General features: G+C 63.2%; 100 protein-coding genes, 1 pseudogene and 1 riboswitch (2 of these 102 running past the window's edge). Of the genes and pseudogenes, 34 read left to right on the top strand and 67 right to left on the bottom strand.

Features of this window, described 5'->3' with window-relative positions; all coding sequences use genetic code 11:
• The 11 genes from addA to AC1D05_RS14495 all read right to left on the bottom strand — a co-directional run.
• Window positions 1-1,767 carry the 5' portion of a double-strand break repair helicase AddA gene (gene addA, locus AC1D05_RS14545; RefSeq protein WP_477441468.1) on the bottom strand. Its footprint begins 1,746 nt before the window's first position, so only the first 1,767 of its 3,513 coding nucleotides appear in the window; its start codon is at window positions 1,765-1,767; the stop codon falls past the left edge of the window.
• Window positions 1,764-4,898: a double-strand break repair protein AddB gene (addB, locus tag AC1D05_RS14540; RefSeq protein ID WP_477441467.1), complete on the bottom strand. Its 3,135-nt coding sequence runs from the start codon at window positions 4,896-4,898 to the stop codon at window positions 1,764-1,766. The genes addA and addB overlap by 4 nt, the downstream gene beginning before the upstream one ends.
• The gene (locus AC1D05_RS14535; protein WP_477441465.1) at window positions 4,895-5,641 is read right to left on the bottom strand and encodes a nucleotidyltransferase family protein; all 747 of its coding nucleotides are present in this window, start codon (window positions 5,639-5,641) and stop codon (window positions 4,895-4,897) included. Before AC1D05_RS14535 ends, addB begins: the two co-directional genes overlap by 4 nt.
• Window positions 5,638-7,149, bottom strand: coding sequence for a tRNA (adenosine(37)-N6)-threonylcarbamoyltransferase complex ATPase subunit type 1 TsaE (gene tsaE, locus AC1D05_RS14530; protein ID WP_477441463.1), 1,512 nt, complete (start codon window positions 7,147-7,149; stop codon window positions 5,638-5,640). Before tsaE ends, AC1D05_RS14535 begins: the two co-directional genes overlap by 4 nt.
• A gap of 8 nt (window positions 7,150-7,157) precedes the next feature.
• A complete protein-coding gene (locus AC1D05_RS14525; RefSeq protein ID WP_477441461.1) occupies window positions 7,158-9,713 on the bottom strand; it encodes a sensor histidine kinase in 2,556 nt (851 codons plus the stop codon).
• Window positions 9,714-9,912: 199 nt separating this feature from the next.
• Window positions 9,913-11,313: an adenosylhomocysteinase gene (gene ahcY, locus AC1D05_RS14520; protein ID WP_027040652.1), complete on the bottom strand. Its 1,401-nt coding sequence runs from the start codon at window positions 11,311-11,313 to the stop codon at window positions 9,913-9,915.
• A 181-nt stretch (window positions 11,314-11,494) separates the two neighbouring features.
• Window positions 11,495-11,806 (bottom strand): HPr family phosphocarrier protein, encoded by a 312-nt coding sequence (locus AC1D05_RS14515; RefSeq protein ID WP_477441459.1) that lies wholly within the window; start codon window positions 11,804-11,806, stop codon window positions 11,495-11,497.
• Window positions 11,803-12,204 (bottom strand): PTS sugar transporter subunit IIA, encoded by a 402-nt coding sequence (locus AC1D05_RS14510; RefSeq protein WP_027032585.1) that lies wholly within the window; start codon window positions 12,202-12,204, stop codon window positions 11,803-11,805. Before AC1D05_RS14510 ends, AC1D05_RS14515 begins: the two co-directional genes overlap by 4 nt.
• Before the next feature lie 164 nt (window positions 12,205-12,368).
• Window positions 12,369-12,830, bottom strand: a complete 462-nt coding sequence (locus tag AC1D05_RS14505) for an HPr kinase/phosphorylase (RefSeq protein ID WP_477441458.1) — start codon at window positions 12,828-12,830, stop codon at window positions 12,369-12,371.
• 89 nt (window positions 12,831-12,919) lie between these two features.
• The gene (locus tag AC1D05_RS14500; protein ID WP_477441456.1) at window positions 12,920-14,704 is read right to left on the bottom strand and encodes a stimulus-sensing domain-containing protein; all 1,785 of its coding nucleotides are present in this window, start codon (window positions 14,702-14,704) and stop codon (window positions 12,920-12,922) included.
• Window positions 14,705-14,788: 84 nt separating this feature from the next.
• Window positions 14,789-15,490 (bottom strand): response regulator transcription factor, encoded by a 702-nt coding sequence (locus AC1D05_RS14495; protein WP_010912942.1) that lies wholly within the window; start codon window positions 15,488-15,490, stop codon window positions 14,789-14,791.
• A 343-nt stretch (window positions 15,491-15,833) separates the two neighbouring features.
• On the opposite strand from AC1D05_RS14495, the gene AC1D05_RS14490 reads away from it, so the two are divergent.
• Both AC1D05_RS14490 and arfB read left to right on the top strand, forming a co-directional pair.
• The gene (locus AC1D05_RS14490) at window positions 15,834-17,444 is read left to right on the top strand and encodes a phosphoenolpyruvate carboxykinase (protein ID WP_477441454.1); all 1,611 of its coding nucleotides are present in this window, start codon (window positions 15,834-15,836) and stop codon (window positions 17,442-17,444) included.
• A 97-nt stretch (window positions 17,445-17,541) separates the two neighbouring features.
• The gene (gene arfB / locus AC1D05_RS14485) at window positions 17,542-17,979 is read left to right on the top strand and encodes an alternative ribosome rescue aminoacyl-tRNA hydrolase ArfB (RefSeq protein ID WP_477441452.1); all 438 of its coding nucleotides are present in this window, start codon (window positions 17,542-17,544) and stop codon (window positions 17,977-17,979) included.
• A 77-nt stretch (window positions 17,980-18,056) separates the two neighbouring features.
• Here arfB and AC1D05_RS14480 read toward each other — a convergent pair whose 3' ends face one another.
• The gene (locus tag AC1D05_RS14480; protein WP_477441636.1) at window positions 18,057-20,210 is read right to left on the bottom strand and encodes a TonB-dependent siderophore receptor; all 2,154 of its coding nucleotides are present in this window, start codon (window positions 20,208-20,210) and stop codon (window positions 18,057-18,059) included.
• Window positions 20,211-20,501: 291 nt separating this feature from the next.
• Between AC1D05_RS14480 and AC1D05_RS14475 the strand changes: the two genes are divergently transcribed.
• Window positions 20,502-21,131 carry an alpha-ketoglutarate-dependent dioxygenase AlkB family protein gene (locus AC1D05_RS14475; protein ID WP_477441450.1) on the top strand — a complete coding sequence of 210 codons (630 nt, stop codon included), beginning with the start codon at window positions 20,502-20,504 and terminating at the stop codon, window positions 21,129-21,131.
• Window positions 21,132-21,186: 55 nt separating this feature from the next.
• Window positions 21,187-22,404, top strand: coding sequence for a glycosyltransferase family 87 protein (locus AC1D05_RS14470; protein WP_477441448.1), 1,218 nt, complete (start codon window positions 21,187-21,189; stop codon window positions 22,402-22,404).
• Between the two features lie 18 nt (window positions 22,405-22,422).
• On the opposite strand, the gene AC1D05_RS14465 is transcribed toward AC1D05_RS14470, so the two are convergent.
• The 16 genes from AC1D05_RS14465 to AC1D05_RS14390 all read right to left on the bottom strand — a co-directional run bounded on the left by AC1D05_RS14465 (window position 22,423) and on the right by AC1D05_RS14390 (window position 39,746).
• The gene (locus tag AC1D05_RS14465; protein ID WP_477441446.1) at window positions 22,423-23,892 is read right to left on the bottom strand and encodes a nucleotidyltransferase family protein; all 1,470 of its coding nucleotides are present in this window, start codon (window positions 23,890-23,892) and stop codon (window positions 22,423-22,425) included.
• Window positions 23,892-24,569, bottom strand: coding sequence for a glycosyltransferase family 2 protein (locus tag AC1D05_RS14460; RefSeq protein WP_477441445.1), 678 nt, complete (start codon window positions 24,567-24,569; stop codon window positions 23,892-23,894). The genes AC1D05_RS14465 and AC1D05_RS14460 overlap by 1 nt, the downstream gene beginning before the upstream one ends.
• Complete coding sequence (locus AC1D05_RS14455) at window positions 24,569-25,324, bottom strand: glycosyltransferase family 2 protein (RefSeq protein WP_477441443.1); 756 nt, start codon at window positions 25,322-25,324, stop codon at window positions 24,569-24,571. The genes AC1D05_RS14460 and AC1D05_RS14455 overlap by 1 nt, the downstream gene beginning before the upstream one ends.
• Window positions 25,324-26,079: a glycosyltransferase family 2 protein gene (locus AC1D05_RS14450; protein ID WP_477441442.1), complete on the bottom strand. Its 756-nt coding sequence runs from the start codon at window positions 26,077-26,079 to the stop codon at window positions 25,324-25,326. Before AC1D05_RS14450 ends, AC1D05_RS14455 begins: the two co-directional genes overlap by 1 nt.
• Window positions 26,080-26,175: 96 nt before the next feature.
• Entirely contained in the window at window positions 26,176-27,120 is a 945-nt protein-coding gene (locus tag AC1D05_RS14445; RefSeq protein WP_477441440.1) for a serine kinase, read from the bottom strand.
• Window positions 27,121-27,155: 35 nt separating this feature from the next.
• Complete coding sequence (locus AC1D05_RS14440) at window positions 27,156-27,635, bottom strand: PqqD family protein (RefSeq protein WP_477441439.1); 480 nt, start codon at window positions 27,633-27,635, stop codon at window positions 27,156-27,158.
• Between the two features lie 110 nt (window positions 27,636-27,745).
• Window positions 27,746-28,405, bottom strand: coding sequence for a dihydroxyacetone kinase subunit DhaL (gene dhaL / locus AC1D05_RS14435; RefSeq protein ID WP_477441634.1), 660 nt, complete (start codon window positions 28,403-28,405; stop codon window positions 27,746-27,748).
• 62 nt (window positions 28,406-28,467) lie between these two features.
• The gene (locus AC1D05_RS14430) at window positions 28,468-30,549 is read right to left on the bottom strand and encodes a bifunctional sugar-binding transcriptional regulator/dihydroxyacetone kinase subunit DhaK (RefSeq protein WP_477441437.1); all 2,082 of its coding nucleotides are present in this window, start codon (window positions 30,547-30,549) and stop codon (window positions 28,468-28,470) included.
• 147 nt (window positions 30,550-30,696) lie between these two features.
• Window positions 30,697-31,359, bottom strand: a complete 663-nt coding sequence (gene dhaL, locus AC1D05_RS14425) for a dihydroxyacetone kinase subunit DhaL (protein ID WP_477441435.1) — start codon at window positions 31,357-31,359, stop codon at window positions 30,697-30,699.
• Between the two features lie 11 nt (window positions 31,360-31,370).
• Complete coding sequence (locus AC1D05_RS14420) at window positions 31,371-32,366, bottom strand: dihydroxyacetone kinase subunit DhaK (protein ID WP_477441433.1); 996 nt, start codon at window positions 32,364-32,366, stop codon at window positions 31,371-31,373.
• Between the two features lie 15 nt (window positions 32,367-32,381).
• Window positions 32,382-33,152, bottom strand: coding sequence for an SDR family oxidoreductase (locus tag AC1D05_RS14415; protein ID WP_477441432.1), 771 nt, complete (start codon window positions 33,150-33,152; stop codon window positions 32,382-32,384).
• Window positions 33,153-33,212: 60 nt separating this feature from the next.
• On the bottom strand, window positions 33,213-34,199 hold the full coding sequence (locus AC1D05_RS14410; RefSeq protein ID WP_477441430.1) for a substrate-binding domain-containing protein: 987 nt from the start codon (window positions 34,197-34,199) through the stop codon (window positions 33,213-33,215).
• Between the two features lie 85 nt (window positions 34,200-34,284).
• A complete protein-coding gene (locus tag AC1D05_RS14405) occupies window positions 34,285-35,289 on the bottom strand; it encodes an ABC transporter permease (RefSeq protein WP_477441428.1) in 1,005 nt (334 codons plus the stop codon).
• A 28-nt stretch (window positions 35,290-35,317) separates the two neighbouring features.
• A complete protein-coding gene (locus AC1D05_RS14400) occupies window positions 35,318-36,796 on the bottom strand; it encodes a sugar ABC transporter ATP-binding protein (RefSeq protein WP_477441632.1) in 1,479 nt (492 codons plus the stop codon).
• 524 nt (window positions 36,797-37,320) lie between these two features.
• Window positions 37,321-38,421 (bottom strand): FAD-binding oxidoreductase, encoded by a 1,101-nt coding sequence (locus AC1D05_RS14395; protein ID WP_477441630.1) that lies wholly within the window; start codon window positions 38,419-38,421, stop codon window positions 37,321-37,323.
• A gap of 77 nt (window positions 38,422-38,498) precedes the next feature.
• A complete protein-coding gene (locus tag AC1D05_RS14390; RefSeq protein ID WP_477441426.1) occupies window positions 38,499-39,746 on the bottom strand; it encodes an aromatic ring-hydroxylating oxygenase subunit alpha in 1,248 nt (415 codons plus the stop codon).
• Between the two features lie 216 nt (window positions 39,747-39,962).
• A riboswitch (cobalamin riboswitch) is annotated at window positions 39,963-40,165 on the bottom strand.
• 366 nt (window positions 40,166-40,531) lie between these two features.
• Here AC1D05_RS14390 and AC1D05_RS14385 point away from each other — a divergent pair.
• The gene (locus AC1D05_RS14385; protein ID WP_477441425.1) at window positions 40,532-40,771 is read left to right on the top strand and encodes a DUF680 domain-containing protein; all 240 of its coding nucleotides are present in this window, start codon (window positions 40,532-40,534) and stop codon (window positions 40,769-40,771) included.
• A 75-nt stretch (window positions 40,772-40,846) separates the two neighbouring features.
• Here AC1D05_RS14385 and AC1D05_RS14380 read toward each other — a convergent pair whose 3' ends face one another.
• The 5 genes from AC1D05_RS14380 to AC1D05_RS14360 form a co-directional block, all read right to left on the bottom strand.
• On the bottom strand, window positions 40,847-41,959 hold the full coding sequence (locus tag AC1D05_RS14380; RefSeq protein ID WP_477441423.1) for an ABC transporter ATP-binding protein: 1,113 nt from the start codon (window positions 41,957-41,959) through the stop codon (window positions 40,847-40,849).
• A 30-nt stretch (window positions 41,960-41,989) separates the two neighbouring features.
• The gene (bglA, locus tag AC1D05_RS14375; protein ID WP_477441421.1) at window positions 41,990-43,654 is read right to left on the bottom strand and encodes a beta-galactosidase BglA; all 1,665 of its coding nucleotides are present in this window, start codon (window positions 43,652-43,654) and stop codon (window positions 41,990-41,992) included.
• Between the two features lie 4 nt (window positions 43,655-43,658).
• Window positions 43,659-44,813 (bottom strand): carbohydrate ABC transporter permease, encoded by a 1,155-nt coding sequence (locus AC1D05_RS14370; protein ID WP_477441419.1) that lies wholly within the window; start codon window positions 44,811-44,813, stop codon window positions 43,659-43,661.
• A gap of 1 nt (window position 44,814) precedes the next feature.
• The gene (locus AC1D05_RS14365; protein ID WP_477441417.1) at window positions 44,815-45,828 is read right to left on the bottom strand and encodes a carbohydrate ABC transporter permease; all 1,014 of its coding nucleotides are present in this window, start codon (window positions 45,826-45,828) and stop codon (window positions 44,815-44,817) included.
• Between the two features lie 227 nt (window positions 45,829-46,055).
• Window positions 46,056-47,411, bottom strand: a complete 1,356-nt coding sequence (locus AC1D05_RS14360) for an ABC transporter substrate-binding protein (RefSeq protein WP_477441415.1) — start codon at window positions 47,409-47,411, stop codon at window positions 46,056-46,058.
• A 364-nt stretch (window positions 47,412-47,775) separates the two neighbouring features.
• On the opposite strand from AC1D05_RS14360, the gene AC1D05_RS14355 reads away from it, so the two are divergent.
• The 3 genes from AC1D05_RS14355 (at window position 47,776) to AC1D05_RS14345 (ending at window position 50,618) form a co-directional block, all read left to right on the top strand.
• Window positions 47,776-48,798: a substrate-binding domain-containing protein gene (locus AC1D05_RS14355; protein ID WP_477441414.1), complete on the top strand. Its 1,023-nt coding sequence runs from the start codon at window positions 47,776-47,778 to the stop codon at window positions 48,796-48,798.
• A gap of 246 nt (window positions 48,799-49,044) precedes the next feature.
• Window positions 49,045-49,698 (top strand): hypothetical protein, encoded by a 654-nt coding sequence (locus AC1D05_RS14350; protein WP_477441412.1) that lies wholly within the window; start codon window positions 49,045-49,047, stop codon window positions 49,696-49,698.
• The gene (locus tag AC1D05_RS14345; protein ID WP_477441410.1) at window positions 49,695-50,618 is read left to right on the top strand and encodes a transglutaminase domain-containing protein; all 924 of its coding nucleotides are present in this window, start codon (window positions 49,695-49,697) and stop codon (window positions 50,616-50,618) included. Before AC1D05_RS14350 ends, AC1D05_RS14345 begins: the two co-directional genes overlap by 4 nt.
• A gap of 15 nt (window positions 50,619-50,633) precedes the next feature.
• Here AC1D05_RS14345 and AC1D05_RS14340 read toward each other — a convergent pair whose 3' ends face one another.
• From AC1D05_RS14340 to puuE, 14 genes are all read right to left on the bottom strand, one after another.
• On the bottom strand, window positions 50,634-52,082 hold the full coding sequence (locus tag AC1D05_RS14340) for a S8 family serine peptidase (protein ID WP_477441409.1): 1,449 nt from the start codon (window positions 52,080-52,082) through the stop codon (window positions 50,634-50,636).
• Window positions 52,072-52,740 carry an anti-sigma factor gene (locus tag AC1D05_RS14335; RefSeq protein ID WP_477441407.1) on the bottom strand — a complete coding sequence of 223 codons (669 nt, stop codon included), beginning with the start codon at window positions 52,738-52,740 and terminating at the stop codon, window positions 52,072-52,074. The genes AC1D05_RS14340 and AC1D05_RS14335 overlap by 11 nt, the downstream gene beginning before the upstream one ends.
• A complete protein-coding gene (locus tag AC1D05_RS14330) occupies window positions 52,737-53,303 on the bottom strand; it encodes a sigma-70 family RNA polymerase sigma factor (protein WP_477441405.1) in 567 nt (188 codons plus the stop codon). The genes AC1D05_RS14335 and AC1D05_RS14330 overlap by 4 nt, the downstream gene beginning before the upstream one ends.
• A 152-nt stretch (window positions 53,304-53,455) precedes the next feature.
• Window positions 53,456-54,295 (bottom strand): alkaline phosphatase family protein, encoded by an 840-nt coding sequence (locus AC1D05_RS14325; protein ID WP_477441403.1) that lies wholly within the window; start codon window positions 54,293-54,295, stop codon window positions 53,456-53,458.
• 83 nt (window positions 54,296-54,378) lie between these two features.
• Window positions 54,379-55,968, bottom strand: coding sequence for an ABC transporter substrate-binding protein (locus tag AC1D05_RS14320; protein ID WP_477441402.1), 1,590 nt, complete (start codon window positions 55,966-55,968; stop codon window positions 54,379-54,381).
• Window positions 55,969-56,077: 109 nt separating this feature from the next.
• Window positions 56,078-57,733 (bottom strand): ABC transporter ATP-binding protein, encoded by a 1,656-nt coding sequence (locus tag AC1D05_RS14315; RefSeq protein WP_477441401.1) that lies wholly within the window; start codon window positions 57,731-57,733, stop codon window positions 56,078-56,080.
• The gene (locus AC1D05_RS14310; protein ID WP_477218581.1) at window positions 57,733-58,557 is read right to left on the bottom strand and encodes an ABC transporter permease; all 825 of its coding nucleotides are present in this window, start codon (window positions 58,555-58,557) and stop codon (window positions 57,733-57,735) included. Before AC1D05_RS14310 ends, AC1D05_RS14315 begins: the two co-directional genes overlap by 1 nt.
• A gap of 9 nt (window positions 58,558-58,566) precedes the next feature.
• Window positions 58,567-59,526: an ABC transporter permease gene (locus tag AC1D05_RS14305; RefSeq protein ID WP_475454415.1), complete on the bottom strand. Its 960-nt coding sequence runs from the start codon at window positions 59,524-59,526 to the stop codon at window positions 58,567-58,569.
• Window positions 59,527-59,542: 16 nt separating this feature from the next.
• Complete coding sequence (locus tag AC1D05_RS14300; RefSeq protein WP_477441399.1) at window positions 59,543-61,129, bottom strand: ABC transporter substrate-binding protein; 1,587 nt, start codon at window positions 61,127-61,129, stop codon at window positions 59,543-59,545.
• Window positions 61,130-61,283: 154 nt separating this feature from the next.
• Entirely contained in the window at window positions 61,284-63,269 is a 1,986-nt protein-coding gene (locus tag AC1D05_RS14295) for a CocE/NonD family hydrolase (protein WP_477441397.1), read from the bottom strand.
• Window positions 63,270-63,366: 97 nt separating this feature from the next.
• Entirely contained in the window at window positions 63,367-63,960 is a 594-nt protein-coding gene (locus tag AC1D05_RS14290) for a nucleoside deaminase (RefSeq protein WP_477441396.1), read from the bottom strand.
• Window positions 63,957-64,463: an ureidoglycolate lyase gene (locus AC1D05_RS14285; RefSeq protein WP_477441394.1), complete on the bottom strand. Its 507-nt coding sequence runs from the start codon at window positions 64,461-64,463 to the stop codon at window positions 63,957-63,959. Before AC1D05_RS14285 ends, AC1D05_RS14290 begins: the two co-directional genes overlap by 4 nt.
• Window positions 64,460-65,323 (bottom strand): bifunctional allantoicase/(S)-ureidoglycine aminohydrolase, encoded by an 864-nt coding sequence (locus AC1D05_RS14280; RefSeq protein WP_477441392.1) that lies wholly within the window; start codon window positions 65,321-65,323, stop codon window positions 64,460-64,462. The genes AC1D05_RS14285 and AC1D05_RS14280 overlap by 4 nt, the downstream gene beginning before the upstream one ends.
• A 10-nt stretch (window positions 65,324-65,333) precedes the next feature.
• Complete coding sequence (gene puuE / locus AC1D05_RS14275) at window positions 65,334-66,752, bottom strand: allantoinase PuuE (protein ID WP_477441390.1); 1,419 nt, start codon at window positions 66,750-66,752, stop codon at window positions 65,334-65,336.
• Window positions 66,753-66,935: 183 nt separating this feature from the next.
• On the opposite strand from puuE, the gene uraH reads away from it, so the two are divergent.
• The 5 genes from uraH (at window position 66,936) to AC1D05_RS14250 (ending at window position 73,159) form a co-directional block, all read left to right on the top strand.
• The gene (gene uraH, locus AC1D05_RS14270; RefSeq protein ID WP_477441388.1) at window positions 66,936-67,310 is read left to right on the top strand and encodes a hydroxyisourate hydrolase; all 375 of its coding nucleotides are present in this window, start codon (window positions 66,936-66,938) and stop codon (window positions 67,308-67,310) included.
• Between the two features lie 3 nt (window positions 67,311-67,313).
• A complete protein-coding gene (gene xdhA / locus AC1D05_RS14265; RefSeq protein ID WP_477441386.1) occupies window positions 67,314-68,795 on the top strand; it encodes a xanthine dehydrogenase small subunit in 1,482 nt (493 codons plus the stop codon).
• The gene (xdhB, locus tag AC1D05_RS14260; RefSeq protein ID WP_477441629.1) at window positions 68,795-71,158 is read left to right on the top strand and encodes a xanthine dehydrogenase molybdopterin binding subunit; all 2,364 of its coding nucleotides are present in this window, start codon (window positions 68,795-68,797) and stop codon (window positions 71,156-71,158) included. Before xdhA ends, xdhB begins: the two co-directional genes overlap by 1 nt.
• Window positions 71,159-71,220: 62 nt before the next feature.
• Window positions 71,221-72,231, top strand: coding sequence for a xanthine dehydrogenase accessory protein XdhC (xdhC, locus tag AC1D05_RS14255; protein ID WP_477441385.1), 1,011 nt, complete (start codon window positions 71,221-71,223; stop codon window positions 72,229-72,231).
• Between the two features lie 91 nt (window positions 72,232-72,322).
• Complete coding sequence (locus AC1D05_RS14250) at window positions 72,323-73,159, top strand: PhzF family phenazine biosynthesis protein (RefSeq protein WP_477441383.1); 837 nt, start codon at window positions 72,323-72,325, stop codon at window positions 73,157-73,159.
• 11 nt (window positions 73,160-73,170) lie between these two features.
• Here the strand turns inward: AC1D05_RS14250 and AC1D05_RS14245 are convergent, their stop codons facing one another.
• From AC1D05_RS14245 to AC1D05_RS14235, 3 genes are read right to left on the bottom strand one after another with little or no spacing between them, the layout of a single operon-like run.
• A complete protein-coding gene (locus AC1D05_RS14245) occupies window positions 73,171-74,418 on the bottom strand; it encodes an LLM class flavin-dependent oxidoreductase (protein ID WP_477441381.1) in 1,248 nt (415 codons plus the stop codon).
• Window positions 74,415-75,377, bottom strand: coding sequence for an LLM class flavin-dependent oxidoreductase (locus tag AC1D05_RS14240; protein ID WP_477441379.1), 963 nt, complete (start codon window positions 75,375-75,377; stop codon window positions 74,415-74,417). Before AC1D05_RS14240 ends, AC1D05_RS14245 begins: the two co-directional genes overlap by 4 nt.
• Window positions 75,378-75,436: 59 nt before the next feature.
• Entirely contained in the window at window positions 75,437-76,357 is a 921-nt protein-coding gene (locus AC1D05_RS14235; RefSeq protein WP_477441378.1) for a LysR family transcriptional regulator, read from the bottom strand.
• Between the two features lie 163 nt (window positions 76,358-76,520).
• Between AC1D05_RS14235 and AC1D05_RS14230 the strand changes: the two genes are divergently transcribed.
• The 4 genes from AC1D05_RS14230 (at window position 76,521) to AC1D05_RS14215 (ending at window position 80,896) form a co-directional block, all read left to right on the top strand.
• Entirely contained in the window at window positions 76,521-77,738 is a 1,218-nt protein-coding gene (locus tag AC1D05_RS14230) for a urate hydroxylase PuuD (protein ID WP_477441376.1), read from the top strand.
• Window position 77,739: 1 nt separating this feature from the next.
• A complete protein-coding gene (guaD, locus tag AC1D05_RS14225; protein ID WP_477441375.1) occupies window positions 77,740-79,053 on the top strand; it encodes a guanine deaminase in 1,314 nt (437 codons plus the stop codon).
• Between the two features lie 77 nt (window positions 79,054-79,130).
• Window positions 79,131-79,634: a heme-degrading domain-containing protein gene (locus AC1D05_RS14220; protein ID WP_477441373.1), complete on the top strand. Its 504-nt coding sequence runs from the start codon at window positions 79,131-79,133 to the stop codon at window positions 79,632-79,634.
• Window positions 79,631-80,896, top strand: coding sequence for a glycerate kinase type-2 family protein (locus AC1D05_RS14215; protein ID WP_477441371.1), 1,266 nt, complete (start codon window positions 79,631-79,633; stop codon window positions 80,894-80,896). The genes AC1D05_RS14220 and AC1D05_RS14215 overlap by 4 nt, the downstream gene beginning before the upstream one ends.
• A 9-nt stretch (window positions 80,897-80,905) precedes the next feature.
• Here the strand turns inward: AC1D05_RS14215 and AC1D05_RS14210 are convergent, their stop codons facing one another.
• From AC1D05_RS14210 to AC1D05_RS14195, 4 genes and pseudogenes are all read right to left on the bottom strand, one after another.
• A complete protein-coding gene (locus tag AC1D05_RS14210; RefSeq protein WP_477441370.1) occupies window positions 80,906-81,688 on the bottom strand; it encodes a UdgX family uracil-DNA binding protein in 783 nt (260 codons plus the stop codon).
• A 101-nt stretch (window positions 81,689-81,789) separates the two neighbouring features.
• Window positions 81,790-82,333, bottom strand: a pseudogene (locus AC1D05_RS14205) (radical SAM protein); the annotation flags it as partial.
• 106 nt (window positions 82,334-82,439) lie between these two features.
• Window positions 82,440-83,840, bottom strand: a complete 1,401-nt coding sequence (locus AC1D05_RS14200) for a glutamine synthetase family protein (RefSeq protein WP_477441368.1) — start codon at window positions 83,838-83,840, stop codon at window positions 82,440-82,442.
• 11 nt (window positions 83,841-83,851) lie between these two features.
• Window positions 83,852-85,231: an aspartate aminotransferase family protein gene (locus tag AC1D05_RS14195; protein ID WP_477441366.1), complete on the bottom strand. Its 1,380-nt coding sequence runs from the start codon at window positions 85,229-85,231 to the stop codon at window positions 83,852-83,854.
• 157 nt (window positions 85,232-85,388) lie between these two features.
• Here AC1D05_RS14195 and AC1D05_RS14190 point away from each other — a divergent pair, with 157 nt between their 5' ends.
• Window positions 85,389-85,841 (top strand): hypothetical protein, encoded by a 453-nt coding sequence (locus AC1D05_RS14190; protein WP_477441364.1) that lies wholly within the window; start codon window positions 85,389-85,391, stop codon window positions 85,839-85,841.
• A gap of 15 nt (window positions 85,842-85,856) precedes the next feature.
• Here the strand turns inward: AC1D05_RS14190 and AC1D05_RS14185 are convergent, their stop codons facing one another.
• The 4 genes from AC1D05_RS14185 to AC1D05_RS14170 all read right to left on the bottom strand — a co-directional run bounded on the left by AC1D05_RS14185 (window position 85,857) and on the right by AC1D05_RS14170 (window position 88,850).
• Window positions 85,857-86,831, bottom strand: a complete 975-nt coding sequence (locus tag AC1D05_RS14185; protein WP_477441363.1) for a WD40 repeat domain-containing protein — start codon at window positions 86,829-86,831, stop codon at window positions 85,857-85,859.
• Between the two features lie 69 nt (window positions 86,832-86,900).
• Entirely contained in the window at window positions 86,901-87,428 is a 528-nt protein-coding gene (locus AC1D05_RS14180; protein WP_477441361.1) for a GNAT family N-acetyltransferase, read from the bottom strand.
• Complete coding sequence (locus tag AC1D05_RS14175) at window positions 87,425-87,703, bottom strand: type II toxin-antitoxin system TacA family antitoxin (protein WP_477441359.1); 279 nt, start codon at window positions 87,701-87,703, stop codon at window positions 87,425-87,427. Before AC1D05_RS14175 ends, AC1D05_RS14180 begins: the two co-directional genes overlap by 4 nt.
• 82 nt (window positions 87,704-87,785) lie before the next feature.
• The gene (locus AC1D05_RS14170) at window positions 87,786-88,850 is read right to left on the bottom strand and encodes a CobW family GTP-binding protein (protein ID WP_477441357.1); all 1,065 of its coding nucleotides are present in this window, start codon (window positions 88,848-88,850) and stop codon (window positions 87,786-87,788) included.
• A 423-nt stretch (window positions 88,851-89,273) separates the two neighbouring features.
• Between AC1D05_RS14170 and AC1D05_RS14165 the strand changes: the two genes are divergently transcribed.
• Complete coding sequence (locus AC1D05_RS14165) at window positions 89,274-89,744, top strand: MarR family winged helix-turn-helix transcriptional regulator (protein WP_477441356.1); 471 nt, start codon at window positions 89,274-89,276, stop codon at window positions 89,742-89,744.
• Between the two features lie 9 nt (window positions 89,745-89,753).
• On the opposite strand, the gene AC1D05_RS14160 is transcribed toward AC1D05_RS14165, so the two are convergent.
• A complete protein-coding gene (locus tag AC1D05_RS14160) occupies window positions 89,754-90,626 on the bottom strand; it encodes an AraC family transcriptional regulator (RefSeq protein WP_477441354.1) in 873 nt (290 codons plus the stop codon).
• Window positions 90,627-90,678: 52 nt separating this feature from the next.
• On the opposite strand from AC1D05_RS14160, the gene AC1D05_RS14155 reads away from it, so the two are divergent.
• Entirely contained in the window at window positions 90,679-91,086 is a 408-nt protein-coding gene (locus AC1D05_RS14155) for a DUF2000 family protein (protein ID WP_477441627.1), read from the top strand.
• 4 nt (window positions 91,087-91,090) lie between these two features.
• On the opposite strand, the gene AC1D05_RS14150 is transcribed toward AC1D05_RS14155, so the two are convergent.
• Window positions 91,091-92,329 (bottom strand): multidrug effflux MFS transporter, encoded by a 1,239-nt coding sequence (locus tag AC1D05_RS14150; protein ID WP_477441625.1) that lies wholly within the window; start codon window positions 92,327-92,329, stop codon window positions 91,091-91,093.
• Between the two features lie 476 nt (window positions 92,330-92,805).
• Between AC1D05_RS14150 and AC1D05_RS14145 the strand changes: the two genes are divergently transcribed.
• The 5 genes from AC1D05_RS14145 (at window position 92,806) to AC1D05_RS14125 (ending at window position 97,143) form a co-directional block, all read left to right on the top strand.
• Entirely contained in the window at window positions 92,806-93,690 is an 885-nt protein-coding gene (locus AC1D05_RS14145; RefSeq protein WP_477441352.1) for a DMT family transporter, read from the top strand.
• A 78-nt stretch (window positions 93,691-93,768) separates the two neighbouring features.
• Window positions 93,769-94,791, top strand: a complete 1,023-nt coding sequence (locus AC1D05_RS14140; protein WP_081850252.1) for a LacI family DNA-binding transcriptional regulator — start codon at window positions 93,769-93,771, stop codon at window positions 94,789-94,791.
• Window positions 94,788-95,771 carry a 2-hydroxyacid dehydrogenase gene (locus tag AC1D05_RS14135; RefSeq protein WP_477441350.1) on the top strand — a complete coding sequence of 328 codons (984 nt, stop codon included), beginning with the start codon at window positions 94,788-94,790 and terminating at the stop codon, window positions 95,769-95,771. Before AC1D05_RS14140 ends, AC1D05_RS14135 begins: the two co-directional genes overlap by 4 nt.
• A 148-nt stretch (window positions 95,772-95,919) precedes the next feature.
• Complete coding sequence (locus AC1D05_RS14130; RefSeq protein WP_477441349.1) at window positions 95,920-96,591, top strand: outer membrane protein; 672 nt, start codon at window positions 95,920-95,922, stop codon at window positions 96,589-96,591.
• 156 nt (window positions 96,592-96,747) lie between these two features.
• Complete coding sequence (locus AC1D05_RS14125; protein WP_477441347.1) at window positions 96,748-97,143, top strand: hypothetical protein; 396 nt, start codon at window positions 96,748-96,750, stop codon at window positions 97,141-97,143.
• Here the strand turns inward: AC1D05_RS14125 and AC1D05_RS14120 are convergent, their stop codons facing one another.
• Window positions 97,144-97,917, bottom strand: coding sequence for a gamma-glutamyl-gamma-aminobutyrate hydrolase family protein (locus AC1D05_RS14120; RefSeq protein ID WP_477441345.1), 774 nt, complete (start codon window positions 97,915-97,917; stop codon window positions 97,144-97,146). It abuts the gene before it with no gap.
• A 263-nt stretch (window positions 97,918-98,180) separates the two neighbouring features.
• On the opposite strand from AC1D05_RS14120, the gene AC1D05_RS14115 reads away from it, so the two are divergent.
• Entirely contained in the window at window positions 98,181-99,290 is a 1,110-nt protein-coding gene (locus AC1D05_RS14115; RefSeq protein ID WP_477441344.1) for a TRAP transporter substrate-binding protein, read from the top strand.
• A 57-nt stretch (window positions 99,291-99,347) separates the two neighbouring features.
• Here the strand turns inward: AC1D05_RS14115 and AC1D05_RS14110 are convergent, their stop codons facing one another.
• The 5 genes from AC1D05_RS14110 to AC1D05_RS14090 all read right to left on the bottom strand — a co-directional run bounded on the left by AC1D05_RS14110 (window position 99,348) and on the right by AC1D05_RS14090 (window position 104,585).
• The gene (locus AC1D05_RS14110) at window positions 99,348-99,722 is read right to left on the bottom strand and encodes a VOC family protein (protein ID WP_477441343.1); all 375 of its coding nucleotides are present in this window, start codon (window positions 99,720-99,722) and stop codon (window positions 99,348-99,350) included.
• A gap of 358 nt (window positions 99,723-100,080) precedes the next feature.
• Window positions 100,081-101,109, bottom strand: coding sequence for a zinc-dependent alcohol dehydrogenase family protein (locus tag AC1D05_RS14105; protein WP_477441341.1), 1,029 nt, complete (start codon window positions 101,107-101,109; stop codon window positions 100,081-100,083).
• Window positions 101,110-101,122: 13 nt separating this feature from the next.
• Complete coding sequence (locus tag AC1D05_RS14100; RefSeq protein ID WP_477441339.1) at window positions 101,123-102,916, bottom strand: TRAP transporter large permease; 1,794 nt, start codon at window positions 102,914-102,916, stop codon at window positions 101,123-101,125.
• Window positions 102,913-103,497: a TRAP transporter small permease subunit gene (locus tag AC1D05_RS14095; protein WP_477441337.1), complete on the bottom strand. Its 585-nt coding sequence runs from the start codon at window positions 103,495-103,497 to the stop codon at window positions 102,913-102,915. Before AC1D05_RS14095 ends, AC1D05_RS14100 begins: the two co-directional genes overlap by 4 nt.
• A 182-nt stretch (window positions 103,498-103,679) precedes the next feature.
• Window positions 103,680-104,585 (bottom strand): branched-chain amino acid ABC transporter permease, encoded by a 906-nt coding sequence (locus AC1D05_RS14090; protein WP_477441335.1) that lies wholly within the window; start codon window positions 104,583-104,585, stop codon window positions 103,680-103,682.
• 151 nt (window positions 104,586-104,736) lie between these two features.
• On the opposite strand from AC1D05_RS14090, the gene AC1D05_RS14085 reads away from it, so the two are divergent.
• The 6 genes from AC1D05_RS14085 to AC1D05_RS14060 all read left to right on the top strand — a co-directional run bounded on the left by AC1D05_RS14085 (window position 104,737) and on the right by AC1D05_RS14060 (window position 113,323).
• The gene (locus tag AC1D05_RS14085) at window positions 104,737-105,348 is read left to right on the top strand and encodes a CGNR zinc finger domain-containing protein (protein ID WP_477441334.1); all 612 of its coding nucleotides are present in this window, start codon (window positions 104,737-104,739) and stop codon (window positions 105,346-105,348) included.
• Complete coding sequence (locus AC1D05_RS14080; protein ID WP_172220569.1) at window positions 105,341-105,880, top strand: hypothetical protein; 540 nt, start codon at window positions 105,341-105,343, stop codon at window positions 105,878-105,880. Before AC1D05_RS14085 ends, AC1D05_RS14080 begins: the two co-directional genes overlap by 8 nt.
• 208 nt (window positions 105,881-106,088) lie before the next feature.
• On the top strand, window positions 106,089-109,568 hold the full coding sequence (locus tag AC1D05_RS14075; protein WP_477441332.1) for an indolepyruvate ferredoxin oxidoreductase family protein: 3,480 nt from the start codon (window positions 106,089-106,091) through the stop codon (window positions 109,566-109,568).
• 136 nt (window positions 109,569-109,704) lie between these two features.
• Window positions 109,705-112,029 carry a putative bifunctional diguanylate cyclase/phosphodiesterase gene (locus tag AC1D05_RS14070; RefSeq protein ID WP_477441330.1) on the top strand — a complete coding sequence of 775 codons (2,325 nt, stop codon included), beginning with the start codon at window positions 109,705-109,707 and terminating at the stop codon, window positions 112,027-112,029.
• A gap of 262 nt (window positions 112,030-112,291) precedes the next feature.
• The gene (locus tag AC1D05_RS14065; RefSeq protein ID WP_477441328.1) at window positions 112,292-113,059 is read left to right on the top strand and encodes an N-acyl amino acid synthase FeeM domain-containing protein; all 768 of its coding nucleotides are present in this window, start codon (window positions 112,292-112,294) and stop codon (window positions 113,057-113,059) included.
• Between the two features lie 114 nt (window positions 113,060-113,173).
• Window positions 113,174-113,323, top strand: coding sequence for a DUF3096 domain-containing protein (locus AC1D05_RS14060; protein WP_019862764.1), 150 nt, complete (start codon window positions 113,174-113,176; stop codon window positions 113,321-113,323).
• A gap of 77 nt (window positions 113,324-113,400) precedes the next feature.
• Here the strand turns inward: AC1D05_RS14060 and AC1D05_RS14055 are convergent, their stop codons facing one another.
• Window positions 113,401-114,216 carry an alpha/beta fold hydrolase gene (locus AC1D05_RS14055; protein WP_477441327.1) on the bottom strand — a complete coding sequence of 272 codons (816 nt, stop codon included), beginning with the start codon at window positions 114,214-114,216 and terminating at the stop codon, window positions 113,401-113,403.
• 256 nt (window positions 114,217-114,472) lie between these two features.
• Here AC1D05_RS14055 and AC1D05_RS14050 point away from each other — a divergent pair, with 256 nt between their 5' ends.
• Together AC1D05_RS14050 and AC1D05_RS14045 are read left to right on the top strand one after the other, a co-directional pair.
• On the top strand, window positions 114,473-114,697 hold the full coding sequence (locus AC1D05_RS14050; protein ID WP_258587862.1) for an aa3-type cytochrome c oxidase subunit IV: 225 nt from the start codon (window positions 114,473-114,475) through the stop codon (window positions 114,695-114,697).
• A gap of 87 nt (window positions 114,698-114,784) precedes the next feature.
• On the top strand, window positions 114,785-114,861 hold the beginning of the coding sequence (locus AC1D05_RS14045) for a Re/Si-specific NAD(P)(+) transhydrogenase subunit alpha (protein WP_477441325.1). Its footprint extends 1,198 nt past the window's final position; the window shows 77 of its 1,275 coding nt (coding positions 1-77); its start codon is at window positions 114,785-114,787; the stop codon falls past the right edge of the window.

The following is a 114,861-nucleotide window of genomic DNA, read 5'->3' as shown; positions in this document are numbered from 1 at the left end:
CAGCCGCTTGCCGCGGCCCTCGATGATTTCGCCCTTGCCGATCCAGCCGGCAATGGTGGCGGCGACATTTTCGGCAACGCGCACCGCCGGTGCGTGAGCATGGTCGATCGCTTGCGTCCAGTCGTCGGGCTCGTCGACCACATCGGCGCCGATCGACGGCCAGACCTCGACATAGCCCGGCGCATCGGTGCGGATCGCCTTGTGGCTCAGCGGATCGGGATCGTGGCTGATGCCGCGCCGCACGATCGGATCGGCAAAGACGCGATCGACGGCGGCGAGCACGTCGTCGGTCGAGCGGAACGACCAGGTTAGCTTGAGGTCGGCAAAAGATGCCTCGGCATCGCGCACCCTGCCGGCGAACAACAGCCGGCTGTCGGCGAAGGAATCCGGGGCCGCACCCTGGAAGGAATAGATCGACTGCTTCTCGTCGCCGACGGCAAAGACCGTGCGGTGAACCCGATCGCGTGCACCGAAGCCGGCGAAAAATTCCTCCGCCAGCCGCTTCACCACCTCCCATTGATCCGGGCTGGTGTCCTGCGCCTCGTCAAGCAGGATGTGATCGATGCCCTGGTCGAGCTTGTATTGCACCCAGGGGCCGGCATCGGGCCGCGCCAGAAGGTTGACGGTGCGGGTGATCAAATCGTTGAAGTCGAGAAAGCCGCGGCTGCGCTTCAGCACCTCGTAGCGGGCGATCAGCCAGTCGGCGATGGTCAGCGCAGCAGCCGTGCCTTCCAGCATCCGGAACAGCGCCAGGCGGTCGACGGTTTCGATGATGGCGCTCGATGCCGAGAGGTAGCGCTCGGCGAGATCCGGCAACCGATCGGTCAGCGCTTTCTTGAAGGCCTTTGACGGATCGTAGGGATCGCCATCGGTCTTGAGGAAGGCTCGGGCGAGCAGTTGCAGCCGGCGAACGGGATCGCTCTCTGCGAAAGCCTGGCGCGCATAAGGCAGGATGTTGTTCAGCACCGATCTGGCGTCGGTGGCCTCGGCGGCCTGGGCAAAGCCGGAAAAATAGTCGGGCAGGAAGCCTGGCAGCGGCCAGACCGATGCCGCCAGGCCCTCTGCGCTCTGGCCGGGTTGGAAATGGAATTCATCGAACAAGGGCTGGAAGCCGTCACGCCCGACCGCATCGAGGAACTGTCGCAACCCGTCGCGCTTGCGCACGATCTCGCCGAGCAAGGCATCGAGCCCGGCTTCGCCGCCACGTTCCAGCACAGTGGCGAAGGCGTCGGCCAGATCCGCGTTGCCGGCAGTCGTACCGGAAATCATCTCGCGGCGGGCAGTGGCAAAAAGCGACGCCTCCATCTGGCTGTCGAGCATCTCGAAATGGGCAGGGATGTTGGCTTCCAGGGGGAACTGGTGAAGCACGGATTCGCAGAAGGCGTGGATGGTCTGGATCTTCAGCCCGCCGGGCGTCTCCAGCGCCTCGGCGAACAGGCGCCGCGCCCGGCGCATGGTGTCGCGGTCGGGCCGGCGCCCCTCCAGCGCCTCGATCTTCGCGGCCAGCTCGACGTCGCCGAGAACCGTCCAGTCCGACAGCGTGGAAAACACCCGGTTCGACATGTTGGCGGCGGCGGCGCGCGTATAGGTCAGGCACAGGATCTTCGACGGGTCGGTGCCGTTGAGCAGCAGCCGGATGACGCGCTGGGCCAGAACATGGGTCTTGCCGGAGCCGGCATTGGCAGACACCCAGGCGGAATTCTGCGGATCGGCGGCGCGGGCCTGGCTGTTGGCGGTGTCGCTCGGGATGGGATAGGCCTTCTTCATGCCTCCCCTCCCTCGTCGCCGGCGTCGCCGCCGGCCGACCATTCGAGCACGCGGGCGAGATGGTCGTAATCGCCGTCGGTCTCGCCTTCGCGAAACGGCAGCGCGCGCGAGAGATAGCCGGTCTCAGGCTCAGCATAATGGATCAGCAGCTTTTCCAGCCGCGCCCAGGCTTCTTCGGCAAGATCGGCGGCGGTCCTTGGCTGGCGGTTGTGTTCAAGGATGGACTCTTCGAACACCTCGCCATTCGGCTTCAACCTGATGAAGGCCAGTTGCGACGGTTCGCGCGCGCCCAAATCCTTGAACGCGCCGCGCCGCAGCAGCGCGCCCTCCAGCGCCAGCTGCGGCGCCAGCAGCGTGTGCGCCTGCGCCTTGGACGGCGAGGAGCCGGTCTTATAGTCCAGTATGTCGGCCATGCCGCCGGCCAGCAGGTCGACACGGTCGGCATAACCGGACAGCGTGACGCCGGACTGTCCGACGATGGTCTTCCCCGCGCGCTCCTCGGCATGCCGTTGGACCACCGCGTCTGCACGGGTGCGCTCCCATTCGATGATGTTGGCGGCGAGTTTTTCGAAACGTGGCCACCACACCGCCTCGACATCGGCCGGAAGGGTGGCCTCCGCAAAACAGGCACGGCCGGCAGCAATGAGGCTGGTCAGCGCGTCCGGCGCGCGCGGATCGGCCACGCGTGAGGAGAACAGGTGAAGAATGGCGTGGAACAGTGTGCCGCGCTCGGCGGCACCGGGATCGCGGATCACCGGATCAAGCGCCATCAGCCCGAGGATGCGTCTTGCGTAGACGGCGTAGGGATCACGGCGCAACGTCTCGATCTCGGTGACCGAGAAATGTGTTGGACGCACCGACAGCGGCGGTTTCGGCTGCGGCCGTGGCGCGAAATCCCGCTTTGGGCCGGTATCGAGCGCGCGCGCCCAAGTGAGCAACTCGTCGCCGCGCCGGCGCAGGATTGCCGCCTGGTCGTTGCCGATGAAGGTCAAGAGGCGCTGCAGCCAACGCGATGGCACGGCAGGTGCATCGCCGGAACGCGCCGAGCGGGCCAGCACCACGTGTCTCGCGCCCATCGCCATCTGGAAATCATGCGCGGCAAGGCCGATGCGCCGTTCGGGCGGTTCGAGATCGATGCCGGTCTTCATCAGCCGCGACATGAAGCGGTCGCTCTCCGGCTTGCGCGGCCAGACACCTTCGTTGAGGCCGCCGATGACCAGCGTGTCGACATCCTGCAGCCGCGCTTCCAGCGCGCCCCAGATGGCAATGTTCCTGTCGGTGCCTTGCGCCGGCTTGACCGTCTCGGGCGCGATCAGGGCGTCCATCACATCAGGCCATTCGCTCGTCGCGAACGACAGCGAGGCCGAAGCCGCCACCAGCCCGCGCAACAATTCGGCGAGCTTTTCGCCGGCATCGCCGGCATAGAGTTCGCCCAGGCCGCCATCGGCGGAGCGGCCGAGATTTTCCAGGGCCATGACACTGGCTTTGACTAGTGCGGCAAGGTCGGCATCGGCCTGGCCGCGAAAGGCCGAAAGCGGCGTCAGCGCTTCTGCCAGGCGTGCGAGGAGGTTACGTGAATCCTCGATGGAGCGGACGGTCAGCCGGGAAAACCAGAAGGGCGGCCGGCTGTCATCGCCGAGGCCGGTGAGGCGAGCCTCGAACAAGCCCGGCAGCGAAACGATGTCGGGGCGGCCGGTGCCGCCGCGCAGCGCCACCAGTTCGACCAGTCCGGCGGCGTTGCGCACATCGGCGCGTTCGAGGCCGAGGCCGAGCAGCGGATGCTTGAGCAACGACAGCAGGCCGACAGGATCGCCCGGCCGGAACACTGCTTCGAGCGCCAGCCTGAGCAGGCTGGCCGCCGGGCTGTTGGCTAGCGGCGTGCCGCCGGAATCGTCGGCAACGACGCCGAAGCGCTGGAGTTCGACCGAGACGCGCCGCGCCAGCGCGCGGTCGCTTGTGACAAGAGCCGCCCTTTGGCCGGGCTGTTCGACGGCCTGCCTCAGCGCGACGGCGATGGCGACGGCCTCGTCACGTTCACTCGCCGCCTCAAGCAACGTCACATCGGCGAAGGCACCGGCAATATCAGACGCCGAAAACCCGTTGCGCGTCTCGGCCCACAATTCGGTGGTCTCGGCCGGCCGCAACGCTTCTCCGACAAGCGCTGCACGTAGCGCGAGCCGCGGTTCGGCCACGCCGATCTCCTCGACATCTAAGCGCAGCACGCCGATCTTGCCGATCAGCCTGGCCAGGCCATATTGCGGGTGGCCAAGCACGGCCGGCCGCGCGCCGGGTGCGACGAGCGCCTGGAAAGAGGCTTCGTCCAGCGTCTGGTCGAGCCCTGGCAGCACGATGGCGCCGGCAGGCAAGCGGGCGATCGCGGCAAGCAGTTCAGCCGTCGCCGGTATCGAACCGGTCGATCCTGCGGCGATGACCGGTCCGGCTGGCGGGTTGCGGCGTAGTCGCGCCGCCTCGGTGCGGATCAGCGCGCTGCGATGCGCGGCCGGGTTGGAGCGGTCGCTCTCTCTCAGGAATTTCGGCCAGGCATCGGTGACGATACCGAGGAATTCGAGTGTCACTTGCCACCATCCGGCAAGGCTGCCAGTCACCAGGTCCTTGAGCTTTGCCCAGTCCGTGCCTTCGGTCTCGATCTCATCCATCAGCCCCGCAAGATCCCGCGCCAGCCAGATCGCGTCGGCGGTGGAGGCGGGGATGACGATTTCCTCCGCGAAAAGTTTGGCCACATGCTCCGGCAGCCGGCGTTTCCACGCCCGCACCAGTGGCGTCAGCAGCAGCAGGCGCTCGGTTGCCGAGATCGGCGGCGCAAGGTCGATTGCCGCCGATGGTTCGGCGTCGAACAGGGCTTCATCCTCGTCGAATTCGCCGAGTGGACGGATGACCGGCAGGATCGCCGAACCGCCACCGCCGCGTGCGTTCAAGCTGTCGACGAAGACACCGCGCAAGGCGCGCGCGGCGCGGCGTGTCGGCACATAGATGGTGACATCGGCCAGAGCGAGCGGGTCGCCGTCGAAACGAAATCCGGGAATCAGGCGGCCGGCAAGCAGCGCCTCGGCAAGCGTCGGCAGGAACGGCGCTCCGGGGGGAATGGAAAAAACGCGGCTCGAGCCGCTCATTGCATCTCGGCTAGCGCGCCGGCGACGGCTTCTTCCGCCAGCGGGATGGCATCGGGTGTGCCGACGGTGATCCAGTGGCCGTGCATCGGCATGCCGAACAGCCGGCCGGCGGCAATGGCTTTGTCGAAATAGGCGTTGAGCGAATGCGGTTCGGCCGATGCGTCCTTAAACAGGCGAGGATGGATGATCGCCGCGCCGGCATAGATCAGCCCAGCGAGATCGCCTTTCGAACGCCGCAAGGCACCGTCCGGCGCAACCAGGAAGTCGGTGGAGCCGCAGTGTCCTGTCGCCTGATGGAGATCCGCCAGCATCAGCAGAATATCCATTTTCGCGGCGTCCCATGCAAGGGCAAGGCGGCCAAGATTGAGCGGACCGTGGTCGATCCAGAACGTGTCGGCATTGAGGATGTAGAAGGGCTGCTCGCCGAGTTCCGGCAACGCCTTGACGATGCCGCCGGCGGAATCGAGCAACCGGTCGCTCTCATCGGAAATGACGATCTTCGGTGCTCGACGCGCCGCGACATGGGCGACGATCTGTTCGGGAAGATAGTGGACGTTGACCACGGCCTTGGCGACGCCGGCGGCGGCGAGACTGTCGAGGCCCCAGTCAAGCAACGTCTTGCCGGCGATCCTGACCAGCGGCTTGGGGATGGTGTCGGTGATCGGCCGCATGCGCTTGCCAAGCCCGGCGGCGAGTACGATTGCAGTTTTGGGTACGATGAAAGCGTCCGGTCTTGCTGTCACAGCGTTCGTTCCTCGAGCAGCCCGTGCGCGTGATAGAAATCCCGCAGGCTGGCGAGCGCCGGGTGGGACAGCGCCCGGCGCAGATAGTCGCGGATGCGCGGCAGGTGCTTCAGATAATAGGGTTTGCCGTCGCGCTTTTCGAGCCGCACGAAAATGCCGAGAATCTTGGAATTGCGCTGTGCGGCCATGATTGCGTAGGCTTCCAGAAAGCTTGGCTCGTCGAAAGCGCCGGCTGTATGACGCGCCGCTAAATAGGCGTCGAGCGTCCGGTTTTCGATTTCGGGCGATAGGGTGACGCGGGCATCCATGGCCAGGGAAGCCACGTCATAGGCTGAAGGCCCGATCAATGCATCCTGGAAATCGACGATGCCCAGCCGGTCATGGCCGGCGCGGTCGCCACGCCAGACAATGTTGGGCGAATGGAAGTCGCGCAGCATCAGCGTGTATTCGCTGCCTTGCAGCCGGTCGAAAAGCGTGTTCCATTCCCTGGCGTAGCCAGTGCGCAGATCGTCGCTGGCCGGGCCGCCCGATATGGCCGGCACATACCAGTCGACCAGCAGATCGGCTTCGATCATCATCGCATCGCGGTCGAAGGGCGGCACCTCGTGGAAGCTGCCGGGCCCGGCTTGCAGGCGCTGCAGCCAGGTCTGGCCGTGCATCATGGCCAGCAGCTCGGCGGCGGCGGCGTAGCGTTCGGCTATGGGCTCGCCGTCCTCGCCGAGAAATCCTTCAGTACCGAGATGTTCGAGCAGCAAAAACCCCTGGTCCTGATCCTCGGCATGGATTTCCGGAACGCTGACGCCGCCGGCCATCAAGGCCCGGTCGATGGCGACGAAGGCGGAGACCGACTGGGCGGTGTGGGCGATCACCGCATAGGGTTTGCCGTCACGCACGGGCGGGCCGAGCACCAGTCGCGGCGAGTTCATCAGCACGCGCGGCTCCTGGCCGGCCAGCGTGACGATCTCATAGGAGCGGGCCGAGGCGTCGCCGATGAAATGGCGCCGCCGCGCTTCGCCCCAGCCGGCATCTTCCAGAAAACCGCGCATGGCCAGCGATCGCGCCGCACGGTCGAATGCCGCCCCCTGGCCGGACAGTCGCGCCAGCCGGCCATCGCCATGCTGGAGAAGCTCGATCAAGAGCGTTGTCTTGGGCAGATAACCTTCGGCCCGCTCGGGCCATTCGACGAGGGCAGCGCCTTGTGTCAGCGCTTCGTCGAAGCCGAGTTCATCGATCTCGGCCGCCGAGGACAGGCGGTAGAGATCGAAATGATGCACAGGAATACGCGTGTCGTAGCTCTGCACCAAAGTGAAGGTCGGGCTTGGCACGTCGAGGCTGGAGTCGTCCGCCAGCGTCCGGATCAGGGCCCGTGCGAGAGTGGACTTGCCGGCGCCGAGATCGCCCTTGAGGGCCAGCACGTCGCCGGCACGCAGGGCCAGCGCCAGATCTTCGCCCAATCGCGCTGTCTGTGTCTCATCGGTGAGCAAACGCTCCAGCACCAGGCCCGTCATCGAGCGCGCTACTCGGCCGCGGCGCGGATGCCCGGCATGTCGGGGAAGGTGCAGATGACGGTCGTGCCCTTGTCCTTGCCGGTTTCGATGCGAACGTGGCCACCATGCAGTTCGACAAAGCTCTTGACGATCGACAGGCCGAGCCCGGCACCGCGCCGGCGGCCGCCATTGGTACGCGGTTCGAAGCGGCGGAACACCGAATCCAGAACATCCGGCGGCATGCCGGGACCGTCGTCATGCACCGAGAATTCCACCCCGTCCGCCAGATGGCGGCAGGCGAGGCGGATGGTGCTGGCTTCCGGCGCGTAGTTGGCGGCGTTGCTGAGCAGATTGTAGAGGATCTGGCGGATGCGGATTTCGTCGCCGTGGAACGTCTTCGGCGCAGCAGCGGCATCGACCTCGAGCCGGATCGAATGTTCCTGCAGCCGGTCGGCAACGAGTTCCGCAGCCGCCGCGATGGTGCGGTCGACATGCACCTCGGAAATGTCGAGCTGCATGATGCCTGCGTCGACTGTCGCAAGATCCAGTATATCGTTGACGATGGTGAGCAGCACCGAGGAGGACGAGCTGACATGCTCGACATATTCACGCTGCTTTAGATTCAGCGGTCCGGTCGTCGGCAACGAGAGCAGTTCGGTGAAACCGATGATGTTGGTCAGCGGCGAACGCAGTTCGTAGGACACGTGCTGGACGAAGTCGTTCTTGAGCTGGTCTGATTTTTCCAGCGCCTCGTTCTTGTCCTTCAGCGCGCGTTCGACATTCACGCTGTCGGTGACGTCGACGAAGGTCATCATCACTTGCCCGTTGGGCAGCGGAATCACGGCGTAGCGCAGCACGATGCCGTTGTTGAGCTCGGTCTGGCCATGGCGTTCGCGGCGCTCGTCGTCGAACCCGGTGATGGCGGCAACGAAGCCAGGCCAGGGGCTGTCGACCGCCTGCCGGTTGCTAAGATCACGGATCGTCGAGACGTGCACATTGGGCTTGGCAGCGTCGCCACTCAATCCCCAGAGCGTGGCAAAGGCCGGGTTCGACAGGCGGAGCCGACCATCAGGCCCGAACACCGCCACGCCTTCGGCGAGATTGTCGAGCGTCTCGCCTTGGACCCTCACCGCTGTGCGATAGCGGCTTTCCAGGTCCATCTTCTCGGTCAGGTTCTCGAACACCCAGGTGACGCCACCCTTGGGCTGCGGGTTGGCGACGACGCGGATGGTCTTGCCGTCAGGCAGATGCCACCAATGTTCCTGCGATTCGACCGCGCGATAGGCGCCGAGCAGGCCTTCCTTCCAGCGGCGCCATTCGGGCTGCTCGGCGATCTTGCCTTCGCTGCGCAGCCGGTCGAGCAAAAGCGCGTTGTCAGGCGCGCTGTGCAGGAAGCCGCTGTCGAGGCCCCACAGTTTCTGGAAGGCCTGGTTGAAGAAGCGCAGCTTCTCGTCGGTGTCGAAGATGGCGACGGCGGTGTTGAGCTGGTCGAGCGTGTCGGCGTGGCTGCGCACCGTGCGCTCATATTCGCCGCGGATGGTCTCGATGGCGCTGGTGTCGCAGGCAAGGCCGGCTGAACCGTCGGCGCCGGCGAAGTCGGTCACCGCGAACACCCGGCGGTCGCCTTCGATCACCGTGGAGAGCGATTGCTCGAAGACCGGATGCAGTTTGTGTTGGGCGCCGATCGCCTCGCGTGCCTGGCCGCCGAGGAATTCCTTGGCGTCGCGGACGGCGGCTTCGGCGCTTTCGGCTTCGACCGCGTCGGCATAGGCCCGGTTGACCCATTTCAGGCGTCCGTGCTCGTCGCGCAGCCATGCCGGCATCTTCAACGCTTCGAGCAGGCCGATCATCGTGTCATGGTCGGCGGCCAGCCGCTGGTTGTCGATTTTCAGCCGGGCCTGGCTGCGCTGTGTCTCGGAAAGCGAGACAAACCGCACCAGTATGTGCGCGGCGCTCTTGCGGCCATGCACCTCGAGCGGAGCGCCGGCCTGCGATTCGATGACCAGGTCGAACGGCCTGGCCTTTTCGCGCAAGCCCGCAATGGCATGCTCGAGCGCCGCCGCCGAGCGCGGCATCAGCCAACGGCCGAAGGCCAGAAATGCCGCCCGGTCCTCTGGCGCGCCGCTTTCGACCGGCAATGTGCCAATGAGTTCGGGCTTCTTGTTTTCCGAGGCCCAGACGACCACACGCTGGTCGCGCAGATTGAGCAGCGCTTCCGAACGGCGCAGTGCCGCGTTGACGTCGGCGACGCGGCTTCTCAGTTCGACATTCTCCGCCGAGGTGCGGGCCCGTTCGCGGATGAGAACGATCGCCGACAGGAATGCCGCACCCATCACGCCTGCGAACACGGCAAGCTGCATGACTTCGACCGTGTTGATCGACAGGCCGGCGGTGGCCACGGCGGGGTTATCGGCATGCGCCACGGCGCTCGCCAGGGGGCCGGCCAGCGCGGAGCTGGCCAGGAACAAGCCCGCGCGGGCACGCCACGAAAGGCGCCCGCCCTGAATGGTCGAGCTTACGGTCCCCGAATCGTCGTGGCCGCCGGAAACGGCCGATCCCGCTCCGTGCGGGTTTTGCCCCGGCATGTCTTGGTCCTCTCCGCCGCCTGAATGCAAGACCGCCCTGATACGCGCCTCTCTGATCCCCTCTCGGGCCGGAAGCGTCGCGAATCACCTGACAATAAACCCTCGCCGAATCGCCGTGAAGGCTGATCGCGCGCAAAAATAAAGCCGGGCGAAAAGTCAATCGCCCGGCGTCAATATCTGGTAGTAAATTTAGCTTTGGTTAATAGCGGTAGTGTTCCGGCTTGAACGGACCCTGCGGCGTGACGCCAATATAGGCGGCCTGCTCACCCGACAATTCGGTCAGGCGGGCGCCGAGCTTGTCGAGGTGCAGGCGCGCGACCTTCTCGTCGAGATGCTTGGGCAGCACATAGACCTGGTTCTGGTACTGCTCGCCCTTGCTGAACAGCTCGATCTGCGCCAGCACCTGGTTGGTGAAGGATGCTGACATGACGAAGCTCGGATGGCCGGTGGCGTTGCCGAGATTGAGCAGGCGGCCTTCCGACAAGAGGATCATCCGCTTGCCGTCCGGGAAGGTGATCATGTCGACCTGCGGCTTGACGTTGGTCCATTTCAGATTGCGCAACGACGCCACCTGGATCTCGTTGTCGAAGTGGCCGATATTGCCGACGATCACCATGTCCTTCATCGACCGCATGTGGTCGAGGGTGACGACATCCTTGTTGCCGGTGGTGGTGATGACGATGTCGGCGGTCGGAGCCGCGTCTTCCAGCGTGACGACTTCAAAGCCGTCCATCGCCGCCTGCAGGGCACAGATCGGGTCGACCTCGGTGACCTTGACGCGGGCGCCGGCGCCCTTGAGCGAAGCCGACGAGCCCTTGCCGACGTCGCCATAACCGCAGACGACAGCGACCTTGCCGGCCATCATCGTGTCGGTGCCGCGACGGATGCCGTCGACCAGCGATTCCTTGCAGCCATACTTGTTGTCGAACTTCGACTTGGTGACCGAGTCGTTGACGTTGATGGCGGGGAAGGGCAGCAGGCCCTTCTTCTGCAACTGGTAGAGCCGGTTGACGCCGGTGGTCGTCTCTTCGGTGACGCCGCGGATAGCAGCCTTCTGCTTGGTGAAGAAGCCCGGCGAAGCCTTCAGGCGCTTCTTGACCTGGGCATAGAAATATTCCTCTTCCTCGCTCTGCGGGTTGGACAGCACGTCCTCTCCGGCCTCGGCGCGGGCACCGATCAGGATGTACATGGTGGCGTCGCCGCCATCGTCGAGGATCATGTTGGAGAGGCCGCCGTCGGTCCACTGGAAGATCCGGTCTGTGTAGTCCCAGTACTGCTCGAGGCTCTCACCCTTGACGGCGAAGACCGGAATGCCGGCTTCGGCGATCGCCGCCGCCGCATGGTCCTGGGTCGAGAAGATGTTGCAGGAGGCCCAGCGGATATCGGCGCCGAGCGCCTTCAGCGTCTCGATCAACACCGCGGTCTGGATGGTCATGTGCAGCGAGCCGGTGATGCGCGCGCCCTTCAGCGGCTTCTTGGCGCCGAATTCCTCCCGGCAGGCCATCAGGCCCGGCATTTCGGTTTCGGCGATATCGAGTTCCTTGCGGCCCCAGCCGGCAAGCGAGATGTCGGCGACCACATAATCCTTGCTACCCGTCATGGCAGTGCTCCGATGCGAATTGTTATGCTGCGAATTGGTTGCGGATGCGCCCGCGCCGGTCGGCGCGTCGAAGGGCGCGAATTGCCGGCCTGACTAGCAGATCGGCATCGAGACGACAATGGGATATAAAGAAATCTTTATCCCTGCATGTCTCTTGGACATGCTTGGGCGGTATGCGAGATCAGCATTCCTCGCCGAAGCGCGACGCGACAAGCTGCTCCAGCGCGTCCATGACCTCGAGCGCCTCCGGCCCGCTGGCGGTGACGCGGATCGAGTAACCCGGGCTGGCGGCCAGCATCATCAGGCCCATGATCGAGGTGCCGCCGACCTTGACGCCGTCCTTCTCGACATGGACCGCGGCGTCGAAGCCGCTGGCGAGCTGGACGAATTTCGCCGAGGCGCGCGCATGCAGGCCGCGCTGGTTGACGATCGGAAACTCCCGGGTGATCTGATCTTTGGCGATCTCGTCCTTTTCCGGGGATAGCGCGTTCATTTGCTGCTCAGAAGCTGGCTGGCGACATTGATGTATTTGCGGCCGGCGGCCTGCGCCTCGTCGAGCGCGGCCGCCATGTTGTCGCCCTTGCGGATCGAGGACAGCTTGATCAGCATCGGCAGGTTCATGCCGGCGATCACCTCGGTGCGGCCGGATTCCATCACCGAGATGGCGAGATTCGACGGCGTGCCGCCGAACATGTCGGTCAGCACGATGACGCCCGTTCCGGTATCGACACGGGCGACAGCGTCGACGATGTCGCGGCGACGCTGTTCCATATCGTCGTCGGCACCGATCGCCACGGTTTCGAAATTGTCTTGTGGCCCGACGACATGTTCGACGGCATGTCGGAACTCGGTGGCCAGTTGACCGTGCGTTACAAGCACGAGTCCGATCATTCTTTGGTGGCTCCCGTCATCGCCGCTTCACAGGCGCATTTTATGCTCGCCAGCCATTCCAGGCGGCGGGAGCGCTATCTTGTCGACGCGCGGCCCGTTGACAAGCCCAAAATTGCGCCGGCCCATGCCATTTTGACGCATTGCAGCAAAAAACCCCGGGCGGATCATAGAAAAGGCATGATGGAGAGCCGCGCCATCACGGCGGGCAGGGCCGTGGCGGCGTTACGCTCGGCAAGGTCGATACGCGGCACCAGGCAGCCTGCGACCGGCTCGCTGATTTCCTCCTGGAAACGGGCCATCTCTGCCTTTGGCACCAGCCTCACATGCAGGTCGATCACTCCGCACGGCTCGAACGGCAGCGGGCGCGGCATGAACCCAGGTACTTCGGCGAGACCGGCGATGGTCGCCGGCACGCGACAGACCAGCCGCCCGGCGCGGGTCGTGGCAAGCAGCCTGTCGTCGCCGATCAGCCGCGAGAACAACCCACGCGCGCGACAATGGTCCAGCAGTGTCAGCGCCAGCGTCGTCTTGCCGGCGCCGGACGGCCCGGTGATAAGGACGCCGCGCTCGCCGATCAGGATCGCGGTTCCGTGAATGTTTTCGGGTTGCACAACTGGATCAGGCAAGATCATGCCCGATCATGTCTTTGGCTGAAGCATGATCTCTGGACGAACGGAACCGTTCGTCCGAGAAAACTGGTGTTCACTTTTCGGGATCATGCTTCGGCCGGCAGCGTCACGACGAAACGCGCGCCCTTGATCTCGCCGGGCTTGGTGCCGGGGATGTTCTCGGCGGTCAGCGTGCCGCCATGGGCCTCGACGATCTGCCTGGAGATCGACAGGCCAAGGCCCGAATTCTGGCCGAACGCCTCGCCGGCCGGCCGGTCGGTATAGAAGCGTTCGAAAATGCGGTCGATGTTGTCGGCGCGGATGCCGGGACCATTATCGTCGACGGTGAGGATGTTGAACTTGCCGGCGCGCGCCAGCGACAGGCTGATGTGGCCATGGTCCTCGGGAACGAAGGAGCGGGCGTTCTCGATCAAATTGGTGACGACCTGGCCGATGCGCAGATCATGGCCGACGACGATATAGCCTTTGACGCCCTGCGGCAGCTTGGCGACCTTGAGCTCGATCTCGACCGCTTTCTTGTTGCGCGTGGCTTCACGCGACACAGCGACCAGATCGGTGATGAATTTTTTAAGATCCACGGTTCCAGCGTCTTCGCGCGCGAGTTCGGCGTCGAGACGGGAGGCGTCGGAAATATCGGTGATGAGCCGGTCCAGCCGCCGGACGTCATGCTGGATGATGTCCATCAGCCGGCTACGCGAATTGTCGTTCTTGGCCAGCGGCAAGGTTTCCACCGCGCTGCGCAGTGACGTCAGCGGGTTCTTCAATTCATGCGACACATCGGCGGCGAAGCTTTCGATCGCCTCGATACGGGCATAGAGCGCATTGGTCATGTCGCGCACGGCGATTGACAGATTGCCGATCTCGTCCTGGCGGTCGGAAAAGTCGGGGATTTCCTCGCGGCTCTTGACGCCGCGCCTGACCCGCACCGCCGCCGCCGACAACCGGCGCAGCGGATTGGCGATGGTCGAGGCCAGAAGCATCGACAAGATGGCGGTGACGAGTGCCGCGATGCCGAACACGCGCAGGATCGCCTTGCGCTCGGCGGCGACGATCTTGTCGATGTCACCGCCTTCGGTCGATAGCATCAAGACGCCGAGAACGGCGCGGAAGCGCTGGATCGGCACCGCCACTGAAACGATCTGCTCGCCCTGTTCCGAGACGCGCACGATGGTCGACGGGCTGCCGGTCAGCGCCTTGACCACTTCCGGGAAAGCCGCGCCGTTACCGCCCGGCTGCTCGTGATAGACTGGCAGGTCGGTGTTGCGGAAGAAGTCGAAAATGAACTTCTGGACGCGCTCGACAAGGTCGGGCTCTTCTTCTTCCACCGGCGGCAGGTCATAGCGCAGGATTTGGCCGCGCGAATAGAGATGGCGCGAATCGAGCAGCAGATTGGCGTCGCGGTCATAGATGCGGGCCCGCGTCCGGGTCGGCGAGATCAGCCGCCGCAACACCGGCGCGACACGCTCGGGATTGATCGGAAAATCCAGATTGTCGAGCTGGTCCGAGCCAGGCCCAAGGCTTTCGCCGGCCTGCAGCTCGAGCAGCTTTTCCGGATCGATGCTGATCGAATCGGTCTCGACCGTCGCCGATGCCGCGATCGCGCCGGCGATGATCTCGCCCTGCGTCATTAGGCTTTCGACGCGGGCATCGATCAGCCCGTCGCGGAAGGTGTTGAGGTAGAGGATGCCGGTGACCAGGACAGCCAGGCCGGCAAGGTTGAGGAACAGGATGCGCCGCGTCAGGCTGGAAAAGATGTGATGGCCAAGGAAGCGGCGCATCGGCACCGTGATTTTCGACACGAAGGACGGCATGATACGCGACGGCCGCCTGGCGGCGCCCGTCGGCCTGCTTCGTTGTGCTTCCACTGCCATCGAATAGCAGTCCCTGCTTAGTCTTCGGTTTGACGCATGTCGCAGCCCCTGGACCGGGACCGCGTTTGCTCGACATACATCAAATTACGCTTCGCGGAACCGGTATCCGACTCCGTAAAGGGTTTCGATCATCTCGAAGTCGTCGTCGACAGCCTTGAACTTCTTGCGCAGTCGCTTGATGTGGCTGTCGATCGTGCGGTCATCGACATAGACCTGCTCATCATAAGCCGAATCCATCAGCGCATCACGGCTTTTTACGACACCGGGGCGCTGCGCCAGCGAATGCAGGATCAGGAATTCGGTGACGGTGAGCGTCACCGGTTCGCCTTTCCAGGTGCAGGTATGGCGTTCCTGGTCCATGACCAGCTGGCCGCGCTCGAGCGAGCGGGCCTGCTGGCTGGGCGCCTTTGCCGCAGCCTCGCGGGCGCTGGCACGGCGCAGCACGGCGCGCACCCGCTCGACCAGCAGGCGCTGCGAGAACGGTTTGCGGATGAAATCGTCGGCGCCCATCTTGAGACCGAACAATTCATCGATCTCATCGTCCTTGGAGGTCAGGAAGATCACCGGCAGGTCGGACTTCTGGCGCATCCGCCGCAAGAGCTCCATGCCGTCCATGCGCGGCATCTTGATGTCGAGGATGGCAAGATTCGGCGGACGCGCCGCCAGGCCTTCCAGCGCGGACGCACCATCCGTGTAGGTCTCGACGCGATATCCCTCGGATTCGAGGGCGATCGACACCGACGTCAGAATGTTGCGGTCGTCATCGACAAGCGCGATTGTTGCCATTTCAAGCGGCTCCCTCATGAGCTGTCCCTTCTTTCGTAGAGAAGGGGCTTTTGCAGGACAAATTAGGTACAAAATGTGGCATAGGCCTTGTCCGCTGTCACGCGCGGGGCGCCGCAGGCCACAATCCTACCTCGACATGGATTGGACGAACGAACATCGCCAATCCTTTGGGCAACCGTGAAACTTTTCGCATATATAAACGATTTAAACAACTTTCAAAATATTTAAATCGATTAATGATTTGATATCATTTGGCTTTTCTGGTTTTGACCATCTCAGCCTGCGTAGCGGGCGTGCCGGAAAGACGCCGGCAAAGATGCGGAAAATCGAAGAAGGGACACCAATGTCGGAAGTCGGCAAACGCAATCCTGCTTGCCCGATCGATCGTATCGGCCTGAAAACCACCGGCGTGGTGCGCTACAATTTCGGTGCGGCCGCCCTTTACGAGGACTCGATCCGGCGCGGCGAGGCCCGGCTGACCGCGCATGGCGCGCTGGTCGCCGAGACCGGCCAGCACACCGGCCGTTCGCCCAAGGACAAGTTCGTCGTCCGCGACGCAGCCACCGAAGCTGAAGTCTGGTGGGACAACAACAAGGCGATTTCGCCTGCCCAGTTCGAGACACTGCTTGCCGATTTCCAGGCGCATGCCGCGGACAAGGATCTCTACGTGCAGGACCTGGTCGGTGGCGCCGATGCGGAGTTGAAACTCCCCACCAGGGTGATCACGGAATTTGCTTGGCACTCGCTGTTCATCCGCAACCTGCTCATCCGTCCGGACAAGGCCGAGCTCGACCAGTTCGTGCCCGAGATGACGATCATCGACTTGCCGTCCTTCCGCGCCGATCCTGCCCGCCACGGCAGCCGCACCGAAACGATTATCGCCGTCGATCTCATCCGCAAGATCGTGCTGATCGGCGGCACCTCCTATGCCGGCGAGATGAAGAAGTCGGTGTTCACCATGCTCAACTATCTCCTGCCGCAGAAGGGCGTGATGCCGATGCACTGCTCGGCCAATGAGGGGCCGGCCGGTGACGCCGCCGTCTTCTTCGGCCTGTCGGGCACCGGCAAGACGACGCTGTCGGCCGATCCGTCGCGCACGTTGATCGGCGACGACGAGCATGGCTGGGGTCCGCACGGCATCTTCAACTTCGAAGGCGGCTGCTACGCCAAGACGATCAAGCTGTCGGCCGAAGCCGAGCCTGAGATCTTCGCCACCACGCAGCGCTTCGGCACGGTGCTGGAAAATGTCGTGCTCGACGCCGACGGCGTGCCGGACTTCAACGATGGCCGCCTCACCGAAAACACCCGCTGCGCCTACCCGCTCGACTTCATCCCCAATGCCTCGAAGACCGGGCGCGCCAGTCATCCCAAGAACATCATCATGCTGACCGCCGATGCCTTCGGCGTGATGCCGCCGATCGCGCGGCTGACCCCGGCGCAGGCGATGTATCATTTCCTGTCCGGCTACACCGCCAAGGTCGCCGGAACCGAGAAGGGCGTCACCGAGCCTGAAGCGACGTTCTCGACCTGTTTCGGCGCACCCTTCATGCCGCGCCATCCGTCGGAATACGGCAATCTGCTGCGCGAGCTCATCGCCAGCCATGGCGCCGATTGCTGGCTGGTCAACACCGGCTGGACCGGCGGCGCCTACGGCACCGGCAAGCGCATGCCGATCAAGGCGACGCGCGCTTTGCTTGCCGCCGCACTCGACGGCTCGCTGAAGACAGGCGAATTCCGCACCGACGCCAATTTCGGCTTCGAGGTACCGGTGGCCGTGCCTGGTGTCGACAACGCCATTCTCGATCCGCGCTCGACCTGGGCCGACAAGCCTGCCTATGACAGGCAGGCTGCAAGACTGGTCGGCATGTTCGCCGTCAACTTCGAGAAATTCGAGCCGCATGTCGATGCAACCGTCATGGGTGCGGCGCCCCGCATGCAGGAAGCGGCGGAGTAACAGCCAAACCGCTCGGCATCATTGCCGCTCGGCACCAGTGAAGGCCCGGTTACGATCGGGCCTTTTCTTTTTCACGCCGCCGCGCCATGACTGCGGCATGCCGATCGACGACAACATCATCATTGCGGACGAAGCCGTGATCCACCCGGGCGACCTGCACGAGGATTTCATCCGCTCGTCGGGTCCGGGCGGCCAGAACGTCAACAAGGTGGCGACCGCCGTGCAACTGCGCTTCGACGCGGCCAACGCGGCCGGCCTGTCGGAGCGCGTGCGCGCGCGCACGATCAAGCTTGCCGGCCAACGCGCCACCAAGGACGGCGTCATCGTCATCGAGGCCGGTCGCTTCCGCACCCAGGAACAGAACCGGGCGGACGCCCGGGCGAGGCTTACGGCTCTGGTCGCCAAGGCCGCCGAGCCGCCGCCGCCGCCGCGCAAGAAGACGCGGCCCTCGAAAGGCTCGGTGGAGCGGCGGCTGAAGAGCAAGGCAGGGCGCGGGACCATCAAGAAGCTGCGCGGCCGGGTGGAGAACGATTAAGCACCAGCGGTCGGGCCGTTTCGAGACGGTAAAATCAAGGCACCGCGCATCCGAAAGGACGCGCGGCGTTTTCGATTTTACCAGCTGCGCTTCAGCGAAGCTGTGATGTTGCGGCCCTGGCCCAAATAGCAATAGCCGCTGTTGCACACGACAGGACGTTCATCGGCGATGTTGCGGACGGCGAAGGCGGCGCTGACACCTTCATATTTCTTGTCGATGGCGCCGAAATCATAGGACGCCGAGGCATCGAGATAGACCGCGGCGTCATTCTTGGCGGTGTTGGTGGTGTCGGTATAGGGGGCGCTCTGAAGCCTTGCACCCGAGCCGATCGAAAGGCCTGGGGCGGCACTGCCTTCGTCGAATTTGTAATTGGCCCAGAGGCTGGCGACATGCGCGGGCGTGACGGCCGGAACCTTGCCGATCTCCGTCGCATCGAAGGCGTCTGTGATCTCGGCATAATTGTAATTATAGGCCGCGACCACATCCAGCCCATCCATGATGGCCGCGCGCGCCTCGAGTTCAAAGCCATTGCTGGTGACCTCGCCCAGAGCGCGATAGGTGCCCTCGTTGGCGTTGACGACGACTGGCTTGTTCTTCTCGACGAGATGATAGGCAACCGCCGACAGCAGGATGTCGGTTCCCGGGGGTTGGTATTTCAACCCCAATTCGAATTGCTCGCCCTTCGTCGGTTGGAGAATGTCAGGGCCGTCCGCCGACCGGTTCGTGACCGGCTCGAACGAGGTCGCATAACTGGCGAAGGGTGCAGCGCCGTTGTCGAAAAGATAGAGGGCGCCGGCCTGGATGCTGAAGGCGTTCTTGTTCAAGCCCTCGGAACTGCCGTCACCGTATTCACGTGTCTGCTCGACCCAGGTCTGCCGGCCACCGAGCGTGAAGCGCCATCTGTCCAGTTCGACCTGATCCAGCGCATAAATGCCAGTCTGGCGCAAATCTGCGTCGGAAGTCGTGAGATTGTAGTCCGGCGTCGGTCCGGAAACACCGTAAGTCGGATTGGCGATGTCGAAATCATAGGCAGGATTAACGGGACCTATCCCATAGCCGAAGGATGAAGTCAGGTCCGTATAGTCGAGGCCAAGAAGCGCTGTATGGGCGAGCGCACCGGTGTCGAACTTGGTCTCAATCTGATTGTCGGCCTGGAACACGTTCATTTCGTCGCGGATCGAATTCGCGTAACGATGCGCGACCGTGCCCGTCCAACTGGCGACTGCGAGATAGCGCGACCTCAGATCGAGGTGGGAATATCGAACGTTCTGGCGCACCGTGATGCCGTTGCCGAAATCGTGCTCGAACTTGTAGCCGATCTGCTGCTGCCGGATCTTCTGATAGTCGTAGTCCGGATCGCTTGCGCGCAGGGCGTGAACCTTTCCCGACGGATCGGTGATTGCGCCGACATTGGTATCCGTCTCGTCGGCCTGCACCAGCCCATAGATGGTGAAGGAGGTCGCGGCATCGGGATTCCAGGTCAGCGACGGCTGCAGGAAATAGCGGTCGTCGGCGATGTCGAAATTGGTGTCGCCGTTTCGCGCCACGCCGACGATCCGGTAGAGGAACTCGTCGCTGCCTTCGGTGACGGGGCCGCCGAAATCGAAGGCCGCCTGCGCCCTGTCCTTCGTGCCGTAGAGCAATTCGACTTCACGTATCCTGTCCTCGGTCGGCAGCTTGGGCACCTTGTTGACGATGCCGGCCGGCGTTCCCGCGCCGTAAAGGACCGACACCGGTCCCTTGATGACCTCGACGCGTTCGAGCGAATAGGGGTCGGTACGGAAGGTGCCGTAATTGATGTAGGGCTGGCGCAGGCCGTCCTTGTAGTCGCCGAGCGTCGTGGCGTCGTAGCCCCTGATATAGATTTGGTCGAAGCGCGGATCGAAGCCGTAGGCGCCGGTGCTGACGCCCGCCGAATAGCGCACCGCCTCGATAATGTCCTGCGCGCCGCGCTCCTCGAGTTCCTTGCGCGTCACCACCGAGACGGAGCGGGGCGTTTCGATGAGCGGCGTATCCGTCTTGGTCGCACCGGAGCTGCGCTTGGCGGCCACCGTCTTGTCATCATCCCTGGAAGTGACCCGGCCGCCCTTGCCGTTGACCGTGATCGGCTCGAGCGTACCATCTTGTGGCCGGGTGGCTTGCTGCGCGTGCGCCTGATGAGCACCGAGCAGCGTCACAAGGTACGTCGTGGCGAGCAATCCCCGGCACCAAACCCTGCCACCCCTGACCATGTCAAACCCCGCATGAAACGTCACGTCGATATGCCTCGCTCTTTGCCATTCGCTGCCGGCGACCTCTCCCTCTCGCAGGCATCCAAATTCTTGTCTGAAACACTCAAGTTCAAAACTTGACTAAGGAATTCATATTTACTCGTCAACTACCTTTCGCGGTGCCGGGGCGTGAATTCGCCACCCATCTCCAGATCGGCAAACCGCAATAAGATCGGCGACGGCTTTCGGGTCGCCGTTTTCCTTCGATGGTGGCATCTTGCGGGCTCGAACCATCTCGAGGTGCGCTATTCCATGCTCGTTCTGCCCAACGGTGTCCGCCACATGCCGGCCTACCTCTCCCGCACTGTTCAGGAGGCGCTGGTCGAGGCGGTGAGGGGCATCGTCCAGCAGGCGCCGCTGTTCGTGCCGGCCATGCCGCGCACCGGCAAGGAGATGAGCGTGCGCATGACAAATTGCGGCCCGCTCGGCTGGGTCACCGACAAGGAGCGCGGCTATCGCTACCAGCCGACGCATCCGCTGACCGGGGAACCATGGCCACCGATCCCGCAGGGTCTGCTCGATTTGTGGCGGCAGGTGTCGGGCTATCCGAATCCGCCGCAGGCCTGCCTGATCAATTTCTACACGGCCGACGCCAAGATGGGCCTGCACCAGGATCGCGACGAGGCCGATTTCTCGGCACCCGTCGTCTCCGTCTCGCTGGGCGATGATTGCCTGTTCAGGGTCGGCCAGGCGACGCGCGAGGGCGCCACCAAGTCGTTCAGGTTGAAGAGCGGAGACGTCGTCGTGCTCGGCGGCGAGGGCCGCCTTGCCTTCCATGGCGTCGACCGCATCTATCCCTCGACCTCGGCACTGCTCAAGAACGGCGGCAGGATCAATCTGACGCTGCGGCGGGTGACGAAACCGGACGAGGGCTCCGTATAGCCGATCTTAACGCCCATCCCTTATCAAGGCTGCCAGGGTCTTGGAAAACAGCACGATGACACCGGTCGATCAGACTGCCCGCAATCGATCCGATTTCCGTTTCGCGGCCCTTGTGCTGTGCACCGGGATTTTGGTCGGGCTGCGCTACCACCTTGCTTTGTGGACCTTCGACGAGAACGGCTTCTCCGAACTCAGCGACCGGCTGCCCTACTGGGATTTCACCAATCTTTGGGCCGGCGGGCGCATGGCGCTCGACGGCCATGTCGCTTGGCTGTTCGACGTCGACACCTATCGCGCGGCCTTGCGGCGGATGTTCTCGCCCGATCTTCCCAACCAGGAATGGAGCTACCCGCCCAGCATCCTCATCTTCGGCGCGCCGCTGGCGCTGCTGCCGATCTTTTCGGCCTATTTCATCTGGACCTTCGGCACCGTCTTCTGCCTCTGGCTGGCGGTGCGGCCGCTGAAACTGGGCACGCTTGCCGAAGCGGCCATCTGTGTGTGTCCAGCCGTATTCGTCAACGCCATCTTCGGTCAGAATGGCGCGTTGACCACCGCCTTCCTCATCGGCGGACTGGCCGTGGCGCCAAAGCGGCCGGTCCTTGCCGGGCTGCTGTTCGGGCTGCTGACGGTCAAGCCGCATCTCGGCATTCTGGTCCCGTTCTGCCTGCTGGCCAGCGGCAATTGGCGCGCCATCGTCGCCGCGGCCCTGTCATCGGCAGCGCTGTTCGTTTTGACCGGCGCCGCGCTCGGCTTCGACGTCTGGCACCTGTTCTGGACGCAAACCCGCCCCTTGATGACGGCGATACTGGAGGCGCCCTATCCGCAACCCTACCAGGCCAACGCCGCAACCATGTTTTTCCTGGCGCGCGCATGCGGCGCGGGACTGACAGTCGCCTATGCTATGCAGGCGGTTGCGACGATCGCCGCCATCGCCGCCGCCATCTGGGTCTGGCTGCCCTGGCGGCAGGTCCAGCATGGCGAAAGAGTGGTCCTCACCGCCGTGCTGGCAACCGTTGCGACGCCTTATGGCTACAGCTACGACACGGTCGGTCTTGCTGTCGCCGTCGCCTATCTGTTTTCGACGCGCGCCAACATACCTCGGATTTTCCTGGCGCTGGTCTGGCTCTACCCTGCCATCGCTCATCTGGTGAATTTTGTCGGGCTTGGCATCGGTGTGTTGGTGCCATTGTCCCTGTCGGCATGGGTGCTTGCCGACATAAGAGCCCGTGAACGCACGGACATCGTCTCGACGGCGGCGGGCAGTCAGGCATAGCCCAGAGCCGCGCGATTCTCAGCGCAGCGGCGAAAAAATCGCCGAGATCAGATGGAAGGGCAGTGCGCCATAGGCCGCCACTGTCGCGTCGTCGTCCCATTGGCGGAATTGCCGGGAAGGTCGCGCCTCCAGCGTCACGGCGTGCCTTTGCCCGTCAAGCGTCACTTTGCCGCGAAAATGCAGCACCCGTTCGCCACCGGACCGGCTGATGGCGATGGCGCGCAGGCGCGCAATATGGTCGTCATCGGCATTGATCTCCATTTCGATGCGGCGGCGGACCGGTGGAACATTGATCCGGACTGTGACGTCCAGCATCATCTCCCCCGCTGTCCGCGGACACGGTATGGCCTGTGAGAACACCGATGGCGGCGCCGTTTCCGACGGCTCGTTGCGGGCTGGCTTGCCGCGCCAGGCCTTGGCCGGCGGCTCCTGCCGCAGCCGGCCGCTCTTGCGCCTCAGCCGCAACTGCTTGGCAAGGCCGCGCGACAGCCAGACCAGCCTGCCGAAATCGGTCCGCGGCTTGGCCTGCAGCACCGCCGACCAACGCGAGAGGCCGGTGCGGTCGGCCATGTCAAGCACGCGCGCCAGCACTCCGCTCGGCACCGTCACTCCTGTTTCAAGCGCCAGATAGGAGAGCGCCACCGCCGCGGCGACGGCAAGGCCGCGCCTGGCGACAACATCGAGGAATACATCCCAGTCGACATCGCCGCCGCGGATAGCCACCGCGCAATCGACCAGCCAGTCGCTGTGGGTGTGGGCGTCGAGCCCGCCATGCGCGATGGCAAGCGCGATGCGGTCGGCGGGCGACGGCACCAGCACGCCGACGCCGCTGAATTCGGCGGGATCAGCCCGTTGCCAGATGGCCAGGTCGTCTTCCTCGCTTCGCTGCGAACCGTCATAGGCGAGTTGGTGCAGGTCGATGTCGCCAAGATTGCCCTTGAAGAAATTCATCGAGCGCAGCGACGCCAGTCTCGTCCGCAGATATTGCGGGCTGACGCCGGTGGCGATCTGCCAGTCGCCGTCACGCAGCACGTCGAAGGCCGTTTTCATGTCCTGCGACCGCACCAATATGTCGATGTCGTGCGCCACCCTGCCGCGCTGGGCCGAGGCGTTCAAGGCAATGCGGCTGGCGCCCTTGATCAGCATCACCTGGCATCCGGCATCCGTCATCGCCTTCAGCGCCGGTTCGGCTTCCCGCATCGCCATGCGCGATTTGGTCCACAGCATCTTCTGCAGGCCGACGAGGCGCGGATAAGCGGAATGACCGGCCAGCTTCCTGCCGAACCTGTCGGAGATCGCGGCCAGCAGCCGGTGCTCGCGGAACGAGACCTGATCGATATCGTTCTCGTCCAGCCAGCGGCCGGCGCAAGCGGCAGCGGCATCCTCGTCGGGAAGAAGGGCGGCCTTGAGCAACTGGTCGAGCCCGCCCGTCGGCCATGACCAGCCATAGTCCGGGAAGCGACGCTCGATACGGCGAATATCAGCCATCAGCTCAAGCCGGCCTTGTTCTGCGCCCGTCTCAGCATGGCGAGCCGTGCCACCTCGAGATAGCCGCGGTCGCGGGCCGCATCGCGCCCATAGGACAGGCTGCCCGGCCGAATGCGGCGCAGCGCCAGCGCCTCGTCCAGCATGTCGAGGGCAAGGCCCGCCTCGCGCGCCCGGGCGATCCAGTCGATCATTTCACCACGGCCGCCCGGCGGATCGACGATGGGTCCAATGGTCTCGGCGACCTCACGACGGATCATCATGGTGGTGCGCGACCAGCCCGGTACGGTCTCGGCCTCGGGCGTGTCAGGCTGGTCGTTGCGGAAATTCCGCCAGTGACAGAAAACCCCCGCTGTCGCGGGACATCTGTCGAGATGCGCCAGCTGTCTCTCGATCTTGTCCGGCAGCCAGAGGTCGTCCGCATCAAGTGTCGCGATGAGCGGCGTCGACAGCGCCGCGATGCCCCTGGTCGTGGCGCTGCCAGGCCCGGCATTCGCCTGGCGCAGCAGCTGCACCGGCAGGTCCGTTCCGCCGATCGCTGAGGCCAGATCGTCTGTCGACCCATCGTCGACGATCACCACCAGTTCAGGACGCACCGTCTGGGCGGCGACGGATCGCAGCGTCTCGGTAATCGTGCCGCTGGCATTGAAAGCCGGAATGACGACGCCGTATCCGCTCATCACATGAACTGCCAGTCTGCGAGATCCTTGAGTTCGAAGACGCCTTCGATTCGCCGCAAGGTCGGGTCTGCCTTGCGGCGGGTCATCGACTTGTAGATGGCGCGCATGAATTCACGCGACTGGACGTCGGTCTGTCGGGTCATGTTGCCGGGATGGCGTCTGTAGTAGAGGGCCACGGTCTCCGGCGTCACATATCTTGGTCCGCTTTCGAAGGTGCGCAACAGGTAGTCGGTGTCCTCCGCCTGATGGAAGGCTTCATCGAAGACACCGATACGCTTGACAAGCCGGCGCGCGAAGATCGCCGCCGACAAATGGATGCCGCGAACCGTGATGCTGCGGCTGTCAGCGGCGGGCTCCAGGCGCTCGTCATCGATCTTGTCGACCAGCATCATCCTTGAATAGGTGAGATCCAGATCTGGGTCGTTGCGGAAGAGCTCGATATCGGCCGCAAAGCGTCCGACCGGCGAAATGTCGTCCGAATCGAGAAAGGAGACAAGGTCGGTCTCCGGTTCGAGCAGTCCCAGCCCGGTGTTGCGCGTCCGCGTCACACCCATATTGGGTTGTTGAAACAGGCGGATGCAGGGGTTCTCCACCATCAGCGAGCGCACCGCTTCAGCCGATCCATCGGTCGAGCCGTCATCGATGACGATGATGTCGAGGTCGGCGGCGTCACGCTGCCTAAGCAGCGAGCGTAGCGCCGGGCCCACAAGGGTCTCGCGGTTATGGACCGGCATGATCACGCTCAGCCTCGGCATCACATCATCCGCCAATCAGCAGATGTGTTCTTCAGCTCGAAAATACCCTGAACCTCGCGCAGCGACGGATCGGCCTTGCGCCGCCGCATCGACTTGTGGATTGCACGCAGATAGTTGCGGACCCGGCTATCATGTTCCTTGGTGATATTCCCGGCGTGGCGCCGGTAGTAGACCGCGACGGTGTCCAGCAACTCATAGTTCGGACCCGTTTCGAAAACGCGGAGCAGATAGTCGGTGTCCTCGGCCTGCTCGAACTCCTCGTCGAACTGGCCCGTTCGCTCGACAAGGCTCCTGCGGAACAGGGCGGTGCTGAGCGAAATTCCCCGCAGCGTCATGGTGCGGCTGTCGACCGCAGGCTCCAGCCTCTCGTCGTCAATCCGCTCGGCCAGCGTCATCAGCGAATAGGTCAGCTCCAGGCCGGGGCTCGCGTCGAAACGCGCAAGATCGGTTTTGAAGCGCCCGGCCGGCGAGATGTCGTCCGAATCCAGGAACGACACGAACTCCGCGTCGGCAGGCAATTGCCTCAGCCCGGTATTGCGTGTCCTGGCGACACCCATATTCTCTTGCCGGAACAGGCGGATGCAGGGGGCCTGGACCATCATCGAACGCACCGCTTCCGCCGAACCGTCTGTCGAGCCGTCGTCGACGACGATGATGTCGAGATCGGCGGCGTCGCGCTGCCGTACCAAGGAGCGCAAGGCCGGAACGACATAGCGTTCGCGGTTGTAGACGGGCATGATCACGCTCAACTTCACGAAGCAACTCGTGTTAGAAAATCCGCAACAGTACCGGCAATCTCCTCCGGATGCGTTCCCAAGGACAGGCGGTAGCTTGGCAGCAGGCGGGTGAGATCACCGAAGAAGCGGAAACCGCTTTTCGCGCTCCCCCGGCATCTGCATGATGCCCGACGGTGCCAGTGCTATCATGGCGTCTCGACGCGACACCGGCATGATCGAACTCGCCTCACCACCGCCGATATGTGGCACCACCAGTGCAACGATGTCCAGCGCTGCAGCCACCGGCCGGGGTGCGATATCGGCAATGTGAAACGTGTGCTTGCCCTGCCAGTTCAAGCGACTGTCGATCTTCAGTCGCTGCTTCAGGCCCAGCCGCGCGAAACCTTGCGGGTCCTGCTTCAGCGTTGAAAACAGCGGCCGCGCGGTCACGCCGCCCGCGAGATCGATCAGCACATAGTCATCGCCGACGCTGTCGAGCCCGTTGAGAAGACCGGCGGCCACGGTGCCGGATTTCCCGGCGCCGCCTGCGCCGGCGAGCAGCACGCCCTTGCCATTGGCACCCAGCGTACCGGCATGGGTCAGCCGCATGCCGCGCGCCGCATAGTCCCAATGCAGGAAGGCCCGCAGCGGCGCTGCCGGCTCCCAGGGCGGAAAGGCATCGGCCGAGGTCATCAGCTGCACGCCGACGTGGCGTTGCGGATCGTAGACCTGCCAGAAATCCAGATCGTGAAAATAGTGGCCACGCAGCCCGGCCTCGGCGAGCCGTTCGGCAAAGCCGTATTCGGTGAAATGCGCGTCGCCCCACCGTGCCGGCGCGGGGATGCCGTCGATTCCAGGGTGCGCGATGAAGATACGGCATGCCGACGGTTCCGCATCATCATGCGCGGCCTCCACGAAGGCGTTGCCAAGCGCCTCCGCAAGCACGCCTGGACCGGCATGCGCGGTCAGCTCAAGCCGGGGCAGCCGGACCGTCCGCGTGGCCGGATAATGTGCGGCATCAGCGGCGGTGATGAGATACCGGGCGTAATCCGGCAAGGTTTCGAGCGTGACGCGCGGCATTCCTGCGCCCCTCTATCTCCGACGCAGCCGGCTCGTCAGGATGCCTGCTTGACCGCCGGCCAGCCGAGGGGTTCCTCGACCTCGTGGATGGGATCCACGATGATCAGGTCGGCGAGGTCGTCGTGAATGCTCACATTGAGCGGCTCGTTCGTGGCGGCAAGCTCAGCAGCCAAATCGCCCGGCAGCGGTTGCGCGGTCGCTTCCGAACGCACCAGCAATCCCAGTTCCAGCAATTGCGAGATGAAATGTTCGAGTTCAGCCGCGCCGAGTGTCGAACCGCCGGCGGTGAGCCCGGTCAGGGCCTGGGCATCGACCCCGGACGAGAGCGCCTGCCAGACCCTGCTGCCGGAATCGGAGAAGCCGAAATACTTGCCGTTGGCAAGGTTGAGCACCACGGCTTCGCCATCGAAGGATTCGAAGACGATGTCCCTGCTCGCAACTGCATAGGCGTTGCTATCACGCATCCTTGTTGCCCCGCTTTGCAAATCCCGTCCCTCCAGCAGGATCGCTTCCACCGATAACGCCTGTAAACGCTCGGTTCTTCGTTGGCAAGGCAAGCGGTGCCGGCAAGACGTCGGCCATTTTTGGGACCAATCGATGCCTGAGCGGGATCGAGGCGCGATTTTCAATGCCCGCGAGGCTCATTTTCGGTGAAGGTGTCCTTCATCGCACGCAGGATGATGACGGCCGAAGCCGCACCCGGGTCCATGTGCCCGAGCGACCGCTCTCCGAGCCGCGCCGCCCGCCCCCGCGCCGCCACCATGGACCGCGTTGCATTCGCGCCGGCTTCCGCGGCTTCGAGGATGCCAGTCCACATATCCAGGCCGCCGGCATTGCGGGCCTGCGCGTTGAGCGCTGCTTCGGTGGCGGGGATCCACACGTCCAGCATGGTCTTGTCGCCGCGCTGCCCCTTGCCGCGTTCCATGATGCCGGCCGTCATCGCCTTGATGATCGCCGCCTGGTCGGCGAGCGAAAGGCATTCATCCTGCTTGAGGGCCTGTCCGGCCCTTCGGAATGCAGTCGCGTAGAGCGGTCCGGTGGAGGCGCCGACGGCGTCGAGGAAGGCCGAGGCGGCGGCCGTGAAGATTCCCGAGGGAGGCGTGTCGTCGAGATTGAGTTTGGCCAGATAGGCGTTCACAGCCATGAAGCCGAGCGACATGGTGATGCCGTGGTCGGCGTCGCCGATGGCGCCGTCCAGATCGGACAGTCGATCCTTTCCCGCCTCGATGGCGATCGATATGCGGTAGAACATCCTGCTCAGGCGTCGTGCGGCATTGTCCGACATCATGGTCCTCCCAGTTCAAGCAGGATGCGGCCTTGGTCGGTAAGACGCATCTCTTATTGTCCTCAACCGATCCGCAGCACGGCCGTATCGCAAGGGTGGCGCAAAAGCTCCGACAGCTCATTGTCGAGGTGCAGGATCGTTATGGATGCGCCGACCATATCGAGCGATGTGCAATAGTGGCCGACCCAGTTCGCTTCTATCTGGATGGCCTTCGCGCTCAGCCGCTGCTCGACGCGTCTGAACAGAATGTAGAGTTCCATCAGGGGCGTCGCGCCAAACGAATTGATCAGCACCGCCACGCGGTCGCCCGCCGCCGGCTTCATTTCGGAGAAGATGCGGTCTATCACCCGGTCGGTGATCGCATCGGCGCTCATCATCTTTTCGCGGATCACGCCCGGTTCACCGTGAATGCCCATGCCGATTTCGATATCGTCTGGGCCGATTTCGAAATTGTGGCGACGCGTCTGCGGCATCGAGCAGGGCTCCAGCGCGACGCCCATTGTGAAGGTCCGCGCATTGGCCTTGCGTGTTACCGCTTCGCAGGCATCAAGCGACAGGCCACGGTCGCAAGCGGCCCCGGCGATCTTGAACATGAAAAAGTTCCCGGCGACACCGCGGCGGCCATCCCTGTCCTCCAGCGGAGACGAGGCGATATCGTCCGTCGTCACCACGGTCCGGACCTCGATGCCCTTGTCCGCCGCCATCTCGGCCGCCATGTCGAAATTCATCACGTCGCCGGCATAGTTGCCGTAGACGAAAAGCACGCCCTCACCGCCGAATGCCGCCTGGGTGCACTCGAGGATTGGCCCGGGAGGAGGCGAGGAAAAGATGTTGCCGACAGCCACGGCATCGGCGAGGCCCTTGCCGACATAGCTCAGAAAGCAGGGCTCGTGTCCCGAGCCGCCGCCGATCACCAGCCCGACCTTGCCGGGCCTCGGCCCGGTGCGGGCGACCAGGGCACGATTGGAGCCCTTGATCGGCTTGATGTAGGCGGCATGGGCCTTGACCACGCCATCGAGCATTTCCTCGACGACATCGTCGGGATCGTTGAGGAATTTCTTGATATGGGTCCGGTAATTGCCGGGCAGGGCGATCGTGTTGTCGACCCTCGGGCGCTGCGACAGCTTCTGGTCGAGTTCCGTGACGCCGTCGGCATTGAGGATGCCACGGCCGGTGGCGGCATCGGTGATCAGCACATTGACGTAGCCGCCGCGCAAGCTGGCCAGGATCGCCGGCACCTTGTCGAAGCCGCCGGCCACCGCGATGCGCAGGCCTATGACTTTCAACATGTCCAGCGATATGCCGATCGTCCGGTCGTCGAGCGGGCCGGCCACCGGATTGCCCTGGCCGTCAATGAAGCGGCCGGCGACGACGCCCACCGCGTTCCTGGCGAGATATTGCTGCAGTGAAACGGATTCAAAGAAGCCGCTGGTGTGGATGGTCGAGTTCGGGCGCAGCGACGAGATGCCGAAAAGCGCCTTGTTGGCTTTGGCAAGCGCGTCGAACTGGCTTTGAATGAGCGGCTCGCGCAAAAGCATGTCACGGACTTCGGCGGTGGAGACGACCGCGGGCGCCGTGATGTTGATCAGCCGCGCCTTGACCGCGCCGGCGATGGCCGATGCGCAGAGTTCCGGCGTATAGGCGAAGTTGGCGGCCGTTCCACCTGTGGCCTGGACGACGGTGACGTCCTGCAGGCCTGGCACCGATGCCTGCTCGCCGATCGCCAGCACCGTGCGTCCCCAGGCGACGGCAAGCGTGTCGCCGGATTTCAACAACTTGGCCAGTGCCTGCGCCGCCGCCCCGCCGAGGCGGTCGATTAGCGGCCGCGCATTGTCGTCGCTCGGCACAACCAGGCAGTCATGCAGGCCGAAATGGCGTTTGAGTTCCTGCGCGATCGAAAGCGAGCTCAGCCGCGACGGTTCGAGCGAGATGTTGACGATGCCGCGGGCACGGGCGTCGGCCAGGTAGCTGTTCACCGTCGCCCGCGATATGCCCATGATCTCGGCGATGTCGCCTTGCGTCATGTGATCTTCGTAGTAGAGCCAGCAAGCCCAGACATAGGGGTCGTCGCCGTAGCGCAAGGGGATGGGCTCGGCCGCCGCCTCGTTTCCGTTCCTGCGCGCCGATGATGTCTTGACGGTCATGCTGCCTGGTTTCCCCGAATCCAAGATCGATCGTCAAGATGAGCGCAAACGGGCGAACTCTCAATCTTGCCGCGATCGGCCATCTAGCGCGCTCCCGGCTGCAATGTCAGCCGGGAGCCTTTGCTCGGGAGGAGCATATTCATGAATTCAATGGCCGGCGGTCGCGGGCGACCGCAGCTTCTGCTTGGCGCCGGACGCCAGGGTTGACAGGATCAGCGCGCAGGATGTCGCGCCGGCGTCGAGGACGCCCACCGAACGTTCGCCGAGCCGGCTGGCGCGGCCGATCTTGGCCACGAGGTTCTTCGTGCTGTCACGGCCTTCCTCGGCGGCGGCGGCCATCGCGTCGAGTGCGTCCGCAAACGGCTTGCCGGCGGCGTTGGCGCTGTTGAAGGCCTCGATGGCCGGCACAAGCGCGTCGAGCAGGGTCTTGTCGCCGACCTTGGCCGACCCGATCGTCTGAATGCCTTCGAGGCCGCCGCCCAGCATGGCGCCGAAGGTCTCGGCACCGATCGACGGGGAGGCTTCGATCGTTTCGGCGAACTGGGTGAACATGATGCCATAGAGCGGTCCCATGGAGCCGCCGATCTCGGTCATCAGCACGGTGCCGAGCGTATCGAAGGCCGAAGCCAGCGACATGTCGTTGCCCCTGATCCTGTCCGCCGCCATGCCAAAACCCTTGGCCATGTTGACGCCGTGGTCGCCGTCACCGATCTTGCCGTCGATCTCGCTGAGATAGGCCCGGTTTTCGATGATCCGGTCGGCGAGCGAAAGCACGATGTCGCCCGCGGAAGCATTGTCAAACTGTTGCATCTGCCTGTTTCCTAAAGCCTTGCGGGACAATCGACATCGACGTCCAGCAGCCGTTTCAGCTCGGTGTCGAGCGCCATGACCGTGAGCGTTGCGCCGACCATTTCCAGCGAGGTGAAATAGTTGCCGACATAGGTCTTGTGGATGACCAGGCCGCGTCCGCTGATCTCGGCCTCGATGGTGTCGTTGAGGATGTAGAGTTCGTTGACCGGCGTCGCGCCGAGGCCGGACACCAGCACCGCCACTTCGGTCCCAGTCGCAAGCGCATGATCGTCGAGCACGATCTTGACCATATCCCGAGCAATGTCGGCCGCCGGCTTCAGTGGCTCGACCCGCACCCCCGGCTCACCATGGTGACCGATGCCGACCTCCATCGTGCCCGGCTCGATCAGGAAATTCGGATGCCCGACGGCAGGCAGCGTGCAGGGACCAAGGCCGACGCCGATCGAGCGGCAATTGTCGATCGCCCTTTGCGCCGTCGCTTGCACGTCCTCGAGGCTTGCGCCTTCCGCCGCCAGCGCACCCGCGCATTTCCACATGAAGATCTCGCCGGCGACGCCACGGCGCTTTCCGCGCTCGTCGGGTCCGGCCGAGCAGACGTCGTCATTGGCGACGACGGTGGCGATCTCGATGCCTTCCTTGGCGGCCAGCTTGATGGCCATCTTCACATTCATGTTGTCGCCGGCATAGTTGCCGTAGAGACAGACCACACCTTTGCCGCCATTGGCTTCGCGCGCCGCGTCGAGAAAGCTCTTGGCCGTCGGCGAGGAGAACAGTTCGCCGACCGCGACCGCATCCAGCATGTTGCGGCCGGTATAGCCGATGAAGGCCGGCTCGTGACCGGAGCCGCCGCCGGTGATCACGCCAACCTTGCCGGCGACCGGGGCATGGCGGGCCGCGATGACGCGCGGGTTGCTGCCGCCGAGCCTGACGATGTCGGCATGCGCCTTGACGAAGCCCTTGACTGTGTCCTCGACGACCTCGTCGGGATTGTTGATGAAACGCTGCATTGTTGCTCCCGCCGCTCAGATGATGGTGTAGCCGCCGTCGACCAGAAGGTCGGCGCCGTTGATCATGTCGGCGCCGTTCGAGGCCAGGAACACGGCAGCGGCGGCGATTTCCTGCGGGAAGGCGAAGCGGCCTGTCGGAATGCGCAGCTTCAGCGCCTCGCCGCGCGGCCCGTCCCAGGCTTTCTTGCCGAGCTCGGTCAGAACCACGGTCGGCGAGATCGTGTTGACCGTGATGCCGTGCCTGCCCCATTCGGCGGCAAGCGTCCTGGACAGCCCGATGACGCCGAATTTCGAGGCGCAGTAGGCGGCGTGCTGGTCGATCGCCACGGTGCCGGCCTGCGAGGCCATGTTGATGATCTTGCCGCCCTTGCCGGCCTTGATCATGGCGCGCCCGGCAGCCTGGGAAATCAGGAACGTTCCCTTGAGATTGATAGCGATGGTCTTGTCCCAGGCGTCGAGACTCAGTTCCTCGGCGGGAGCAAGCATGACGACGCCGGCGCTGCTGACGACGATGTCGATATGGCCAAATGCCGCCAGCGCCGAAGCGAACACGGCGTCCACGGATTGCGGGTTGGACACATCGCAGACGAAGGCTTTCGCGCCATTGCCGAGTTCGACGGCTTTCGCCTGCGCAACCGCTTCATTGATATCGATCACCCCGACAATTGCGCCCTTGGCGGCGAATGCCGATGCGATGGCGCTGCCGATGCCCGACGCGCCGCCGGTGACCAGGGCGACCTTGCCGCCCAGCGAAAAATTGAGATCAACATCTATTGAATCGGTCATGGTTCTCTTCTCGGCCTGATGGAGTGCGGGGCGGACTGCAAAGCCCACCCCGCGGCTGGATCACTTGCGCGTCGCAAGCAGCTTGTCGACATTGTCAGCCGTCACCGGCGTCCACGGCACATTGTAGAGCTTCTCCTTGCCGTCCTTCCAAGGCATGTCCTTGTAGGTCTCCCAGATGTCGGACTGCGGCTTGTAGTCACCCTTCTTGGCATTGAAGATGGCAAGGTCGAGCGCACCTTGCGCCTGGGCGCGCGCATCCTGCAGGATCGAGGTCATGTCGCCGTTCTTGACCGCATGCAACGCGTCGGTGATGCCATCGATGCCGGCAATGGAGAAGCTCTTCACGTCAAGTTTGGCTGCCTTGATCGCCTCGATGGCTCCAAGCGCCATCTCGTCGTTTTGGCCGATCACGCCATTGATCTGGTTCGGGTGAGAGGTGAGCCAATTCTCCATCAGCGTCTGGGCCTCGGCGCGCGACCAGTTTGCCGTCTGGTCCTCGAGGACCTTGACGTCGGGGCATTCGGCCAGCGCCTTCTTGTTGCCTTCCAGCCGCGAGATCTGCGCGGACTGGCCGACGGGGCCCTCGAGGATGACGACATTGCCCTTGCAGCCGATCTTGTCGAGCACGGTCTTGGCTTCCATGTAGCCCGAGATCGTATCGTCCGATCCGACATAGGAGGTCAGAAGATCGGAATGGACGCGGGTGTTCGAGCCGATGACCGGAATCCCGGCGTCGGCGGCGGCCTGCACGGCGGCAGTGCCGGCGTCGACATCGATCGGCGCAAAGATGATCGCGTTGTATTTCTGCGTGACCATCGTCTTGAACTGGTCCTGCTGCACCAGCGCGTCATAACGGCCGTCAAACACCGTCAGTTCGACCTCGCCGCTCTTGACGGCGGGATGGTCCTGCAGCGCGGCGACCCAGATCTGCATGAACTCGGCATTGAGCCCGTAGGGCGCGGCGCCGATCTTGATCTTGTCCTGCGCCATGGCCGGCGCGGCCAGCAGCGCGGTCGCGGATGCGAGCGCGATCATCCATCTTTTCATTTCGTTACCTCCACCTTGAGTGAGCGACCGACATGGTTCGCCTTACAGCGGACGCGCTGACGCGAGTCCGGTACCGGAAAGGGGCCTAGGCCCCGTAGTTTCGCTTCTGGTCGAGCATCACGGCGCCGACGATGAGGGCGCCCTTGAGGACCTGCTGGTAGTAGGATTGGATGCCCATCAGATCGAGGCCGTTGTTCATGACACCTATGATCAGCGCGCCGATCAGCGTGCCGGTCACCCGGCCGACGCCTCCCGACAGGCTGGTTCCGCCAATCACCACCGCCGCGATCGCGTCGAGCTCATAGGCAATGCCGGCCTGGGGGAGCGCGGATCCGGTGCGGGCGCTGAGCAGCATCCCGGCGAAGCCGGCAAGGCCGCCGGAAATGACATAGACGAGGAACTGGATGCGGGTGATGTTGATGCCCGAGGTCCTGGCCGCGTGCGGGTTGCCGCCGACGGCATAGATGTAGCGGCCAAAACGCGTCCGGTTGAGGATCCACCACGACACGGCGAAGACGACGGCAAGAATGAAGACCGGCGCGGGTATGCCGAAGACGTCGCCGGTGCCGATCCAGCGGAAAGCCGGCGTCAGCGCCGGAACCGGACGGCCGCCGCCATAGATGAGGGTCATTCCGCGCGCCGCCGAAAGCATGCCGAGCGTCGTCACGAAGGCCGGCACCGAGAAGCGCGACACGATGAGGCCTGAAATCGAGCCGCAGGCAATGCCGACCAGCAGGCCGATAGCGAGGCCCAACGCGACCGGATAGGGCGCGCCGGCGATGCCGGCGGTCGCCGAAGTGGTCATGAAGCTGGCGCTGACGATGCCCGCGAGCGCGACGACGGAGCCGACCGAGAGATCGATGCCGCGGGTGAGGATGACGAAGGTCATGCCGATGGCCAGCACACCGTTGATAGATGTCTGCAGCAGCACGTTGGAGATGTTGCCGGCCGTCAGGAAGAACTCGTTGGAGACCGAGAGCACCGCCACCAGGATCAGGAAGGCAAGGAAGATGCCGTACTCCTGGATCAGCAGCCGGCGCTGCTCGGAACCGAGCCAGCCTTGCATCGTCTTCTTGTCGCCAACCGACATTCCTGGCTCCTTTGCCGCCGAACCCTGTTCAGGTCGATAGGTGGACGAGTGATTGCGCATCCGTTTCCTCCCGCCTGAAGATTCCGGCGCTTCTGCCGGCCCGCATCACCATGATCCGGTCCGAAATCCCGAGAACTTCATCGATCTCGGAAGAGATCATCACCACCGTGCCGCCGGCGGCGGCGAAGTCGCAGATGATCCGGTAGATTTCACGCTTGGCGCCGACATCGACGCCACGGGTGGGCTCGTCCAGCAGCAGCACCTTCGGGTTGCGCAGGAACCACTTGCCGAGCACCACCTTCTGCTGGTTGCCGCCCGACAGGCCGGAGACCGGCATGGTGTCGCGCGCCGCCTTGATCTGAAATCGCTCCCGCATCCGGCGGCTTGCTTCCGCCTCGCGTGCCCCGTCCATGGCAAAGGCCGGGCTCATCTCGGGCAGGCTGGCCATGCAGATGTTGGCGCGCACGGAATCGGAAAGATTGAGGCCGGTCAGCTTGCGATCCTCGGTGACCAGCGCCAGGCCATGCGCCATCGCATCCGCCGGCTTCGAGATGGCGACCGGTTTTCCGTCGATGGCAATGGTTCCGGCCGAAGGCCTGTCGAGCCCGAACAGGCAATTGAAGATTTCCGTCCGTCCGGCCCCCATCAGTCCGTAAATGCCGAAGATCTCGCCCTTGCGCGCTGAAAAGGAGATGTCCTCGATCTTGTTCGGGCAGTTCAGCCCGGCAATTTCGAGTCCGGTTTCCTCGGTCGGCGTGTTGGTCTTGACGTATTCCTCGGACAGTTCACGGCCGACGATCATGCGGATCAGGCCGGGCCGGTCGATCTCGGCAAGTTCCCCGCTGCCGACATAGGAACCGTCCCGGAAGACCGTGTAGGAATCGGCGACCTGGAATATTTCCGACAGGCGGTGCGACACGTAGACGATGCCGCGGCCCTGTCTTTGCAGGCGGCCGATCGCGGCAAACAGGTGCTGTGCCTCCCGCTCGCCGATCGCCGACGTCGGCTCGTCCATGAAGATGACCTCGGCGTCGTGGCTGAGCGCCTTGGCGATCTCGACCAGCTGCATCTGCGCGACCGAGAGGTTCATCATGTATTGGGTGGCTCGAATGTCGAATTCGAGATCGTCCAGAAGCTTCTGCGCGGCACGGTTCATGGCGCGGAAATCGATGCCGCCGAACCGCGCCTTGGGCTCACGGCCGAGATAGATGTTCTCGGCGACCGTCATGTGGGGAACCGGGCTCAGTTCCTGCTCTATGATGGCGATGCCCGAGGCCAGCGCGTCGGCGGGGCTGGTAAATTCCACGTCCTTGCCGCGACGGCGGATTGAGCCGGCATCGCGTTTTTGGATGCCCATCAGAATCTTCAGAAATGTCGATTTGCCGGCGCCATTGCCGCCGCAGAGCGCGTGAACCGTGCCGGCACGAAGCTGAAAGCGGCCGTCGCGCAAGGCGGCGACGCCACCAAAGGACTTCTTCAGCCCTTCCACTTCGAGCAACAGCTCCACCATCGTCCTCCCATGACTTCGGCTATCCCTGTCGGACGCCGATCGGCACATGATCTCCCGCCCAAATGCCAATACTGACAATAGTCAAGTTGCAATCGACAAATGTCAAGCTGCGCGCAAACTTTAAAATTTGGCGACCGGAGGCGATGCGCTGGATTTCAGAAAACCGTGAAAAAACAAATGATTATCGCGGCCGTCCCAATTCGTGGCCTGCCCGACAAGTGATGGCGTTCACGGAATTGTTCCGCCGATGATTCACGGGGGAAGGGCCAAAAGCACCGAGCCGCAAGCCACGTTTGTGGTTCGTGCGGGATGGTCGGTTTAACGGAGAAGACTCTGCCGAAACAGGTTGAAGGGCAGGGCGCCACGATGACGCCGTCCCATGTCCAGGACCGGCACGAAGGCCACGCCTTCAGCGTAGGCGCCTGCCTCGTCGTCTCATCTGGTGCCGCCTTGCCACGAGGTGTGGCGTCCGTCGTCGGAGCGGCTGGGGACCATGCCGCGCTAATCCGCCCCGATATTGTCTACGCCTCGATTTCGAGAGCCGACAACGGCTTCGAGCAACAGGCGAGGATGAAGCCGTCGTCGATCTCGTGATCGAGGATGCCGCCATTGTGGCTCATCTCGACGGCGCCCGAGACTTTCTTCACCTTACAGGTCCCGCACAGGCCGAACTCGCAGGCGGCCGGGATCCTCACTCCCGAAGAGCGCGCGGTCTGCAGCACGGTCTGGCCGGCGACGCACTCTGCGTCGACATCCGAAAGCGCGAAGCGGATCGGTGTTTTGGCTTCGACCGGAACGGCAGCATCGTCATCAGCCGGCAATGCGAACGGTGCCGGGATTTCCTCCACCGCGGGCGCGGCAAAGCTCTCCTGGTGGTATTTCGTCATGTCGAAGCCGGCGGCATCCAGCATGCCGCGCACGGCGCGCATGAAAGGGTCCGGACCGCAGCAGAAGATCTCACGTTCACGGAAATCGGGCGCCAGCAGCGGCAGCCGGATGGCGTCGATGCGGCCCATATGGCCGTACCAGCCCTCGCGGCTCGACCGCTCCTCTATCATGAAGCCGAGCGACAGGCCCGGCATATGGCCGCCGAGCAGTTCGAGCTCCTTGCGGAAGATGATCTCTTCGGCTCGCCGCGCGCAGTTGACGAAGCCGACATCGGTCCATGGCGCGCAGTCATTCAGCCAACGCAGCATCGACATCATCGGCGTCACGCCCGAACCGGCCGAAATGAACAGATATTTGGCCGCCGGGTGGCTGTGCAGCGAAAAGTCGCCCGCTGGCCCGTAGGCCTTGACGTGCGAGCCGGGCTTCAGGTGATCGAACATCCAGCGCGTGCCGATGCTGCCGGCCTGCGCCTTCACCGTCACTGCGATCGAGAATGGCCGCGATGGCGACGACGACAGCGTATAGGTGCGCATCAGCGGCCCGTCTGACGTCGGCAGCTCCAGCGTCACGAATTGACCTGGCTTGTACCGGAACCAGGTCTGGTTGTCGGAGCGAAAGGTGAAGGTCTTGACGTCAGGCGCTTCGTCGCTGACGCCGATCACTTCCAGCACCTGCAGCCTGTCGTTCCAGGGCGCCATCTGGTCGAGATGGCGATAGAGCCCAAGATCAGTCATCGCGTTCATCCCTCTGATCCTTCATTTTCGCGCATGGCGTAATCCCAAAACCGCGGAACACTTTTGGACGCCATGCGCTAAGCGACACTACGCAGCGCCGGCCGGCCATCTCCGACAAGGCGCGGGCCAATGAAGCGGGCGTACCAGTCGACGAACTGGATCACGCCGCCCTCATGCAGCTCCGAATAGGGGCCGGGTTCATAGGCTGGCGACAGGATGCCGAAGGCGTTTTCCTCGACGATGCGGCGGTCCTGGTCATTGGTCTCGGTCCAGACATGGGTGAGCTCGGCAAGATCGTAATCGACGCCCTCGACCGCATCCTTGTGGACCAGCCATTTGGTCGTCACCGCCGTTTCCGTGGCGCTGATCGGCAGCACGCGGAAGGTGACGGCATGGTCGATCAGGATATGGTTCCAGGTCGTCGGATAGTGATAGTGCATCAAGGTGCCGATACGGTCGGCCGAGACGCTGTCGGAGAGGTTCTTCTTCACCGCCCGCTTGCCGGTCATCGTGTAGCTGACAGCATCGCGCAGCAGCGGCGCGCGGGTGGCGCGGTATTGCCCGGCCGGGTCGATGCGGAACTTGCTCGGCAGGCCGGCTGCTTCGCACTTGGCCCAATGCGCCAGCATCTCCGGATCGCTGTCGGCGCCTTGCACGCCGGTCACTGTCGGGGCTTCCGGGAAGGTCTTGCACAGTTCCGGGTGATTGCCGGCGCAGTGATAGCACTCGCGGTTGTTTTCCCAGACCAGCTTCCAGTTGCCCTTCTCGACGATCGTGCTCTCGAAGGCGATCTTTGCTTCGCTCAGGCGGTGCGGCTTGAGGTACGGTTCGATCATCGCTCGCATCGGCGCGAAGTCGGCGGGCTCCTTGGCCAGGCAGATGAAGATGTAGCCGGCCACGCTTTCGCAGGCGACCGGCTTCAGGCCGAACTGGCTCTTGTCGAAGCCGTCGGCCATCTGGCGTGCGAACAGCAGCCTTCCGTCCAGCTCGTAGGTCCACTGGTGATAGGGACAGACCAGCTTTGCGGCCGTGCCCTTGTCGGTGTTGCAGACGCGGCTGCCGCGATGGCGGCAGGAATTGTGGAAGGCATTGATCTTGCCCTGCTGATCGCGCACCAGCACGACCGGATAGTCGCCGATCTGTACGGTGATGAAGCTGCCGGGCTTGGGCAGTTCGCAATCATGGCCGATGAACAGCCAGTCGCGATACCAGATCAGCTCCATGTCCAGCTTGAAGAAATCGGGATCCGTGTAGAAGGGCTGCTCGAGCGAGAATCCGTCCCTGCGGCCGTTCAAGAGCCTCAGCATGTCGTTGCGCGTATCCATGTCCTGTCCTCTTCGTTCGCCGCATCGGCCCGAAATCGAAATCGATTTCGGACAGCACGGTGCGCAAATTCAAAGCCTTGGAGCGTACTTTGTGCGTCCAAGTGGACGCACGTCGCTCCAATGACTGACTATGGTGGTGATTGAGGAAGGATCGGACGCAAGCCGGTGAAAACCGCGCAAGCATCATCCGCCTCTTGACCGCCCACCGCGATCAGTCGAGTCTAGAAATCTCGGGCTGGTTTCCGGGCTCTGGAGTTGTCCTTGCGGACCATCGCGACACCTTCCCAGGCTTTTCGCCCAGTGGTCTCCCGTTGCGACTTGAACTCCACCACCGTTGCGGGGGCAGCGCCGGATTCTGACCGGCTTCCCAATTCTCCACTCCATCGTCACGAAGCGGCACCTGAGATGGCATGATCTAATCACGACAGCGCTTGCGACATCGGCATGAAAGCGACATCGCATCCATGTGGCGCGACACGCATGCACAACGCCCGGGTCAAGAACCGCGGTCACGAAAATCGTCGCGGTGACGGCTGAACGCTGAGCCTCCGGACAGTTGGTGATCGCAGCGTTGGCTTTAGCTAATATTTTGATATCAAAAAGAAAAATGTCCGACGTAGAAGGCCTTGGTACAATTTCAAGTGGTGGATACTTGGTCCACACGGAACAAACTTCGTGATTGGAAACGGCCAGCTGGCTTTCCCACATCGGGGCTGTCCGAACGACGCGATTTTAATCCCAAGACACGCCGCTAGACGGACGGAAAAAATACTGGAGTACCCAAAATGAACAAGATTGTTCTCACTGCCGCCGCCCTTCTGGCCATCTCCGGCAGCGCCTTCGCAGGCAGCGACAATTACGGCTCCAATGGCGCCAACCAGCCTGCCGCGACTTCGGTTGACAATTCGCGCACGGCTTCGATCCGTGAAAGCGGCTGGCCAGTCTACAAGCTGCTCAATTCATCGGGCGACGTGCAGAAGTCGATCCCTCAGAGCAGCGACCGGGACCACTTCGGCAACCACTAACAGCCGAAACCAATTCCAAAAAAGAGCGGCGGGCCATGCCCGCCGCTTTTTTATGCCGTCGAGACGGGTTCTGTCTTAAGCCGCTTTTGCTTCCGGCTTCTGGAGTGCGAAGGAATGTCCGTCCGCATCGAAGATATGCAGGTCCTCGGCATTGGCACTCAGCCGCAGCGTCGAGCCGCGCTTGACCTCGACATTTCCCGGCAACTTGGTCACCAGCGGCAGGTCGGCGCGGCCAATGTCGACATAGACCAGCTGGACCTCGCCGAGCTGCTCGACATAATCGACCGTTCCCTCGAACAGATAATCCGCGCCGGTGGCGACGATCAGGTCCTCCGGCCGCACGCCGAAGCTTACGGCCGCACCCTTCGCCGAGGCAGGCGTCGCAATCGGCACCGTAGCCTTGCGCCCGCTGACATGGCTGACGACGGTCGGGTTGCCGGTCTTGTCGATCGTCGCCGGCAGGATGTTCATGGCTGGCGAGCCGATGAACTGGGCGACGAACAGATTGCCCGGCTTCTTATAGAGATCCATCGGCGTGCCGACCTGCTCGATATGGCCGTCCTTCAACACCACGATGCGGTCGGCGAGCGTCATCGCCTCGACCTGGTCGTGGGTGACGTAGATCATGGTCGTGTTGGGCATCGATTCCTTGAGCTTGGCGATCTCGATACGCGTGGCGACGCGCAGCGCGGCATCAAGGTTCGACAGCGGCTCGTCGAACAGGAACACTTTCGGATTGCGCACGATGGCGCGGCCGATGGCGACGCGCTGGCGCTGCCCGCCCGACATCGCCTTGGGCAGCCGGTCGAGATATTTGGTCAGCTGCAGGATTTCGGCGGCCTGCTTCACGCGGCGGTCGATCTCGGCCTTGTTCTCTTTGCCGATCTTCATCGAGAACGCCATGTTGTCGTAGACGGTCATGTGCGGATAGAGCGCGTAGGACTGGAACACCATGGCGATGCCGCGCTTGGACGGCGGCACGTCATTGACCACTTCGCCGTCGATCTTCAACTCGCCCGACGTGATTTCCTCGAGCCCGGCGATGGAGCGCAGCAAGGTCGACTTGCCGCAGCCCGACGGACCGACGAAGACGATGAACTCGCCCGATTTGATATCGAGGTCGATGCCATGGAGAATGTTGAGATTGCCGTAGGACTTCTTCACTTGTCTCAGATTGACATCGGCCATTGGTTTCCTCCAGTGATTTCCTCAAAGATTTCAGTCGATGCGCCCGAACCAGGCGCCGTAGCCGCCAAGCTCGATCGAACCGGGGCTCGCTTGCCCGGAAAACCCGTGTCCCGGCAAAGGTTGCAGTGATCGGTTGCCAAGGTCAACCTTGGCCGGCTTGGCGCCGAGGTTGAAGACGCAGACGATCTGCTCGTTGCCCGCCCGGCGCGTGAAGGCAACGGTGTCGCCCTCGCTTTCGATGAAGGTGATATCGCCCTTGGCCAGTGCCGGATGGGCGCGGCGGAAGGTGAGGAAGCGCCGATAGTGCTCGAGCAGCGAAGCCGGGTCGCCCTGCTGGACATTGACCGCTTGCGCCAGATGCTTGGCCGGCACCGGCAGCCAGGGCTTTGCCTGGGAGAAGCCGCCATTCTTGGCGCTGCCATCCCACACCATGGGCGTGCGGCAGCCGTCGCGGCCCTTGAATTCCGGCCAGAAGCGGATGCCATACGGATCCTGCAAGTCCTCGAAGCGCAGATCCGCCTCGCCAAGCCCGAGTTCTTCGCCCTGGTAGAGGCAGACCGAGCCGCGCAGCGACATCAGCAATGCCGAGATGACCTTGAGATAGGCGATCGGGTCGGCTTCGCTGGCGGCCCAGCGCGAGGCCGGGCGCATCACGTCATGGTTGGAAAAGGCCCAGCACGACCAGCCGTCGCTGGCGACCTTGCCGAAGGCTTCCAGCACCGAGCGGACCTTGTCCGCGCTGATCTTTTCCGGCGCCAGGAAGTCGAAGGAATAGCACATGTGCACGCGCTTGCCGCCGGCGGTATAGGCGGCCACGACCTCCAGCCCGCGCTGCGAATCGCCGACCTCGCCGACAGCGGCGGTCGCCGGATAGTCGTCGAGCAGGGCGCGGAAGCGTTCGAGGAAACCGAGGTTTTCCGGCCGGCTCTTGTCGTAGATATGGTCCTGATAATTGTAGGGATTGACCGCCGGCGCGGTCTGGTCGTTGCGCTCTTCCGGCGGCAGCGGCGGATTGTTCTCCAGGCCCTGGCTGTGGAAGTAGAAATTGATCGTGTCGAGGCGGAAGCCGTCAACGCCGCGTTCCAGCCAGAAGCGGGTGACGTCGAGCAGCGCGTCCTGGACTTCACGGTTGTGGAAGTTGAGGTCCGGTTGCTCGGCCAGGAAATTGTGCAGGTAATATTGCTGCCGGCTGGTGTCCCACTGCCAGGCCGACCCGCCGAAGATCGACAGCCAGTTGTTGGGCGGCGTGCCGTCGGGCCTGGCGTCCGCCCACACATACCAGTCCGCCTTGGGATTGGTGCGGCTCGACCGGCTTTCCTTGAACCATGGATGGCTGTCTGCCGTGTGCGACAGCACTTCGTCGATCATCACCTTGAGACCCAGCCGGTGCGCCTCCGCCGTCAGCGCATCGAAATCGGCCAGCGTGCCGAACATCGGGTCGACGTCGCAATAGTCCGAGACGTCGTAACCGAAATCCTTCATTGGCGACTTGAAGAAGGGCGAGATCCAGATGGCATCTGCGCCAAGCGAGGCGATGTAGGGCAGCCGCCCGATGATGCCCTTGAGGTCGCCGATACCGTCGCCATTCGAATCCTGATAGCTGCGCGGATAGATCTGGTAGATGACAGCGCCTCGCCACCAGTCGCGGTCGACGGCGAGGTCAGGGTTCGAACTGGCTTTCAAAGCGGATTGCATTGTCTCAGCCTCCTTTCACCGAACCGGCAAGCAGTCCGCGGACGAAATAGCGCTGCAGCGAGAAGAACACGATCAGCGGCACGATGATGGTCACGAAGGCCGATGTCGTCAGAATCTCCCAATCGCCGCCGCGTGAGCCAAGCAACGCGTTCAGCTTGGCCGTCAGCACGATCTGGTCTGCTTCCGTACCAAGGAAAACCATCGCCACCAAGAGATCGTTCCATACCCACAGGAATTGGAAGATGGCAAACGACGCCAGCACCGGGAATGACAGCGGCAGCACGATCTTGACGAAGATCTCGAAATCGCTGGCGCCGTCGATGCGCGCCGATTCCATGATCTCGCGTGGCAGGCCGGCGATGTAGCTCCTGAGCAGGTAGATGGCGAAGGGCAGACCGAAGCCGGTATGCGCCAGCCAGATGCCGAGATAGGTTTTCGATGGTACGCCGAAGAAAGTGCCGACGCCGTTGTAGAGCTTCAACAGCGGGATCAGCGACATCTGCAGCGGCACCACCAGGAGGCCGATGATGACCGCGATCAGCAGCGCACGACCGGGAAAACGCATCCAGGCCAGTGCGTAGGCGGCAAAGGCAGCGATCAGGATCGGAATGACGGTCGCCGGAATGGTGACGGTCAGCGAGTTCATGAACGAGCGGCCGATGCCTTCGGAAAACAGCACGGTCTTGTAGTTGTCGGTGGTGAATTTCGGCGGTGCCGACGAGGCATAGTAGACGCGCTGGCCGCGATCGCCTTCGAACGCCTTGGGCGAGGCCATGACGAAGCTGCCGTCGGCATTGAGCAGCAAGGTGACGCCGTCGCCGAGATCGGCTGTCGTGCCGGCGGGATATTGCGTCGGTGCCGCCGACTTGACGCCGAAGGCGCTGATGCTGCGCTTGGCGCCGTCGCCGAAGATGTTGCCCTCGAGGACGAACTTGCCGTCCTTCTGGACTTGCGTCGAGGCGGCTGGCAGGCGACCGGCTTCGGTCTGGATGGAGCTGGAGAAGGAGTTCCACCAGCCTGAGGCGATGATCTGGTCCTTGACGCGCAGCGAGGAGACCAGGATGCCCAGCGTCGGGATGGTCCAGATCGTAACGAAGACTAGCACCGCGATGTGGACGCCAAAGCGGCTGGCGAAGGACTTTCCGGTCGCGACGGCCATCTCAATGTCCTCCCGTTTCTTTGTTCGCCTGGCGGATGTTCCAGACCATGATCGGAATGACCGCGATCATGATGATGATGGCGATGGTGGCGCCGCGGCCGAAATCACCACCGCCGCGGAACATCCAGTCGAACATCAGATTGGCCAGCACCTGGCTGTTCCACTGTCCGTTGGTCATGGTCAGCACGATGTCGAACACCTTGAGCACCAGAATGGTGATCGTGGTCCAGACGACCGCGATGGTGCCCCATATCTGCGGCACCATGATTTTCCAGAAGATCTGGAACGGATTGGCGCCGTCGATGACGGCGGCTTCCAGCGTCTCTTCCGGAATGCCGCGCAGCGCCGAGGACAGGATGACCATGGCAAAGCCGGTCTGGATCCAGATTAGGATGATCATCAGGAAGAAATTGTTCCAGAACGGCAGCGATATCCAGACCTGCGGCTGGCCGCCGAAATGCTGGATGATGGCGTTGAGGATGCCGATCTGGGTCTGGCCGTCGCCGCGATACTCGTAGATGAATTTCCAGATCACGCTGGCGCCGACGAAGGATATGGCCAGCGGCAGGAAGATCAGGCTCTTGGCGATCGTGCCCCACCAGATCTTGTCGGTGAGCACGGCGATGATCAGGCCAAGGAAGGTGCAGGCGGCGGGCACGACAGCCAGCCACAGCACGTTGTTGAGGATCGAATTGCGGAACTCACGGTCGCCCAAGGCCCATTGATAGTTGGCCAGGCCGACGAAGTTGACGCCGCCGCGATCGAGGAAGGAGAGCCGCAGCGTCTCGACCACGGGGTAGATGAGATAAATGGTCAGGATGATCATCGCCGGACCGACGAACAGCCAGGGCCGGACCAGGCCTTGCCGGCGAAGATTGTCGATAGCAGCAGTGCCGGCGACGCCGCGCGACGGGAATATCAGGTCGACCAGTTTGTTGGCGCCCCAAAAGTAGGCGACGCAACCGCCGACGCCGACGATGATGACAAATATGGCCGAGAAAATCTGAGACGCCATGCATTCCTCCCCTGCGCATGATCCGGCGAGGCTGAAGTGACCTCGGGACTAGGCGCCGATTCAGTTGTTTGGAGTGCAATCGGCCGCGAAAAATATTTCACATGCGGATTGCGCTTCACGTCGATGCGCTCATGACGAAAAGTTGCGGCGCGGGCCGCCGTGAGATCCGGGCCGGTAAGGCCCGGATCCATGCGAGAACTATGCTCGTCCCGAGTCCGGCCAGCCGCCTACTTGATGGCGTCCCAGCTCTTCTGGATGTCGGTGGCGACATCCTGCGCGGACTTGCCGCCGACCAGGTCGATCATGCCGGTCCAGAACGCGCCGGCGCCGATCTTGCCCGGCATCAGGTCGGAACCGTCGAAGCGGAAGGTCGAGGCATTGGCAAGGATATCGCCCTGCTTCCTAAGCGCGTCGCTGGCATAGGCATCCTTGTTGACCGACTTGAACGGCGTCACGAAACCGCCCTGGGCCATCCAGATTTCATGGGCAAGCGGCATCTTCAGGAATTCGATGAACGCGCGCGCACCCTTGGAGTCCTTGGTGATCATGGCGAGCGTGCCGGCGCCAAGCACGGGCGTGCCGAGTTCAGGCTTGGAGGCATAGGGCGGGAAATAGAAGAAGTCCGCGTCCTGGCCAACCTTGGTGCCTTCCGGGAAGAAAGTCGGGATGAACGATGCCTGATGGTGCAGGTAGCATTTTGGCGGCACCGAGAAGAGGCCCTTCGGGCTGTCGCGGAAATCGGTCGCCGCAACCGCCTTGGCGCCGCCATCGACCATCTTGTCGTTGGTCGCGATCTTGCCGAAGATGTCGATGGCGTTGACCACCGCCGGATCGTTGAACGGAATCTCGTTCTTCACCCATTTGTCGTAGACTTCCGGCGGCTGCGTGCGCAGCATCAGGTCCTCGACCCAATCGGTCGCCGGCCAGCCGGTGGCGCCGCCCGAACCGAGCCCGATGCACCATGGCGTGCCGCCATCGGCGATGATCTTCTTCTCGAGGTCGGCGAGTTCTTCCTGCGTCTTCGGAACAGTGTAGCCGGCTTCCTTGAAATTATCCGGCGAGTACCAGACCAGCGATTTCACGTCGGCCTTGTAGGGAAAGGCGAAGAAGCCTGGCTTGCCGTCCTTGTCCTTGAAAGTGCCGAGGTCGACCCAGGACTGGCCAGCGCCGTAATTGTCCTTGACCCATTTGGCGGTGTCGTCGCCGAGCGGTGTTAGCAGGCCCTTGGACGCCAGGTCCTGGATCAGGCCCGGCTGCGGCAGCACGGCGATGTTTGGCGGGCTACCGGCCTGTGTGTCGATGACGATCTGCTGTTCGTAATTTTCCGACGAGGAGTATTTGATCTCGGCGCCGGTCGCTTCCTGGAAATATTCAAGAACCGTGCGGATCAGGCCTTCGTCCTCGCCGCGCCAGGGTCCGAAGATGGTCAAGGTTTCGCCCTTGAGATCGACTTTCTTGAGCTCTTCGTAATTTGCCCAGTTGAAGCGCTTGTCCTCACCCGGCTTGAACTTCAGTTCGGCATGCGCGGGCGCGTTCAGGGCGAACGTGGCAAACGCAGCGCCCAGCAAAAGCATTTTCTTCATCGGTATTCCCTCCCAGTGGGTCACATACACCGGACGGAACCTCCATTCCGCCCGCCGACGCTGCAGGACTGTGACTCAGTCGCAAGGAAACCGCAACCTTTCGAAGAGTCTTCCAAAGCGCTTTGGCTTTGCTGATCTCGCCATTGATTCACTCAAGAGTCAAGAGGGGGCAGTGGCTAATCGATTTAAGCTTGAGCATTTTGTGGACAAAAAGTGCACTGCAACATGCTTTTATGGCGGCGCAGCAGTAATTTCTGTTTCAAACTCGCGCAAACCGAGCTTATGCTTGGCACTGGTATGACCACGCCCTTGTGGCGCTTGGGTCGATTCAATTTAAAAGCGCTTTGAGGAAATGGAGGCCTTTGTGAACCTCAAGCAGCTCGCGCATATGCTGGCGCTTTCGCAGACCACGGTAAGCCGGGCGTTGAACGGCTATCCGGAGGTCAACGAGGAAACGCGCCGGCGCGTCATGGACGCCGCCAAGCGCCATGGCTATCGCCCCAATCCGAGCGCGCGGCGGCTGGCGACCGGCAAGTCCGGTATGATCGGCTATGTCCTGCCGACCGGGGCCGCCGTCGACATCGATCCGCATTTCGTCGAGTTCCTGTCCGGCCTGGGCGACTATGCCCGCTCGCACGAGCTTGACCTTGTGCTGTCGCCGGCCGATGCCGACGACCAGGAGACGACCTACCGGCGCATCGTCGCCAACCGCCAGGTCGACGCCGTCTATATCTCTTCGCCGATGCCGCAGGACAATCGGGTGGCGCTGGTCAGCACGCTCGGCATTCCCTTCCTCGTCCATGGCCGCAGCGAAGGTTTCGATTTCGACTATCCCTATCTCGACATCGACAATGAGGGCGCCTTCCATGAGGCGGCGCGGCTGCTGGTCCAGCTCGGCCACCGGCGGCTGGCGCTGATCAATGGCGACGACCGCGAGACCTTCGCCATCCATCGCGAGCGCGGCGTGCGCCGGGCACTCGCGGCAAGCGGGCTGACCCTGGGCGAACGCCATGTCTGCTCCGTGGCGATGACCGAAGAAAACGGCTATCGCGCCACCAGGCGTCTGCTGGAGGCTGGCGACGCGCCGACGGCGATCGCCTGCTCCAGCCTGATCATGGCGCTGGGCGTCGTGCGCGCCGTGCGCGACCTCGGCCTCACCATTCCCGGCGACGTCTCGCTGATCGCCCATGACGACGTCTTTCCCTGGCTGAAGCCGGAGAATTTTTCCGTGCCGCTGTCGACGACGCGCTCATCGATCCGTCTCGCCGGCGCCCGTGTCGCCGAACGGCTGGCAGCGCGGATTTCCGGTCTGGAAGAGGGCGCGCGCGGCGAGGTATGGCCGGTCGACCTGGTGGTCCGAGGATCGGTCGGCGGGGCGCCGGCGTAGGGGGCTAGGTCCAATCACATTGAACGACCGGGTTCGGCCCAAAGCGGACCTTCTAGAGCAATTCCAGGAAAAGTGTGAAACGGTTTTCCGTCCGGAATTGCGTTGAAACAAAGAGTTAGAGCGGTTTGCCGTTTCCGTGAAACGGTGAACTGCTCTAATGCATTTCACTCAAAAGTGACCTTGGTTTTGAAGCAGTGACGAAGGCCCATTAACGACGCATTAGCCCGCCCGCCCCAACATGGGCCGATGAACATCGATCAGCCCAGCACGGTTTTCGGCCGGCGCGGGCGCGAGCGTAGCGCTCCGGCCGCCCCCATTAAGCGCACCGCAAGATCGGCGCGCGCTATCGGCCATATCGTGTTTGTGCTTGGCTTGACGGGCCTTCTGCTGACGGTTTCCAGTGCAATCTTCTGGACGTTGCCGGGGATTGGAAAGGCAAATGCGGAAGCCGCGCGGACAGAACAGAAAGTGGTCGAGATCGTCAACCAGCAGGTTACTCATCTGCCCCGCTCCGGGTCTTTCTCGGTGTTTTCGCCAGGCTGGTTTCATGCGGGCGCCACAGAGCCGGACTTCAACAATGTCGACATCCGGACCACGCAGGAGCTCACTTATGACGGCTATGTCACGTCGGACCTGAACCCCACCGAAATGTTCATCGGACGTGAACTCGAATTCAACGCGATGACCAAATATTTCTACACCGACCGATCGCTGCCCAAACAGCGGCTGTCTGGCCCGGAAATGGTCGAGATCAACGGTCTCTACCGCGTCATCGGCCACGATCAGCAGGCGGTGTTGATGCGACGGTTGACGATAGCCGGTCTGGTTGTCGTCGGGCTTTGTCTTGGATCGGCGTTGCTTCTGCTAGGCCGACGAGCCCGTGAACTTCCAGCGAGTTGATCGATACCATTCGCCGGATTTCTCGGACGACGATGCGCCTGGGCCCTTTTGCCAGCATTGCTCCCAGCGGAAAAATCAGTTTGATTGATGGAGCGGCTGCGGCCGAGGAACGGAGAGCCGACATGGAAGGCGCGGATCGTTGGCTGGCTCATAGCCATATGTCCGATCCGAGGCACCACGGTGCAGCGATTGTCATGCTTCCTGCAGGCATCGGACCTCTCAGCCAGGTCATCCAGGGCGTGCTGGTGCATGCTGACTGGGCAAGGGAATACGGCCTCGACGAGACGACACTCGATCCAACGGCACGCAAGACGCTGCCCATCGCCGAGCGGCTCGATGATGTCCTGAAGCGGGATCCACGGCCTCTTTGCGTCCAGCGGCCGGCGGACAAGCGATCCACCGGCACTTGCCGCGACTTCGCGCTTGCGCTCTGCTCCTTCCTGCGCTGCAGCGGCGTTCCGGCCCGTGTGCGATGCGGCTTCGCTGCTTATTTTGGTGGCGCATGGGAGGATCACTGGGTCTGCGAATATTGGGATTCCGAGACCGGCACATGGCGCCTCAGCGATGCCCAGATCGATCACATGCTGCGGCAAAGGAACCGCATTGAATTCGATTCCACCGATGTGCCGCGCCGGTTTTTCATGACGGCGGGAGAAGCCTGGCTGATGTGCCGCCGGGCGGGGGCCGACCCAGGTGCATTCGGCCACGGCAGCGTTGCCGGCTGGTGGTTCCTGAAGGTCAACGTGCTGCGCGATCACTATGTGCTGAACGCTCGCGAGACCTCGAACTGGGATCGCTGGCGCGAGGCGTCTCAACACAAACGATCGATTCCAGACGACGAGATGGAGTTGCTGGATGATTTGGCCGCACGCCCGGAGCAGCCGCTGATCGAGATCACGCCTGATTGGTTGGAACGGTAATATGCTAGCGCGGCTTCATTCCTTCGCGGCCTCGGCCGCCTTTAGGTCCAGCAGCCCATAGCCGAAATCATTGTCGCGCCCCTTGGGGCCGAGATCCTTCGCCGTTATCGCCAGCGCTTTCTCGATGTCGTCGGCCGAGCGGTCGGGGGCGGCATGGATGAGATTGGCGATAGCGCCGCTGACGATCGCCGCGGCAAACGAGGTTCCGGTGACGACGTCCGAGCCGGCGCCGCTCGGCGCCACCATCTCGACGCCGGGTGCCGAGATGAAGACATAGGCGCCACGATTGGCCTGCGGCATCAGCCCGTCCTTGGCGTCGGTGGCGGTCACCGCGATGACGCCGTCGAAGGCGGCCGGGTAGCCGTAGGGCGCCTTCGGGCCGTTGTTGCCGGCGGCGGCCACCAGCACCATGCCGAGCGCGCGGGCATTGCGGCAGGCGGCGCCGAGCAAATCGTTCTTCGGCCCGACGAAACTCATATTGATGATGCTGACATTCTGCTCCGCCGCCCAGTCGAGCGCCGACAGAATGACATCCATGGTCGACTTGCCACCTTCGAAGGCGCGGGCGTGATAAATCTTGGCGCCCGGCGCTATGCCCTCCAGCGCGCCGACGCCGGCGATCAGCCCGTCGATCGAAGTGCCATGGTCGCGCTTTTCGATAGGCACGTCAGGCATGGCGTCGAACTGCGCGGCGATGACGCCGGCCAGCGCCGGATTGGTGTCGTCGATGCCGGTATCGATGACGGCGACACGAACGTTTTCGCCGCTGGCCTGTTTGGCATCGAGCGCGATGCGATCGAAGGCATAGTTGACGATGCCGGCCGCCTGCTGCAGCGAATAGATGTGGTTGGGCTCGCGCCGCTGGGTGCGGCCATCGGCGGCAAGCTGCGCCAGCACGACGCCGACAGGACGGCCGTCGGGAATGCCGAAGCGCACCAAAGTGGTGCCAAGCAGCCGGGACTGGCGCTGCGAACGCACCTCGAGGCCGAAGGAGGCGGCGATCTGCTGCACGGCGCCGGCATCGCCATCGACGGTCACCAGCACCTCGTCGGGCACGAAATCGCCGGTCACAGCGCGCTGCGGCTGGACGGCAATGAGATCGGTCGGCGACACGATCGGGCCGCCGGCCGGTGGGCCGGCCTGGTTGTTGCCCGGCGGCGGTGCCGGTTCCGGTCGTGGTGTCGGCACCGGTGCCGGGGGCGCGACCGGGTTGGGGAACAGGTCGACGATCAGGGCGGGAAGAAAGACGGCGCCGGCCTGGGCAGGCCCCGCACCACCGGCATTGTCGCCGGCGCCGTTGCCATCCTTGGCGCAGTTGGCGCCAGCAGCGTTGGTGCCGTTGCGGCAGTCGATTTTTGTCTGGTCGCCATTGGCGGCGTTGGTCTGCGCCGACGCAGGCACGGCGGCGATTGTCATCGCCGCCGCAAGGATCGCCGCTAATCGAAGGGCCGCCTCAGCCGCCATCAACCGGTTTCCTTCCCTCGATCACAGTCTCCGCGAAGGGCTGGGCGGCAATAAGGCCGAGCTGCTTCGTATAGTCGGCCGCGTTGGCGGCGGGGATGGCAAGCCGGAAGACGCCGTCGGCGGTTGGGCCGCCGATGACCTTCAGCCCGTTGCTGCCGAGGAATGCCGAAACATCCGACATCTTCGCATCCGGTTTGAACTTGACCAGCGCGAACGGCAGTTTCGCCAGATCATCTTCCGCGCCGGCGATCTCGAAATCCTTGCCTTTGCCGCCGGGCTGCACCAGGGATTGCACCGCGATCAGCGCCAGCAGGACCGCGGCCGCCGCCCAGGCGACGCCGACCGGCACCGCCATGAAGCGGCCCCAGGCCTGCGCCAGCCAGGACGAGCCTGCCGGCTTGCGCGCGGGTCCGGCCTCGGCGTCGAACGCCTTGGCGAAGCGGCTGAGCGCATCGGCGGGCGGGCGGATTGCTTCATTGGCGGCCGATGTGCCGGAGAATTCGGCCTCGGCTTCGCCAAGGGCTGCCATTGCCGCCGGATCGGTCGCCAGCCATTCCTCGACGGCTTCGAGGTCGGAGCCTTCCAGCGAGCCGCTCAGGTAGAACGGCAGCAGCGTTTCCATTTCGTCGCGGCGCGACATCTTTTCAGCGGCGCTCATGGCCACCCCCTGTCGTAACCGGCGGCCTTGAGGGCATCACCGAGTTTCTTGCGGGCGTAGAACATCCGGGTCTTGACGGTCGCGACCGGGATGCCGAGCACCTCGCCGATCTCGGTCACCGATTGTCCGTGATAATAGGCAAGGTCGATCACCGTGCGATGCTCTTCGGGCAAGGCGTCGATGAAGCGGCGCAAGGCGGCGGCCTTGTCCTCTTTCATCGTGACGACCTCCGGCGTATCGGCGCCGTCGGGCACCGCGGCGGCGGCCTCGTCGTCGATCCAGTCTTCCTTTTTCTTGCGCAGCAGCGACAGCGCCTTGAACCGGGCGATGCCGAGCAGCCATGTCGAGACTTCGGAGCGTCCCTCGAACCCTGGCGCCTGTCGCCACAGTTCAAGAAAAACTTCGTTCGCGATATCGTCAGCCATCATTTCCGATCCCGTCTGGCGCGCCACGAAGCGGTAGACCCGCGCGTGGTGACGCATGAACAGGAGCCGAACGGCGGCACGGTCGCCCTTCGCGACCCGGTCGACAAGCGCGCGATCGGTCTCCGTCGCTGCCGTCATGGCCGGTCGAGCCGCCTGGCTCCTGTCTGCTCTGTCGCTGATCGGTCCAAAAAGGTTCATCCTCCGCCAAGGAATTTGCGGAGGCTAACTGAAGAAAGGGGCGGTTGCCAGAGCCGAGCCTTTTTCCTTCTCCCACGGGGGAGAAGGGGGAGCTAAATCAAAAACGGCTTCGCCTTCATCGTCGCCGGCACCGGTACGCCGAGCCGGCTCAGCACCGTCGGCGCCAGCTGCAACTGGTCGAGCAGCGTGTCGCCCTCGGGTCCCTTGCCGGGGCCGAAATAATACAGCGCGAAATCCTGCATCTCGTCGTCGTGGCCGCCATGGTGGCCACGATCGGTCTGGCCATGATCGGCGGTGACCATCACCTCGTAGCCGGCTTGGATCCAGCCCGGCAGGAAAGCAGCCAGCATGCCGTCCATCGCATAGACGGCATGGTCCATCTCGTGGCAGTCGTGACCGAAGCGATGGCCCATCGAATCCAGCGTACAGGTGTGCAGGATGCCGTAGTCGATGCCATGGCGTTTGGTCAGCATGGTCAGGGTCGCGAACAGGTCGACATCGCTCGGCGTCATCTGGTTGCGCAAATTGTAACCGGTCATGGTGTGGAACCGGCCATGCGTGATCGGCCCGCTTGGCTCGTCATATTCCATGTCCTCGACCAGATCGAACGGGTAGGAGCGGAAGAATTCCGACCAGTAGGAATGCGTTACCGCGCCTGTCTTGCCGCCGGCCTTGCTGACTTCGGAGAAGATGTCAGGCTGCCCGACGCGAAACCGGTTTTCGTTGGAAAGAATGCCGTGCACCTGTGGCGACACGCCGGTGTGGATCGAGGCATAGCAACAGGCCGAGGTCGACGGCAGCACCGAGCGCATCTTCCAGACCTTTGCCTCGCCCGATTGCACCCAGCCCTCGAGATTGCCCATCAGCCGGCGCCAGTTCCGATAGGGGACGCCATCGAGGATGATGAGCAGCAGCTTGGAGTCGAGCGCCATGGGTAGCCTCTTGCAGTCGTTCGTTGAAACAAGTACGCCGCGTGTCCCTGGGACACGCGGCGCTTTTCAGTACCAGCCTGGCGTTAAGCGGTCAGCCAGCACGCGCCAAGCGCGTAGCCATCCATCATCTCACCGTTGGGGTTCTTGACCCAACCGGCAATCTTGTTGGTGGCGGCCGCGTCGATGAACTGGTTGAAGAACGGCACGATCAGGCCGCCTTCGTCGCGCATCATCACCGCCATGTCGTGGTAGATCGCCTTGCGCTTGGCCTGGTCGAGTTCGGCGCGGGCGGTAAGCAGCATCTTGTCGAACTCCGGCCGCTTGAAGCGCGTGTCGTTCCAGTCGGCGGTTGAGACATAGCCGGTGGAGTACATCTGGTCCTGCGTCGGGCGGCCGCCCCAGTAGGAAAGGGAGAAAGGCTTCTTGTTCCAGACTTCCGACCAGTAACCGTCGCCGGGCTCGCGCTTGATCTCGATCTTGATGCCGGCCTTGGCGCAGGACTGCTGGTAGAGCTGGGCTGCATCGACAGCGCCGGGGAAAGCGACGTCGGAGGTGCGCAGCAGGATGGAGCCGCTATGGCCCGACTTCTTGTAGGCTGCGGCCGCCTTCTCCGGATCGAATTTGCGCTGCTCGATGTCGGTTGAAAACAGCGGATAGGCTTCATTGATCGGGAAGTCGTTACCGACCGAGCCATAGCCGCGCAGGATCTTTTCCAGCAACTCGTCGCGGTCCATGGCGAGCTTCAGTGCCATGCGCAGGTCATTGTTGTCGAAGGGCGCGGTGTCGCAGAACATGTTGAACGGATAGTAGCCCCTGCCCGAGACGTTCTCGATGGTGACACCGGGGATGCGCTTGACCAGGTCGACAACTTTCGGCTCGACACGGTTGATCAACTGCACCTGTCCGCCCTGAAGTGCCGCCAGCCGCGCCGTCGCGTCATTGATGACGACGATCTCGACCTGGTCGGCATGGCCCATTTTGTCGCCCTGCCAGTAGTTGGCGAAGCGCTCGCCGCCATGGCGCACGCCTGGCTGGTTGACGGTGACCTTGTAGGGTCCGGCGCTGATGCCGGCATTCGGATTGTCCTTGCCGCCATTCGGCTGGATGACGAGGTGGTAGTCGGCCATCAGATAGGGGAAGTCGGCGTCTGCGTCGCCGAGCGTGACCACCACTTCCTTACCGCTCGGCTTGATCGTCTTGATGTTCTTCAGCACGCCCAGTGCACCCGACTTCGACTTCTCGTCGGCGTGGCGCTCGAGTGTGGCAGCGATATCTTCCGCGGTCACGGTCTTGCCATTGTGGAATTCGATGCCGTCGCGCACCTTGATCGTCCAGGTCTTGGCGTCTGCCGAGGCGCCGATCTCCTGCGCGATCAGGTTCTCGACGCCACCTTCCGGCGTCAGTCGGACGAGATATTCGCCCCACTGTTTGGCGAAGCTGTAAGTGACCTGGCTGAGGTTCAGCGCTGGATCGAGGCTGTTGGTCGATTCACCGCCCTGCAGGCCCGCCTTGATGATGCCGCCCTTGACCGGCGTCTGTGCGAAGGCTTTCCCGGCCAGCGCCGTTGCCAGCGCCACCGACACACCCAGTGCCGCCGTGCGGCCAAGGAAGTCGCGACGCGATATCCGGCCCTGGCCGGCGAGATCAGCGAGATGGTCGAGTTCAGTCTTCATGTCCTACCCCTTGTTGAAAACAACGTCACGAGCAGCGCCCGTCCGGAAGGACGTGTCGCGCTCTAGTGTTGCATACGGATGACGATGGTCGCTCTGAGCCAGACGCTGACTAATTCCCCGCGCTGGCCATGCGCCGCCCCTTGATCGCCTTTTCCAGCCAGCCGATTTCCATCTCCGGGACCGATGACAGGAGAAGGTCGGTGTAGTCATCGAAGGGGGGCGTCAGCACCTTGCTTTTCGCGCCATAGCGCACCACCTCGCCGCGATACATCACCGCGATCGAATCGGCGATCGATTTCACCGTCGCCAGATCGTGGGTGATGAACAGATAGGCGACATTCTCCTCCTTCTGCAGCTCGAGCAGCAGCTTCAGGATGCCGTGCGCCACCAGGGGGTCAAGCGCCGAGGTCACCTCGTCACAAATGATCAGCTTGGGTTTTGCCGCGAGCGAGCGGGCGATGCAGACGCGCTGCTTCTGGCCGCCTGAAAGTTCGGCCGGATAGCGGTCGGAAAAGCCCTTGCCCATCTCGATCTTGTCGAGCAGTTCGGCGACGCGTTTGTCGCGCTCCTTGCCGCGTATGCCGAAATAGAATTCGAGCGGCCGGCCGATGATGGTGCCGACGGTCTGGCGTGGGTTCATCGCCACGTCGGCCATCTGGTAGATCATCTGCAACTGCCGCAGATCTTCTTTCGGCCGGTCGGCAAGCTTGTTGGCCAGTGGACGGCCGTCAAAGGTGACGGTGCCTTCTTCCGGGGGCAGCAAACCGGTGATGGCACGCGCCAGCGTCGACTTGCCGGAGCCGGACTCGCCGACGACGGCCAGCGTCTGGCCCGGAAAAATGTCGACCGAGACGTTCTTCAGCACCTTGATGTGGCTGCGGCCATAGGCGGCGGTGACGTTTTTGACCGACAGGAACGGTGTCGTGCCGGGTTTTTGCTCGGCATGCTCGATCTCGTGCACCGACACCAGTGCGTTGGTATACTCTTGGCGCGGTTCCTTGATGATCTGGCGCGTGCCGCCCCATTCGACCAGCCGGCCATGGCGCAGCACCATAATTTCGTCCGAGACCTGGGCGACGACGGCAAGGTCGTGGGTGATGTAGAGCGCCGCCACATGGGTGTCGCGGATGGCGTCCTTGATCGCCGCCAGCACGTCGATCTGCGTCGTCACGTCGAGCGCCGTCGTCGGTTCGTCGAAGACGATCAGGTCCGGCTCGGAGCACAGCGCCATCGCCGTCATCACGCGCTGCAACTGGCCGCCCGAGACCTGGTGCGGGAAGCGTTCGCCGATGGTTTCGGGGTTTGGCAGGCTGAGCTTCTTGAACAACGCCACGGCGCGTTTCTCAGCCTCGGCCCGTGTCGCTGTGCCGTGCAGCAGCGTGGCTTCCACCACCTGGTCCATCAGCCGGTGCGCCGGGTTGAAGGCGGCGGCTGCCGATTGCGCGACGTAGCAGACCTCGCGGCCGCGCAGCTTGCGAAAGCCTTCCTTGCCGCCCTTGAGGATATCGCGGCCGTTGAGGATGACCTCACCGCCCGTGATGCGCACGCCGCCGCGGCCATACCCCATGGACGACAGGCCGATGGTCGACTTGCCGGCGCCGGATTCGCCGATCAGGCCGAGCACCTTGCCCTTTTCCAGCGTCAGCGAGACGTCGTGCACCAGCACGATGTTCTTCGGCGCCTCGCCGGGCGGGTAGACTGTAGCCTCGATGCGCAGATTGCGGATGTCGAGCAGCACGCCGGGTTTCGCTTTGGTGTCAGCCATCACCCGCGTCCTCCCTTCAGGCTTGTCGTACGGTTGAGCACCCAGTCGGCGACCAGATTGACCGAAATCGCCAGCATGGCGATCGCCGCCGCCGGGATGAGTGCTGCGCCTATGCCGAAGACGATGCCATCCTTGTTTTCCTTGACCATGCCGCCCCAGTCGGCATCCGGTGGCTGCACGCCAAGGCCGAGGAAGGACAGTGTCGACAGGAACAGCACCGCATAGATGAAGCGCAGCCCGAGTTCCGAAACAAGCGGCGACAGCGCATTGGGCAGGATCTCGCGGAAGATGATCCAGGCGCTGCCTTCGCCGCGCAGCTTTGCGGCTTCAACGTAATCCATGACGTTGATGTCGACGGCGACCGCGCGCGACAGACGGTAGACGCGCGTCGAGTCGAGAATGCCCATCACCAGGATCAGCGTCACCAGGTTGGTCGGCAGCACGGAGAGGACAACCAGGCCCATGATCAGCGTCGGGATCGACATCAGGAGATCGACCAGGCGCGACAGGATCGTGTCGAACCAGCCGCCGAACACCGCCGCCGAGAACCCCAGTATGGCGCCGAGCGAGAACGACAGCGCGGTGGCCAGCACCGCGATGAACAGAGTGATACGGGCGCCGTAGATCATCCGCGACAACAGATCGCGGCCGAGATTGTCGGTGCCCAGCCAATGCGCCGCCGACATCGGCTCCCAGACATCGCCGACGATCTCGGCATTGTCATGCGGTGAGATCCAGGGCGCGAAGATCGCCGCCAGAACGAACAGCGCCGTCAGGATTATGCCGATCAGCGCGGGGATGGGGATGCGTTTGATATCGAGCATGCCCGCCCCCTATTTCGGATGTCGAAGACGCGGATTGGCGATGATCGCCGCTATGTCCGCGATGATGTTGAGACTAATGTAGACGGCGGCGAAGATCAGGCCGACGGCCTGCACCACCGGCACGTCGCGCTTGGTCACATGATCGACGAGATATTGTCCCATGCCGGGATAGACGAAGATCACCTCGACCACGACGACGCCGACGATCAGATAGGCGAGGTTGAGCATGACGACGTTGATGATCGGCGCGATGGCATTGGGGAAGGCGTGCTTGCGGATGACGTTGAAGGCCGACAGGCCTTTCAATTCCGCCGTCTCGACATAAGCCGACTGCATGACATTGAGGATCGCCGCGCGGGTCATGCGCATCATGTGGGCGAGCACCACCAGCGTCAGTGCCGTCGCCGGCAGCGCGATCGCCTGCATCCGCTCACCGAACGGCATGCCGTCATAGACAGTCGAGATGCCGGGAAAGATCTGCCACTTCACGGCGAAGAAATAGACCAGCACATAGCCGATGAAGAATTCCGGGAAGGAGGTCGACGCGAGCGCCAGTCCGGAGATCAGCTTGTCTACCCAGCCATTGCGGTAACGCACCGCGATCAGGCCGAGGATGATTGCCAGCGGCACCGCTACGATCGCCGCCCAGAAGGCGAGGAACAGCGTATTCCACAGCCGGCCCTTGATCGAAGTCGCGATGTCCTGGCCGCTCGACATGGCCGTGCCGAGGTCGCCGGTCAGCACGCCGCCGAGCCAGTGGAAATACCTGACATAGGCCGGGTCGTTCAGCCCGAGCTGCTCGCGCAGATTGGCGAGCGACTCCGGCGTCGCCGATTGTCCGAGGATGGCTTGCGCGACGTCGCCGGGCAGGATCTGGGTGCCGGCGAAGATCAGGACCGATATGGCCAACAGAAGGAGGATGCCCAGCGCAATGCGCTGGGCGATTAGTTTCAGGATGGGTGAGGACATCTCCGCAAAGCCGGACTCAGGCCTGCAGCCAGCACTTCGCCAGGGCGTAACCGTTCATCAGTTCCTGATGCGGATCATCCACCCAGCCGTCGACCTTCGCACCGGTCGCGTCGATGAACTGGTTGAACATCGGCAGGATCAGGCCGCCTTCGTCGCGCACCAGAACAGCCATGTCGTGGTACATCTGCTTGCGCTTGGCATCGTCGAGCTCGGCGCGCGCCGCAAGCACCATCTTGTCGAAGTCCGGGCGCTTGAAACGCGTGTCGTTCCAGTCGGCGGTCGACAGATAGGCGGTCGAGTACATCTGGTCCTGCGTCGAGCGGCCGCCCCAGTAGGAAGCGCAGAAGGGCTGCTTGTTCCAGACCTCGTTCCAGTAACCATCGCCGGGCTCGCGCTTGAGCTCGATCTTGATGCCTGCCTTGGCCGCGCTCTGCTGGAAGAGCTGCGAGGCATCGACCGCGCCCGGGAAGGCGACGTCCGAGGTCCGCAGCAGCACGGTGCCGTCATGGCCAGACTTCTTGTAGTGGAACTTGGCCTTGTCGGGATCGTACTTGCGCTGCTCGATCTCGGTGAACAGCGGATAGGCCGAGTTGATCGGGAAGTCGTTGCCGAGCGAGCCATAGCCGCGCAGCACCTTGGTCAGCATCTCTTCGCGGTCGATGGCGAGCTTCAGCGCCATGCGCAGGTCGTTGTTGTCGAACGGCGCCGTGTCGCAATGCATGATGAACACGTAGTGACCAGGACCGGCGTGGTTGCGGATGGTCACGCCCGGCACGCGCTTGATCAGGTCGACGATCTTCGGCTCGACGCGGTTGATCATGTTGACCTGGCCGCCCTGCAGGGCCGCCGTGCGCGCCGTGGCGTCGTTGATGACGATGACCTCGATCTGGTCGGCATGACCCATCTTGTCGCCCTGCCAGTAATTGGCGAAACGCTCGCCGCCATGGCGCACGCCGGGCTCGTTGGTCTTGACCACATACGGGCCGGCCGAGATGCCGGCATCGGGCTTGTCCTTGCCGCCGTTCGGCTGGACGATCAGGTGATAGTCGCTGAGCAAATAGGGAAGGTCGGCGTTGGCCTCCTTCAGCGTCAGCACCACTTCCTTGCCGTTGGCCTTGATGGTCTCGATGCCCTTCATGTAGCCGAGCGCGCCGGATTTCGACTTTTCGTCGGAATGGCGTTCGAGCGTGGCGGCAACGTCCTCGGCAGTCACGGTCTTGCCGTTGTGGAATTCGACGCCGTCGCGGATTTTCAGCGTCCAGGTCTTCGCGTCCTTGGACGAGCCGATCTCCTCGGCGATGCGGTTCTCGAGCTTGCCGTCCGGCGAAAGCTCGACGATCATTTCGCCCCAGCACTTGCCGAAAGCGAACGGCACCTGCGTCATCATCAGCGCCGGATCGAGGCTGTTGGTGGATTCACCGCCGACCAGGCCGGCCTTGATGGTGCCGCCCTTGACCGGACCCGCCGCGCGGGCCGCATTGGAAAGTAGCGTGTTGGCGAAGGGCGCGGCGATGCCGAGCGCTGCCGCCCGGCCGAGAAAATCGCGACGGCTCAGCTTGCCCGCTGCAACGCGCCGGCTAAGGAATTCCAGTTCGTTTGACATATTGAGTTCCTCACTCTGTTGGTTCGACTCTACGGTCGATTTTCTTGCTTCTTGTGAGGGGAATAATGACCGTAAGGGAAAGCGGTAAGCAAGACCGAATGCGACATGCCGTGGCGTAAATCGTACGTCGCATTTGGACCAACGGCGTCAGCGCTCAAACAAGCGCGCGCGGAATCCTTTCCTCGAAACTGCGCTCGAAGACGATTTTTTCACCCTCATAAGCTTCGATTCTGGCGCTGACGATAAAGTTTTGCGCGTCCGATCGCATCTCGGCCCATGTCTCGGTGCGCACCGACCATCCATTTCGCGACAGTGTCTGCGTCCAATGTGTTTTTCCTGAAGCTGACAATGGATTGTCTGGATGGATCGTCCAGGTCTCGCGGACGATGCTGCCGTTGACCAGCCCGTGGTCGAGATCGCGCACCGCGCCGAAATCATCCGCTATGGAAAGCGTGACGATTCCCGTCTTTTCGTCGCGATCGACATGGCGTTCGGAATTGGCGGCACGGATCGTTTCGGTCGCCCAGGGTGTGGCACCTTCCGGCTCGGCGAACGTCGTTTCGTTGCCTGTCGCCAACGGCCGTAGCGGCAAGGCCAGTGCCGCTGCCGACAAGGTGAGTTGCACCGGCTCCGGCGAGGGCCAGATGGCAGGCCAATAGGTGTTCGACACGGCAATCCGCAGGCGGTGGCCGGCCGGCACGCGGTAGGCGCATTGATCGAGCACGACACGCGCCGACACGGTTGCATCAGGCACCAGGGCTTGCGGGAATTCGTGCGAGTCGCGGTGCGTCAGGTTGAGCACGCCATAGGAGATCAGTTCCGAAGCGCCGTCGGGATGCACGTCGCACAGGCGAACAGCGATGTTGGCCTGCGGGCGATCGGAAGAGAACGTGACCTGAACTTCGGGTGCACCGACAATGTCGATGGCCTCGCTGAGTTCCGGCTGGTCGAAACACACCGACAGCGCATCGTCGGGACGCTGGTCGCCCGGCAGTTCCGGGCCGAAGGTGAACGGGAAATACTCGCCACCAGCAAGGCCGCAGGTCTGCGGCGAGGCGATGATGGCCGGTTTGCTCCCCTTGGGCAGCAGATCGATCGCCTGGACCTTGATGGCGGGCGCCGGCCATTGTTGCTCCGCCACCCAGCGGCCCGGCCGCTCCGGGTGCCAACGGGCCGGACGCACGCTGTCCATTACATAGGCGCGGTAGGCGGGATCGTCCTCGACGCCGGTCTCGGTGCCCTTCAGCCAATGGTCCCACCAGCGCAGCGCCTCCTGCAGGAAGCCGATGGCCGGCTGAGGCCCGGCATAATGCGGATATTTGTGGATCCAGGGGCCAACGATGCCCTTCACCGGCGCCTCGATCTTGGTGACGAGGTGCGAGATCGTGTTGCGGTAGCCGTCATGCCAGCCGCCGATCGACAGGACTGCCGCCTTGACTGCTGAAAAATCCTCGCAGATCGAACCGCGTTTCCAATAGGCATCGCGGTGCTGGTGGCTGAGCCAGAGCGGCAAAAGGAAGGACTGGTTCTCCAGCCGCGTCAGCCACAGATCGCGCCAGCGATTGTCGCCGGCGATCAGCGGATCCGGCGGCCGCGACGAATAGGACAGCATCGTCGAGGCCCAGCCGAAATTCTCGATCAGCAGGCAGCCGCCCTTGTAGTGGATGTCGTCGGCGTAGCGGTCGACGGTCGAGCAGAGGCTGATCACCGCCTTCAGCGCCGGCGGCTGCTTGGCCGCCACCTGCAGGCAGTTGAAGCCGCCCCAGGAAATGCCCATCATGCCGACATTGCCGTTGCACCAGGGCTGGCTTGCGGCCCAGGCGATGACGTCGCAGGCGTCCTGCAATTCCTGCTCGGAATATTCGTCGTCCATCAGCCCTTCGGAATCGCCATTGCCGCGCATGTCGACGCGGATCGAGGCGTAGCCGTGACCGGCGAAATACGGATGCGTCAGCTGGTCGCGAAAGATGGTGCCGTCGCGCTTGCGGTAGGGCAGATGCTCGAGGATGACAGGCACCGGATCGTCGCCGGCATCCTCCGGCATCCACACCCGCGCCGACAACCGGCAGCCATCCGGCATGACGATGCCCATATCGGGGAATTCGGCGACCTTGCGGGGAAATTCGGTGATAGTTTTCATGGGTGCGCATAACGCCCCGCGGCGCGGCAAGTTTCAATCGCCATTCGCGACTGGCGCAGCGAATTATGCGACCTGTGCCGCAGTCTGCCGCACACGCTTAGTTCAGCGGAATGTCGTTTTCGTCCTTGCTCGCCTGGTAGGCGCCGGACAGCTCGTCATAACGGGCCGAGATCTCGCCGATGCGCGTTTCCAGCCTCTGGCGCTCGGCCTCGGGCAGCGCCCGCACCAGCCTGCGGATGGAAAAGCTCTGCCAATACGCATTCTCGGCATTGTAGCCGCCGGGATCGAGGGTGAAGACCTCTTTCAGAATCTTCAGATCGTGCGGGATAGCAAAACTGTCGCGCGAATCCTCGTGGCTGAACAAATAGTAGAAATTGTCGAAGCCGGTCCAGGTGATCGCCGACAGGCAAAGCGAGCACGGCTCGTGCGTGGCGATGAAGATGGCGTCCTTGGTGTCGACACGCTCGGCCCTGGGCATTTCGTAGAAACGCTTTAGGCAGTGCACCTCGCCATGCCAGAGCGGGTTCTCGATCTCGTTGTTGGTCTCGGCCAGCACCAGCGAGCGATCATCCTTGCGCAGGATCGCCGCGCCGAACAACTTGTTGCCGTGGGCGACGCCGTCCGCCGTCTTCGGCACGATGTCGTGCTCGATGACATCGAGCAGGCGGTCGATCAGGGAAATATCGGTCATGACTTGGTCTGGTCCGGGAGATGGATCTCGTAGGCGTGCGAGAAGTGGAATTCTTCGAGGTTGGAACCCTCACCGCCGCGGTCGACGATCAGAAAATCCTGAGCCTCGCCGAGCGGCGTCAGCACGCCATGCCAGAGATTGCGGGAATAGTTGATGCCTTGTCCGGGCGCGGTGATGAACGCATGCGGCTCGCCCGGGCCCTCCTTGCCGTCATGGCAGACGACGACCAGGAATGGGCGCGGTGACAGCGGGATGAAAGCCTGGCTGCCGAAGGGGTGACGCTCGACCATGGTCAGTTTCAGCGGCAGTTCGTAAGGCATGCCGCGCACCATCGAGATCAGCACCCGGGCTTTTGGCCCTGCTGCTTCGGCCGTGGCGAGGTCGTGGTAGCGCTCGGCTTTGCCGCCATTGATCGGGTAGTGGTTGTCGCCGCCCATGTCGATAACGTCGCCGAATGCGGCAAAGCTCTCACGGGTTAGCGGCCGCGCGACGATGCGGGTCACGGCGCCCGCCTTGCAATGCCGGCACTGCCAAGCTTGGCGTGGCGGTTGACGTCCTTGTAGAGCAGATAGCGGAATTTTCCGGGGCCGCCGGCATAGCAGGCCTGCGGGCAGAAGGCGCGCAGCCACATATAGTCGCCGGCCTCGACCTCGACCCAGTCCTGGTTGAGGCGATAGACCCCCTTGCCTTCCAGCACATAGAGCCCGTGCTCCATGACATGCGTCTCGGCGAAAGGAATAACGGCACCTGGCTCGAGCGTGACGATGGTCATGTGCATGTCGTGACGCAAATCGGCCGGATCGACGAACCGTGTCGTCGCCCAGCGGCCTTCGGTGCCGGGCATCGGCGTCGGTGCGATCTCCTGCTCGTTGGTGAAGAAGGCTTCCGGCGTGTCGAGACCGTCGACCGCCTCGTAAGCCTTGCGAATCCAATGGAAGCGGACTGCCGCCTTGCTTTCGTTACGAACGATCCAGCCGCTGGACGGCGGCAGGAAGGCAAAGCCGCCTGGCCGCAAGACATGCTTCTTGCCGGCCAGCAGGACCGTCAGTTCGCCTTCGACCACGAACAGGGCGCCCTCGGCGCCGGAATCGGGTTCCGGCCGCTCGCTGCCGCCGCCCGGCGCGACCTCGACGATGTATTGCGAAAACGTCTCGGCGAAGCCGGACAGCGGTCGCGACAGGATCCAGACGCGGGTCTTGTCCCAGAACGGCAGGGCGCTGGTGACGATATCCTGCATCACGCCCCTGGGGATGATGGCATAGGCCTCGGTGAAGACGGCGCGGCCGGTCAAAAGCTCGGTCTGGCCGGAATGGCCGCCATGCGGCGCATAATAGGTTCGCTCGGGCATCCTGATCGTATCCATGGGTTCAAACCTATTGCGGTAGCATGTCTTTGAGGCGGAGCAGCGCGATGCGCTCGACCTGTTTGCAGGCGGTCTCGAATTCGACGCCACGGCCGTTGCCGATACGCGCCTCGAATTCGGCGAGGATCTCCTCCTTGGTCTTGCCCTTCACCGCGATGATGAAGGGAAAGCCGAAGGTGGTGACGTAGGCGGCGTTGAGCTTGGAGAACAGTTCGCGTTCCTTGTCGGTCAGCGCGTCGAGGCCGGCGGAGGCCTGTTCCCGGGTCGATTCCGCCGTCAGTCGCCTGGCCTTGGCCAGCTTGCCGGCAAGGTCGGGATGGGCGTTGAGGACACCGAGCCGCTCGGTCTCGCTGGCGGAACGGAAGATGCGGCAAAGCGCATTGTGCAGGCCGCCTGCCGTGTCGTGTGCCGGACCGAGTTCCAGCTCGTAGGCCCGTTCCGCGATCCAGGGCGAATGCTCGAACACGCCGCCGAAGGTGTGAACGAAGGTCTCGAATTCCATCTTCGACGGGCGCAGTGCCGCCGGCTTGTAGGGATGGTTCTCCTGCCAGTGCCTGGCGATGTCGATGCGCCGCGCCAGCCAGACCTTGTCGTGCGATCTGACATAGTCGACGAAGCGCTTCAGTGCCGCCACCCGGCCCGGTCGCCCAACGAGGCGGCAATGCAGGCCGATATTCATCATGCGCGGTCGCCCGGCCTTGCCCTCGGCATAGAGCGTGTCGAAACTGTCCTTCAGATAGGCGAAGAACTGGTCGCCCGAATTGAAGCCCTGCGGCGTGGCGAAGCGCATGTCGTTGGCGTCGAGCGTATAGGGGATGATGAGCTGCGTGCCGCCGCTATGTTCGAACCAATAGGGCAGTTCATCGTCATAGGTGTCTGAGACGTAGTCGAAGCCACCCTCTTCAGCGACCAGCCGCACCGTGTTGACCGAGGTGCGGCCCGTATACCAGCCGGTCGGGCGCTGGCCGGTCACCTCGTAATGCAGCTTGATCGCTGCTTCGAGGTCACGGCGTTCATCTTCCGGCGCATGGTCGCGGTAGTCGATCCATTTCAGCCCGTGCGAGGCGATTTCCCAGCCGGCGTCCTGCATGGCCGTGACCTGGTCGGGCGAGCGTGCAAGTGCTGAGGCGACGCCGTAGCAGGTCACCGGAACCTCGGCTTCGCTGAACAGGCGCAGCAGCCGCCAGAAGCCGGCCCGCGCGCCATATTCGTAGATCGATTCCATATTCCAGTGGCGCTGACCCACCCAAGGTGCCGCGCCGACGATCTCAGACAGGAAAGCTTCCGAAGCCTTGTCGCCGTGCAGCACGCAATTCTCACCGCCCTCTTCGTAGTTGACGACGAACTGCACGGCGACATGCGCACCGCCAGGCCATTTCGGATCCGGCGGATTGGCTCCGTAGCCGCGCATATCTCTGGTGTAACGCATTGCCCCTCCTGCCGGACACTGCCGGAAGTTGTGATCAGGATAGTCGAAAGGGTTGCCGGCGCATTCCCTTGAAATTTTTGAAAGTGTTTTTGTACCGCTCCGCTCGACCGGGACTTATGCATCGCCTTTAATTGGCGCACAATTCATTGCTTTGTTCGACTGTACCGGGAATGGGAGGCGCCAGTGGCAGAAACGTCGAAGGCCGATGGCGGACGTCTGACGACCCACGTGCTGGACACGGCGACCGGCAAGCCGGCGGCCGGGTTGTCGATTGCGCTTTATCACCTTGAGGGCGACGCGCGGACACATCTGAAGACCGTTATCACCAATGCCGACGGCCGCTGCGACGCACCACTGCTCGCCGGAGCGGAATTCCGTACCGGCGAATACGAACTGGTGTTCGCCGCTGGCGATTATCTGCGCGGCCAGGGCACAAAGCTGCCTGAGCCGGCCTTCCTCGACAGCGTGCCGATCCGCTTCGGCATGGCGGAAGCGGTGCACTATCATGTACCATTGCTGATCTCGCCCTACGGCTATTCGACCTACAGGGGGAGCTGAGGCATGGCCAAGATTTCTGTCCGCAACGAGATCCGTTTCATCCTCAATGGCAGGGATGTCGTGTTGTCGTCGGTGGCGCCTGACGCGACCTTGCTCGACTGGCTGCGGCTCGACAGTTCGCTGCGCGGCACCAAGGAAGGTTGCGCCGAGGGCGATTGCGGCGCCTGCACCGTGCTGGTCGGCAAGCTTTCCGCTGGCGGGCTGGTCTATGAAAGCGTCAATGCCTGCATCCGCTTCCTCGGCTCGCTCGACGGCACCCATGTCGTGACGGTCGAGCACCTGCGCGGCGAGCCCGGCCAGTTGCATCCGGTGCAGCAGGCGATGGTCGATTTCCACGGCTCGCAATGCGGCTTCTGCACGCCGGGCTTCGTCATGTCGCTATACGGCCTGTGGATGAAGTCGCCCGATCCATCGAACGCGGCCATCGAAAAGGCCCTGCAAGGCAATCTCTGCCGCTGCACCGGCTACGAGGCGATCATGCGCGCCGCGCACGCCATCTCCAGCTACGGCAAGGCGGCGAAGGATCCGCTGGCGGTGGAGCGCAAGGCGATCACGGCGAGGCTCGAAGCCTTGCGGGACGGCGCGCGGATCGAGATCGGTTCGGCCAAGGCGCGGCTCATCGTGCCGGCCAATGTCGACGATTTCGCCGCCGTGCTCGACAAGGAACCCGGCGCCACCATCGTTGCCGGTTCGACTGATGTCGGCCTGTGGGTGACCAAGCACATGCGCGACATCTCGCCGGTGATCTTCATCGGCAATCTCGACGGGCTTTGCACGATCTCGGAAGACAAGGGCGTCATCTCGATCGGCGCCGGCGTCACTTACACCGAAGCCTTCTCGACGCTCGCCAAACGCATCCCGACGCTGGGGCCATTGTTCGACCGCATCGGCGGCGAACAGGTGCGTAACATGGGCACCATCGGCGGCAACATCGCCAACGGGTCGCCGATCGGCGACACGCCACCGCCATTGATCGCGCTCGGCGCGCGGCTGACGCTGCGCAAGGGCAAGAAGCGGCGCACGATTCCGCTGGAAACCTTCTTTATTGCCTATGGCAAGCAGGAGTTGCAGCCGGGCGAGTTCGTCGAAGCCGTGCATGTTCCTATCCCGGCCAAGGACGCAAAGTTTGCCGTCTACAAAATTACAAAGCGCCGCGATGAGGACATAACCGCTGCCCTTGGCGCGTTCTTCCTGACGCGGGCCAAGGACGGCACGGTCGCCGACGTGCGCATCGCCTATGGCGGCATGGCGGCGACGCCGAAGCGGGCGTCTTCTGTCGAAAAGGCGCTGCTCGGCAAGCCCTGGACCGAAGAGATGGTCGAGACGGCGATGGCCGAATACGCCAGGGATTTCACGCCGCTTACCGACATGCGGGCAAGCGCGGAATATCGGGCCCTGGCGGCGAAAAATCTGTTGCTGCGCTTCTTTGTCGAAACCACCGGCACAAAGGCACCCTTCCAGGTGTCACGTAACGAGGCGGCATGATGAACAAGCACGCCACATCAAATCTCAAGGCTGAGAAGATCGCCGGCGGTGTCGCCACCGATCAACCTCATGACTCGGCCCACAAGCATGTCAGCGGCGCCGCCGTCTATATCGACGACATGCCGGAACCGGCAGGCACGCTGCATGTCGGCCTCGGCCTGTCGAAGGTGGCGCATGGCACGCTGAAGAGCGTGGACCTCTCGGCGGTGTGGGCCGCACCCGGCGTCGTCGATGTGCTGACCTATGCCGACGTGCCCGGGGAGAACGACGTGTCGCCCAGCAACATGCATGACGACCCGGTGCTGGCGGAAGGCAAGGTGCAGTTCTTCGGTCAGCCGATCTTTGCGGTCATCGCTGAAACACGGGACGCGGCGCGCCGTGCCGCGCGTCTGGCCAGGATCGAATATGACGAGCTTCCAGCCATCCTCGGCATCTGGTCGCTGGACCCGCTCAAGGACAGGCTGGTCACCACGCCGTTGACCTTGCGGCGCGGCGACCCGGCTGCCGCGATCGCCGCGGCGCCCCGTCGGGTGAAAGGGCGGATGAAGCTTGGCGGGCAGGACCACTTCTACCTCGAGGGTCAGGTGTCGTTGGCCGTGCCGGGCGAGGACGACGAGGTCACGGTCTATTGCTCGACCCAGGGGCCGAGCGAGACCCAGCACCTTGTCTCCCATGTGCTCGGCGTGCCGAGCCATGCGGTGACCGTTGAAGTCCGCCGCATGGGTGGCGGCTTCGGCGGTAAGGAAACACAGGCCAACCAGTGCGCGGCAATCGCCGCGATCGCGGCCAAGAAGCACAAACGGGCCGTGAAGGTCAGGCTCGACCGTGACGAGGATATGATCGCCACCGGCAAGCGGCACGACTTCGCCATCGACTATGAGGTCGGCTTCGACAATGAGGGCAATATCCTCGGCGTCGACTTCATGTTCGCTCTCAATGCCGGCTTCTCGGCCGACCTGTCCGGCCCGGTCGGCGACCGTGCGCTGTTCCATTGCGACAACGCCTATTTCTATCCGAACGTGCACGCCAAGTCGGCGCCGCTCTACACCAACACCGTTTCCAACACGGCCTTCCGGGGCTTCGGCGGCCCACAAGGCATGATCGGCGCCGAGCGCGTCATCGACGAGGTAGCCTTCGCCGTCGGCAAGGACCCGCTCGCAATACGCAAGCTGAACTTCTACGACCCGATGGAGGCGATCGGCGCGCGCAACGTCACGCCCTACCATCAGAAGGTCGAGGACAACATCATCCAGCGCATCGTCGCCGAGCTCGAGGAAAGCGCCAACTATGCGCGGCGTCGGCGTGAGATCCAGGCCTTCAACGCCAACAGCCGCTTCGTCAAGCGCGGCCTGGCGCTGACGCCGGTCAAGTTCGGCATCTCCTTCACCAAGACCGAGTCCAACCAGGCCGGCGCGCTGGTGCATGTCTACGCTGATGGCTCCGTGCACATGAACCATGGCGGCACCGAAATGGGGCAGGGCCTGCACCTCAAGGTGGCGCAGGTCGTGGCGGAGGAATTCCAGATCGATCTCGAGCGGGTGAAAATCACCGCCACCACCACCGGCAAGGTGCCGAACACGGCACCGACGGCGGCGTCATCGGGCGCCGATCTCAACGGCATGGCGGCGCAGAATGCCGCGCGCCAGATCCGCCAGCGGCTGACCGATTTCGCTGCAGAGAAATACCAGGTGCCGGTCGATCAGGTGGTGTTCCTGCCCAACCGGGTACGCGTCGGCAACCAGGAAGTCAGCTTCAACGACCTGGTCAAGCAGGCCTACATCGCGCGCGTCCAGCTCTCGGCCGCCGGTTTCTACAAGACGCCGAAAATCCATTGGGACCGCGGCAAGGGCCAGGGCCACGCCTTCTACTACTACGCCTATGGCGCGGCCTGCTCTGAAGTGTCTGTCGACACGCTGACCGGCGAATATGTCGTCGAGCGCGCCGATATCCTGCACGATTGCGGCCGCTCGCTGAACCGCGCAATCGACATCGGCCAGATCGAGGGCGGCTTCATCCAGGGCATGGGCTGGCTGACGACGGAAGAACTGTGGTGGGATGACAAAGGCCGGCTACGTACGCATGCGCCTTCGACCTACAAGATCCCCCTGGCGTCCGACCGCCCGAAGATTTTCAACGTGGCGCTGACCGACTGGTCGCAGGCCTACGAGCCGACCATCCACCGTTCCAAGGCGGTCGGCGAGCCGCCGCTGCCGCACGGCATGTCGGTTCTGCATGCGCTCTCGGATGCGGTGGCGAGCGTTGCCGATCACAAGATCTGTCCGCGCCTTGATGCGCCGGCGACGCCCGAACGCGTGCTGATGGCGATAGAGCGGTTGAAGCGGGAAGCCGCAAAACCGGGCTGATCGAGCCCAAACGTGCAAATCGTGCCTGAAAACGCTATATTTCCCGGGTGGGAATGCAGACGATGAACTCGAAAGTGCAAAGCCTGAAAGCCTTTCTCGCCAGCGCAGGCCGGGTCGCCCTGGTCGAGGTGGCCGGCACCAAGGGCTCGACGCCGCGCGAGAAGGGCGCCTTCATGCTCGTCTCACAAGAGGCGATTTTCGGCACGATCGGCGGCGGCCAGCTCGAATACATGGCCATCGACAAGGCCAGGCAGATGCTTTTCTCCCCCCTTGAGGGGGAGATGGCCGCGAGGCGGCCAGAGGGGGTCCTCTCAGAAGGCACCACAAGGGCGTCGCGCACTGCCGCAACGACCCCACCCGACGGCTTCGCCGCCACCCTCCCCTCGAGGGGGAGGGGAACCCGCATCGAGGTCGATGAAGTCTGCGCCACACTCGACGTGCCGCTCGGGCCAGAGATCGGCCAATGCTGTGGCGGGCGCGTCGAAGTCTTGATCCGGCTTGTCGATGCCGCGCTCGCTGCCGAACTGGTTGCGGCCGCGGAGGCTGAGGAAGCGCACCTGCCGCATGTCTATATCTTCGGCGGCGGCCATGTCGGCCAGGCGCTGGCGTCAACGATTGCGCTGCTTCCCGTGCACGGCGTCGTCATCGAGACGCGGGCCGAGGCACTGGAAGGCATGCCGGAAACCGTCGAGACGCGGCTGACGCCGATGCCCGAGGCCGAGGTGCACAACGCTCCCGCCGGCACCGCCTTCGCCATCCTCACCCACGATCACGCATTGGATTTCCTGATCGTCGCCGAAGCGCTGAAACGCGACGATGCCGCCTATGTCGGCATGATCGGCTCGAAGACCAAGAAGGCGACCTTCAGGAATTGGTTCCTGAAATCGGCTGAAGGCACAGAAGCGGAGTTTGCCCGCCTCGTCTCGCCGATCGGCGGCGATGCCGTCAAGGACAAGCGTCCGCCCGTCATCGCCGCACTTGCCGCCGCCGAGATCATGACTGCGCTGGTTGTTCACGCCGCTGCGTCAAATGCCGACCGTCAGGTCCAGCAGCACAAGGTCATGGCCGGTTAGCCAGGACTGCCCGTCGGCCTGTCCGTTTTTCAATCGCTCGAACCATGTATTTGCGGTATCCACCCGGCATTGCGGCATGAGGTGAGGATACATGAACGTTCTGAAAATCGCGGCCTTTTCGGATGGCAACACGGGCGGCAATCCTGCCGGGGTGCTGATCGGCGATGTCTTGCCCGATGCCGTCGAAATGCAGCGTCTGGCGGCGGAGGTCGGGTTCTCCGAAACCGCCTTTGCCGCACCGGATGGCGACAACTGGCGGGTGCGCTATTTCTCGCCGGAATCCGAAGTTCCTTTCTGCGGTCACGCCACCATCGCCTTGGGAGCCGCTCTTGTCCGGCAATTTGGCGATGGAATTTTCCCGCTGACCCTCAACCAGGCCAGCATCACCGTCGAAGGGTTCCGTGATGGCGCGACCATTGCCGCCGCATTGCAGTCGCCGCCGACACGCAGCAAGCCTGCTTCTCCGCAGCAGATCGCCGAGGCGCTGGCACTGTTCGGCTATACCGCGACCGATCTCGATCCAACCATTCCGCCGGCGCTGATCCATGGCGGCGCCGACCATCTTGTGCTGGCCCTCAAATCGCGCGAAGCACTGGCCGCCATGCGTTACGAGCTGAAAGCCGGGCAAGTACTGATGCGGCGCGAGGGGCTGGTGACGATCCTGCTCGCCTATGCCGAAACGCCGCGGCTGTTCCATACGCGCAATCCCTTTGCCTCCGGCGGCGTCTATGAGGACCCGGCGACGGGCGCCTCGACAGCTGCCTTTGCCGGCTACCTCCGCGACATCGGCTGGCCGCATGGCGGCGCGATCGATGTCGTGCAAGGTGAGGACATGGGCGTGCGTTCGCGCCTGCACGCCGACATTGCGCCCGAGATCGGCAGCTCGATCAGGGTCTCCGGTACGGCCCGGATGATGGAGGAAGCGTAGCCGCGCCAGCCTCAGGCCGGTCGCTTCAAGCCCAGATGCTGGCGCAGCGTTCGGCCTTCGTATTCCCGGCGGAACAGGCCGCGCCGCTGCAGTTCCGGCACCACCAGCGTCGCAAAGGCATTGAGTTCGCCGGGGAAGTAGGACGGCATGACGTTGAAGCCGTCGGCAGCACCGCCTTCGAACCGCGCCTGCAATTCGTCGGCGACCTGCGCCGGCGTGCCCACGATGCGCCAATGGCCGCGCGCCCCGGCGAAATGGCGGGCAAGCTGGCGGATGGAAAGGCCGTCGCGGCGCGATTGCTCGACGACCAGCGCCTGCCGGCTTTTCATGCCTTCGCTCTCCGGCAACTCGGGCAGCGGCCCGTCAATCGGATATCGCCAGAGGTCGGAGATGCTGAGATAGCTGGACAGTAGCGCCATGCCGACATCGTCGGGGATCAGCGCCTGCAACTCCTCATGTTTCTCCCGCGCCTCGGCCTCGGTTTCCGCCACCACGGGCGAGACACCCGGCATGATCTTGATGTCGTCCGGCTCACGTCCATAGGCGGCCATGCGCCCTTTGAGATCGTCGTAAAAGGCCTTCGCTTCCTCGAACGTTTGCGCCGCCGTGAACACCACGTCGGCGGTGCGGGCGGCAAGGTCACGGCCGACATCCGAGGCGCCGGCCTGAACCATGACCGGCGCGCCCTGCGGCGAGCGCGGCAGGTCGAGCGGATCGTGCACCGAAAAGCTCTGGCCGTCGTGGCCGGACGCCTTGCCCTGCCAAAGCCCGGTCACCACCTCGGCGAATTCACGCGCCCGCTCGTAGCGGTCGGCGTGGGGCTTGAGGCCAGTCGCGCCGAAATTGGCGGCTTCGATGGGACTGGCCGAGGTCACCAGGTTCCAGCCGGCCCGGCCGCCGCTCAGATGGTCGAGCGACAGAAAGGTCCGCGCCAGGCCGAAAGGCTCGTTGTAGCTTGTCGAAGCCGTCGAAACGAGACCGATGCGGCTGGTCTGGGCGGCGAGCGCCGACAGCAGGCTGATCGGCTCGAAGCCGATCGAACGCGATGTCTGGCTGGCGATGCCGACATTGGCTTCGCGCAGGCCGGCGGCATCCTCACAGAAGATCATGTCGAACTTCGCCGCTTCCGCCGTGCGCGCCAGTTGGATGTAATGGTCGATGTCGATGCCGGCGGTCACATGCGCCTTGGGGTGGCGCCAGGCGGCAATGTGGTGGCCCGTCGCCCACAGGAAGGCGCCGAGCTTCATCTGCGCGCTCATGACCCGCCATCCTCACTGAAGCCAAGACGGTCGCGCAGAGTCCTACCCGGTGATGCCTCCACGGGTCCGTGACGCTTGAGTTGCGGCAGCAGGCGTTTGACAAAATCCTCGAGAGCGGCGGGATGAGGCTGCACAGCCAGAACGACACCGTCGCAGCCAGATGAGAGGCAAAGCGCTTCCAGACTGCCGCCATCAAGCTCCTGCCGAGCATCCATGACCGTCAGCATTTTTATCGACGACGGATCGCGCCCGGCTTCCCGCGCCCAGTGTCTGAGTTCATCGCAGGCCGTTTTCGCTTCAGGCGGTTCAAGCTCGTTCAGCAGCACGACATCCGCGAGGCGGCTGGCGAAATCGAGGTCGGCCTTTTCCAGATCCGACAACAAGAGCAGTGGCCTGTCCTGCGGCGAGCGCGCGACATTGAGCGGCCCGCGTACCGAGAAGAATTCGCCGATGTGGTTCAGTGGGTGCATCTTGTCCGGATCGTGGAAGCGGCCCGCTGCCTTGTCGAACAGCAGCGCGTCGCGCTCCCAGCCAATCCACAACGCCCGTACAATGTTGATGAACTCCTTGGCGCGGCGGCGGAAATCATCGTCGGAGAAACCGTCGGGCCGGCTGAAGTTTCCGGCCTCGCGCGGGTTCTGCCGCATCGTCGCGTTCCAGCCGATGCGGCCGTGGCTGATAATATCGAGCGAAGCAAAGCGGCGTGCCAGATTGTAGGGCTGATGCGCTAGCGTCGAGGCGCTGGCCACGAGCCCGATCTTATCGGTGACGGTCGCCAGCGCCGCCAGCAGCGTTGTCGCTTCAAACGGGCTGCTTGATAGTTCATCCGCGGAATCGGAAATCACGACCATGTCAACGCCGGCCGCCTCTGCCTCCCGCACGAAACTCCTGATCTGGCCGAAATCCAGAGCGGGCTGTCCGTTGGTGGCAGCGATGTTTAGCGAAATGGCGAGATGCATCGCACCAACCTAAGTTCGCCGGCGCGCAAGGCAAGTCCGGCGAATAGACCAGCAGGCCCTCACTTGCCGGCCAGAAGATCCTTGATCAGCCGCTGGCAGCGCTCGGCCATGAAGTCGAGCAGCAGCCGCACCTTCGGGTCCTGCAGCTTCTTGTGCGGATAGACGGCGGCGAACTGCACCGGCGTCGGCGGCGTGCTGGCCAGGATTACCTTGAGCCGCTGGTCGCGGATGAACGGCTCGACCTCGAAGCGCGGCTTGTTGATGATGCCGCGCCCCGACAGCGCCCAGCCGGTCAGCACGTCGCCGTCGTCGGTGTCGTAAGGCCCGTGCACTTCGAATTTCTGTGGGCCTGTGGGGGTCTGCAGCGTCCAGACATATTCGCGCGCACCGGAATAGCGCAACATCAGGCAGTCATGCTTCTTGCCGATCAGTTCTTGCGGCTCCATCGGTTCGCCGCGCGCCTCGAGATATTTCGGCGCCGCCACCAGCACGCGCTCGCATTCCATAATGCCACGCATCCTGAGGCTCGAATCCTCGATGATGCCGAGCTTGAAGGCGACATCGATGCCTTCCTTCATGATGTCGATATTGTGGTCAGAGAGCCTCAGCCGCACCTCGATATCAGGGTATTTGTCGTGGAAATCGGGAATGCCCGAGGCGACGAGCCGGCGGCCAAGGCCAAGCGGTGCGGTCACTTTGATAGTACCGCGCGGCTGGCCGGATAATGCCGAGACCGCGGCTTCCGCTTCGGTGATCGCCTCCAGCACCTGCTTGGCGCCGGAGTAGAACACTGTGCCATGCTCGGTCGGCATCAACTGCCGGGTGGTGCGGTTGAACAGCCTGACGCCCAGATGCTTTTCCAGTTCCTTGATGCGGTTGGAGGCGACCGCCGGCGAAATGCGCATGTCGCGGCCCGCCGCCGACAGATTGCCGAGTTCGACGACACGGACGAAGACGGCAATGTTGTCGAGATAGGCCATGCGGTTCCGTGGCTTTCCTGAGGTCGCCTTTAGGCGGCTCCCATCCTGCTGCGTGGGTCTAGCCTAGTATTTTCCATTTTTTTTTGAAAGTCATCGTACACCTCGCCTCTTTCCGTTTGCGTGCGACACCGTAAAGTCGCGTCATCGGCAGGGACGATTTCAAATGATGGATTTCGCGATTTTCTGGGAATGGCTGAGCTTCGCCGTGCGCTGGCTGCATGTCATCACCGGCATCGCCTGGATAGGCTCGTCGTTCTATTTCGTCGCGCTCGATCTCGGCTTGCGCCAGCGCCCGGGCATGCCGGTCGGCGCCTTCGGCGAGGAATGGCAGGTGCATGGCGGCGGTTTCTACCACATCCAGAAATATCTGGTGGCGCCGGCCGAAATGCCCGAGCATCTGACCTGGTTCAAATGGGAATCCTACGCCACCTGGCTGTCCGGCTTCGCCATGCTGTGCGTCGTCTACTATGCCGGCGCCGACCTGTTCCTGATCGATCCCAATGTGCTGCCGATGTCGGTGCCGGTCGGCATCCTGCTGTCGATGGCAACGATCGGCGTCGGCTGGGTGGTCTATGATCTTCTGTGCCGCTCGCCGCTTGGCAAAAGCGACACCGGCCTGATGCTGGTGCTCTACGGCGTGCTGGTGTTCATCGCCTGGGGGCTGACGCATCTCTTCACCGGCCGCGCCGCCTTCCTGCATCTGGGCGCGATCACCGCCACGATCATGTCGGCCAATGTCTTCATGGTCATCATCCCCAACCAGAAGATCGTCGTCGCCGACCTGATCGCCGGCCGCAAGCCCGACCCGAAATATGGCAAGATCGCCAAGCAGCGCTCGCTTCACAACAACTATCTGACGCTGCCGGTGCTGTTCCTGATGCTGTCGAACCACTATCCCCTGGCGTTCGGCACGCAGTTCAACTGGGTCATCGCCTCGCTGGTGTTCATCATCGGCGTGCTGATCCGGCATTATTTCAACACCGTGCACAAGCGTGCCGGCAACCCGCACTGGACGTGGCTGGGCGCCCTTGTCCTGTTCATCATCATCATCTGGCTGTCGACCGTGCCGAAAGTGCTGACCGGCGAGCCGAAGGCGTCCGCCTCGGCGGACATCTATATCGCCTCCGCCCATTTCCCGGCCGCGCGCGACACCGTGCTCGGCCGCTGCTCGATGTGCCACGCGGCGGAGCCGGTCTATGAAGGCATCTATCACGCACCGATGGGGGTGATGTTGGACAGCGACGCGGCAATCGCCAACCACGCCCGCGAGATCTATCTGCAGGCCGGCCGCAGCCATGCCATGCCGCCCGCCAATGTCAGCCAAATCACCGACAAGGAACGGGCATTGCTGGTGGCCTGGTTCGAAGGCGCAGGGAAATAGCATGACCTCGACACTTCTGCGCGGCCGCACACTGTCCTTTGTGCGCTGGCCGCAAACCATCGACGACCATTCGGCCTGGCGTTACGAGGAAGATGGCGGACTGCTGATCAGCGATGGCAGGATCGTTGCATCAGGCCCTTATGGCGATGTCGAGAAACAGGCCGGTGAGGGGACAAAGACGATCGACCACCGGCCGCATTTGCTGCTGCCGGGCTTCATCGATACCCACGTGCATTTCCCGCAGATGCAGATCATCGCCTCCTACGGCGCCGAACTGCTCGACTGGCTGAACACCTACACTTTTCCGGAAGAGACGAAGTTCGCCAACGCGCAGCATGGCCGTCGCATTGCGCGGCTGTTTCTCGACGAGATGGTGCGGCACGGCACGACGACGGTCGCCGCCTATTGCTCGGTGCACAAGGCCTCCGCCGAAGCCTTTTTCGCTGAGTCGCATGACCGCAACATGCTCAACATCGCCGGCAAGGTGATGATGGACCGCAACGCGCCCGAAGGCGTGCTCGACACGCCGCAATCCGGCTATGACGACACGAAGGCGCTGATCGCGGGGTGGCACGGCAAGGGCCGCCAGCACTACGCCATCACGCCACGCTTCGCCATCACCTCCTCGCCGGAGCAGATGGAGATGGCGGGCGCTCTCTGTCGCGAACATCCCGGCCTGCACATGCAGACGCATCTTTCGGAAAACCACGCCGAGATCGCCTTCACGCAACAGCTTTACCCGTGGTCGCGCGACTACACCGATGTCTATGAGCATTACGGGCTGCTGGGCAAAAAAAGCCTGTTCGGCCATTGCATCCATCTCAGCGAGCGCGAGGCGGACGCGCTTTCGGAGAGCGGCTCGGTGGCTGTGTTCTGCCCGACTTCTAACCTGTTCCTCGGCTCCGGCCTTTTCGACTATCAGCGCTTTCGCCGCCGCGACAAGCCGCTCAGGATCGCCGCCGCCACCGATGTCGGCGGTGGCACCAACTATTCGATGCTGCGTACCATGGACGAAGGCTACAAGGTGATCGCGCTGAACGGCGAGAAACTCAACCCGTTCCAGTCCTTCTGGCAGATCACGCGCGGCAATGCCGAGGCGCTGTCGGTTGCCGACAAGATCGGCACGCTGGAAGCGGGCACCGACGCCGACATCGTCGTGCTCGACGCCAGGGCGACGCCGGCGATGCGGCTCAGGATGGAAACGGCGCAGACGCTGGCGCAGGAATTGTTTCTGCTCCAGACGCTTGGCGACGACCGCGCTGTGCGCGAGGTCTATGTCGCGGGCCGGGCCGCCAAGAGCGATATGGCGAATTAGAGCGCCAGCTGCGTTCATTGCTTGACCCGGCGGCAGCCATCGGCCAAAGCGTGCGGCGAAGTTGACAGGGGAACGACATGGCCGTTGCTGACGACATCGCTCTGATCAAGAGACAGGAAGAAATTCTTGTCTTTCCCGCCTTCGATGAGGCCGTTGCCTTCAAGATCGGCTCGGCTATCCGCGACCGAGCAGTTGCTGAAAACATGCCTGTTATCGTCGATATCAGGCTGTGGGATCGGCCGCTGTTCTATGCCGCGATGCCGGGTTCGAATGCCTCCAATCCCGACTGGGCGCGGCGCAAGATCAATGTCGTCAGGCGCTATCTCAGGAGTACCTATCGTCTCGTGCTGGAACAACAGCGCCCCGACCGCACCTTCAAGATCGGCGAGGGCCTCGACATCTCGGACTACGTGCTCGCCGGCGGCGGCTTTCCGGTGACGGTCAAAGGCGCCGGCGTCATCGGCGTGATCGCGGTTTCCGGGCTGCCGGAGCGCGAGGATCATGGCGTCGTGGTCGATGCGCTCTGCGATCATCTGGGTGTCGACAAGCGCGGGCTGGCCTTATCTCCGGAAGTCGAATGACCGTGCTCGATCCTAAGGCCTTTCTCACGTCCATCTTCAATGCGGCCGTCGCCGCTGCCGACCCTGAACGGACCATCAAGGATCATCTGCCGGCCAATCCCAAAGGCCGCACCATCGTCATCGGCGCTGGCAAAGGTTCGGCACAAATGGCGGCGGCGTTCGAGAAGGTCTGGGGCGGTCCGATCGAAGGGCTGGTCGTCACACGCTACGGCTATGGCGCCAAATGCGAGCGCGTCGAAATCATCGAGGCGGCGCATCCAGTGCCGGACGCCGCCGGCCTCGAGGCCTCGCGGCGGCTGCTGGCAAAAGTCCAGGGGCTGACTGAGGACGATCTGGTGGTGGCGTTGATTTCCGGTGGCGGCTCGGCGCTGCTGCCATCGCCCGCCGGTAGCCTGACGCTGGCCGACGAGATCGCCGTCAACGAGGCGCTGCTCGCCTCCGGCGCGCCGATCGCGGCGATGAACACCATTCGCAAGCATGTCTCGACCATCAAGGGCGGAAGGCTGGCGGCCGCCGCCTGGCCGGCCAAGGTGGTGTCGCTGGTTGTCTCCGACATTCCCGGCGACAATCCGGCCCTTGTCGCCTCCGGGCCGACGGTCCCCGATACCGGCAGCCGCGAAGATGCGCTGGCATCAATATCAGCCTATAGTATGAAGCTGCCGGCCTCGGTGATGGCGCACATCAATTCGCCGGCGGCCGATGCGCCAGATCCCGACGATCAGCGCTTTTCGCAGAATGAAGTACATCTGATCGCCTCGGCTGGGGTATCGCTGGAAGCAGGAGCCGCTGAGGCAAAACGGCAGGGGATCGAAGCTGTCATCCTCTCCGATGCCATTGAAGGCGAAGCGCGTGAAGTCGGCGGCGTTCACGCGGCCATTGCGCGCGAAGTGGCGACCCGCAACCGGCCGTTTCAAAGGCCCGTGCTGATCCTGTCCGGCGGCGAAACCACGGTGACCTTGCGCGCCAAAGGCAAGGGCGGCCGCAACTCGGAATTCCTGCTCGCCTTCGCCATCGGCATCAACGGAGTACAAGGCATTCACGCCCTGGCGGCCGATACCGACGGCATCGACGGTTCGGAAAACAATGCCGGCGCTTTTGCCGACGGCTCGACTGTGTCGCGCATGCGCGCGGCCGGCGTCGACGCCAAGGCGATGCTGGCGGGCAACAATGCCTGGACGGCTTTCAACGCGGTGGGTGACCTTTTCGTGCCAGGGCCGACCGGCACGAATGTGAATGATCTCAGGGCGGTCCTGATCCGCTAGGCAAACAACTCACGCGGCCATCAGCCGTTTCACCTGCTTCATATCCTGCAAAAACCGCTCGCGTTCGGCGTCCTTGTCCGCGGGCTCATGGATGCGCAGGATGAAGGAGGGATGGATGGTGATGAAGACGCGCAAACCATCCTCGCGCTCGATCACCTGGCCGCGCATCTTCGTCACCGGGATCGCCTTGCCGAGCAGCGACAGTGCTGCCGTGGCGCCGAGCGCCACCGCAAGGTCCGGCTTGATCAACTCGAACTCCCGATCGATCCACCAGCGGCAGGCCTGCACCTCGCCGGCATTCGGCTTGGAATGGATGCGCCGTTTGCCGCGCGGCTCGAATTTGAAGTGCTTGACCGCATTGGTGACGTAGACTTTTTGCCGGTCCACGCCCGCGTCATCCAGGATCGCATCGAACACGTTGCCGGCCGGGCCGACGAAAGGTTTGCCGGCAAGATCCTCCTGGTCGCCCGGCTGTTCGCCGACGAAAATCACCTTGGCGTTATCAGGCCCTTCGCCGAAAACGGTCTGCGTCGCATCGCGCCACAGCGGGCAGCGGCGACAGCCTTTCGCCGCCTCGCGCAACTCGGAAATGGTGCTGGCGTCACCATCTTGCGGCGTCTCGGCGAGCTGCTTCGGCCAATGCCTGGCCTGCACCTTGGCGTGGTGCGGCGCCGGTGTCGTCGGCATCTTCGCAATCATATCTTTGGCGACCTTGTCCGCTCCTGCGATCAGTTCTGGAATGAGCGAGGCCTCGGGAAGGTTCCGCCAATATTTCTTCGGCATCTCCTTCATGGCCTTCACCTTGAGCCGTGCCGGATTGAAGATGTTCTCGAAATAGGTGCGCCACAGCGCTTCGGTACCGTCTTGATCAGGCGCATCGCCCTTGGCGGCGCCCGGGCGCTGGTGTGCAAAATGCCGTCATCGGAGGTCCTGTCGGCGCCGACGATCATCTGTGTCGACTGGCCACCGGGCGCAAAGCGTTCGCGCTTTTTGGTCCTCAGTGTCGGCTCGGCCTTTTCTTCCATCTTCTGGCGCAGCCTGGCCATGGAAAGGCGGATCGTTTCAGGTCTCTTCTCCGGCGCCAGTCTCTTGACGCCCTCATCGGTGGGCAGCTCGACATTGATCGACAGCCGGTCGGCGTAGAGCCCGGCCTGCTCGACCAGTTCCGCCGAACTTTCCGGGATGGTTTTCAGATGAATATAGCCGGAGAACTTTTCTTCCAGCCGCAACCGTCGCGCCACTTCGACCATCTCCGCCCATGGTCTCATCGGGCGAGCGGATAACGCCCGACGAAAGAAACAAGCCCTCGATGTAGTTGCGCCGGTAGAAATCCATGGTCAGCTTGACCACCTCGTCGATGCTGAAGCGGGCGCGCTTCACATTCGAGGACGAGCGGTTGATGCAATAGCTGCAATCGTAGATGCAGAAATTGGCGAGGGACGGTGAGAGCGCTCATCCGTTCATGATATGTTCTGATGGGCTGGCGCGCTACCTCATTTGACATAGGCGGCGAAAAAAGTGATCGCCGCCCATCACAAGGTCGTCAAACCTCATGCAGATAGAGATGATAATCCAGTTCGCTGACCGTGCGCGCCACGCGTAGATATTCGGACTGCTTGATCGCCACGAAGGTGCGGTGCAGGTCCTCGCCAAGCGCGCCTTTCAGGAAGCTGGACGCCTTGGCCGCCTCGATCGCCGCGCGCCAATCAGCCGGCATCGTCGTACGCGTGACGGCAGCCTCATAGCCATTGCCGGTCGTTTCGGGGCCAGGATCAAGCCCCTCGTCGAGGCCTTTGATGATGCCGGCGAGCACCGTCGCGGCGATCAGATAGGGATTGGCGTCGACGCCCGACGGCCGGTGCTCGATGCGACGGTTTTTCGCGTCGCCGGCCGGCACGCGCAGCGCCACCGAACGGTTGTTGACGCCCCAGGTCGGGGCCACCGGCGCATAGGATTGCGAGACGAAGCGCCGCCAGGAATTGGCGTGCGGCGCAAACACCAGCATCGATTCCGCCATCGTCTGGATCAGGCCTCCGAGCCCTTGCAATAGGGGCAGTGACCAGCTCTCGCCGCCGGCTTCGGCAAAGACGTTGCGGCCGGCCTTGTCCTGCAGCGAGACATGGAAATGCATGCCCGAGCCGGCATATTTCTCGATCGGCTTGGCCATGAAGCAGGCGGTCACGCCATGGCGGCGCGCCTGCGCCCGCACCAGCCGCTTCAGCATGACGAGGTCGTCGGCCGCCCGCATCACATCCTTGCGGTAGTTCAGCGTCAATTCGTACTGGCCCGGCGCGTATTCCGAAATCACCGTCTCGGCCGGAATGCCTTGCGCCTTGGCTGCGGCGTAGATGTCGGAGAACAGCGGCTCCATGCCGTGCAGGTGGTCGACGGAATAGACCTCCGTCTTGCCCGAGACACGGCCATCGAGCACCGCGCGCGCCGGCTGCACCTTGCCCTCGGCATCGCGTTCATTGGCCAGCAGGAAAAATTCCAATTCGAAGGCGCCGGCCGGATAAAGCCCCTTGGCCGCCAATATGTCGACCTGCCGGGCCAGAGCCAGGCGCGGGTCCGACGACATCGGCTGGCCATCGAGATGATACATCGCCATCAGCACCTGGCCGCGCGGCGGGTTGGTGCCGTAGAGCGGCACCAACGTGCCGGGGATCGGCCATGCCCTGAGATCGCCGTCGCCGGTCGTCCAGATCAGCCCGGTCTCGTGCACATCCTCGCCGGTGATGTCGAGGCCGAGGATCGAGATCGGCATATGCCGGCCGCCCTCGAAAATGCTTTTCAGCTCATGCCGGCGCACGATCTTGCCGCGGCCGACACCGTTGGCGTCGGTCAAAACGATATCGAAGGCTTCGATCTCGGGATGGGCGTCGAGAAAGGCCTTCGCTTCGGTGGGCGAGGACCCCGAAGGTGAGGTCACGATGGCATTGTCCATGGCCGCTTGTCTCATGCCGCAAGCTTTGCCGCAACCGCGGCGAAGGCGCTGATCAGCCGGTTGACCTGGGCACCTGACGTCGCCGGCGAGATCAGCATCATATTGTGGAAGGGCGCGATCAGCACGCCGCGATTGACCAGCGCGACATGGATGGCGGCTTCCAGTTCCGGCGCATGCGCCGTCTCCGCCTCGGCGCCATTGCGCAACGGGCCGGGCGCGCAAATGAACTCGACGCGGGCGCCGACACGGGCGACATGCCAGGGCAGACGATAGCGGTCGATCACGCCGGTCAGCCCGGCATCCAGACGCCGCGCCAGATGGTCCATCCGGTCGTAATTCTCCGCCGTCATCACCTCTTCGAGTGTGGCGCGCATGGTGGCGAATTGCAGCGGATTGGCCGACAGCGTCGTGCCCATGCCGGAATAGCCAGGCTCCTTGGTCCTGTTGTAGCCGGCGTAGCGCGAGGCGACCTCGTCGCTCATGCCCCAAACGCTCGCCGGCACGCCGCCGGCGATTGGCTTGCCCAGCACGAAGAAGTCCGGATCGAGCCCATATTTCCTGGTGTAGCCACCGGGGCCGGTCGAGATGGTGTGCGTCTCGTCGATCAGGAGCAGCGTGCCGGCTGCGCGGGTCAGCCGACGCAGCGCGTCATGGAAGCCCGGATCGGCCAGCACCATGCAGGAATTGGTCAGCACCGGCTCGGCGATGACGCAGGCCACATCCCTGTCCTTGAGCGCTGCTTCGAGCGCCGGGATGTCGTTGAACTCGATCACCTTGGCCGTGCGGGTCAGGTCGCGGAATTCGCCCGCCAGTCCCGGCCGATTGACCGGCTTGCCGTCGATCAGCCGCACCATCGTCTCGTCGACAGAGCCGTGATAGCAGCCGTTGAAGACGAGGATTTTTTCCCGCCCTGTGACGGCGCGGGCGACGCGCAGCGCAAAGCGGTTGGCGTCGGTCGCCGTCGTTGCGATCTGCCAGAACGGCAGGCCGAAGCGCTGCTGCAGCAGCGGCCCGATGGCAAGCGCGTCTTCCGAGGGCAGCATATAGGTCAGGCCGCGTCCGGCCTGGCGGCGGATCGCGCGCGCCACCGGCGGCGGCGAATGGCCGAACATCGAGCCGGTGTCGCCAAGGCAGAAATCATCGAGCTTGTTGCCGTCGATGTCGGTGATCGCAGCTCCCCTGGCGTTGTCGACCAGGATCGGAAACGGTGTCGGCCAGTCGTTCATCCAATGCATCGGCACGCCGCCGAAGAAGCCGGGCAGGCCATTGCCGACCTTGGCTTGCGATTTAGGCCGTGCTGCTCGGAAAGCCGCGCCCTCGGTCTCGCGCAATTGCGCAATGCGGTCACGGCTAATGCCGCCGATGGTCCTCGAACTGTCGTTGCTGTGCATGGAAACCCCTCTCGTGCGTACCTCTTAGCCAATCCACGGCCTCAACCGCAATTGGCCGCGCGTCGGCCCTGCATTGGCTCAGCCTTTGGCAGCGGCGCTTGACCGTGCTGCCGAAGTCGGCGCCAATAGCTGCGGGAATTGAGGTGGGGGGACTAAAATGCGGACGATCATCTGTGCGGCAATGCTGCTGTCGACGGTCAGCACGGCCTTCGCCTCAGGCGGCATCTGGTGCAACGTCGACGATATGGCGGTGACATTCGACGTCGGCGCCGGCGTCACCAGAGGCATGGGCGGCCCGACCTTCAACTTTCGCGGCGATCTCGAAATCAAGGCGAGGCCGGTTGGCGATGGATTGCGCAAGACGGTGTTTGAGGATTCCAACCTGACCCAGTACTGGCTGGACGCCAAGGAGCTGCGCCTCAACATCTACCGCGAGTACGAGGCGGCAAACACCTTCAATTCGGTCGAACTGACAATCCTGACCAAGGCCAGCGACGAAGGCGTCTATGATGGGGAGTACACGCTTGCCGTCTATGACAATGCCGCCGACACGGACAAGGACGGCAAGCCAGCGGAGTTGACCGGCAAGGTGTCCTGCGGCGCCGAATGATCGGCGATCTTGAAGCTACGCCGTAATATCGATAACGCCGCAGTCGCCAGCGGCGCTGCCGAAGGCGACACGCCGTTCTGCCTTGTCCCACATCATCGAGGTGATGGCGCCCTTGCCGGGTCGCCGCAATAGCACTTCCTTGGCGTCGGAAAAACGCACCGCCATCACCATGCCGTCGTCATAGCCGACGGCGACGACATCCTGGCTCGGGTGGCAGGCGACCGCCGTCACCATGGCGTTGCCGCGTGTGCCGAGTTCCAACGGCGCCTTGCCCATCGGGCCGTCCTTGCCCGAGAACGGCCAGACGATCGCCGCCGGAGCGCCGGAACTCGCCAGCCATTTGCCTTTGACGCTCCATGACAGGCTTTTGACCTTGCCGGGGTAGCCGGTCATGCGCATGTGCTTGCCGTCGGCCAGCTTCCAGCCATGCAGGGCGTTTTCCTGCATGGTGGTGACGAGGAAGGCGCCGTCCGGCGAGAAGGTGATGCCGGTGTGGGCACCGGCCCATTCGAGCTCCACCGGCTTGCCCTCGGCAGCCGGGAAATGCAGCGTCGCGCCATTATAGCGGGCGACGCCAAAGCGCATGCCCTTGGGCGAAAACGCCAGCCCCTCGACCGAACGCGGATGGCCAAATTCCCGTGTCTTGCCATCGGCGAAGCGCACGAAGGCGGTCTTGCCCGTGGCATAGGCAATGGCGCCTTGCGGCCCGGCGGCGACGCTGGTGATCCACTTTTTCCCAGCGCTTGCCAGTTCGGTGGCTTCGCCGCCCGCCTTGACGGCAAACACCTTGCCGTCTTCACCGCCGGTGATCAGCCGGTCGTTCGCCGTATCATGGAAGGCCGCGAGCAGCCCGTCATTGGCCTGCACCGTCTTGTGGCCATTGTCGAGCCGATGGATAGCTCCGTCGGCCAGCGCAAAATGCGGCACGTCGCCGAGGAAGACGGCGGCGACGCAATGGCCTTCGAGATCAAGCGGGGCGACTGTGGGCATGATTATCTTTGTTTCAATGGGACGAGATTGCAAACCCGGCTCGGGCTTACTCGACGCAAGAGGCTATTGTCAAAGCAGTCCCTTGGCTCGCAGATCGGGTGCGAACGTTGCTAGCGGCATCACCAGGGTCAAATCCGATCCTTGGAGGCGTTCGGCTCCGTAGCTGGCATACCATTTAGCCGCCCGCTCGCTCTTGGCATCGATGATGAGCAGGATGCCACCACCTTCTCCAGCAAGCCGCAGGCAGCGCAACGCTGCGGCGGCAAGCAATTGCCCTCCGAGGCCTTGCCCGGCAGTGCGGTGATCGGTCGCGAGCCGGGCAAGCTTGAAGCCGGAAACCTCGTGTCGTGCCAAGCCTCTTGTCATCGCCTCGGGAACGATTTCATGAGCCACGGCGGATGGTGCGATTGTGTAAAAGCCGAGTATCCGTTCTGGAGCCACATCATCAATCGCACAGAACGTCTTGGCTGCGTTCTGATCATGGCTCTGTCGCGCGAATCGTCGCAGAAAGTCATTCATCTGCGCGTCACCACAATCGAAGGACGCCCGGTCGTGCCGTTTGGCAATAGGCTCCTCGTGCCAGGACGGAAGCGTCACAGAGTATCCGGCAAGGCGGCGATCGCTGCCTTGAGCCTGGCGTTGGGTTTGGGCGGGTGCTCCAAAAGTTCGAGGATGCGCTTGAAGTCGCGGTCCGCCACTTTCGTAACCTCGGCTGCATCGATCACGGCCTGTGCTTCGGGCACGACCTTGTCGAGGATGAAGCCGGCCATATCCTTATGAGACAGTGCAGCAGCACGCGCTATCATCGCCTTTTGCACCGGAGGAATGCGGATCTGGTAGCGCTCGGTCTTGTTGTCGGCTGATCTAGGCATGGGTCATTCCTCGCCACTAAATGTACACATGATATGTGTACATTTAGGAATATTCAACCCTCCTTACACAGCGTGACCGCGCCTAGGCCTGGCAGGCCTCAAAACTCTTCTTCAGCCGCTCGGCGTCCAGCTCGCGGCCGATGAACACCAGCCGGCTCTCATGCTTCTCGCCGTCCTTCCAGGCGCGCTGGTGGTCGCCCTCGATGATCATGTGCACGCCCTGGATGACATAGCGCTCGTCGTCGCCCTTGAGCGCGATGATCCCCTTCAGCCGCAGGATGTTGGGACCTTCCATCTGGGTGATCTTCTCGATCCACGGGAAGAATTTCTTCGGGTCCATCTCACCGCCGCGCAGCGACACCGACTGCACCGTCACATCATGGATGTCGGAAGGATGCGCGTGGTCGTGGTGATGATGATCATGCCCGTCATGGTCATGATGGTGGTGATCGTGGCCATCGTGATCGTGGTCGTGATGATCGTGGTCGTCATGCGCCTCGAGGAAATGCGGGTCGTTTTCCAGCGCCCGCGACAGGTCGAAGGCGCCGCGGTCGAGCACTTCCGACAAGGCAACGCCGGCGCGCGTCGTGCGGTGGATCCTGGCCGCCGGATTGATGGCGCGGATCGTCGCCTCGACCTTGGCCAGCTCTTCGGGGGTGACCAGATCGGTCTTGTTGAGCACGACGACGTCGGCGAAGGCGATCTGGTCCTCGGCTTCCTTGGAATCCTTGAGCCTGAGCGGCAGGTGTTTGGCGTCGACCAGCGCCACCACTGCATCAAGCTTGGTCTTGGAGCGCACGTCGTCATCCATGAAAAAGGTCTGCGCCACCGGCACCGGATCGGCGAGACCGGTGGTCTCGACGACGATGGCGTCGAAACGGCCCGGCCGGCGCATCAGGCCTTCGACGACGCGGATCAGGTCGCCGCGCACCGTGCAGCAGACGCAGCCATTGTTCATTTCGTAGATTTCCTCGTCGGATTCCACGATCAGGTCGTTGTCGATGCCGATTTCGCCGAATTCGTTGACGATGACCGCGTAACGCTTGCCGTGGTTCTCCGACAGGATGCGGTTGAGCAGCGTCGTCTTGCCGGCGCCGAGATAGCCGGTGAGAACGGTTACGGGGATCTGCGTCTGTGCATCGCTCATGGTTGCCTCGAAAATGACCGGGCCTTGAAAATCCAGGCCGCGAAAAGGGATTGTCGGCTCCATATAGGATGTGTGCGGGGCTTTTGCACGGGGCAAACCAATGGTCCAAAGCGGCCGGTGTGGCCTGTCTTGTGGTTATTGTCGACGGGAAGGGTCGCCTCTTCGGCGACGAGACGATAAAGAGGGTGTGTTGTCCGGGTCTGCCGATCGTCAGACCGCGCCTGCGTCGTGGCTGCTGTGAATCCGGCGCTACGGAAACTCGTTTGTCATCTAACTGAAATAAACATCTGGCATCACGACGGCGGACACCGCAATGCTTGCCGGCAAAGCTGTTTGGAGCGCCGGAATCTTTTCGATCGTCGATTGCCAACCGGCCGGCTGCGTCTATGCTGCACGCACCGGTACGGCCGAAGAGGGATGACCATGGCCAAGGCGGACAAGACTGCAACAATGAGCCGGCTGCATTCGGCGGCAAGGCTGGCAAGAACCGCGCTGGCGGCCCGGCTTCTGGCGCACGGCTTCTATGCCGGCCAGGACCAGATCATGCTGGCGCTCGACCGCGAGGACGGCCAGACACCGGGCAACCTTGCCGGTCGCCTCGGCGTGCGCCCGCCGACCATCACCAAGACCATCAACCGGCTGCAGGCCCAGGGGTTTCTGGAAAAGCGCGCCTCCGAGGCCGATGCCCGCCAGGCGCACATCTTCCTCACAGACACAGGCCGTGACATCATCCACGCCATCGAGAAGTCGGTGAAGAAGACCGAAAAGCAGGCGCTGAAGGGCCTCGACAAGAAGGACCAGAAGGCGCTGTTCAAGCTGCTTGCCCGCATCGAGGCCAACCTTTCCAACGAGGAACTGGTGTTGATCGACGACAACGCCGAGTCGGACGACTGATCGCAACGATCAGGCCGCTGCCGGGGCCGAGTCCCGGATCAGCGACGACCAGCGTCCTGGCGTGATGCCGAACGCCTTCTTGAATTGCCTGTTGAAGTGGCTCTGGTCGGTGAAGCCGGCCTCGACCGCGATCTGCGCCAGTGGTTCGCCGGCGGTGATCATCCGCCGCGCACGCTGAAGCCGGCGCATCACCAGGAAACGGTGCGGGCTGGTCGAGAAAGCGGCGCGGAAATGCCGCGATAAGGCATAGCGGTCGAGCCCGGTGATTGCCTCCAATTCTCCGGACCGCACTGGGCGCATTGCGTTCTCCGTGAGATAGTCACGCGCCAGCGCCGCCGCCCGCCATGCCGTCCTGGTCATCGACCTTGCCGGCTGGCCGGCATGCCGCGTCAGGCTTTGCATCAGCTGCGCCAGGAAGTCGTCGACGAACAACTCGTCGAGTTCCTGCTCCAATGGTCCCAGCGCTGAAAGCAGCGTGGTGCAGAAAGCGTCGTCCCTCACCACGGCATCCCTGACGAAGGGCAACGAAGCGCCGCCAAGGCAGTCCAGCATCAGCGACGGCTCGAGATAAAGCATCCTGTAGCGCAACCCATCCTCGGTGCCGGCGCCGCCGTCATGCAATTCGTCGGGATGCAGCACGATGATTTGGCCGGGCAGGCTTAGCCGCGTCGCGCCGCGATAGCGAAAGGTCTGCACGCCCTGCAGCGTCACCCCGATCGCATAGGTATCGTGGCGATGCAGATCGAAGGCACTGCCGTGAAAGCGCGCCTCGATCCGCTCCATACCCGCAGGATCTGGAGCCGAGATGATGCAGTTTTCCGCCGCATCAGTGCACAAACGTCCAAGACCCTCGAAGGCCTGGCGGTCTAATTCGAACGACATCGTCTCCTTCAGCCCCGACATCGGGGCACAACCTCGAATGGTCCATTTTCTCATGTTCGATACGAAATTTGCAATCGTGCTCAGGGAAGATCTGCCGGTCTGGCAGAAGCTCAACGTCACCGCCTTCCTGACCAGCGGCATCGTCGCGCAGTTTCCCGACATCATCGGCGAACCCTATCGCGACCGATCAGGCCATCTCTACAATCCCCTGTCGATCCAGCCGGTCATCGTGCTTTCGGCCGTCCAGGCGACGCTCGCCACGATCCACCGGCGCGCGCTGGAGCGTGACGTGACGACCTCGCTCTATGTCGAGGAGATGTTTTCCACCGGCTTCGACGCCGCCAACCGCGCCGTCTTCGCCGAGTTCGCGCCTGAAGACGCCAAGGTGGTTGGCATCGCGCTGCGTGCCGAGAAGAAGCTCGTCGACAAGATCACCAAGGGCGCCCGCATGCACGCATAGGGGATCAATCGGTTGGCTGCCGCCGGTCGAGAAGGGCGGCATACAGCGCCGCCAACAATGCGAGTGCCGCCGATATCAGCATCATGATGAACAGCGCAGGGATCGAATCCGCCAGGAACAGGCCGGCGATGGAGGCTATCAGCGCCCCGCCACCGATCCGCATTGCGGCGGTCAGTCCTGCGGCGGTGCCAACCAGAGCCGGTCGTACCGACAAGGCGCCGCTGTTGGCGGCAGGCATGGTCAATCCGTTACCGATGCCGATGAACACGCAAGGTGCAAAGAAGACCAGGACGTGAGTGATGCCAAAGCTCGACAGCACCAGACCGGTCAACAGGCCGGCGCAGGTCAGGAGGCGCGCAAAAACAAGCGTGGCGCCGAGCGAGGTCTTCGAGGCGTAGCGCCCGGCCAGATAGCTGCCGAGAATGAAGCCGGTAGGGACCAATCCCATGTAGAAGCCGAGCTTTGCGCTTGATCCACCGAGCGCGTCACCGACGACCAATGGGGCTCCGCCCAGGAAGACATAAAGCACCCCCATCGAGGCGGCCATGCACAGTGTGTAGGCCCAAAACCGCGCCGAACTCAGGAGCAGCCTGTAGGAGGCAAGGTAGTTCCTGTGCGCTCTCGACAATGGGGTTCTTCTGATCTCGCGCATCGATAAGGCGAAGGCGGCTGCACCGAGGATCGCGAAGACAACGAAGCTTGACCGCCATCCGAACAGTTCATCCAATGACCCGCCAAACAGAGGACCGACCATGGGCGCGAGCGCCCACCCCATGGCGAGATAACCAAATTTGCTGGCGGTTTCGCGCTCATCCGATGTCTCCTTGATGATGACCAGAGCGACGGAATAGCAGGGGCCGATGCACGCCTGCATCGTGCGAAACAGCAGGAAAATGCCGATATTGGGAGCCAGAGCGCAGCCAATGGACGCGATGATGAAGGTAGACAGAGAGATCAAGACGACCGGCCTGCGCCCAAATCGGTCCGATAGTGCGCCTCCGATGGCCTCGATGACGGCGGTGATGACCGCAAAGCCGGCAACCGACAGATTGACCAATGCGAAATCGGCCTGGAACGTTGCGGCAATATTCGGCAGCGACGGCAAGATCATGTTCACCGGCAACACGGCAAGAGCCGAAAGCAGGATAAGGGTAATCAGTCGGGGTGGAGCAGCGGGTTCGGAGATTATCGCTCTCCCGGCTATGTCTGTGCCCGGACTCCGAATGGGGGTATCGCTCGTCATGATCTCGCTCGCCTTGTCGGTGGGATTGAAGTCTGACGAGGCGGCCCAAACTCCGGGCATAAAAAAGGCCCCGTCAGGAGCCTGCTTACCGCGCATGGGTGCTTCCGCCGGATGGTTACACCATCCTGCCCATGCGCTCCCTTACGACGATCAAAGCCATTGCGATCATGGCATCAGAGCTAGGCGGAAAGCCGCATGTCGTCAAGGCAGCATGCTTTCGACGTCGATCGACAACAGAGACAATGCATGTAGCCGGTCACCTTGGCCCGAGCGGGGGCAGCGGTTTGGGCCATCACTTGCGAGACGAGGGCCGGCTAAGCCTGCCGACGCGTCTTGTTGTGCCAGACGCTTTTGGCTTGCCGGCAAGCGACAATTCCCGCAAAGGTGGGCTCCAGCCCAGCTTTTCCCCCGGCCTGCAAGTGAGTGCTCTCCCAAAACAAGTTGAAAGCGCGACGCCGCCCGTGGCGATCCTGTGCATGCTTTCCACCTATGTCTGCTTCACCTTCCTCGACACCTCAAGCAAATATCTTGTCCTGGCCGGCGTTTCCGCGCTGATCGTCGCCTGGGTGCGCTTTGCCGTGCATGTCGTGCTGGTCGGTACGCTGCTGCGCGGCTGGCGCCAACCCATGCGGTTTCGTCCGGTCAACTTGCCGGCGCATGTGCTGCGCGGTGTGTTCCTGTTCGGCTCGACCATGTGCAACATCCTGGCGCTGCGCTCCCTGCAGCTGGCCGAGACAACATCGATCTATTTCTTCGGGCCGATGGTGATCACCGCACTTGCCGGCCCGCTGCTCGGCGAATGGGCCGGTTGGCGGCGCTGGCTGGCCATCCTGGCCGCCTTCGCCGGGGTTCTGATCATCACAAGGCCAGGTGTCGGCGTTTTCGGCATCGGCCACCTCTTCGCGCTCGGCTCGATGCTGTCGAACTGCTTTTACGTGATCATGACGCGCCGCATGTCGGCGACCGAGACGTCGGAAAGCCTGATCCTTTTTTCCGCACTCGCGCCGGCGGTGCTGCTTTTACCGATGCTGCCGTTTTCCTTCTCGTTGCCGCATGATGGCTGGCACTGGTTCGTGCTGCTCATGCTTGGCGTCTTCGGCGGTGTCGGACACTGGCTGCTGGTGCAGGCCTATCGGCTGGCGACGACCACGGCATTGGCGCCCTATCCCTACTCGCAGATGGTGTGGATGATCATTTCCGGCTGGATCGTCTTCAAGCAGTTCCCCGACCGCTGGACGCTGGTCGGCGCCGCCATCATCGTTGCCAGCGGCCTCTACATCGTCCACCGCGAGCATCGGCTTCGGCTGCAGAGCCGCGCGGCCTCCGATGTCGAGGCCGAGGCGTTGGCAAAAAAACTTTGATTTGCCCCCGATCGGTGGCATAACGCCGCCTTTAAACAGTTTAGGTCGGAATTCAGATCGTTCGGGGAGCGCAAAGCGCTGGCACAAAAAATCAAGCTTTCGACGATCGCCGATGCACTCGGCGTGTCCACGGCCACCGTGTCGCTGGCGCTGCGCGACAGCCCGCTGGTTGCCGGCTCGACGCGCGACCGCATCAAGGAACATGCGCGCGCCATCGGCTACATCTACAACCGCCGCGCCGCCAGCCTACGCACCTCGCGCTCGGGCATCGTCGGCGTCGTCGTGCACGACATCATGAACCCGTTCTTCGCCGAAATCCTGCGTTCGATCGAGAGCGAGCTCGACCGCAGCCGTCAGACCTTCATCCTGTCCAACCACTACGATCAGCTCGAAAAGCAGCGCACCTTCATCGATACGCTGCTGCAGCTCGGCGCCGACGGCGTCATCATGTCGCCGGCCATCGGCACGCCGGCCTCCGACATCCTGATGGCCGAGGAGAATGGCCTGCCGGCGGTGCTGATCGCCCGCACCGTCGAGGGCGCCGACGTGCCGGTCTTTCGCGGCGACGACTCCTACGGAACAGGCCTAGCCACCAATCATCTGATCTCGCTTGGCCACAAGCGCATCGCCATGATCGGCGGCACCGACCAGACTTCGACGGGCCGCGATCGCTACCAGGGCTATGTCAACGCCATGGAGGCGGCCGGCCTGGAGGTCAGGCCGTCCTGGCGCATCGCCGGCCCGCGCACCAAACAGGCCGGCTTCGAGGCCGCCGGGCAGTTCTTGGCGCTGAAGGACAAGCCGACCGCCGCCTGCTGCTGGAACGATCTTGTGGCCATCGGCCTGATGAATGGTATTGCCCGTGCTGGCCTGGTGCCGGGCATCGACATCTCCGTCACCGGCTACGACGATCTCGAGGAGGCGGCGATCGCCACGCCGGCGCTGACCACCGTCTGGAACGGCCAGCGCGAGGTCGGCCGCCGCGCCGCCAGCGCGCTGCTCGACAAGCTCAACGGGCAGACGGTGCGGCCCTCGCAGGAATTGATCAAGCCGGAACTGCATGTGCGCCAGTCGACCGGCAAGCCGGTGGAGCGTGCATGACCAAGGCCGAACAGCTGCAAGCCGTCGCCATTCTGGTGCCGGCCGACTTCAGCGACCATGCCGTCAGGCGTATCGACCGTACTTTCAACCAGGTCAGGATCGAACGTGCCGATCCGGCGCTCGTCACCGAGGAGATGCGCCGCACGGTGCGCGGCATTGCCTCCTTTGCCGGCATCAGCGCGGCGATGATGGATGCCTTGCCCAATCTCGAACTCATCGCCTCCTTCGGCGTCGGTTATGACTCGGTCGATGTTGGCCATGCCGCGGCGAAGAACATTATGGTCACCAACACGCCCGACGTGCTGACCGAGGAGGTCGCCGACACCGCGATCGGGCTGCTGATCAACACGATCCGCGATCTGCCACGCGCGGAAAACTGGTTGCGCGACGGCAGCTGGCTGCGCAAGGGCAACTATCCGCTGAGCCGGCTGACCTTGCGCGCCCGCCGCGTCGGCATTTTCGGCATGGGCCGCATCGGGCAGGCCATTGCCCGGCGGCTTGAGGCGTTCGGCCTGCCGGTCGCCTACCACAACCGGCGCCGTATCGAAGGCCTTTCCTACCAGTACCACCCGACGCTGAAGGGCTTGGCCGAAGCGGTCGATACGCTGATTTCGGTGGCGCCTGGCGGGGCTTCGACGCAGAAGGCGGTCGATGCCGAAATCCTGTCGGCGCTCGGCGCCAACGGCGTCTTCGTCAACATCGGCCGCGGCAGCACGGTCGATGAGGCAGCACTTGCGGCAGCGCTTGCCGACGGCACCATCGCTGCCGCCGGGCTCGATGTCTTCGCCGACGAACCGAATGTGCCCAAGGCGCTGCTCGATGCGCCCAACACCTCGCTGTTGCCGCATGTCGGCTCGGCATCGGAGCACACGCGCCGCGCCATGGCGGATCTGTGTGTCGACAATCTGGTGTCATGGTTCACAGACCGCCGACCCCTGACACCGGTGCCGGAAACGGTGCATGTGAAGGTCAGGACCTAACAAGATTGGCCAAATAAGCCGCGAAACGTGGCAGATCTGCAACCATAGGTCGGGAATCGGTTGCTTCTGACACCTCGGCATCCTGATACGCGCTTGATACGCGGCTGAAGCAAGGTATTTTGCCAACAGCTAACGAGCGGGGCGCTACGTGAAAACTTTTCTTCTTGCATCGACAATGCTGGTCGTCGTTTCAGGCAGCGCTATCGCCGCCGATGCGCTTGTCTCGGCTCCCGTTGCCTATGACTGGACCGGCGCCTATGTCGGCGCTCAGATTGGGTATGGCTGGGGGGATGTCGACAGCCACGATTCCTCGAAAGTGAGCGGCTTTTCCGATTGGTCCGATTCGTGGAAATCCAACGGCGTGCTCGGTGGTATTCACCTCGGCTACAATCAAGCCTTCGATTCATATGTTCTTGGCGTCGAAGGCGATATTGAGGGCTCGGGAGCGAGCGGTTCAGTGGATTCGGTGTTTGCTGGCACCATCAAGACCAAAATCGACGTCCAGGGTTCGCTGAGGGCGCGCCTTGGCTACGCAACGGGACCGGCCCTGCTCTACGCCACGGGTGGCCTGGCCGTGGCTCACTTCCACACCGATTACGATGACGGCGCGACGACCGACAGCACATCCAACACCAAGGCGGGTTGGACCGTGGGCGCCGGCGTCGAATATGCTTTCTCGCCAAAATGGACGACCCGCGTTGAGTATCGCTACAGTGATTTCGGCACCTTCACCGACAATCCGGCGACCGACAGCGGCTTCAACTATCCGACCGATGTAAAGACCCAGGCTGTCCGCGTCGGCTTCAGCTACAAGTTTTGATAGAAGCTAGTCGCGACCCGAGGGGCGGGAGCAATGCCGCCCCTGTTCTGGAACGCCCGCCTTGTCCGGCGGCCCAAAGGCGTGTTGCCATATTTATTAACGTCAGCTTAACCCTTTGAAATCATTCTTCATCCTGCCCGCCTGCATGGATGAAGAATGATGAAAGTGCTTACCATATTGATCGCTGCCGCCGCCCTCTTTGGTGGCGTTCAGCTGTTTCATGACGGCAATGGCGAAAGCGTCGCCAATGAGGCCGCACCGTCCAACACCTACAGGCTGGTCGCCAATGGCGATGAAGCGGCCTGCGCGGTCAGCCGCGGAGCCGAAATTTCGGATGGCTTGTCCCTGCTTACCGTTGCTCCGACATGCCGTCGACTGCTGCCTGGCATAGAACAGGCAAAGTTCTGGCGTGAACAGAATGACGGCACCGTCGCCTTCAGCGCCAACGGCATCGATCCGATTGTCACCTTCAGCGTTGCCGACGGAGATGGCTACGAGTCCTATGCCCCGGTCACGCCCTTGCTGTCACTGGCGAGCGATCGGAACGACTGACTATTCCGCGGCAGCCCGCGAGCCAGCCTTTGCCGCCGCATGCAGGCGCACCGCATCGCCGAAGGCGCGGAAAATCTTGGCCGAGTTGCTGTCCGATTTGACCCAGTACTCCGGATGCCACTGGACGCCGACGGCAAAGGCGCGGGCTCCCTTGACCGAAACCGCTTCGACCGTGCCGTCGGTGGCAACTGCCTCGATCTCGAGCTTCGACCCCAGCCGGTCGATCGCCTGGCGGTGCAAGGAATTGACCTTGATGTCGCCGGCACCGAACACGCCGGCCAGGCAGCTGCCTGGCTTGATCGAAATCGTCTGGTGGATGGCGAAGCGTTCGTCCTGCTTGTCGCTCACCGGTGCGCGGTGGTCGAGCGAACCCTCGCGCTCCTGGATCTCGGTGCCCAGCGTGCCGCCGAGCGCGACGTTCAGCTCCTGGATGCCACGGCAAATGGCGAGCAGCGGCACACCGCGCTCGATCGCCCGGCGGATCAGCGGCAGCGTGGTGGCGTCACGCGCCGGATCGTAGGGACCGTTGGCTTCGCTGGCATCACCACCATAGAGCGAGGGATGCACGTTGGATTTCGACCCGGTGACCATGACACCGTCGACTGAGGAAAGAAGTTCGTCGAAGTCGAGCCTGTCGCCGAACGATGGCACCAGCAGCGGGAACACGCCGGCGCCGGTAATCGCTGCTTCCAGATATTGCTGCGGGGCGGCATGCCAGGTGTAGTTGTCGAACTGACGGACGTCGGTCGATATGGCGACGAGCGGTTGGTGCATTTTGGGTCTGTTTTCCATCGGGCAAGGGATGTCCTGTCTTCAAAATAGGCGATCTCCGGGCGTTTTTCCATGCCAAGTTTCGGCGTGTCGCATGGGCCACCAAATCCCCTGTTAGACTATAGTTGCAGGGTCGCATGGCTTGGTTACCAAATCCGGCCGCCGTGCTGGACTAGACTTCTCGCCCGTGTATTGTTTCGGTCAACCGATGCGGGAGCCCGAGGATTTCCCGAATATCGGTCTGTGATCCAAAAGGGAGGAACTGCATGGATCGTCGTTCATTCATTCGCAAGGCCGGCGTGACCGGCGTGGGCGCCGCGGCGGCGGCGGTAACGCTTGCCGCCCCGGCAATCGCCCAGTCCAATCCCAAGGTGACATGGCGGCTTGCGTCGTCCTTCCCGAAATCGCTCGACACCATCTATGGCGGAGCCGAGGTGTTCTCCAAGATGCTGTCGGAAGCCACCGACGGCAATTTCCAGATCCAGGTCTTTGCCGCGGGCGAACTCGTGCCCGGGCTGCAGGCCGCGGACGCCACCACGGCCGGGACGGTCGAGGCCTGCCATACGGTGGCATATTATTACTGGGGCAAGGACCCGACATGGGCGCTGGGTGCCGCGGTTCCCTTTTCGCTCAACGCGCGCGGCATGAATGCCTGGCACTACCATGGCGGCGGCATTGATCTGTTCAACGAGTTTCTGGCCACGCAAGGTCTTTTCGGCCTGCCGGGCGGCAACACCGGCGTGCAGATGGGCGGCTGGTTCCGCAAGGAAATCAACACGGTCGCCGACCTCTCGGGCCTCAAGATGCGCATTGGCGGCTTTGCCGGCAAGGTGGTGCAGAAGCTCGGCGTCGTGCCGCAGCAGATCGCCGGCGGCGACATTTATCCGGCGCTGGAAAAAGGCACGATCGACGCCGCCGAATGGGTCGGCCCCTATGACGACGAGAAGCTCGGCTTCTACAAGGTCGCGCCCTACTACTACTATCCCGGCTGGTGGGAAGGCGGTCCGACCGTCCATTTGATGTTCAACAAGGCGAAATACGACGAGCTTTCGCCGGCTTACAAATCGCTGTTGCGCACCGCCGCGCAGGCTGCCGATGCCAACATGCTGCAGAAATACGATTATGTGAATCCCGCGGCGGTGAAGCGGCTGGTCGCCGGTGGCGCCAAACTGCGTCCGTTCAGCCAGGACATCATGGCCGCCTGCTTTGAAAAGGCCAACGAAGTCTATGCCGAGATGGAAGCCTCCAACGCGCCGTTCAAGAAGATCTGGGAATCGATCAAGGGCTTCCGCAAGGAGCACTATCTCTGGGCACAGGTGGCCGAGTACAATTACGACACCTTCATGATGGTCCAGCAGCGCAACGGCAAGCTGTAAAACGATCCCATCGCATTCGTTGAAAGACCCCGGGCGGCTGCCCGGGGTCTTTCTTTTTCAGATCGGCGAGGAACTGATCTCGACCAGTATTCCGCCCGGCGCAATGCAATAGAAGGTTGTTGAGTTGAAGCCGCCGCGTGTCAGGTCCTCGACCTTGCCCGGCGCGAAGCCTGCCGCAGTCAGTTCGGCCTGCTTGGCGTGCACCAGGTCTGGGTTGTCGACGAAAAAGCCGACGTGAAAGCCGTCCGGGTAAGCAGCGGGTTCTCCCTTGCCCGGCGTCATCAGGTTGAGGGCAAAGCCATCGGCTCCGCGCAGGATCGCGAAGGCTTGCCTGCCGCGCATGGCGACGAGTTCGAAGCCGAAATGGCTGGTGAAGAAGCCGGCAAGAGCCGCGGCTTCTGATGTGATGAGGTTGAGGTGGTTCAGTTTCATGGTCTTTGTCCAGTCACGGTTGAAACGCGGACAGGCTTGGCTGCAGACCGAGAACCGGCGGGACCGTGGCATCAGGAAATCCGGACATGACCCAACCGGCCCGCGGGCTTTCGCCTCGCTTGCCGGCCGCGGGTTCTCCCGCACGTTCATGCGGCGAACAGGCCTCCGCCGAGCATGATCCCGAAAAGTGGCGTCCGGTTTTCACGGACAAACGGCTTCCGTTTGTCCAGAGATCATGCTCGAAAAAAATAAAACGGAAGAGACCGGACTACCGAACCGGCCATGTCTTTTTCGGCGCCGGCTGAATAGCCGATCGGTGGCGTGACGGCAAGCGGTCCCCGACGCGGCTGGCTTTGCCTCAACCCCGGCCTGGCACCACCAGCACCTTGACCTCGCCGGGCGCCGGCGGATTGGCGATCACGTCGGCCGCGTCTTCGAGCGGCACCTGCCTGGAGATCAGCCGGTCGATCTCGATCGTGCCCGACGCGATAAGCTCGGCGGCGCGGCGATGCGTGTAGGGATTGAGGAACGAGCCAACCACCTTCAATTCCCTGAACAACAGGTCGAAGGGCTCGAATTCCGCCTTCACGCCTTGCGGCGTCACGCCGACGATGACAACCGTGCCGCCGGCCCTTGCCAGCCGCATCGACTGCTCGACGGTCTCGCGCACGCCGGCGCATTCGAACACCACGTCGGCACCGCCCGGCATCAAGCCCGCCGGTCCGGCGATGGCATCAATCACATCGCCTGCGCTGGGATCGACCGTCACTGTCGCGCCGAGCTCCTCGGCAAGCACGCGGCGTGAAGCCTGCCTGGTCGACAGGATGATGGTGGTGGCGCCGGCCAGCCGCGCCAGCTGTACGGTGAGCAGTCCGATCACGCCGCCGCCCAGCACGACCACCGAACTGCCAGACCTGATCTCGGCCAGATCGACGCCATGCAGGCAGCAGCCAAGCGGCTCGCAGAATGCGCCATGCGTCGGCGGCAAGTCGGCGGGCAGGATGAAGGCCTGCTTGTGCGGCAGAACGACATAGTCGGCAAAGCCGCCGTCGCGATGGATGCCGATGGCATTGAGATTGCGGCAGAGATTGACCCGACCGGCATGGCAATGCGGACATCGCCCGCAGGCGATGTTGGGATCGCCGGTGACACGGTCGCCGACGGCAAAGCCGGAGACGGCGTTGCCGACCGCCTCGATGATGCCCGAAAACTCATGCCCGGGCGTCACTGGCGGCCGGCAGGGGAATTCACCATGGAAAAGGTGGCGGTCGGTGCCGCAGACGCCGCAGGCCTCGATACGCACCAGAATCTCGTCCGGGCCGGGGACAGGTTTGTCGACCTCGCACAGCGAAATGCTGCCCACCGCTTCCAGCCGCACTGCTTTCATGGCGTTGCCCCCATCAGTTGAAGCTCGGCGGCTGCGAAAGGTCCGGCGTCGGTGTCGCCGGCTTCGCCGGCGGCGTATCGCCGAAACTCGGCGGTTGCGACAGGTCCGGCGTGCCGGGCGCTACCGGTGCGCCACCGCCATTGGCAGGAGCTGTGCCACCCGCCGGCGGAGTACCGAGCGGCGATAGGCCGGGCACTTCCGGCACCTTGTAGTCGATCGTGCCCGGATCGATCACCGTGCCCTTGTAGCGCATCACCATTTGCGGGAAGGCGATGGTCAGGCCGATCATCACCACCTGGATCAGGACGAAGGGCACCGCGCCCCAATAGATCTGCCCCGTCGTCACCGGCGCGATCTGCTTGCCCGTAAGGCGGTCGAGATAAGGCACACGGGCGGCCACCGAACGCAGGTAGAACAGTGCGAAGCCGAAGGGCGGGTGCATGAACGAGGTCTGCATGTTGACGCCGAGCAGCACGCCGAACCAGATCAGGTCGATGCCGAGCTTGTCGGCTGCCGGCGCCAGCAGCGGCACGATGATGAAGGCCAGTTCGAAGAAGTCGAGGAAGAAGGCCAGGAAGAAGACGAGGATGTTGACGCCGATCAGGAAGCCGACCTCGCCGCCCGGCAGCGAGGTCAGCAAATGCTCCACCCAGATGTGGCCGTTGACACCGTAGAAGGTGAGCGAGAACACCCGCGCGCCGATCAGGATGAACAGCACGAAGGACGACAGCCGTGTCGTCGAGGTCAGTGCCTGCTTGATCACGTCCAGCGACAGCCGACCTTTTGCCGCCGCCATGATCAATGCGCCGACGGAGCCCATGGCGCCGCCCTCGGTCGGCGTGGCGATGCCGAGGAAGATGGTGCCAAGCACCAGGAAGATCAGCGCCAGCGGCGGGATCAGCACGATGACCACCTGCTGCGCCAGCCTGGACATCATGTTGAAGTTCAGGCGTTTGTCGGCAATCGCCACGATGTAGATGAAGAGCACCCCTACAGTGGCGCCGAGAATGTCGGCATTGTCGCCATGGGTTGGCGCGAGATAGCGATACGCCGCGTAGGAAACCGCTGCTGTGACCAGCAACGCCACCAGCAGCGACAGAACGCCGTGGCCGAGCGTGCGGGCCTCGAGCGGCAGGGCCGGCACCATTTTCGGCCGGAAGATCGACACAATGAGAATGTAAAGGGCGTAGAGACCGGTGAGCACGAGGCCCGGGATCAGTGCGCCGGCATACATGTCGCCGACCGAGCGGCCGAGCTGGTCGGCAAGCACGATCAGCACCAGCGAGGGCGGGATGATCTGGGCGAGCGTGCCGGAGGCGGCGATGACGCCGGACGCCAGCCGGCGGTCGTAGCCGTAGCGCAGCATGATTGGCAGCGAGATCAATCCCATGGCGATCACGGATGCCGCCACCACGCCGGTGGTCGCCGCCAACAATGCGCCGACGAAGATCACCGCATAGGCGAGGCCGCCTCGGATCGGCCCGAACAGCTGGCCGATCGTGTCGAGCAGGTCCTCGGCCATCCCCGATCGTTCGAGCACGATGCCCATGAAGGTAAAGAACGGAATGGCCAGCAGCGTGTCATTCGACATCACCCTGCTACCGTAGAAATTATCCGGCAGTGCGTGCAGAAGCGGCCAGGCGAGGTTGATCGATCCTCCGGAATAGGGCGAGAGGAGCACGCCGATGAAGAAGAACATCAAGCCGTTGGCGGCCAGCGAGAAGGCCACGGGGTAGCCGATCAGCAGGAAGATGATCAGCGAGGCGAACATGATCGGCGCCATGTTCTGGGCGATGAACTCCATCATGAGCGCACCTCGTCGGCCAGTGCCTTGGCTTCGAGTTCGGCTTGCTCATGTGCCGACACGAACGGATTGGGGTCGTCCATGTCGCCGCGCATGATGGCGATCTTCTTGATGATTTCGGAGATGCCCTGCAGCGCCAGCAGGAAAAAGCCGACCAGCAGGATGGCCTTGGCCGGCCAGATGATCAGCCCGCCCGAATTGTTGGACATCTCGCTGCTGCGGAACGACAGGGACACGTAGGGAACGAAGTAGAACACCATCAGCGTCACGAACGGCATCAGGAACAGGACATGGCCGAGAAGGTCGATCCAGTGCTGCACGCGGCGTGAGAACAAGCCGTAGACGATGTCGATGCGAATATGCTCGTTCTGCTTCAGCGTGTAGGCGGCGGCCAGCATGAAGGCGGCGCCGAACAGATACCATTGCAGCTCCAGCCACGCATTCGACGAAACGTCGAAGATCTTGCGGATGACGGCATTGCCGGCGCTCACCAGGACCGCCAGCAGGATCAGCCAGGATACCGATTTGCCGATGAATTCGTTGAGGCGGTCGATGACCCGCGACAGAGCGAGCGGCCCTTCCATGCAGTCCTCCCTTGTTCCGACAGCGTGCCGGCTCCCCCTGCCGTCACGCCGCGTGGCCCAACGGTATGCCGCGCGTGGCCGGACGGGTCAACACGGACGGGAGCAGCAAATCGGTGTTGGATGAAGGGCGGAGCCGGACAAGGGCGGTCTGCCCCCGCGTCATGCAACCAAAGTCTGATGGTTCAGACGACCTTGCTGGTGTCGCGGCCGGCGCCGATCAGGATCAGCATGGCCACCAGGAACAGGTACATCCAGGCGTCGCGCCATTCGACCGGGAAATAGCCGGCCCACAGTGATTCGGCCATGCCGAAGGCGGCCGCGCCCAGGGCTGCCCGTGGCGGCGAGAGATAGCCGCCGACCGCCGTCACGAACAGGATCTTCAGGCCGTAGACGAGGCCGGAACCGAAGCTGACATTGCCATAGTAGAGGCTGGCCATGACACCGGCCAGGGCGGCGCAGAAGCCACCGAGCAGCACTGCATGCCGGAACACGCGGCGCACGTCGACGCCGCACAGCGCTGCGGCTCGTGGGTCGTCGGAGACAGCGCGCCAGGATCGGCCGAAGTTCGAGCGGGCAAACCCCCGGGTGGCGAGTGCGACTGCCGCCAGCACCACCGCGCAGTCGAGCACCTGGATCAGTGTCAGCGTCGCTTTGAAGCCGGCGCCTTCAGCGAAGACGATGGGCTGGGCAAGCATTGGCGGCAGCCACAGATCATGGGTATCGGCCGCGATGCGGCTTGATTCCGACAGGACGATCAGGATGCCCAGCGTTGTCACCACGATGGCATTGGGCGTGCGGTCGGCCAACGGTTCGAAGACGCTGCGCGACAGGACATGGCTGATCAGCGCGGCATAGAGGAATGCCGCGACGACGCCGAACAGCACCGACGCCAACAGCGTCAGCCACAGCACCTGGTAGCCGAAGGCGACGCTCAGGATCATGACCTGGCCGCAGAAGGCGAACAGAGCGCCATAGGCCAGGTTGGTGCGGTGCAGGATGCCGTTGGTCAGCACGTAGCCGAAGGCGAGCAACGCATAGAGCGCGCCCGAATGCAGCCCGTTCAGCACCTGCTGGAAGAAGTAGAGCATGCAAAACCCCAGGAGCATGTCGATCAAAACAGCGCGGCGGCTTTGGGACAACGACATGCGCAAGACAAAGGCTGCGGTGACCGCGCCCATGTGAAGGTTTGCATTGCTGAATCTAACTTGTCAAATGCGATTTATCGGTTAGATTTCTGCCATGACGGTATCCTGGACCCCACACCGCTTCACCGGCGGTATACTTGCGCTCGACACGGCCAACACCGTCGTGCTGCGCGGCGATCCGGAGAAGACATTCGACCGCTTCGATGATCCGGCTGAGATTGCCCGCTTCGCCGATGCGGCCACCGGCTTTCGCGCCGCCGAGCTTGGAGACAGGCCGCTTACGGTATCCTCGCCTACGGCAATCGCGCCCGTCGTGCTGTCGATCCGCGAGACGACCGACCGGCTGTTTCGCGGCGCGGTGTCGAAAGGTGCGGTCGCCACCGCTGACCTGCCCGAGTTCCTGCGCGCCTGCGCCGAGGGCCTGGCCGGCAGCCGGACCGAGATCGGCGCGGCGGGAAGGCCGTTCGGCGATCCCCTGACACCGATCGCCTTCGAGGTGGCGCTGGCGGTTTCGGCCCTGTCGCTGCTGCGCGACGACACCGTCACAAGACTCAGGATCTGTCCCAACTGCACCTGGTTGTTCGTCGACAGAAGCCGTAATTCCAGCCGCCTTTGGTGCGACATGGCGGTGTGCGGCAACCGTCAGAAGGCAAGTCGTCACTATCGCCGCCGCCGCTTGGCGGCCAATGAGGTCAAAGATGCTTAAAAGGTTTTCCCGTTCGATCGTTGTCGGCGCCGCATTGATTGCTGCCGCTGCGCTCGGCGCCTGCCGCGACACCGGCAAGGAAAGCGAAGGCAGGCTGTTCGAAATCTCCGGCAAGATCTTCGTCTTCAACTATCGTCTCGCCAGGGCAACCTATGTCGTGACATTGCGGCCCCTGCAGCCGATGGGAGAGGGCCAGGTCGCGGTCGCCAGCTTCCAGGATCCCGCTGGCGGCGCGCCGCTGGTGGTCGAGCAGAAGGTCTGGCCGAAGCTCGACAAAGTGACCCTGGAAAGCCCGGCGCTGACCTGCGTCGTCAAGAACAAGCCTTATGCGATCGCCATCAGCATCAAGGGCTCCGACGGTGCGGTCCTGCAGAAGATCGACACCACATTGATGTCGACGGAGGATCAGTCGGTGCTGCCCGACCGGCCGCTGGTCATCGACCAGCTCTATACGGCCAATCCCGATCTGGTCGGCCATCCCGACGGCAAGCTGCCGGATGAGCCGAAGCCGGATTGCTCGAAAGCCATCTAGCGCAGCGGCAACTGCTGAAATTTTCGTGCGTCGGGCGACGTCCGCGGGTCGGTTTCGTACCGATTCGGGATGGCGGCGGACTGTTCGTTTCGCGTTGCCTGGCACCTGCGATTTTGTTTGACCTGCCTTGCAAGGGGAGAAAGGATGCGTCATCCGACTCCGACGTTGGCTGCCTGCCCCCGCGCTGCCTCCGCAGAGGAAATGCCTGATGACGCTGCATGATGTCGCGCTCGACGACAAGTTCGACCTTGGGAAGGAGCGCATCTTCCTGTCCGGCGCGCAGGCGGTCATCCGCATGCTCCTGATGCAGCGCGAGCGCGACCGCCGTGCTGGCCTGAACACGGCCGGCTTCGTCTCCGGCTATCGCGGCTCGCCGCTTGGCGGCCTCGACATGCAGCTGTGGAAGGCAAAGAAGCAGCTTGCCGGGGCCGACATCGTCTTCCAGCCCGGCCTCAACGAGGAGCTTGCCGCCACCGCCTGCTGGGGATCGCAACAGACGGAACTGCTGGGCGAGGGTACCCATGACGGTGTCTTTTCTGTCTGGTACGGCAAGGGTCCGGGCGTCGATCGTTCAGGCGACGTGTTCCGCCACGCCAATCTCGCCGGCTCGTCGAAGCATGGCGGCGTCCTTGCGCTCATGGGCGACGACCATATGGCCGAATCCTCGACCAACGCACATGCCACCGAATTCCTGTTCGTGGACACCATGGTGCCGATCCTCAATCCGGCCGGTGTCCAGGAGATCATCGACTACGGCCTCTACGGGTTTGCCATGTCGCGTTTCGCCGGCACCTGGGCGGCGATCAAATGCGTCAAGGACAACATCGAATCGACGGCCTCGGTCGATGCCTCGCTCGAACGGCTCAACATCGTCGTGCCGGAGTTCGACATGCCGCCGGGCGGCCTCAACATCCGCCACGAGATCGACATGCTCGGCCAGGAGGAGCGGCTGCATGAGTACAAGCGTGCCGCGGCCTCCGCCTTCATCCATGCCAACGGGCTGAACCACATCGTCTATTCCGGCGGCCGCAGCCCGAAGCTCGGCATCATCACCCTGGGCAAGAGCTATCTCGATGTCCGCCAGGCGCTGGAGGATATCGGCATCGACGAGGCCGCCGCCAACCGCATCGGCGTGCGGCTGTTCAAGGTCGGCTGCCCCTGGCCGCTCGACCTGCATCACATCGCCGACTTTGCCCATGGCCTCGACACCATCGTCGTCGTCGAGGAGAAGCGCTCGCTGATCGAGGTGCAGCTGCGCGAAAGCCTCTACGGCACCGCCATGCAGCCGGTCATCGTCGGCAAGAAGGACGAGCGCGGCGACTGGCTATTCCCGGCCAAGGGCGCGCTCGACCCCAACGAGATCGCCATTGCCCTTGGCGAGAGGATCGTCAAAACCATCGGCCCGTCGGAAGAAATCTCGGCGCGGGTGGGCAAGCTGCGCCAGTTCCAGGCGATGCTGGCGGACGCCACCGATATCGGCTCGCGCACGCCCTTCTTCTGTTCGGGCTGCCCGCACAATTCCTCGACCAAGGTTCCGGATGGCTCGATCGCCGCCGCCGGCATTGGCTGCCATTTCATGGCGCTTTGGATGGACCGCAACACGCTGGGCTTCACGGCTATGGGCGGCGAAGGCGCGCAATGGGTCGGCCAGGCGCCGTTCTCGAAGCGCGGCCACATCTTCCAGAATCTCGGCGACGGCACCTATAACCACTCCGGCACGCTGGCGATCCGCTTCGCCCTGTCGAGCGAAGCCAACATCACCTACAAGATCCTCTACAACGATGCGGTGGCGATGACCGGCGGCCAGCCGCATGAGGGCGGCCTGACGGTGGACATGATTGCCAGGCAGGTGCGGGCCGAGGGTGTCGACCGCATCGCTATCGTCACCGACGAGCCAGACAAATATGCCGGCAAGGCCGAATTCCCGGCCGGCGCCACCATCCATCACCGCGACGACCTCGATCTCGTCCAGCGCGAGCTGCGCGACGTCAAGGGCGTCTCGGTCCTGCTCTACGACCAGACCTGTGCCGCCGAAAAACGCCGGCGTCGCAAGCGCGGCACCTTTCCCGATCCCGACAAGCGCGTCTTCATCAACGAACTGGTCTGCGAAGGCTGCGGCGATTGCGGCGTGCAGTCGAACTGCGTCTCCATCCAGCCGGTCGAGACCGAATTCGGCCGCAAGCGCAAGATCGATCAGTCGAGCTGCAACAAGGATTTCTCCTGCGTCAACGGCTTTTGCCCGTCCTTCGTCACCGTGCACGGCGCCAAGATCCGCAAGGCTGAAGGCCTGGCCGGCAAGACCGATCCGCTCGATGGCGTGCCGACGCCTGCCGAATTCCCGCTGGGCACTGAGGGTTGGGCGGCGATCATCGACGGTGTCGGCGGCACTGGCGTCGTCACCGTCGGCGCCGTGCTCGGCATGGCGGCCCATCTCGAGGACAAGGGCTGCGGCATGATCGACATGGCCGGCCTCGCCCAGAAGGGCGGCTCGGTGTTCACCCATGTCCGCATTGCCCGCACGCCGGACGACATCCATGCCATCCGTGTTTCGGCGGGGAAGGCCGATCTCGTGCTTGGCTGCGATCTTGTCGTCTCGGGCGCCAAGAAGGTGCTGACGGCGGTGCGCGAGGGCCACACCATCTTCCTCGCCAACACCGCCGAGATCATGCCCGGCGAGTTTGCCCGCTCAGCGGATTTCTCGTTGCCGATCGAACGCCTGAAGAAGGCGATCCGCACCGCCGCCGGCGACGACAAGACGCATTTCTTCGACGCCACCCGCACCGCCACCGCGCTGTTCGGCAATTCGCTCGGCGCCAACATGTTCATGCTCGGCTTTGCGTTCCAGCATGGCGGTCTGCCATTGTCGGCGGAAGCCGTTGAAAAAGCTATCGAATTGAACGGCGAAGCGGTGGCGATGAACATCGCCGCCTTCCGTTGGGGCCGCCGTGCGGCGCACCAGCCGGATTTCGTGCGCGGCCTCGTCGCCCAGCCGGGCAAGGCGGGACAAACCGCCCCGGTCGCGCAGACGCTGGACGAAATCATTGCCCGCCGTGTCGCCTTCCTGACCGCTTACCAGAACGCCGCCTACGGCAAGCGCTATGCCGACCGGCTGGCGCTGCTGCGCGCCGCGGAAGCCAAGGCCGTGCCCGGCTCGACCGCCGTGACCGAGGCGGCGGCCAGGAACCTGTTCAAGCTGATGGCGATCAAGGACGAATACGAGGTGGCGCGGCTCTACACCGATGGCTCTTTCGCCGCCGAGCTGGGCAAGCAGTTTCAGAGCTACGAGAAACTCGAATTCCATCTCGCTCCACCGATCATGGGGCGTCGCGGCAATGACGGAAGCCCCCGGAAATCAAGCTTCGGCCCCTGGATGATGAAGGGTTTTCGCCTGCTGGCGGCGCTGAAGGGCTTGCGCGGCACTGCTTTCGATCTGTTCGGCTACACTGCCGAACGGCGCAGGGAACGTCAGCTTTTGGCACAATATGAGGCGGATCTTGAGCTCGTCGCCAAGTCGCTGGCGCCTGATAAGGCCGATGCGGCGGTCGCTCTCGTCTCTGTCCCCGCCCTCATTCGCGGCTATGGACATGTCCGGCAGGCCAGTGCCGAAAAGGCAGCTGGCGAACGCTCCCGGTTGCTCCAGCGCCTCGCAAACGCACCGGCGGGGCCGGCACTTCAGGCCGCCGAGTGAAGGCCTTGTTTACCTGAAGCTTGATTTCCCGGCCTGTCCTGCCTTTGCGCGCCTTCGGCAACCGAGCTGAAACCACTGTTCTAAGCCTTTCTTAAGGCGGATGTGGGATGACGAGGCCTAGCGTTGGGCCGACGACATGGGCAGAACAAAGACCGAAAACATCCCGGCGGATGTTTACATCCAGTTTGTGCGGTCGTTGTTCGACAACGCCCACATGCTGGTGATTGGCGGCGTCTGCTACTGGATCCTCGGATTCATGATCTACTTCCGCACGCACAATCCATTGTTCCTGGCTTTCTCCTTTACTCTGCTGTCCATCAGCCTTTTCCGCTACTTCGGCATTCGTGACTTCCGAAAAGCGGGCGGTGTAATAGCCAATGTCCAAGAGGCGCAACGGTGGGAGCGCAACTACATCCTCAAGGGCAGCCTGCAGGGCCTCGGGTTGGGCGCGCTGTGCTTCATATCGATCTATGTCTATCCCGATCCCTTTGCCGAGCTGGCCGCGACGTCGCTGGCCATCGCAACCTTGGTGACCGTTGTTGGCCGGAACTACGGGTCTCCGCTCATGGTGCGGATCTTTTCCGTGACCTTCATTGGTCCGGCAGCACTTGCACTCCTGCTGCGCATGGATGTCCCTTCGGTCGTTCTGGGCTTGATGATCATCCCGCTGACATTCATCACCATCAACAGCGCGGACCACGTCCGCAACGTGCTTTTCTCGGCGGTCATCGGCCACAAGGAAGCGAGGAAGCTGGCGCACAGGTTCGATCGCGCCCTCAACACCATGTCGCACGGCCTTGTCATGCTCGGCCCCAACGGCCGCGTGGCGGTCGCCAATGCCGAAGCTGCCCATCTGATGTCGCTCAAGTCCGGGGATGCGCTGCTCGGACGATCGATCCACGGTCTTTTGATGCGTGGTGTCGCCGGCGGCATGCTGGCGCCGAAGGATTGCCGCTATATCGAGGCCCAGCTGACACGCGCCCTGCGCGAGGGCCGCGACCGCAAGGTGCTGGTTTCCCTCGCCAACGGCCAGCACTATGAATTCTCGGCCCGCGAAGGCAGCCAGGAACTGGGGGTCATCACCTTCGAGGACGTGACGGCGCGCGTCGAGGCGGAAGACAAGATCCGCTTCATGGCGCGCTACGACAATCTCACCGGCCTGCCCAATCGCGCCTATTTCCATGAGCTAGTCGGCGAGGCGATGGCGTCCGGAGACCGCGACCGTCTCTGCGGCCTTGCCGTGCTCGACCTCGATGATTTCAAGAGCGTCAACGACACGCTCGGGCATCCGATCGGCGACGGATTGATCTACGCGGTTGCCGAGCGTCTCGCCTCTGTTGCGGGGCAAGGCATCACTGTCAGCCGTTTCGGCGGCGACGAATTCATGGTCTTCTTCGACCGCATCGAGGATGAAAGCCATCTGACCACGCAGATCGACGAGATCTTTGCGGCATTGCAGGGCGAGGTGGACGTCGCCGGCCATGGGCTGCGCATCCAGGCCAGCGGCGGCGCGGTATTGGCACGGGTCAACGACAGCGATGTCGACGCCATGATCGTCAAGGCGGATCTGGCGCTTTACAAGGCCAAGGAGCTTGGCAAGAACGGCTGGCGGCTGTTCGAGGCGGCAATGGACGCGGCGTTCCGCAACCGCCAGCTGATGAAGGCGGATCTGCGCAGCGCGGTGGAAAGCAAGAGCCTGCGGGTCGTCTATCAGCCCATCGTGTCGATGAGCACCATGCGCATCGCCAGCTGCGAGGCGCTGTGCCGCTGGGATCATCCCGATCTCGGGCCGATTTCGCCCGGCATCTTCATTCCGCTCGCCGAGGAAATGGGCATCATCTCCGAGATCAGCACCTTCGTGTTGCAGGCAGCCTGCACCGAATGCGCCAAATGGCCGGATCAGACCAGTGTCTCGGTCAACCTCTCGGCCAAGGATTTCCGCAACCGCGACGTCATCCAGAAGGTTCGTGATGCGCTGGCCAGTTCCGGTCTCGCCGCCGGTCGACTGGAGATCGAGGTCACTGAAACCGCGCTGCTCGACGACAAGTCGCTGACGCGGCAGTACATCGAGGAACTGAAGCAGATTGGCGTTCGCATCGCGCTTGACGATTTCGGCACCGGCTATTCGAGCCTGAGCTATCTGCACAAGCTGCCGCTCGACAAGATCAAGATCGACCGCTCGTTCCTGATAGATGTCACCCAGAACCCGCGTTCGTTGGAACTGCTTAAGGGCATCGTCAACCTGTCGCGGCCACTGGGACTTTCCGTGACCGTAGAAGGCGTCGAGACCTTCGAGCAGCTCAAGATCCTGGCCTTGCAGGTCAAGCCCGATCTCGTGCAAGGCTTCCTGTTCGGCGCCGCGCTCAGTGCATCGGGTATCGAAACGATGTCGAATGTCACCTGGCCATTCGCCGCCGACCTGCGTCCCACCGGCAAACGGACAGCCCAATTGGTGCCGTGATTTCAGCACTGTCAGGCGCGCGCGCCAAGATGATCCTCAGCCCAATGTAGCCTAGCCCACGCACCTGTCTGTTGATGGAGGTGCCATGTCCCGGAGGCTATGATCCCCATCCTTCTCCGGCGCATTGCTCACCAGGGGCATTCTCAGATGGGCGCTTCGCCGTTAAGGTTAATAGAAGGTAAATCAACAACCTCTAAGTTTCTGCTTGTGTCTCATTTTGACTCGAATAGCCTATCCGCAGGCGGAATTTCGAGGACAGATAATGGATGCTGCAAGGGCTGCAACGAATGCGTCTGGCGTGGTCAGGGCAGCCGGGGATTCGGTGCTGAACCGATCGATGATGCAGCTTCTGGAGCATGTCGATTATCGCCTCATTACCGGAGGCGAGGATTTGGAGGCGATTTACCGGCTTCGCTATAAATCCTATCTGCGTTCAGGCATGTGTGGCCCAATCGCCAGCGGGATGTTCGAGGATCGCTGGGACAACCTACCCAATTCCTACCGGTTCGGTGTCTATTTCTACGGCGAATTGGTCAGCACGATCCGCTTCCACTACATTTCCGCCGAGCACCCGAATTCGCCCTCCGTCGATGCCTATCCGGAAATATTGCTCGAGCGACTTGCCCGCGGAGAAACCTTTATCGACGGAACCCGGTTTGCAACCGATCCAGACAGCGCGCCGGCGCCCGGAGTGCTGCCGTTCCTGACACTCAGGCTTGCCATGGTGGCCTCGCTCTATTTTGGCCAGAACTCGGTGCTGACGCCGGTCAAGGTCGAGCATTCCAATTTTTATTCACGTTATTTCAATGCTGTACAGCGGACCGAGGCTAAGGAATTTCCGGGCGTTCTTACCCGGATCGCCCTGTTCGAAATCCCTGCCGGCGAAAATATGCACCAGACACTCGAACGGTTCCCATTCTTCAGGTCGACGCCGACGGAGCAGCGGCTGATGTTTGCCAATCCGGCCATCAACCGACTGACGCCCTTGTCCATCGTGCCGACAGCGAAATATTATCGCGCCGCCGCGTAGGCGCCCCTATTTTTGCAAGGCGTCTGGAGCCTTCCGGCCAGATCCGCGTTCTGATGATTGCGGTGCGTTCGCTCCGCGTCTTCATTTCGACGGATCTGCCAAAAGGAACTCGACATGCATATTTCCCAGCTAGCGCTGACGCCGCTTATCTCGCTGATCGCCGGCGTGCTGATCCTCATCATGCCACGGCTTCTGAACTACATCGTCGCGCTCTATCTGATCGTCGTTGGACTGCTCGGGCTCTTCCCGCATCTTGCCGGCTGAAGCCGGCGCAATTCCAGGAAAAGTGTGAAGCGGTTCTCCCGGGAAAAGCGCGTAGCGCTTTGCGTCAGTACCAACTGTCAGCCGGCGAAGAAGCGCAGCGCCGCGGCGACGATCGCCTCCGGCGCGTCTTCCTGCATCAGATGGCCGGAGCCTGGAATGAGTGTCAAGCCGCAATTCGGCAGCATGGCCGCGAGCTTTTGGCCGCTTTGCGGTGGTATCCAGCGGTCTTCCTCCCCCCACAGCAACGCGACGGGGCAGCGGAATTTGCCGTAGAGCGGTTCGACCTCGTCGGTAAAACGCTGATCCATCTGGGCGATCTGCCGATAGAAAGCCGGCTGGCCAACAGGCCCGGTCCATGGCGCGACATGGGGTTCCATATCGCTGTCCGACAAAGGCCTCGCTGCGGCGCCCGAGATATAGGCTTTCAGAATCGCAACCTGCATGTAGTCCGGCAGGCCGGCGAAGGCGGCCTCATGCTGACGGACATGCTGGACAAAGGGCGAGCCCCACGGCCGCACCGCCACGGGGTCGATCAGCAGCAGCCTGTCATAGTCGCAACCGTCCATCAGATGTGCGCGCAACGCCGTGGCGCCGCCGAAATCATGAGCGATGATCTTGGGCCGGTCGAGTTTCCAGAAGGCCAGCATCGCCGCCAGCGCCTTGTTCTGGATACCCAGCGAAACGTCCTGGCCTTCCCGCTTGCCGGATAGCCCATATCCGGGAAGATCGTAGAAATACAGCGTATGGTCGCGCGCCAGTTCCGGTGCGACGCGATGCCAGACATGCGAGGAGAACGGCGTACCGTGCACGAGCACGATCGGCGGGCCTGAGCCGGCGGACCCCCACGCAATGGTCGTGCCGTTCCAGTCAAATGTCTGTGTGGGTATGATCATGGCGCTTCACCAACCGGCTGTTCGTCCGGCGACGATAATCCAGCAGGATGTCGTCCAGAACCGCCAAATTCTCACAGCAGCTTCAACCGAACTCACGCAGGATGCCGGGTGATCGCACCGCCAACAGGCTGGGGATCGGCCGGCAGTTTCAATTTTCCCTTGAGGCAGTTGTCGGCCCCAATGCGGCAATAGCGCCATTGCTCTCGGCCCGGCTTTTCGGTATGTGCCTGAAAGATGTCTTCGAAGGGGTATTCCTATGGCTGATCACTCGCCGACCGGTCCTGTCGAACTGGGCGCGAAGATGGACTATGCCGAGCATGACCGCACCTATGCGGGCTTTCTCGCGCTGGCCAAATACGGATCGCTTTTCTGCGGCGCGTTGCTCATCGCGATGGCTTTCGGCTTCTTTGCCGCCGGTTTCTTCTCGGCGACCATCCTGTTCGTCCTGATACTGGCCGTCGGCGCTTTCATTCTGCGATAGACCTTCCAAAACCCCGTTGCCATCGACGGTGCCGGATATTCCGGCCGACACTTTGCGCAAACAGGTTCCAGCCGAAAGGATCATGCGGTGGGACAGACGGTTTTCATCCCTCGTGAGCTCGATGCGAACGAGCCGCGCGTCGCGGCCTCGCCCGATACGGTCAA

The sequence above is a fragment of the Mesorhizobium sp. P2_E9 genome (genome assembly GCF_056403815.1).
Note: the sequence above shows the minus strand (reverse complement) of the source record. Positions and strands in the feature narration are given on the sequence as shown.

Excerpts from the sequence above, each read along its gene's own strand:
- addB (WP_477441467.1), bottom strand. The coding sequence starts at position 4,898 with ATGAGCGGCTCGAGCCGCGTTTTTTCCATTCCCCCCGGAGCGCCGTTC.
- tsaE (WP_477441463.1), bottom strand. The coding sequence starts at position 7,149 with ATGACGGGCCTGGTGCTGGAGCGTTTGCTCACCGATGAGACACAGACA.
- AC1D05_RS14525 (WP_477441461.1), bottom strand. The coding sequence starts at position 9,713 with ATGCCGGGGCAAAACCCGCACGGAGCGGGATCGGCCGTTTCCGGCGGC.
- ahcY (WP_027040652.1), bottom strand. The coding sequence starts at position 11,313 with ATGACGGGTAGCAAGGATTATGTGGTCGCCGACATCTCGCTTGCCGGC.
- AC1D05_RS14515 (WP_477441459.1), bottom strand. The coding sequence starts at position 11,806 with ATGAACGCGCTATCCCCGGAAAAGGACGAGATCGCCAAAGATCAGATC.
- AC1D05_RS14510 (WP_027032585.1), bottom strand. The coding sequence starts at position 12,204 with ATGATCGGACTCGTGCTTGTAACGCACGGTCAACTGGCCACCGAGTTC.
- AC1D05_RS14500 (WP_477441456.1), bottom strand. The coding sequence starts at position 14,704 with ATGGCAGTGGAAGCACAACGAAGCAGGCCGACGGGCGCCGCCAGGCGG.
- AC1D05_RS14495 (WP_010912942.1), bottom strand. The coding sequence starts at position 15,490 with ATGGCAACAATCGCGCTTGTCGATGACGACCGCAACATTCTGACGTCG.
- AC1D05_RS14490 (WP_477441454.1), top strand. The coding sequence starts at position 15,834 with ATGTCGGAAGTCGGCAAACGCAATCCTGCTTGCCCGATCGATCGTATC.
- arfB (WP_477441452.1), top strand. The coding sequence starts at position 17,542 with ATGCCGATCGACGACAACATCATCATTGCGGACGAAGCCGTGATCCAC.
- AC1D05_RS14480 (WP_477441636.1), bottom strand. The coding sequence starts at position 20,210 with ATGGTCAGGGGTGGCAGGGTTTGGTGCCGGGGATTGCTCGCCACGACG.
- AC1D05_RS14475 (WP_477441450.1), top strand. The coding sequence starts at position 20,502 with ATGCTCGTTCTGCCCAACGGTGTCCGCCACATGCCGGCCTACCTCTCC.
- AC1D05_RS14470 (WP_477441448.1), top strand. The coding sequence starts at position 21,187 with ATGACACCGGTCGATCAGACTGCCCGCAATCGATCCGATTTCCGTTTC.
- AC1D05_RS14465 (WP_477441446.1), bottom strand. The coding sequence starts at position 23,892 with ATGGCTGATATTCGCCGTATCGAGCGTCGCTTCCCGGACTATGGCTGG.
- AC1D05_RS14460 (WP_477441445.1), bottom strand. The coding sequence starts at position 24,569 with ATGAGCGGATACGGCGTCGTCATTCCGGCTTTCAATGCCAGCGGCACG.
- AC1D05_RS14455 (WP_477441443.1), bottom strand. The coding sequence starts at position 25,324 with ATGCCGAGGCTGAGCGTGATCATGCCGGTCCATAACCGCGAGACCCTT.
- AC1D05_RS14445 (WP_477441440.1), bottom strand. The coding sequence starts at position 27,120 with ATGCCGCGCGTCACGCTCGAAACCTTGCCGGATTACGCCCGGTATCTC.
- dhaL (WP_477441634.1), bottom strand. The coding sequence starts at position 28,405 with ATGTCGGACAATGCCGCACGACGCCTGAGCAGGATGTTCTACCGCATA.
- AC1D05_RS14430 (WP_477441437.1), bottom strand. The coding sequence starts at position 30,549 with ATGACCGTCAAGACATCATCGGCGCGCAGGAACGGAAACGAGGCGGCG.
- dhaL (WP_477441435.1), bottom strand. The coding sequence starts at position 31,359 with ATGCAACAGTTTGACAATGCTTCCGCGGGCGACATCGTGCTTTCGCTC.
- AC1D05_RS14420 (WP_477441433.1), bottom strand. The coding sequence starts at position 32,366 with ATGCAGCGTTTCATCAACAATCCCGACGAGGTCGTCGAGGACACAGTC.
- AC1D05_RS14415 (WP_477441432.1), bottom strand. The coding sequence starts at position 33,152 with ATGACCGATTCAATAGATGTTGATCTCAATTTTTCGCTGGGCGGCAAG.
- AC1D05_RS14410 (WP_477441430.1), bottom strand. The coding sequence starts at position 34,199 with ATGAAAAGATGGATGATCGCGCTCGCATCCGCGACCGCGCTGCTGGCC.
- AC1D05_RS14405 (WP_477441428.1), bottom strand. The coding sequence starts at position 35,289 with ATGTCGGTTGGCGACAAGAAGACGATGCAAGGCTGGCTCGGTTCCGAG.
- AC1D05_RS14395 (WP_477441630.1), bottom strand. The coding sequence starts at position 38,421 with ATGACTGATCTTGGGCTCTATCGCCATCTCGACCAGATGGCGCCCTGG.
- AC1D05_RS14390 (WP_477441426.1), bottom strand. The coding sequence starts at position 39,746 with ATGGATACGCGCAACGACATGCTGAGGCTCTTGAACGGCCGCAGGGAC.
- AC1D05_RS14385 (WP_477441425.1), top strand. The coding sequence starts at position 40,532 with ATGAACAAGATTGTTCTCACTGCCGCCGCCCTTCTGGCCATCTCCGGC.
- AC1D05_RS14380 (WP_477441423.1), bottom strand. The coding sequence starts at position 41,959 with ATGGCCGATGTCAATCTGAGACAAGTGAAGAAGTCCTACGGCAATCTC.
- bglA (WP_477441421.1), bottom strand. The coding sequence starts at position 43,654 with ATGCAATCCGCTTTGAAAGCCAGTTCGAACCCTGACCTCGCCGTCGAC.
- AC1D05_RS14370 (WP_477441419.1), bottom strand. The coding sequence starts at position 44,813 with ATGGCCGTCGCGACCGGAAAGTCCTTCGCCAGCCGCTTTGGCGTCCAC.
- AC1D05_RS14365 (WP_477441417.1), bottom strand. The coding sequence starts at position 45,828 with ATGGCGTCTCAGATTTTCTCGGCCATATTTGTCATCATCGTCGGCGTC.
- AC1D05_RS14360 (WP_477441415.1), bottom strand. The coding sequence starts at position 47,411 with ATGAAGAAAATGCTTTTGCTGGGCGCTGCGTTTGCCACGTTCGCCCTG.
- AC1D05_RS14350 (WP_477441412.1), top strand. The coding sequence starts at position 49,045 with ATGAACATCGATCAGCCCAGCACGGTTTTCGGCCGGCGCGGGCGCGAG.
- AC1D05_RS14340 (WP_477441409.1), bottom strand. The coding sequence starts at position 52,082 with ATGGCGGCTGAGGCGGCCCTTCGATTAGCGGCGATCCTTGCGGCGGCG.
- AC1D05_RS14335 (WP_477441407.1), bottom strand. The coding sequence starts at position 52,740 with ATGAGCGCCGCTGAAAAGATGTCGCGCCGCGACGAAATGGAAACGCTG.
- AC1D05_RS14330 (WP_477441405.1), bottom strand. The coding sequence starts at position 53,303 with ATGACGGCAGCGACGGAGACCGATCGCGCGCTTGTCGACCGGGTCGCG.
- AC1D05_RS14325 (WP_477441403.1), bottom strand. The coding sequence starts at position 54,295 with ATGGCGCTCGACTCCAAGCTGCTGCTCATCATCCTCGATGGCGTCCCC.
- AC1D05_RS14320 (WP_477441402.1), bottom strand. The coding sequence starts at position 55,968 with ATGAAGACTGAACTCGACCATCTCGCTGATCTCGCCGGCCAGGGCCGG.
- AC1D05_RS14315 (WP_477441401.1), bottom strand. The coding sequence starts at position 57,733 with ATGGCTGACACCAAAGCGAAACCCGGCGTGCTGCTCGACATCCGCAAT.
- AC1D05_RS14310 (WP_477218581.1), bottom strand. The coding sequence starts at position 58,557 with ATGCTCGATATCAAACGCATCCCCATCCCCGCGCTGATCGGCATAATC.
- AC1D05_RS14305 (WP_475454415.1), bottom strand. The coding sequence starts at position 59,526 with ATGTCCTCACCCATCCTGAAACTAATCGCCCAGCGCATTGCGCTGGGC.
- AC1D05_RS14300 (WP_477441399.1), bottom strand. The coding sequence starts at position 61,129 with ATGTCAAACGAACTGGAATTCCTTAGCCGGCGCGTTGCAGCGGGCAAG.
- AC1D05_RS14295 (WP_477441397.1), bottom strand. The coding sequence starts at position 63,269 with ATGAAAACTATCACCGAATTTCCCCGCAAGGTCGCCGAATTCCCCGAT.
- AC1D05_RS14290 (WP_477441396.1), bottom strand. The coding sequence starts at position 63,960 with ATGACCGATATTTCCCTGATCGACCGCCTGCTCGATGTCATCGAGCAC.
- AC1D05_RS14280 (WP_477441392.1), bottom strand. The coding sequence starts at position 65,323 with ATGGATACGATCAGGATGCCCGAGCGAACCTATTATGCGCCGCATGGC.
- puuE (WP_477441390.1), bottom strand. The coding sequence starts at position 66,752 with ATGCGTTACACCAGAGATATGCGCGGCTACGGAGCCAATCCGCCGGAT.
- xdhA (WP_477441386.1), top strand. The coding sequence starts at position 67,314 with ATGGCCAAGATTTCTGTCCGCAACGAGATCCGTTTCATCCTCAATGGC.
- xdhB (WP_477441629.1), top strand. The coding sequence starts at position 68,795 with ATGAACAAGCACGCCACATCAAATCTCAAGGCTGAGAAGATCGCCGGC.
- xdhC (WP_477441385.1), top strand. The coding sequence starts at position 71,221 with ATGAACTCGAAAGTGCAAAGCCTGAAAGCCTTTCTCGCCAGCGCAGGC.
- AC1D05_RS14250 (WP_477441383.1), top strand. The coding sequence starts at position 72,323 with ATGAACGTTCTGAAAATCGCGGCCTTTTCGGATGGCAACACGGGCGGC.
- AC1D05_RS14245 (WP_477441381.1), bottom strand. The coding sequence starts at position 74,418 with ATGAGCGCGCAGATGAAGCTCGGCGCCTTCCTGTGGGCGACGGGCCAC.
- AC1D05_RS14240 (WP_477441379.1), bottom strand. The coding sequence starts at position 75,377 with ATGCATCTCGCCATTTCGCTAAACATCGCTGCCACCAACGGACAGCCC.
- AC1D05_RS14235 (WP_477441378.1), bottom strand. The coding sequence starts at position 76,357 with ATGGCCTATCTCGACAACATTGCCGTCTTCGTCCGTGTCGTCGAACTC.
- AC1D05_RS14230 (WP_477441376.1), top strand. The coding sequence starts at position 76,521 with ATGATGGATTTCGCGATTTTCTGGGAATGGCTGAGCTTCGCCGTGCGC.
- guaD (WP_477441375.1), top strand. The coding sequence starts at position 77,740 with ATGACCTCGACACTTCTGCGCGGCCGCACACTGTCCTTTGTGCGCTGG.
- AC1D05_RS14220 (WP_477441373.1), top strand. The coding sequence starts at position 79,131 with ATGGCCGTTGCTGACGACATCGCTCTGATCAAGAGACAGGAAGAAATT.
- AC1D05_RS14215 (WP_477441371.1), top strand. The coding sequence starts at position 79,631 with ATGACCGTGCTCGATCCTAAGGCCTTTCTCACGTCCATCTTCAATGCG.
- AC1D05_RS14210 (WP_477441370.1), bottom strand. The coding sequence starts at position 81,688 with ATGAAGGAGATGCCGAAGAAATATTGGCGGAACCTTCCCGAGGCCTCG.
- AC1D05_RS14200 (WP_477441368.1), bottom strand. The coding sequence starts at position 83,840 with ATGGACAATGCCATCGTGACCTCACCTTCGGGGTCCTCGCCCACCGAA.
- AC1D05_RS14195 (WP_477441366.1), bottom strand. The coding sequence starts at position 85,231 with ATGCACAGCAACGACAGTTCGAGGACCATCGGCGGCATTAGCCGTGAC.
- AC1D05_RS14190 (WP_477441364.1), top strand. The coding sequence starts at position 85,389 with ATGCGGACGATCATCTGTGCGGCAATGCTGCTGTCGACGGTCAGCACG.
- AC1D05_RS14185 (WP_477441363.1), bottom strand. The coding sequence starts at position 86,831 with ATGCCCACAGTCGCCCCGCTTGATCTCGAAGGCCATTGCGTCGCCGCC.
- AC1D05_RS14175 (WP_477441359.1), bottom strand. The coding sequence starts at position 87,703 with ATGCCTAGATCAGCCGACAACAAGACCGAGCGCTACCAGATCCGCATT.
- AC1D05_RS14170 (WP_477441357.1), bottom strand. The coding sequence starts at position 88,850 with ATGAGCGATGCACAGACGCAGATCCCCGTAACCGTTCTCACCGGCTAT.
- AC1D05_RS14165 (WP_477441356.1), top strand. The coding sequence starts at position 89,274 with ATGGCCAAGGCGGACAAGACTGCAACAATGAGCCGGCTGCATTCGGCG.
- AC1D05_RS14160 (WP_477441354.1), bottom strand. The coding sequence starts at position 90,626 with ATGTCGTTCGAATTAGACCGCCAGGCCTTCGAGGGTCTTGGACGTTTG.
- AC1D05_RS14155 (WP_477441627.1), top strand. The coding sequence starts at position 90,679 with ATGTTCGATACGAAATTTGCAATCGTGCTCAGGGAAGATCTGCCGGTC.
- AC1D05_RS14150 (WP_477441625.1), bottom strand. The coding sequence starts at position 92,329 with ATGACGAGCGATACCCCCATTCGGAGTCCGGGCACAGACATAGCCGGG.
- AC1D05_RS14145 (WP_477441352.1), top strand. The coding sequence starts at position 92,806 with ATGCTTTCCACCTATGTCTGCTTCACCTTCCTCGACACCTCAAGCAAA.
- AC1D05_RS14135 (WP_477441350.1), top strand. The coding sequence starts at position 94,788 with ATGACCAAGGCCGAACAGCTGCAAGCCGTCGCCATTCTGGTGCCGGCC.
- AC1D05_RS14125 (WP_477441347.1), top strand. The coding sequence starts at position 96,748 with ATGATGAAAGTGCTTACCATATTGATCGCTGCCGCCGCCCTCTTTGGT.
- AC1D05_RS14120 (WP_477441345.1), bottom strand. The coding sequence starts at position 97,917 with ATGCACCAACCGCTCGTCGCCATATCGACCGACGTCCGTCAGTTCGAC.
- AC1D05_RS14115 (WP_477441344.1), top strand. The coding sequence starts at position 98,181 with ATGGATCGTCGTTCATTCATTCGCAAGGCCGGCGTGACCGGCGTGGGC.
- AC1D05_RS14110 (WP_477441343.1), bottom strand. The coding sequence starts at position 99,722 with ATGAAACTGAACCACCTCAACCTCATCACATCAGAAGCCGCGGCTCTT.
- AC1D05_RS14105 (WP_477441341.1), bottom strand. The coding sequence starts at position 101,109 with ATGAAAGCAGTGCGGCTGGAAGCGGTGGGCAGCATTTCGCTGTGCGAG.
- AC1D05_RS14100 (WP_477441339.1), bottom strand. The coding sequence starts at position 102,916 with ATGATGGAGTTCATCGCCCAGAACATGGCGCCGATCATGTTCGCCTCG.
- AC1D05_RS14095 (WP_477441337.1), bottom strand. The coding sequence starts at position 103,497 with ATGGAAGGGCCGCTCGCTCTGTCGCGGGTCATCGACCGCCTCAACGAA.
- AC1D05_RS14090 (WP_477441335.1), bottom strand. The coding sequence starts at position 104,585 with ATGCTCTACTTCTTCCAGCAGGTGCTGAACGGGCTGCATTCGGGCGCG.
- AC1D05_RS14085 (WP_477441334.1), top strand. The coding sequence starts at position 104,737 with ATGACGGTATCCTGGACCCCACACCGCTTCACCGGCGGTATACTTGCG.
- AC1D05_RS14080 (WP_172220569.1), top strand. The coding sequence starts at position 105,341 with ATGCTTAAAAGGTTTTCCCGTTCGATCGTTGTCGGCGCCGCATTGATT.
- AC1D05_RS14075 (WP_477441332.1), top strand. The coding sequence starts at position 106,089 with ATGACGCTGCATGATGTCGCGCTCGACGACAAGTTCGACCTTGGGAAG.
- AC1D05_RS14070 (WP_477441330.1), top strand. The coding sequence starts at position 109,705 with ATGGGCAGAACAAAGACCGAAAACATCCCGGCGGATGTTTACATCCAG.
- AC1D05_RS14065 (WP_477441328.1), top strand. The coding sequence starts at position 112,292 with ATGGATGCTGCAAGGGCTGCAACGAATGCGTCTGGCGTGGTCAGGGCA.
- AC1D05_RS14060 (WP_019862764.1), top strand. The coding sequence starts at position 113,174 with ATGCATATTTCCCAGCTAGCGCTGACGCCGCTTATCTCGCTGATCGCC.
- AC1D05_RS14055 (WP_477441327.1), bottom strand. The coding sequence starts at position 114,216 with ATGATCATACCCACACAGACATTTGACTGGAACGGCACGACCATTGCG.
- AC1D05_RS14050 (WP_258587862.1), top strand. The coding sequence starts at position 114,473 with ATGGCTGATCACTCGCCGACCGGTCCTGTCGAACTGGGCGCGAAGATG.